We start from the raw sequence: 115343 nt of genomic DNA, 5'->3' as shown, positions 1-115343 counted from the left end.
TCGTCGGCGAGCGGATCAGGCCGCAGATGTCGCGCATATCGATCGTCAAGGGCTGGAACCGGATGTTCGGCGCCCAGGGCTGGGTCGAGTTCCTGAAATCCATTGCAAAAGTCGGTTTCGCTATCACCGTGCTCACCTTCACGCTGTCGGAGGATCACCGCAAGCTGCTTGCCGGGATGATCACCAATCCGGTCGCTTTCGGCCTCGTCATCCGCGGCATCGCCGTCGACATCCTGGTGGCGATCGTCTTCGTCATGGGACTGATCGCGGCGATCGACATCGTCTGGTCGCGCTTCCACTGGAAGCAGGATCTGCGCATGAGCAAGCAGGAGGTCAAGGACGAGTTCAAGCAGTCCGAGGGCGACCCGATCGTCAAATCGCGTCTGCGTTCGCTGGCCCGCGACCGGGCGCGCAAGCGGATGATGACGGCGGTGCCGCGCGCGACGCTTGTTATCGCCAACCCCACCCACTTCTCGATCGCGCTGAAATATGTGCGCGACGAGGATTCGGCGCCACTCGTCGTGGCCAAGGGGCAGGATCTCGTGGCGCTCAAGATTCGCGAGATCGCCAAGGAGCATAACATCCCGATCTTCGAGGACGTGGCGCTCGCCCGCTCCATGTACAAGCAAGTTTCGGTCGATAATGTGATCCCGTCACAATTCTACCAGGCCGTCGCCGAACTGGTGCGGATCGTCTACTCGAAAAAGGCTGAGCGCAGACAGATTTCATGAACCGCCAACCGCACGCAAAATCCCGCGAGATCATCGTCGCCAGCGCCATCGAGCAGGTGGTGGTGGAACTCAGGCTGATCGACGTCGCCGACTATATCGCCTTCATCCGGCTGGAGCATTTCGCCTGCCTGTCGGACCTGGTCGATTCAGCGGCCGAGCTGTTCTTCAAGCCGGGTACGCTGAGGCTCGGCCATGGCGGCGAGGCGCATGTCGACTGGAGCGGCAGCCCGCGCATCGTGCTCGACCTGGAGCTCAGGCCGCCCGGCGTGACCGTCTATTTCCAGCTGACGCTGAGCGAGACCGGCAACACGGTCGCGGTCAACTACGTGTCGTTCGAAAAGCCCGGCGAAGATCCCGAGCACAATACGGCGCTGCTGGAAGCGGTGGTCGAAGAGGCTCGTATCCGCAAGGTCGAACCGCTGGCCTTCTGAGGTCTGTCGATATTCAGGTGAGGCCGGCCTGCAAATGGCAACTCCCTGCGCTTCCGGTGCTCACGTACGAAAAGTACGCTCCGCTCCGGTTCTCGGAAGCCACCATTTTCGACTCGGCCTGACCTGAATCTCAACAGACCTTGAGAGGCTCATCTTTTTATTACTCGATCAACCCCAGCCGCAGCGCCTTGGCGACCGCCTGGTTGCGGTTGACGGCGTTGAGCTTCTGGGTCGACTGGGTGAGGTACTGGTTGGCGGTGTGCACCGACAGTTTCAGGAGCCGCGCGATCTCCTCGCTGGTGTTGCCGTTGGCGGTCAGCTTCAGGCATTCGAGTTCGCGCTTGGAGATCGAGCGCATTCTGCCGGCGTCGCCCGGACGCATGCGCGCGACGGCGGCGAACAGCGAGAAGCAGCGAGCGTGGATCTCGTAGAGCGCATCCTGCGGCAGCGCGATCTCCGATCCGAGGAAGACGACGAGACCGCATTGTCCGCGATCGGCATGGACAGGAAAGGCAATGCCGCTCGAACCGGGTGTCAGCGGCGCCATCTGCCCGGTCCAGGCGAGATTGCCGAACATGTCGGCCATGGCCGCCACGCCATCATCCGTCCACCAGCGCGGCTCGGTCGAAATCCGGCTATGGCGCACGATCTCCTCGCCATTGGCGCCTGCGATGAACTTCGTCGCCACCGCGATGCCGGGATAGTCGGAATCAAAGCACGGGACCAGCCGCGCGCGTTCGGGCGACGGGCTGACGAAGAACAGGCCAAAGGCCGAGGCGTTGATGTCGACCGATATCCAGCGGCAGCGGCGCACGGCATCGGGAATGGTGACGGCGTGATGGGTTTCGGATCCCAATGAGAAGGCGCCGAACGGGCTGCGCTGCTCGTTGAAAAGGGCTTCCGCGGCGTCCTTGATGTCGGCGTGTTTCATATGATGCCACTCCTGATCGCCGTGGCGATGGCCATCGCACGGTTCGAGGCCGCGAATTTCTGGATGGCGTGGGTGATGTAGCTGTTGACGGTGTTGGAGGAGACGCCGAGGATAACCGCCACCTCGTCGGTGGTCTTGCCTTCCGAGACCCAGAACAGGCATTCACGCTCGCGATCCGACAGCGGATCCTGCATGGCCGCGGCCGCGATCAACTGCGGAATGTGCGAGAGCGCGTAGCAGCATTTCAGCTGCGCCTTCATCAGCGCGGGCTGGTCGATCCGGCCGGCGGCCGCCGCCGAGAACAAGGCGAACAGGCGCTGGCGGCCGACATTCAGCCGCAATGAATAGATTTCGGCATGGCCGAGTACGTCGAGGAGCCGGGCCTCTTCACCCGAGACCAGTCCGTCGGAATCCGGCGCCTGGGCCGCCACCAGCGGTGTCGGGCGGATACCGGGCGCCGCGGTGAGGGGGCCCTGGGCGAGGCCGGCGATCAGCCGTTTGCCGATCAGTTCGATGGCGTCGAAGATCCAGTTCGAGGAAACGATGCGCGCATCGTTGCGGTCCTGGTCATGGACGATGGCGACCAGCATGTAGCTGTCGGCGCCGATCTCGGCGGTCAGCTCCATGAAGAAGGAGGTGAGATCACCGCGCGACGTCAGGCGCGAGCCCAATGTGTCGGATTGTAGAGGCGCGGCGGGACTGCTCATCTGCTGCTTTTGGCCGGAATCGATTCTGATGTCCGGTTGCTGGAGAGCCAGCCGCCGAACTCGAAAACGCGTTACTTTTACGAGACACACACGAGGCGCGGGGCCGCGCCCAATCAGACGGAATCCATTCAGGGAACGCGAAGACGTCCGCGTCTGGCGCCGGAAAAAGTCCGGAACGTGAGACTTTGGGTGGTCGCCGCGCCCCCCGAGGACCGGCTGATTCGGGTCTAATCTACCCGCAGATGAATCCGACATCAAACGCGATTTGACAAAATCGAATCCGGCGGACTCGATACGCGACTCAGGGGTCGTTTTCCGCGCCTTTCCATGGGCAGAGACGTCGAGCCGCATAGGGTGGCCACAGCATTTGCGATGGGCTCATTGGGTATCGGTGGACGCAAAAAAGGGCGGCTGACGCCACCCTCTTTGGTCTTCGCGCAGACGGCCGCGTTCCCTTGCGGCGATCTAGCGATCCTCGAAACCGGTCAGCACGCCGACGGCATTGATGCCGATCTCCTCGACGGCATAGCCGCCTTCCTGGACAAACAGCGTCGGCAAGCCGAGCTTGGCAATGCGCCGGCCGATCTTGGGATAGTCGAGGCTTTTCAGCTTGAACTGGCTGATCGGGTCCTTCTCGAAAGTATCGACGCCGAGCGACACGACGACGATGTCGGGCGCGTAGGCTGCAAGCTTGGCGCAGGCGTCTTCCAGGGCGGCGTTCCAGGCGTCCCAGCCGGTGCCGAAGGGCATGGGATAGTTGATGTTGAAGCCTTCACCGGAGCCCGCGCCGCGCTCGTCGGCATGGCCGAGGAAGAACGGGTATTCCACCATTGGATCGCCGTGCAGATTGAGAACCTGCACGTCGGCGCGGTCGTAGAAGATCTCCTGCGTGCCATTGCCGTGGTGATAATCGACGTCGAGGATGGCGACGCGTTTGGCGCCCTGGTCGAGGAACCATTGCGCGGCAACGGCCGCGTTGTTGATGTAGCAATAGCCGCCCATGAAGCCGGCGCCGGCATGGTGGCCAGGCGGGCGGCAGAGCGCGAAGGCCGATCTCTCACCGCCCTTGACCAGACCGGCGGCGGTCAGCGCGACCTCGTAGGAGGATTTGATCGCGGCCCAGGTGCCTTCGACGAAGGTGGCGCCGCCGTCGAAGGAATAATAGCCGAGCAGGGCGTCGATGCGCTTGGGCGGCACGTCGCCGCGCAGGCCACGCGTCGGCCAGGTGAAGGGCATGGCCGTGCCCGTGTGGCCCTCGGCGACCCATTGTGGCCAGACGGTCGGCAGGAAGTCGATGTAGTCGGCCCTGTGAACGCGCTTGGCGGCGGCAAGGTCGTGCTCGACCGGCGCGATAACAGGTCCGAGCTTCTCGCTTTCGACCCGCGCCTTGATGAACTCCGCGCGCGAGGGTTTTTCGAACCCGGGCACGATCGCCGAGGTGACCAGTTCCATCTGGCCGGCATGACCGGCGTGAAGCGGCGAATAGACAGTCTTCATGAAATTCCTCTCGATGTGCGAAATCAGCCTAGATTGAGATAGGGGCTCACCAGAGCCAGCCACATGGCTTCGACATCGTCCTCGATGAGGTCGAATGTCCTGCGATCTCTCTTCAGTCCGACCAGCCGGCAGGCGTGCCCGACCTCCATCATCACCAGGCCGAGCCGTTTGGCGGTCTTGTCTTCGAGAGCCGGATTCACATGCCGCAGCCAGGCGGCGTAAAGCGCGATGATCTGCTCGTCATATTCGTCCTGGATAGGCCTGAGATCGGCATTGCCTGAAATGGCCTCGATCACCGGCATCAGGGTCGCGTTCTCGAGATAGATACTGGACGTGTCGATGAAGAGCTTGCGTACCTCGCGCCGGAATTCTTCACGGTTGGTGGGCCGAGGGACCTTTATGCGCTTCTCGATCACCTCGGGAAAGGAGGACAGCCAGCGCCGGGCGAGGTCCAGAAGGATGGCTTCCTTGTTGGGAAAGTACTGGTAGACCGAACCGACAGACAAGCCCGCGCGCTGCGCGATGGCGAGCGTCGTCGGCGTCCTGGTTCCTTGCTCTCGCGTCAAGATCAGCGCCGCGTCGAGAATCCGGTCGACAACCTTGCTCGAGCGTTGCTGCCGCGGCTGCTTGCGCGGCTCGAGCGCTATCCTGGTTTTGCGGTCGAGACTGCGCTTCACGGGTTGATGTCCTCGTTCCCCGCCTGGTCCCAAGAGAGGCGGAGCGTGCTGTCCACAATACATTCCAAATCCGGCATGTTGACAAACGCGAATAATCAGTCGCATTCTTTATCCACACTGTCTCTTGGGATAACAAGGGGAATTTCAAAGACAGTGCGCCGGCATCAAATTTGTCCGACAGCGCCGCTCCATGGTGCGGCGGGTCGTTGGACACGAGCTTTTCCGGTCTCCAGTCAGTCGTCAAAAGCGCGGAGTCGCGATGTCGGTCACGGGTGCGGGTAGTGCGGATCTGATCGTTCTCAACGGTCGCGTGCTGACCATGGACGATGATAATCCCGTCGCCGAAGCCGTTGCCGTCAAGGATGGCTCCATCATCGCCATTGGCGGTCGCGCAGCCATCGAAGAATTCAAGGGATCAGCCACCAACGTCATCGACGCGCATGGCGGATCGGTCCTGCCCGGCTTCATCGAAGCCCATATGCATCTGTTTTCGGGCGCCGCCGAGCTTGCCCATCTGCAACTGGCGGGCGTGCACGGGTTCGAGGCGCTGCAGAAGGCGATCCGCGACTATGCAACGACACGTCCCGACGCGCGGATGCTGGTCGGGCAGGGCGTCGACTACACGGTGCTCGACGACGTGCGGATGACGCGCCACCATCTCGACGCGATCCTGCCGGACCGGCCTTTCGTCATGGCGGCTCCCGACCACCACACGATGTGGGCCAACACCAAAGCGCTGGAAATGGCTGATATTCTGCATGGGCGCACGCTTGGGCCGGGTAATGAGATCGTCATGGGGGATGACGGCCTGGCAGAAGGCGAGTTGCGCGAGGGCGAAGCGTTCGGCCCGGTGCTCGACCTTGCCGGCGAAAGCCGTGTGCGGCTGGGGCTGGCGACCGGCGGCGAGCCGGAGCCGCTGCCGACGGCGGAAGAACGCGCCTTCGACCGCGACATCATGCGGCGTGGGCTTGCCTGGTGCGCGCGACACGGCATCACTTCGATCCAGAACATGGACGGCAACCTCTACCAGCTCGAACTGCTGGCCGAGATCGAGGCCGAGGAAGGGCTGCCCTGCCGCGTGCAGATTCCCTTCCACTACAAGAATTTCATGACGCTCGACATGCTCGACAAGGCGTCCGTCATGGCCGAACGCTACGACAGTGAATGGCTGTCGTCGGGCATGGTCAAGGTGTTCTATGACGGGGTGCTCGACTCCTGGACGGCGGTCATGATCGAGCCTTATGCCGATCGTCCCGACTGGGTCGGCGAGCCATTGTTCACGCCGCGGCAGTTCATCGATCTGGCGGTCGCCATCGACAAACGCGGGCTGCAGATCGCCGTGCACGCGATTGGCGACGGCGCGGTGCGTGCCGTGCTCGACGGCTATGAGGCGGCTGAGAAGGCCAACGGCAAGCGCGACAGCCGGCACCGGGTCGAACATATCGAGGTCACCACCAGCGCCGATGTGCCGCGCTTTGCCGAACTCGGCGTCATCGCTTCCATGCAGCCGCCGCATCCGCCCGGCGCCATGGATTTCCCCCTGGAGCCGACCGTGTCGCGGATCGGGCCTGCGCGCTGGCCGCTCAGCTACGCCTGGCGCACCTTGAAGAACGCCGGCGCGCATGTCGTGTTCGCGTCGGACTGGCCGGTGTCGCCGATCGACCCGATCCTGGGCATTCAGGCGGCAGTGCTGCGCAAGCCGTGGGCAGAAAACGATCCCGACCAGAGCTTCTCGCTGCATGAATCGATTGCCGCCTACACGGTCGAAGGCGCCTATGCCGAATTCGCCGAGCACCGCAAGGGCATGGTGAAACCGGGCTATTTGGCGGATCTGGTGGTGCTGTCGGCCGATATCGAGAAGACGGCGCCGGCCGATCTGCACAAGGTACGGCCGGTGACGACGATCTGCGGCGGCAAGATCACCTATCAGGCCTGATAATGGCATGAGGCTTGCTGTCTAACGACTGACTGAACTGTGATTCAATGCCGGGCTTGCCAACCTACCGGCCATGTGGTCACATCCAACAGGGGACAAACTCCGCCAGCAAGAGCGGGGTCAACAGTGAGGCGTAATCGTGCCGGACAAACCGGATCGGAATGCGATTGAAGTAGTAAACGTCAGCAAAATTTTCGGATCGGGTGAGGGGCAGGTCGCTGCCCTCGACAAGGTCTCGGTATCCATCCGCGAAAACGAGTTCTTCACGCTGCTGGGGCCGTCCGGCTGCGGCAAGACCACCTTGCTGCGTCTGATCGCCGGCTTCGACTTTCCAACCGCCGGCGGGATCCTGCTCTACGGCCATGACATCGCGCCATTGCCGCCGTTCAAGCGGCCGGTCAACACCGTCTTCCAGTCCTACGCCCTGTTCCCGCACATGACGGTGGCCGACAATATCGGCTTTGGCCTGGAAATGCTGGGCAAGCCAAAGGCCGAGATCAAGGCGCGTGTCGCCGAGATGTTGAAGCTGGTCAAGATGGAAGCGCTGGCGGGTCGCCGCACCGGCCAGATTTCCGGCGGCCAACAGCAGCGCGTGGCGCTGGCCCGGGCGCTGGCGCCGCAGCCGAAAGTGCTGTTGCTCGACGAACCGCTCTCAGCGCTCGACTACAAGCTGCGCAAGGAGATGCAGATCGAGCTGAAGCGGCTGCAGCACGAGACCGGCATCACCTTCATCTTCGTCACTCACGACCAGGAAGAAGCGCTGACCATGTCGGACCGCATCGCGGTGATGTCGTCGGGCAAGATCCTGCAGGTCGGCTCGCCCTGGGACATCTACGACAAGCCGGCGGAACGCTTCGTGGCCGACTTCATCGGCGAAACCAATTTCCTCACCGCCGCCATTTCAGACGTCGGCAATGGCAAGGCGCGCGCGACGCTGAAATCCGGCACCACCATCGAGGCGACCGTTGCCGAAGGCTTCCAGCCCAAGGACAACGCCACCGTGGTGGTGCGGCCCGAGCATGCCAAGCTGACGAAGGACAAGGGCGACCTATCGGGCACGGTCGAAAACATCGTCTATTTCGGCACCGACACGCATATCCATGTCCAGCTCGACAGCGGCGAGGCCTTCACCGTGCGCCAGCAGAACACGCGCAGCGCCGGCTGCGGTTTCGAGCGCGGCGACAAGGTCGGCATCATGATCGGCAACGACGCCGCGCAAGTGCTGAGGGACTGATGGCGACCGCGGAAGAAGTCGCCAAGGCAGCGGAACGGCGCGATGTCCGTGACCGCTGGCTTTTGTCAGCCCCGGCGCTGCTGGTCATCCTGTTCGCCGCCACCGGCCCGCTGCTGATCGTGCTGGTCTATTCGTTCCTGACCCCCGGCGCCTACGGCGACGTGAAATGGCAATTCTCGTCCGACGCCTGGACGTCGGTCTTCCTGGAACGCGATATTTTCGACGACACGCTGTCGCTGGCGGCGGCGCATGTCACCATTTTCTGGCGCTCGATCAAGCTCGCGGTGGTGACGACGCTCGCCACCTTGGCGCTCGGTTTCCCGACCGCCTATTTCATGGCCACGCGTAGCGAGAAAACACGCGATCTCTGGCTGTTCCTGATCACCATCCCATTCTGGACGAACCTGTTGATCCGCACCTTCGCGGTGCTGCAGATCATCCGCAACGAAGGCATCGTCAACACCATCCTTCTGAAGCTCGGCATCGTCTCGGCGCCGGTGCAGATCCTCTACACCGACACGGCGATCCTGATCGGCATGGCCTATGTCTACCTGCCGCTGATGGTGCTGCCGATCTATGCCAGCATGGAGAAGCTCGACTTCCGGTTGGTCGAGGCGGGCTACGATCTCTACGCGACACGCTTCAAGGTGCTGCGCAAGATCATTTTCCCGCTGGTCAAACCTGGTGTCATTGCCGGCTCCATCCTGGTCTTCATTCCGGCGCTCGGCGCCTATGTGACGCCGAGCGTGCTGGGCGGCGGCAAGAACATGATGCTGTCCAATCTGATCGAATTGCAGTTCGGACAGGGCCGCAACTGGCCGCTCGGCTCGGCGCTGTCGATCACGGTGATGATCATCGTCATGGTGGCGCTGCTCGCCTATGTGCGCAATGCCGGGAAGTCAGGGGTGCGGCATGGCTAGCAACTTCTCCATCAAGCACCAGCCGGGCTTCACCGCGATCGCGGCGACCTGTTTCGTGGTGCTCTATCTGCCGATCATCGTGCTGGTGATCTATGCCTTCAACGCGGCAAGCTCGACCTCGGAATGGGGCGGGTTTTCGCTGAAATGGTTCCAGTCGGCTTACCAGAACACGCAAGTCATCGATGCGACGCTGCGCTCGTTCCAGATCGGCGCCATCGCGGCGGTGCTGTCGACCATCTTCGCCACCATGGCGGCACTCGCCACCACGCGCACGGCGTCCTATCCCGGCCTCACCTTCAAATACGCGGCGATCAACCAGCCGCTGATGGTGCCCGAGATCGTCACCGGCGTGGCGCTGCTGATCTTCTTCTCGCGCATCAAGATCTTCACCGGCTATTCCGGCATCGGCTATCTGGTCGCCGCGCATACGGCGTTCTGCATTCCGTTCGCCTACCTGCCGATCCGGGCGCGGCTGGAGAATATGGACCTGACGCTGGAACGCGCCGCGGCCGATCTGTACGCGACGCCATGGAAGACCTTCCGCCGCATCACGCTGCCGCTTTTGTGGCCCGGTATCCTCGCCGGCCTGATGCTGGCCTTCGTCATCTCACTCGATGACGTGGTCATCACCGAGTTCGTCAAATCGGGCGGCCAGGACACGCTGCCCACCTACATGCTCGGCCAGATCCGCCGCGGCATCACGCCTGAGATCAACGCGATATCGACCGCCTTCCTGCTGCTTTCGGTCGCGATCGTCACGTTGTTTTTCTTCGTCAGCAGGAAACGAGACTGAAACCGACAATGGGAGTTAAGACCATGAACTGGAAGACAACAGCGAGTGCCATGGGGTTGGCGCTGCTCGCTTCGACGGGGCTCGCCCGCGCCGACGGCGTGCTCAACATCTACAATTGGGGCAACTACACCAGTCCCGACGTGATCAAGAAGTTCGAAGCCAAATACAACATCAAGGTGACCATCACCGACTACGATTCCAACGATACGGCGCTGGCCAAGGTTCGCCAGGGCGGCACCGGTTTCGACATCGCGGTTCCGTCGCAGACCTACGTGCCGATCTGGATCAAGGAAGGTCTCGTCCAGGAGACCGATCCCGGCAAGATGGAGAACGCCAAGAACATCGCACCCGAATGGGCCAATCCCGACTTCGATCCCGGCCGTAAATACACCGTTCCGTGGGCTTGGGGCACGATCGGCGTCGTCGTCAATACCGACGCCTACAAGGGTCCGGCCAACACCTGGGGCATCATCTTCAACACGCCGGACGAGTTGAAGGGCAAGGTCAACGTCGTGCCGGAGATGGGCGACGTGATGTTCGCCGCGATCAAGTATGTCGGCGGCCAGCAGTGCACCGACGACAAGGTGGTGCTGAAGAAGGTACGCGACCTCCTGGTGGCGGCCAAGCCGAACTGGATCGCCATGGAATACAACACGATCGAGAAGATGGGCGCCGGCGACTTCAAGGCAACCAGCGACTGGAACGGCTCGGCGCTCCGCCAGCGCCTGGCCAACCCGGCCATCCACTTCAACTATCCGAAGGAAGGCTATGGCCTGTGGAGCGACAACGTCGTCGTTCTCAAGGAAGCCAAGAATGTCGAGAACGCCAAGCTGTTCCAGAACTTCATCATGGATCCGGAAAACGCGGCGGGCCTCTCGGCCTTCCATCGTTACGCCAACGCCATTGCCGGTTCGGACAAATACATGCCGGCCGACATGAAGGACGCGCCGGAAGTCGTCATTCCGGCCGACGCCAAGCCGCTTGGCGAACTGCAGCAGATGTGCGCCCCTGAGACGCAGGAGCTCTACACCAAGATCTGGACCGAACTGCAGAAGTAGTCACAGACCCCAAAAGGCCCGGCGGCACATGCCGCCGGGCCTTTCTTTTCTGGGAATGGCCTTTCATGGACTCCTATCGCAACAGCGATCCGCGGCCGCCGATCATGCACGGCTCGCCGCCCGCCATGGTGCCCCCCAGGCTCGACTGGGACAGGCCGCCCTGGAACCGCTGGGCTTTCCAGCACATCAGGGAAATCCTGCCGACCGCCGAAGTCTGGCGCGGCAATGGTCACCGCCACCGTCTCGAACGCGCCGAGGTCGATCTCGACAGGTTGGCGGTCGGGGACAGCGAGGGCAGGCCTTCGACGCTCGCCGGCTTGCTCGACGAGACCTATACGGACGGCTTCCTGGTGCTCAAGCACGGCAGGATAGCCTATGAGCGCTATTTCAACGGCATGGACGAGCGCACGCTGCATCTCTCGCAGTCGATGGCTAAATCGATCACCGGCTCGGTGTTCGGCATACTGGCCGGACGCGGCCTGATCGATCCGGCGAGGCTCGTCACCGATTATTTGCCGGAGCTTGGCGCCACCGGCTGGGCCGGCGCCAGCGTCCAGCATGTCTTGGACATGACGACCGGCGTGCGGTTCTCCGAGGAATATGTCGACCGCTATTCCGACATCGGCCAGGTCGATGTCGCGACCGGCTGGAAACCGGTGCCGCCGGGCAGCGATCCGGATTTCCGCTGGCCCTCGCACATGTTCGAGCTGATCCTGGGATTGAAAGAGACGGTGCGCCCGCACGGTGCCCGCTTCGAGTACCGCTCGATCGAGACCGACGTGCTTGCCTTCATCATGGAACGGGTGACAGGCAAGAGGCTGTCGCAACTGGTTTCCGAGGAACTCTGGCAAAAGCTCGGTGCCGACGAAAGCGCCTGCTTCACCGTCGACAGCGCTGGCTACGCGCTGGCCGATGGCGGCTTCAACGCGACGCTGCGCGACTACGCCCGCTTTGGCCAGCTGATCCTCGACGATGGCGGCGGCATCGTGCCGGCGGACTGGATCGAGGCGACGCGTACCGGCAAGCATGGTCCGGATTTCTCCGCCAGCCTGCCCGAGGGCAGCTATCGCAACCAGTTCTGGATCGAGAATCCGCGGTCGCGGGCGCTGATGTGCCGGGGCGTGTTCGGACAGATGATCCACATCGACTGGGACACAGGAATCGTCGTGGTGAAGCTGTCCACCTGGCCGGATTTCAGCAACATGGCCTATTCCGTGGCAACGCTGAAGGCCGTGCACGCCATAGCCGCTGCACTGGCCTGAGCTTCAACGAACAATGGACTGGAAGGAAACGCCATGACCGGCAAGACCGCGTTCGAGACCCGCTACGGCTTCCGCCGCAACGAGGTGCAGCTCGGCAATTGGCGCGAAAACCCGTTCAACCGGTGGTCATTCCAGAATCTCGGCGAACTGGTGCCGACCGCCCGCGTGGCCGCGGCACCGGGCGGCGTCGAGGCGCCGCTGCGGGATATCGGCAGCTTGCTCGGCGAAAAGGTTTCGGTTGCCGCTGCGCCAGAGACGGTGGCCGAATTCCTCTTGCGCTCCAGCACTGACGCGCTGACGGTGATGAAAGGCGGCAAGATCATTGGCGACTGGTTCGCCCCACATATGGATTTCGGCGCGCGCCACATCATCTTCTCGATCAGCAAATCGGTGACCGCCATCATCGCCGGCATACTCGAAGGCGAGGGGGTGTTCGACCCGGAGGCCCCGGTGACGAAGTACATTCCGGAGGCCCTGGGGTCAGCCTATGGCGATGCAAGCGCGCGGCATGTGCTCGATATGAGCGTCAGCCTCGATTTCGAGGAGGCCTATCTCGATCCCGAAAGCGCTTTTGCCCGCTATCGCCGAGCGACGATGTGGAACCCCGGCGGCGGCACCGAAAGCCTGCGCGAATTCATCCTGACCTTGCAGCGGCTTGCCGAGCCGCATGGCCAGACTTTCCGCTACCGTTCGCCCAATTCCGACCTGCTCGGCCTGCTGCTGGAACGTGCCTCGGGCCAGCGCTTCCCGGACCTGATGCGCGAGAAACTGTGGCAGCCGCTTGGCGCGGTCAGCGAGGCGTCGATCGGCGTCGACATGGAAGGCACGGCACGTACCGCCGGCGGCATTTCGGTGACGCCGCGCGATCTGGCACGCATCGGCGAGATGATGCGGCAAGGCGGCACCGCCAATGGCCGCCGCATCGTGCCCGAAGCCTGGGTGCGCGACACCACCGTCACCGGCGGCAGCTCGGAGGCCTGGCAGCGCGGCGCCATGCTGCCGTTGTTCCCGAAGGGTCGATACCGCAACAAATGGTATCAGACCGGCTTCGAAAATGGCGCCTATTGCGGCATCGGTATCCATGGCCAGTGGCTTTATGTCGATCCGAAAGCGGAAGTCGTCATAGCCAAGATGTCGTCGCAACCGGAGCCGGTCGACGATCCTCTGGATGTCGAGATCGTCGCGTTTTTCGAGGCGCTGAGCCGGATGGTCTAGGGCGATAGCATCCGACCTCGATGTCGGCGCTGCCCCTCATCCGCCTGCCGGCACCTTCTCCCCGTGTAGTGACGGGGAGAAGGGGGCTGGCCGCGGCTCGGGCGCCTTTCCCTTCAATGCTAGTGATTAGCGAAACCGGCGATGACAGCGTCCTCTCCCCGTCACTATACGGGGAGAGGATGCCGGCAGGCAGGTGAGGGGCGGCGTCAACGCTTCGGAGGTGTCATTTCTGCGAAGAGGCAGGGGAATTGCCAGGTCCTTTCCTGTGGACCTCGGGCGTTGGTGAAAACGCGGCGGTTGGCGGACCTGATGTCTGCGCCTATGGTCGCCGCTCTTTTCGAAAAGAGTGAGAATGACATGGCATCCGACATCAAGCGCATCGCAGCCATCATCGCGGCCGAAATCAAGGCGCGGCCCGAACAGGCGGCCGCGGCGATCGGACTGCTCGATGAAGGCGCGACAGTGCCGTTCGTGGCGCGCTACCGCAAGGAAGTGACCGGCGGGCTTGACGACACGCAGCTGCGCGACCTTGCCGAACGGCTTGCCTATCTGCGCGAACTCGATGCGCGCCGCGACACCATCCTCGGCTCGATCCGCGAGCAGGGCAAGCTGACCGAGGATCTCGAAGCCAAGATCGCGGCGGCGGCCACCAAGGCGGAGCTGGAAGACATCTATTTGCCCTACAAGCCGAAGCGCCGCACCAAGGCCGAGATCGCCAGGGAGCGGGGCCTCGGGCCTTTGGCGGAGGCGATCCTCGCCGACCGTTCGCTGGTGCCCTCCGAGGTGGCGCTCGCCTATGTCACCGAGGAGGTGGCCGACATCAAGGCGGCACTCGAGGGCGCGCGCGATATTCTCTCGGAGCAGTTCGCGGAGAATGCCGATCTGGTCGGCAAGCTGCGGAGCTACATGAAGGAGCGCGCCTTCCTGCGCGCCAGGGTGGTCGACGGCAAGCAGGAGGCCGGCGCGAAATTCTCCGACTATTTCGACCATGTCGAGCGTTGGTCCACGGCGCCGAGCCACCGCGCACTGGCCATGCTGCGCGGCCGCAACGAGGAAGTGCTGTCGCTCGACATCGAGGTCGATGCGGATGACACCTCGCCGGTGAAGCCGGTCGAGCGGATGATCGCCAACGCCTATGCCATCGGTGGCAGCCTGCCGGGCGACCGCTGGCTGATGGAAGTGGCAGGCTGGACCTGGCGCATCAAACTGTCGCTGCACCTGACGCTCGATCTGATGCGCGACCTGCGCGAGCGGGCCGAGGAAGAAGCGATCCATGTTTTTGCCCGTAACCTCAAGGATTTGCTGCTGGCGGCACCCGCCGGCTCAAGGCCGACGATGGGGCTCGACCCAGGTATCCGAACCGGCGTCAAGGTCGCGGTGGTGGACGGCACCGGCAAGCTGGTGGCGACGACGACGGTCTATCCGTTCCCGCCGAGGAATGATGTGCGCGGCACGCAGGCCGAACTTGCCGCGCTGATCCGCCAGCACAAGGTCGAGTTGATCTCGATCGGCAACGGCACCGGCAGCCGCGAGACGGAGAAGCTGGTCGCCGACATGCTGTCCGACCTGCCCGCGGGGACAGGCCCGAAGCCGCTCAAGGTGATCGTCAGCGAGGCGGGCGCCTCGGTCTATTCGGCCTCGGCGGCGGCGGCGGCCGAGTTTCCCGGCCTCGACGTGTCGCTGCGCGGCGCGGTGTCGATCGCGCGGCGCCTGCAGGATCCCCTGGCCGAACTGGTCAAGATCGAGCCGAAATCGATCGGCGTCGGACAGTATCAGCACGATGTCGACCAGTACCGGCTCGGCCGCTCGCTGGAAGCGGTCGTGGAGGACGCCGTCAACGCGGTCGGCGTCGACCTCAACACCGCCTCGGCGCCGCTTTTGGCGCGCGTTTCAGGATTGGGCGCCTCGCTCGCCGACGCCATTGTCGCGCATCGCGACGCGACCGGTCCGTTCGCCAGCCGCAAGGAACTGCTCAAGGTGGCCCGGCTTGGACCGCGCGCCTTCGAGCAATGCGCCGGCTTCCTGCGCATTGCCAATGGCAGCGAGCCGCTCGATGCCTCGTCGGTGCATCCGGAAGCCTATGGCGTGGCCAAGAAGATCGTCGCCGCCTGCGGCCGCGACGTGCGTTCGCTGATGGGTGACAGCGCGGCGCTGAAGGCGCTCGATCCCCGCGTGTTCGTCGACGAGCGCTTCGGCCTGCCGACGGTGCGCGACATTCTTGCCGAGCTGGAAAAGCCCGGTCGCGACCCGCGCCCGGGCTTCAAGACCGCGACCTTCGCCGACGGTGTCGACGACATCAAGGATCTGAAGCCCGGCATGCTGCTGGAAGGCACGGTGACCAACGTCGCGGCGTTTGGCGCCTTCGTCGATATCGGGGTGCATCAGGACGGGCTGGTGCATGTCTCGCAACTGGCCGACCGTTTCATCAAGGACGCGCATGAGGTGGTCAAAGCCGGCGACGTGGTCAAGGTGCGCGTCGTCGATGTCGACATCAAGCGCAAGCGCATCGCGCTCTCCATGCGGAGGGATGGCGGCGAGGGCGGCGCATCGAAGGGTGGACCGCGCGACAATGGCGGCGGCAGGCCGGCGCCACGCTCGCCGGCGCCGCAACGCCAACCGGAGCGGCCGGCACAGCAGGGCGCGTTCGGCGCGGCGCTGGCGGACGCGCTGAAGCGGAAGTAGCTACCACGCCAGAACAGCCGGCTCCTTCTCGAGCCGGCCCAGCAGCCAGTCGCGAAAACTGGCGACCGGTGGATAGCCGCGCTTGTCGTGGGGAACGACAAGGTAATAGGCGCTGCGGCTTTGCATCGGCTGGCCGGGCGCCGGCACAAGCTGGCCGCGCTGCAATTCACCCTCGATGAGAAGCAGCGGCAACAGCGCCACGCCGAGCCCCGTCATGCAGGCCTGGGCGGCGGTGCCGAACTGTTCGAACTGCATGCCGGGTCCGGTCGGAGCGCTCAGGCCCTGATGCTCGAACCATTCGCTCCAGGCGCCGGGGCGCGTCGTCATGTGCAGCAGCGGCAAACGACCGATGTCGGCCGGCGTGGCGATGGCGCGTCCGGCGAGGAAGTCGGGCGAGACGACCGGGGCCACCGTTTCGCGCACCAGCAGCGTCGAGTCGGCTTCCGGCCAGTCCGGCAGGCCGTAGTGGATGGCCGCATCCAGCCTCTCCCTGGCGAAGTCGAAACGGCCGATGCGGGTGGCGAAGTTGATGGTTATGTCGGGATTGCTTTCGACGAAATCGGGGATCATCGGCATCAGCCAGCGGGTGCCGAAGGTCGGCAAAATGGCAAGGTTCAGGATGCCACTATGCCGATTGCTCATCAATCCGAGGGCTGCATCGCGCAATTGGCCAAGTGCCGAGCGCACGGCCTCGGCGTAGATTTCGCCCGCGGTCGACAGGCGGACGTTGCGGCTGTCGCGTTCGAACAGCCGGCGACCGAACTGATCCTCCAGAAGGTTGATCTGCCGGCTGACAGCGCCCTGGGTCAAGTCCAGCTCCTGCGCGGCGGCGGTGAAGGAGCCGAGCCGGGCCACCGCCTCGAAGGCGGCGAGGGCACTGATGTTGGGCAAAAGACGTCGTTGGACACTCATGATCCATTACTAACGCTCATTGATCGGTGAAGCAATTTCGTTTGATTTTCTCAAGCTGCGGGCCGATAAGCCGGGTTCACCTTTCGAAGGACAGAAAGCCATGGCCGCCGACAAGAATGCATTCGTCTGGGAAGACCCGTTCCTGATCGAGGACCAGCTTTCGGAAGACGAGCGCATGGTGCGCGACGGCGCTGCCGCCTTTGCCGCCGACAAGCTCGCGCCGCGCATCGAGGAAGCCTATCTCAACGAGACTTTCGACACGGCGATCTTCCGCGAGATGGGCGAGGCCGGCCTGCTAGGCATCAATATCCCCGAGGAGTTCGGTGGACTTGGCGCCAACTATGTCACCTATGGGCTGGTGGCACGGGAAGTCGAACGCGTCGATAGCGGCTATCGCTCGATGATGTCGGTGCAGTCGTCGCTGGTGATGTATCCGATCCATGCCTATGGCTCGGATGAGCAGCGCAGGAAGTACCTGCCGAAGCTCGCCAGCGGCGAATGGATCGGCTGTTTCGGCCTGACCGAGCCGGATGCCGGCTCCGACCCCGGCGGCATGAAGACCCGCGCCGAAAAGACCGCCAACGGCTACAGGCTGACCGGCTCCAAGATGTGGATTTCCAATGCGCCGGTCGCCGACGTGTTCGTCGTTTGGGCGAAGCTGAAGGGCGAGAACGGCAAGGACGAAATCCGCGGCTTCGTGCTGGAAAAGGGCATGAAGGGGCTTTCGGCGCCGAAGATCGGCGGGAAGCTCAGCCTGCGCGCTTCGATCACCGGCGAAGTGGTGATGGAAGGCGTCGAGGTCGGCGAGGACGCGCTGCTGCCGAACGCCAAGGGCCTCGGCGGACCGTTCGGTTGCCTCAACCGGGCCCGCTACGGCATTTCCTGGGGTTCGATGGGGGCGGCGGAAGATTGCTGGCGCCGCGCTCGCCAGTATGGCCTCGACCGCAAGCAGTTCGGCAAGCCGCTGGCCGGCACGCAGCTTTACCAGAAGAAGCTCGCCGACATGCAGACCGAAATCGCACTGGGCTTGCAGGCGTCGCTGCGCGTCGGACGTCTGCTCGACGAAGGCAAGATGGCGCCTGAGATGATCTCGATCGTCAAGCGCAACAATTGCGGCAAGGCACTCGACATCGCCCGCCAGGCCCGCGACATGCATGGCGGCAACGGCATCCAGATCGGCTACCACGTCATGCGCCACGCGCAGAACCTCGAGACCGTCAACACCTATGAAGGCACGCATGACGTGCACGCGCTGATCCTGGGACGGGCGCAGACGGGGATACAGGCGTTTTTCTGAGGGTTCGGTAGCCGTTTAATTTAGGTGCACCGCAACATCCGCTTGGAGAATGGCGGCCAGATGTGTCAGGGTTCGGCCAGCTAAACGCCGAACCCCGGGGTCCCATGGCAATTCTGGCAGCCGTCTACCACCTGACCCACTACAAATATGACCGGCCGGTGGTGCTTGGCCCCCAGATCATCAGGCTGCAGCCGGCGCCGCATTCGCGTACCAAGGTGTTGAGCCATTCGCTCAAGGTCGAGCCGGCGAACCATTTCGTCAATCTCCAGCAGGACCCCTACGGTAATTTCCTCGCCCGGTTCGTCTTTCCCGAGCCGGTGACGGAGCTGAAGATCGAGATCGACCTCGTCGCCGACATGACGGTCTACAATCCGTTCGATTTCTTCGTCGAACCGTCAGCTGAGGCGTTCCCGTTCGATTATCCCGAGGACATCAGGGACGATCTCGCCATCTACCGGACACCGGAGCCGGCGGGTCCGCTTCTCCAGGCTTTCCTGGAAACCGTCGATCGTAGCGCGCCCAATACGGTCAACTTCCTCGTCGACCTCAATGCGCGGCTGCAACGCGAGATCGCCTATATCGTGCGCATGGAGACCGGCGTCTTCTCACCGGAGGAAACGCTGGCGGCGGCCAAGGGCTCGTGCCGGGATTCGAGCTGGCTTTTGGTGCAGATCCTGCGCAATCTCGGCATCGCCGCGCGCTTCGTCTCCGGCTATCTGATCCAGCTCAAGCCCGACCTCATCGCGCTCGACGGGCCGGCCGGCACAGCGGTCGATTTCACCGACCTGCACGCCTGGTGCGAGGTCTATCTTCCCGGCGCCGGCTGGATCGGCTTCGACCCGACCTCCGGCCTGCTTACCGGCGAGAGCCATGTGCCGCTGGCAGCCACGCCGCATTTCCGCAATGCGGCACCGATTTCCGGCATGGCGAGCTTCGCCAATGTCGAGTTCGGCTTCGAGATGCGGGTCGATCGCATCGCCGAACATCCGCGCATCACCAAGCCGTTCTCGGACGAAAGCTGGCAGGCGCTGGATGCGCTCGGCAACAAGGTCGATGCGGCACTCGAGGCCGGGGATGTGCGATTGACCATGGGCGGCGAGCCGACCTTCGTCTCGATCGACGATTTCGAATCCGCCGAGTGGAACACCGCCGCCGTCGGCCCGACCAAGCGCGAAAAGGCCGACGCGCTGATCAGAAAACTGCGCGAACGTTTCGCGCCGGGCGGCTTCCTGCACTACGGCCAAGGCAAATGGTATCCAGGCGAGAGCCTGCCGCGCTGGACTTTTTCGCTCTACTGGCGCGCCGACGGCCAGCCGGTGTGGAGCGACCCGTCGCTGATCGCGCGGGAGAAAAGCGCGGCCGATATCGGGCCGAAGCAGGCCGAAAGCCTGCTGACGGCGATCGCCGGCGAGCTCGGCATCGACAAATCCATGGTCAGCGAAGCCTATGAGGATCCAGCCGAATGGCTGCTCAAGGAGGGGAAGCTCCCGGACAATGTCGATCCGTCGAATTCGAAGCTCGAAGACCCGGAAGAACGCAGCCGCATGGCGAAGGTGTTCGAGCGCGGGCTGACCAAGCCGTCCGGCTACGTCCTGCCGGTGCAGCGCTGGAACAGCCAGGCGTCCGATCCGCGCTGGCGCTCGGAAAAATGGAAGACGCGGCGCGGCCGGCTGTTCCTGGTGCCGGGCGATTCACCGGTCGGCTACCGTCTGCCGCTCGGCACGCTACCCCACGTGCCCCCGGCGCAGTTTCCTTACATCGTGCCGGTAGACCCGTCGCTGCCGCGCGGTGCGCTGCCGGCGCGAGAAGCGATCCTGCCCTCCGCTGCCCCGGCGGAACTGGAAGGCGCCGACGAAATGGCGCGGCGCCAGCAGGCGGCCTCGTTCACGGCGGCGACCGGCCAGCAGGACCGGGTCGAGCAGGAGATCACCGAGATCGGCGGCGCGGTGCGTACCGCGCTTTCGGTCGAGCCGCGCGACGGGCGGCTGTGCGTGTTCATGCCGCCGGTCGAGGCGCTGGAAGACTATCTCGAACTGGTTGCCGCGGCCGAGAACGCGGCAAAGGCGATTGGACTTCCCGTGCATATAGAAGGCTACGGTCCGCCGCACGATCCGCGCCTCAACGTCATCCGCGTGGCGCCCGATCCCGGCGTCATCGAGGTCAACATCCATCCGGCTTCCAACTGGCAGGATTGCGTGGCGACCACCACGGCGATCTACGACGAAGCGCGGCAGACGCGGCTCGGCGCCGACAAGTTCATGATCGACGGCCGCCATACCGGCACCGGCGGCGGCAACCATGTCGTGGTCGGCGGCGCCACGCCCAATGACAGCCCGTTCCTGCGCCGGCCCGATCTGTTGAAGAGCCTGGTGCTGCAATGGCAGCGGCATCCCTCGCTCTCCTATCTGTTCTCCGGCCTGTTCATCGGCCCGACCAGCCAGGCGCCGCGCTTCGACGAGGCACGCCACGATTCGCTCTACGAGCTCGAGATCGCGATGGCGCAGGTGCCACATCCGAACCAGGGCGCGGCGCCCTTGCCGTGGCTGGTCGACCGGTTGTTCCGCAACCTTTTGACCGATGTCACCGGCAATACGCACCGCTCGGAAATCTGCATCGACAAGCTGTTTTCCCCGGATGGTCCGACTGGCCGGCTTGGCCTTGTCGAATTCCGCGGATTTGAGATGCCGCCCAATGCGCGCATGTCCCTGGCGCAGCAGCTTCTGGTCCGCGCCATCATCGCCCGTGCGTGGAAGAACCCGCTCGACGGGCGCTTCGTGCGCTGGGGCACCTCGCTGCATGACCGCTTCATGCTGCCGCACCATGTCTGGGCCGATTTCCTCGACGTGCTCGACGACCTCAAGCTCAACGGCTTCGAGTTCAGGCCCGAATGGTTCGACGCCCAACTCGAATTCCGTTTTCCCTTCTGTGGCGAAGTCCAGCATGCCGGCGTCAAACTGGAGCTCAGGCAAGCGCTGGAGCCTTGGCATGTGATGGGCGAGCAGGGGGCGATCGGCGGCACGGTGCGTTTCGTCGATTCCTCGGTCGAACGGCTGCAGGTCAAGACCGAAGGCCTCAATCCAGAGCGCCATGCGATCGTCTGCAATGGCCGCATCGTGCCGATGAAGGTAACGGACAACAGGGAGATCGCTGTGGCCGGCGTGCGCTTCAAGGCCTGGCAGCCGGCGTCGGGCCTGCATCCGGCACTCCCGGTCAACACGCCGCTGGTGTTCGACATCTATGACCGCTGGTCCGGCCGGGCGGTCGGTGGCTGCGTCTACCATGTCGCGCATCCCGGCGGGCGCAACTACGAGACGTTCCCGGTCAACGGCAACGAGGCGGAGGCACGGCGGCTCGCCCGCTTCGAGGCGCGCGGCCACACGCCATCGGGCTATTTGTTGCGCGAGGAACAGCCGGCGGAAGATTTTCCGATGACGCTTGACCTCAGGCGTCCACCAAGACTGTGATCTGACATGGCAAAGGGGAATCACAAAAGGGTACGCGGCAAGCCGCAGGCCCGTAGCCTGCTGGAGCACTACCAGCCGATCGACGGCGTCGTCGACGAGATGGTCGACGCGTCAGGCAATCCCCGTCCGGCCTGGAAGCATTTTGTCGAGGCACTGGACGAACTCGGAGCCGAAAAGCTTGGCCAGCGCTTCGCCCGAGCCGACCAGTATCTGCGCGATGCCGGTGTCTACTACCGCGTTTATGACAAGGCGGGCGCCAACGAGCGCGAATGGCCGCTGGCGCATATTCCCCTGCTCATCGAGGACAGCGAGTGGCAGGCGATCAGCGCCGGCCTCGTGCAGCGCGCCGACCTGTTCGAGGAAATCGTCGCCGATATCCATGGGCCGAACCGGCTGATCGAAAAAGGCATCCTGCCGGCAGGACTGATCGCGGCGAGCCCTGAATATTTGCGGCCGGTGGTCGGCACCAGGCCGGCCGGGGGGCATTTCCTGCACTTCTGCGCCTTCGAGCTCGGCCGAGGCCCGGACGGCCGCTGGTGGGTGCTGGGCGACCGCACCCAAGCGCCTTCGGGCGCCGGCTTCGCGCTGGAGAACCGCGTCGCCACGACGCGCGCTTTGTCCGACATCTATGGCGAAATGCACGTGCACCGGCTTGCCGGCTTCTTCCGCCGCTTCCGCGACGCGCTGATCGGCATGGCCAAGGAGAGCGACGGCCGCGTCGCCATCCTGACGCCGGGACCGCTCAACGAAACCTATTACGAGCACGCCTATATCGCCCGCTACCTTGGCATCATGCTGCTCGAAGGCGAGGATCTGACCGTTTCCGGCGGCAGGCTGATGGTGCGCACCGTGTCGGGCCTGATGCCGATCAGCGTGCTGTGGCGGCGGCTCGATGCCGCCTTCGCCGATCCGCTCGAATTGCGGCCGGATTCGCAGATCGGCACGCCGGGCCTGGTCGAGGCGATCCGGCAAGGCACGGTGTCCACCGTCAACGCGCTGGGATCGGGCCTGATGGAGACCCGTGCGCTGCTTGCCTTCCTGCCCAAGATCGCGCGCGAATTGTGGGGCGAGGAGCTGCTTTTGCCCAGCGTGGCGACATGGTGGTGCGGGCAGGAGACGGAACGCGCTCATGTGCTCGCCAACATCGACCGCATGGTGGTCGGCCCGGCGCTGTCGACAAGGCTGGCCTTCGAGGATGACGGACAGACGAAGCTCGGCGCGGCGCTGTCGGTGGGGGAGCGGGCGGATCTGGTGGCGCGCATCGAACGCGATGGCGAGGCCTTCGTCGGCCAGGAAGCGGTGACGCTGTCGACGACGCCGGTCTATGTCGGCGGCTGGCTGGAACCGCGGCCGGCGAGCCTGCGCGTCTATCTGGCGCGCACGCCCGAAGGATGGACGGTGATGCCGGGCGGGTTTGCTCGCGTCGGCCTGTCGCTCGACCCGACGGCGATCGCCATGCAGCGTGGCGGCCAGGCGGCCGATGTCTGGGTGGTGAGCGACAGGCCGGTGGAGCGCGAGACGCTGCTGCCGCGGGAGAGCGACAGCTTCAACCGTACCAGGCCCGGCAGCCTGCCTAGCCGCGCGGCGGAAAACCTGACCTGGCTCGGCCGCTACATCGAACGCTCGGAAGATACGGTGCGCATCCTGCGCGCCTATCACGTGCGGCTCGCCGAAACCTCCGACCCGGACATGCCGCTGCTGGCCGATATCAGGGACTATCTCGAACCGTTCGGCATCGATGTCGAAACGGCGATCCCGCCAGGGCTGATCGGCACGCTCGACAGCGCCGTTTACAGCGCTGGCCAGATCCGCGACCGGTTTTCACCGGACGGATGGCTGGCGCTAAAGGATTTGTCGAAGACCATCCATCAGTTCGCCACCACCGTGGCGCCGGGCGACGACGCGACGCGGGCCATGACCGTCATCCTGCGCAAGCTCGCCGGGTTTTCCGGCCTTTTGCACGAGAATATGTACCGCTTCGCCGGCTGGCGCTTCCTCGAGATCGGCCGGCGGCTGGAGCGCGGCATCCAGATCGCCTGCACGCTCGCCAGGCTGACCAGCCGCGAGGCGCCGGACGGGGCGCTGGATATGATGCTGGAGATCGGCGACAGCGTCATGACCCATCGCCGGCAATATCCGGTGCAGGCGGGCCGACGCACGGTGATCGATCTCCTGGCGCTCGATCCGCTCAATCCTCGCTCCATCCTGTTCCAGTTGGAACGGCTGAGGGCCGAGATCGGGCTGTTGCCGTCCGTCGGCGGCGAAGGACACATGTCGGCGGCGGCGAAGGAAATTCTGCAGCTCAACACCGCCATCGCCATCAAGGAACCGGCCGACATGACGGCGAAGGCGCTGAACGAACTCGCCAGCGAGATCGGCGGCCTCTACAACAGCCTCGCCAAAGCCTATTTCGGGTAAAAAGCGATGGCCATGCTGTACGACATCCGGCTTCTGCTCCATTACGACTACGCCGCCGCCGCCGGCGGCGGCCGGCATCAGGTGCGGGTTCTGCCGCCGACCATCGGTGGCGTTCAGCGGGTCATCGCCGCTTCGCTCTCCTTCGAGCCGGCGCCCAATGAACGATCCGACTTCACGGATTTTTTCGGCAACAACGTGACCTCGATCGCCTTTCGCGATGCCCATGACGCGCTCGACATCAGGATGAGCGCGCGCGTGGCGGTGTCGCGGCCCGAGCCTGGGCTCGACGTGTCGCCCGATATCGGCCGGCTCAGGCGGGAACTGGCCGCCGTTCGATCGCTGGCGCCTGCCTCGCCGCACCATTTCCTGACCGCCAGCAGCCATGCGGGCATCGATGCGGCGATCACGGCATTCGCCCAAGACAGCGTCGGGAACTCCGCCGCCGGGACGGCGATGAACCTATGCAACCGTATCCATCGCGATTTCACCTATGATGGTGAAGCGACCACGGTGCGGACCCGGGCCAGCGATGCCTTCCGGCTGAAGCGGGGCGTCTGCCAGGACTTCTCCCACATCATGATCGCCGGCTTGCGTGGGCTCGGCATACCGGCCGGCTATGTCAGCGGCTTCCTGCGCACCATTCCGCCCAAGGGCAAACCCCGGCTGGAAGGCGCGGATGCCATGCATGCCTGGGTCAAGGTCTGGTGCGGGCGTGACGCCGGCTGGCAGGAGTTCGATCCGACCAACGGCATGCGCGCTTCCAACGACCATATCACCGTCGGTTACGGGCGCGACTATTCGGATGTCGCGCCCATCGTCGGTGTGCTGAAGACGACCGGCGGCCAAGTCGGCGAGCAGGGTGTCGACGTCATCCCGGTGGTGCTCGAAAAGGCGTAAAACAGGGGCGCGGCGACTTGCCCCGCGCCGCGAAAGCCCGCAAAGGGATGGAGTCGACTTCTCAAACATCGATACGGCCATTAGTCTGTATTCGTTTGAGGGAGAATAGTCTTAAGCTGTTGGGTACAGGTACGGGGTCTGTCATTGAAAACGATCAGCGTCGTCATACCCGCCCACAATGCGGCGGCAACGATCGCTAAAACCCTGGCGTCACTCGGCGGAGAGGCCGGGCTTATCGGCGAGATACTGATGGTCGACGACCAATCGACCGATGGCACGGCCCATGCAGCACGGCAGGCCGCGGCGCAATCATCCCTGCCGCTGCGTGTGCTGCCGGCCAGTTGCCGCGACGCCGGCGGCGCCCGCAACCTTGCGCTCGATGAAGCGGTCCATCCGTGGGTCTACCTGATCGACGCCGACGACCTGCATCTCGAGGGCGGCCTGCGCTCCTTGCTGTCGCGGGCGGAAAGCCAGCCCAAGGCCGACATGATCGTCGGTGCCTTCCGGCGCAGGGTGAACGGCCAGGACCGGCAGATCAAGGTGCCAAACGGCTATACAGCGGCCTGCCTCGCCAATGCCTCGGCCTATGTGAAGGGGGATATACGCTCGGTGGCGGTGGGCAGCGTGCTGGCTTCCCGGCGTCTCATCGGCGAGACCCGCTTCCCGGTCGGGCTCGCCTTCGACGAGGACACGCTGTTCTGGGCGCGGCTGATGAGCAAGGCGTCGCTTGCCATGGTTCAGCGACCCGTCATGATCTACGAAGTCTCAGCGGAGCGCTCGGACGATCGCTTCACGCTCAACCCGGTGCGGCGCTTTCTGGACTGGCGCCGGGAGCTGCGTACGCTCACCGATTGCGGCATTCCGATTTCGGCACTGAAGGCCAGGGAGGGCCTCGTCGCACTCAAGATTGCCCGGGTTCACTATGCGCGCGGCGACCTGGATACCGCCGCGCGCTTCCTGGCGGTGGCCGAGGCCGCGCCGAAGCGGCGCTCGGAGGCCTGGCGCTGCCTGCGCTACAAGCTCAAGCTCAAGGTGCGGCGTAGGTTGTCGATTCCGCTGACGCAGATGCAGAGCGCGTTGTAGGCCTCCAGCCATGCCAGTTGCCGACGCCGCCAGGATCGCCTGGTTTTCAGTGGGCGTGTGGAACCAGCAGTCAGCCAGCAGCTTATCTACGCATATTTGCGTGGAGCTTACATGCTGCAGAGATCCAGATTGTCGCTCAGCCAGTCGGCCGACATAGACGGTTCGCCGAGGGCCGGGGCGCAAAGCTCGGCCGAGCACGCCGCGCTGACCTATGTCAGCGATGCCGAGCCCGGTATCCGCCGCCTGAAGGCTGGCAAGGGATTTGCCTACAAGGCGCCGGGCGGGAAAGCGGTCTCCGATGCCGACAAGGCGCGCATCGCGGCGATCGTCATTCCGCCGGCCTGGACCGATGTCTGGATTTCGACCGATCCCAATGGGCATATCCAGGCGACCGGGAGGGATCAGCGGGGACGCAAGCAGTATCGCTATCATCCGCAATGGGCCGAGGAGCGCGATGGCGCCAAATATTCGAGCCTCGTTGCTTTCGCCGAAAGCCTGCCGGAGCTTCGGCGCGGGATCGACAGCGACCTGCGCCGTCACGGCCTGCCGCTCGAACGCGTCGTCGCCGCGGTGGTCTGGCTGCTCGACAACACGATGATCCGCGTCGGCAATGCCGCCTATGCACGTGACAACAAGAGCTTCGGCCTGACGACATTGCGGGACCGGCATGTCGACATCAAGGGATCCAGCCTGCGCTTCGCCTTCAAGGGCAAGTCCGGCAAGGAATGGAGATTGAAGCTGGTCGACCGCCGCATCGCGGGAATCGTGCGCGGCGCGCAGGACCTGCCTGGCCAAAAACTTTTCCAATATCTCGACGAGGACGGCAACAGACGCCCTGTCCGTTCCGACGACGTCAACCGCTATATCCGCGAAGCGGTCGGCGATGCATTCAGTTCGAAGCATTTCCGCACATGGGGCGGCACCATCCATGCCGCGTCGCTGTTCGCGCAGACGGAACTGCCAGAAAGCCAGGCTCAGCAAAAGCGGGTGATGAACAGCGTCATCGACAAGGTGGCGGAGCGGCTGGGCAATACGCGCGCGGTCTGCCGCAAGTGCTATATCCATCCGCAGGTCTTCGAGGCCTGGAGCGAAGGACGGCTGCTTGCCGAAATGGCGCAGGCCAACAGGCGCAAGCGCTCCATCGACGGCCTCGATGAAGAAGAGGCGCTGGTTCTGCGGTGGCTGAAGACGCGCGAGAGCTGACAGGCGGCAAGCGGCCTGAGCCAAATCCGCGACCCCTGATTTTTTTATCGACGCCGTGTCGGGATCGGTCCTACTGTTTCGTCCTTTGATAGAGAAAGGACCCGATATGCTCTACGCCATCCTGTGCTACGCTTCCGAAGACGTCGTCAGCTCCTGGAGCAAGGCGCAGGACGACGACGTCATGGCCAAGCTCCTCAACGTCCAGGACAAATATGCCAAGGCCGGCCGGCTCGGCCCGGTGGCGCGGCTTCTGCCGACGACGGCGGCGACGACGCTGCGCAAGGTCAAGGGCGAATCCGTCGTCATCGACGGGCCGTTCGCCGAGACCAAGGAGCAATTCCTCGGTTTCTACACGCTCGAATGCGCCGATCTCGACGAAGCGGTCGAATTCGCCCGCGAACTCTCCGAGGTCAACCCGAGCGGCGGCTCCTATGAGATCAGGCCGGTGTCCGTCTTCAATCCCACCAAGGTGGCCGTATGACCGAGCTTGCCTGGATAAGCTCGGCCATCAGTGCCGCCCGCCCGCAGGCGATGGGCGCGCTGCTGCGCTATTTCCGCGACCTCGACACGGCGGAGGAAGCTTTCCAGGATGCCTGCCTCAGGGCGCTCAAGAACTGGCCGCAGAACGGGCCGCCGCGCGATCCGGCGGCCTGGCTGATCTTTGTCGGCCGCAACAGCGGCATCGACGCGGTGCGCAAGCGCGCCAAGCAGGCGCCGATGCCGGAGGAAGACCAGATTTCCGATCTGGAGGATGCCGAAAGCGACATTGCCGAGCGGCTGGACGGTGCGCATTACCGCGACGACATATTGCGGCTGCTGTTCATCTGCTGTCACCCTGATTTGCCGGCGACGCAGCAGATCGCGGTCGCGTTGCGCATCGTCTCAGGCCTCACCGTCAAGCAGATCGCACGCGCCTTCCTGGTCGGCGAGAGCGCCATGGAGCAGCGCATCACCCGCGCCAAGGCGCGCATTGCCGACGCCGGCGTGCCGTTCGAGACGCCTGATGCCGTCGAGCGCTCCGAACGGCTCGCGGCGGTCGCCGCCATGGTCTACCTGATCTTCAACGAGGGGTACTCCACCAACAGCGGCGAGGCGCCGGCCCGCGCGCCGCTCTGCGAGGAGGCGATCCGGCTGGCTCGGCTGCTGCTGAGGCTGTTCCAGACCGAGCCGGAGATCATGGGGCTGACGGCATTGCTTCTGCTGCAGCACGCGCGCGCGCCGGCCCGTTTCGACGGCGACGGCGAGATCGTGCTGCTCGAGGACCAGGACCGGAGCCTGTGGAGCCGCAAAATGATCGACGAAGGACTGGCGCTGGTCGACAAGGCCCTGCGCCATCGCAAGCCCGGCCCTTACCAGGTGCAGGCGGCGATCGCGGCCCTGCATGCGCGGGCCGAGAAGGCCGAGGACACGGACTGGGTGGAGATTGACCTACTCTACGGCCTGCTCGAACAGATGCAGCCGTCGCCGGTCATCACGCTCAACCGTGCGGTCGCGGTCGCCAAGGTGCGCGGACCGGAAGCGGCCCTGGCGATGATAGAACCGCTAGAGCAGAGGCTTTCCGGCTATTTCCACTTCTTCGGCCTCAAGGGCGGGCTGTTGATGCAACTCGACCGGGGCGAGGAGGCGCGCATCGCCTTCGACCGCGCCATCGCGCTTGCCAACACGGCGGCCGAAGCAGCCCATATCCGCATGCATATCGACCGTCTGATCAAGGACGGCGCCGTGCGCGCGCCGGCGAAGAAGGCAAACTGAAAGCCTCTACCGTTCTGCTCAAGCTCGTCTGGCTCAATCGTGCGATCCCGGCTTGGACCATGCCGGGGTGGCGATTTTCCCTTGAAACAGGTAATGGCACGCCATCACAGCCCCTTCCGGCCGCGACGGCACCGGTAAGGCATGGCGCAAGGCGTCGACCCAGCCATACGAGCGGCGGGATCTGAAAGGAACAAAATGACGATAGCGAAGGAAACGGCCGAGCTTCTGGCGAAACTGGGCGTGGCCAAGGACGCGCTTGCCGGCGGCGACCTGATCGTGCGCAGCCCGGTGACGGGTGAACAGATCGCGGCGCTGAAGACGATCACGCCGGCCGACGCGGCCAAGACCATCGACGAGGCGCACAAGGCGTTCCAGTCCTGGCGGCTGGTGCCGGGTCCCAAGCGCGGCGAACTGGTGCGGCTGCTCGGCGAGGAACTGCGCGCGCACAAGGCCGAGCTGGGCCGGCTGGTGTCGATCGAGGTCGGCAAGATCCCGTCCGAGGGGCTCGGCGAAGTACAGGAGATGATCGACATCTGCGATTTCGCCGTTGGTCTTTCCCGGCAATTGTATGGTCTCACCATCGCCACCGAGCGTCCTGGCCACCGCATGATGGAAACCTGGCATCCGCTGGGCGTCGTCGGCGTCATCTCCGCCTTCAACTTCCCGGTCGCCGTGTGGTCGTGGAACGCGGCACTTGCGCTGGTCTGCGGCGATGCGGTGGTCTGGAAGCCGTCGGAGAAAACACCGCTGACGGCTCTTGCCTGCGAAGCGATCTTCAAGCGTGCCGTCAAGCGCTTCGGCGCGGACGCTCCGCAAGGCCTGGCGCCCGTGCTGATTGGCGACCGTGCGGTCGGCGAGATCCTGGTCGACCATCCGAAGGTGCCGCTGGTTTCGGCCACCGGCTCGACCCGCATGGGCCGGGATGTCGGGCCGCGCCTGGCCAAGCGCTTCGCCCGCGCCGTGCTGGAACTCGGCGGTAACAATGCCGGCATCGTCTGCCCGACGGCCGATCTCGACATGGCGCTGCGCGCTATCGCTTTCGGCGCCATGGGCACCGCCGGCCAGCGTTGCACGACGCTGCGTCGCCTGTTCGTTCATGACAGCGTCTACGACGCCTTGGTGCCGCGCCTGAAAAAGGCCTATCAGAGCGTTTCGGTCGGCAATCCGCTGGAGACCTCGTCGCTGGTCGGGCCACTGATCGACAAGGCTGCCTTCGATGCCATGCAGAAGGCGCTGAGCGAAGCGGTTTCACATGGCGGCAAGGTGACCGGCGGCACGCGGGCCGAGAACGGCCATCCCGATGCCTATTATGTCCATCCAGCACTGGTCGAAATGCCCAAACAAGTCGCACCGGTGACGGAAGAGACCTTCGCCCCTATCCTCTATGTGATGAAGTATTCCGATTTCGACGCCGTGCTCGACGAGCACAATGCGGTCGGCGCCGGCCTGTCGTCGTCGATCTTCACCCGCGACCTGCAGGAATCCGAGCGCTTCCTCGGCGTCGATGGTTCGGATTGCGGTATTGCCAACGTCAACATCGGCACGTCGGGGGCCGAGATCGGCGGTGCCTTTGGCGGCGAGAAGGAAACCGGCGGCGGCCGCGAAAGCGGTTCGGACGCGTGGAAGGCCTATATGCGCCGCGCCACCAACACGGTGAACTATTCCAAGGCGCTGCCGCTTGCCCAAGGCGTCTCGTTCGACATCGAATGAGAACGCCGAGAGGTACCCGCAGTCAGTGTCGATCAAGCTCGGGGGGGCATAAATCGACAAAGGCGGAGGGCGTGCACGCGGCTGTAACGCTGGACAGCTTCTGACGCTTGTCCAGCGTCGGATTTTCGTAGCGCTTTTTCATGGTGCGGTTGCTCTCCGATCATCCGCGCCGCATCGGGCTGCGATTGGAGTGCTACCGGGCGCGACGGATTCGTGCATCCCCGCATGGGGCGCTCAACTGCCTGTCCTGCGCAGCGCTGCTCAAGCGCCCCGTTGCGATGGCGGAAAACAGGTCTTGAAGGCGGTGTCGACGACGGCCAGCTTGGCCGCCTGGACGGTCATGTATTCCTCGTAAAATCGGTGTGACACCCACATCACCGAGTGGCCGCGCTGGCCAAGCCAGCCAATGCTGCCGAGTTCCTCCGCCGTGCGCAGTTTGCGGCCGAGATGGGTCCGCGAGAGCTTGAGCCATTTGGCGAAGTCGCCGATCGAAACCACGCCGGTCGGAATTCGCTCCAACCCGGCATGGTCCGGGTCGATGCCCGACATCAGCCAGTCCATGACGATGCCGCCATTGTTGAGCCAGATGAACAGCGAAAAGGTCTGGTTGGGTTCGCGCACTGGTTTTGACGCCAGCAGTCCGTCGGCCACCAGGGGCTGCAGCGTGGCGAGCATTTCGGGCCGCTCGAGAAACCTGGCCAGCCGATCGCCGCCGTCGATGTGGTCGAGCGTGCGCAGATGGGCTGTCACCCAGCCGGTGAATCGCTCAATGGTGGCCGCCGTCGGCTGCAAGGGATGCGTTCGGCCGTCCCCGCCGGCCACATACTCGGCGATGTTGTAGTGCAGCATCTCCTTGATGAAGGCGTCCGCCGTGTTGCGGCTGGCCACAGCGTTCTTGTGCACGACCTCGATGAAACGCGATACGGTCAGTTCCTTGCGGCGGTCGTTGGGGTCGCGCCTGAAGTGCATGGCAAGGCCGACATGACCCAGCAGCCAACGCTGCTGCGTGGCAAAGATGGAAGCCAACCGGGGGCTCTCCTCGTAGATACGGATCAGGGACTGCGACTGTTCCTGAACGTAGCGGTGCAAGGCTGGGTGGCCGGCTATGTCTTCCAGATTCAGCGCTGATCTCCCGATACTTGACCAAACTCGGATGGCGAGTTTGCGTTCCCCATTTTTCAGTCTTCAACATTTGTGTCCAGACGTACTTCGGTTCAATAGGGCGTTATTCTCCCGGCCGCGGGCTGTGCGACCACAAGCGTGGTGTCGCGGCGCGCCAGCCCCTGCACCAGCGGCCGAATCGGTCGACATAGATGTAGATGATCGGCGTCGTGTAGAGGGTCAGAATCTGGCTGAGGATCAGGCCGCCGACGATGGCGATGCCCAGTGGCTGGCGCAGTTCGGCGCCTTCGCCAAGGCCGATCGCCAGCGGCACGGCGCCGAACAGTGCCGCCATGGTCGTCATCATGATCGGTCGGAAGCGCAGCAGGCACGCCTGGTAGATGGCCTCATGCGCCGGCTTGCCGTCGTTGCGCTCGGCGGCCAGCGCGAAGTCGATCATCATGATGGCGTTCTTCTTGACGATGCCGATCAGGAGGATGATGCCGATCAGCGCCATGATCGAGAACTCGATGTTGAACAGGGTCAGCGCCAGCAAGGCGCCGACGCCGGCCGAGGGCAAGGTCGAGAGAATAGTCAGCGGATGCGCGTAGCTTTCGTAGAGGATGCCGAGCACGACATAGACGGCAATCAGCGCGGCGAGGATCAGCAGCGGCTGATCGGAGAGCGAATCCTGGAAGACGCGCGCCGTGCCCTGGAAACTGCCGTGGATGCTGGCCGGCATGCCGATGCGGTCGGCGGCCGCATTGATCGCCGCCACGCCTTCGCTGAGCGCCACTCCGGGTGCTAGGTTGAAGGACAGTGTGGTGGCGACGAACAGGCCCTGGTGGTTGACCGACAGCGGCGTGCTGCCTGGTCCGTAATGCGCGACGGCCGACAGCGGCACCATGGTCTCGGCTCCGGTGCTGACAGCTGAACCGGTCGAAGCCGCGGCCCTGCCGGTGCTGGTGATGGAATTGTTGGCCTGGTTGCGCGCGGCGTCGGCGGCGATCGACTGGGCGTTGGTGGACTTGCCGGGTGCGACGAAGGTGCCGGCAACCGCGTTGCTCGACTGCGATCCGCCGACCGATCCGCCGGACGTGCTGACATAGACTTTTTTCAGCGCGTCCGGGGTCTGCCAGTATTGCGGCGCCACCTCCATGATGACGTGGTACTGGTTGCGCTGGACATAGATGGTGGACACCTGGCGCTGGCCGAACGCGTCGTAGAGCGTGTTGTCGATCTCGCTTGCCGATATGCCGAGGCGCGTTGCCGTATCGCGATCGATGGTGACGTCGGCCTCCAGACCCTTGTTCTGCTGGTCGCTGTTGACGTCGGTGAGCTTGGGTTCGGTCTGCAATGCCGCCGCGAGTTTCGGCGCCCACTCCGCCAGTTCGTCGAAGCTGTCGCCCTGCAGGGTGTACTGGTATTGCGCGTTCGACTGGCGGCCACCGACGCGTATATCCTGCACCGCCTGCAGGAAAAGCGTGGCGCCCGGCACCACTGCCAGTTCGGGCCGCAGCCTGGCGATGACCTGGTCGGCGGAGATATTGCGCTCGGCCAGCGGCTTTAGCGAGACGAACATGTAGCCGGAATTGGTCTGGCCGCCGCCGGTGACGCCGACCGCGGTATCGACTGCCGGGTCCTTGCTGACGATGCCGGCGAACTGGGTGAGCTTCCGCGACATCGACTGGAAGGAGGTTGCCTGGTCGGCCTGGATCGAGCCCGTCAGCCTTCCCGTATCCTGCTGCGGGAAGAAGCCCTTCGGGATGGTGGCATAGAGGTAGCCATTGAGACAGAGCGTTGCGGCCAGAACCGCCATGACCAGCAGCGGATTGTCGAGTGCCCAGGACAGCGACCGGCGATAGAAGCCCAGCATGACCTCGAAGATACGCTCGCTGAAGCGGTAGAGCCGGCCGTGTTCGCGTTCACCCTCGGGGCGCAGCAGGATCGAGCACATCATCGGCGTGGTGGTCAGCGATATGGCGAGCGAGACCAGGATCGCCGCCGACAGGGTGACCGCGAATTCGCGAAACAGCCGGCCGACGATGCCGCCCATGAGCAGGATCGGGATGAAGACGGCGATCAGCGACAGGCTCATCGACAGCACGGTGAAGCCGACCTCCTGGGAGCCCTTGATCGCCGCTTCCATGCGGCCCATGCCGGCAGCGGTGTGGCGGGCGATGTTTTCGAGCACGACGATGGCGTCGTCGACGACGAAGCCGGTTGCCACCGTCATTGCCATCAGCGACAGATTGTCGATGCTGAAGCCGAGCAGATACATGGCGCCCAGCGTGCCCACCAGCGACACCGGCACGGCCACGATCGGCACCAGCGCCGAGCGCACGTCGCGCAGGAAGGCGAAGACGACGAGGATCACCAGGCCGATGGCGATCATCAACGTCCGCGCGACCTCGCTCAGCGAAGCGCGGATCGTGGTCGAGCGGTCGAGCGCCACCGACAGGTCGATGGCCGGCGAGATCGAGGCCCGCAGCGTTGGCAGCAGTGCCTTCACCCGGTCCACGGTCTCGATGATGTTGGCGTTGGGCGAGCGGTTGAGGATGATCAGCACGCCTGGCTTGCCGTTGGCAAGACCGGCATTGCGGATGTTCTCGACGGAATCGTTGACCTGGCCGACATCGGAAAGCCTTACCGGTGCGCCTTTGCGGTAGGCGACGATCAGGGAGCGATAGGCGTCGGCCTTGTTGGCCTGGTCGTTGGCGTAGATCTGATAACGCTGGTCGCCGACGTCGATCGCGCCCTTCGGACTATGGGCGTTGGCCGAGGCGAGAGCGGCGCGCACGTCCTCCAGCCCGATGCCGTAGTCGTAGAGCACCTGCGGGTTGAGCTCGACGCGCACCGCCGGCAGCGAACTGCCGCCCACCGACACTTCGCCGACACCGTCGATCTGCGAGAGTTTCTGCGCCAGAATGGTGCTGGCGGCATCGAAGAGCTGGCCCTTGGACAGCGTGTCCGACGTCATCGACAGGACGAGGATCGGCGCGTCGGCGGGATTGACCTTGCGATAAGTCGGGTTGGAGCGCAGGCTGGACGGCAGATCCGCGCGGGCGGCGTTGATCGCTGCCTGGACGTCACGCGCGGCACCGTCAATGTCGCGGTCCAATCCGAACTGCAAGGTGATGCGCGCGCTGCCGACGCTGCTCGACGAGGTCATCTCGTTGACATCGGCGATCTCGCCGAGATGCCGCTCGAGCGGGCTGGCGACGGTGTTGGCCACCACTTGCGGGCTGGCGCCCGGCAGCGAGGCGGTCACCGAGATGACGGGGTAGTCGACCGCCGGCAGCGGCGCCACCGGCAATTGCGGGTAAGCCACCAGTCCCGCCGCCAGCAGGCCGAAGGTCAGTAAGGTCGTCGCCACCGGCCGCCGGATGAAGGGAACCGACAGGTTCATGGCGAGGCGTCCGCGCCGTGAGGGCGAGGCAGGTTGGGCTCGATGCCTCGCATGCGGGCGGCAATGCGGTCGAACCAGAGATAGATCACCGGCGTGGTGAACAGGGTCAGCAACTGGCTGAGCAGCAGGCCGCCGACGATGGAGACGCCGAGGGGGTGACGCAGTTCCGAGCCGACGCCGGTGCCCAGCATCAAAGGCAGCGCGCCGAGCATCGCCGCCAAGGTCGTCATCAGGATCGGGCGGAAGCGCAGCAGGCAGGCCTCGTAGATGGCCTCGCGGGGCGCCTTGCCCTCGTTGCGCTGCGCGTCGAGCGCGAAGTCGATCATCATGATGGCGTTCTTCTTGACCACGCCGATCAACAGGATGATGCCGATGATCGAGATGATGGTCAGGTCCTGGCCGGCGATCATCAGTGCCAGCAGCGCACCGATGCCGGCCGAAGGCAGTGTCGATAGGATGGTGATCGGGTGGATGAAGCTCTCATAGAGCACGCCGAGCACGATGTAGACCGTCACCACAGCGGCCAGGATCAGGAACAGCGTGTTGTCGAGCGAGGCCTGGAAGGCGCGCGCCGCACCCTGGAAACTGGTGATGATGCTCAGCGGCATGCCGATGTCGGCCTGCGCCTTCTCGATCGCAGTGACCGCCTCGCCGAGCGACGCCCCGGGGGCCAGGTTGAACGAGACGGTGGTGGCGGGGAATTGCCCCATATGGGTGATCTGCAGCGGCGAGGTGGCGATATGGGTGGTTGCCACCACCGACAGCGGCACCGGCGCGCCGCCGGTCGACGAGGGCAGATAGACGGAGGACAGCGCCTTGAGCGAATCCTGTGCGGACGGGGCAGCTTCGAGAATGACGCGGTGCTGGCTCGACGTGGTGTAGATGGTCGAGACCATGCGCTGGCCGAAAGCATCGTAGAGCGCGTTGTCGACGGTTGCCGGCGTGATGCCGAAGCGCGCGGCCTGGTCGCGGTCGATGTCGACGAAGACGGCAAGGCCGCTGTTCGACAGGTCGCTGGCGACATCGGCGAGCTGCGGCAGCGTGTTCAGCCTGGCGAGCAGCTTCGGCGTCCATTCCCCCAGCTCATCGGCATTGGCATCCTGGAGCACGAACTGGTACTGGGTGCGGCTGATCTGGCCGTCGATGGTGAGGTCCTGGACCGGCTGCAGGTAAAGCGTGACGCCGGCCACGGCGCCGGCTTCCTGCTTCAGGCGTTCGATGACATCGGTAATGCCGGCAGTGCGCTCCTCGTGCGGCTTGAGGTTGATCAGGATGCGGCCGACATTGAGCGTGGTGTTGGTGCCGTCGACACCGATGAAGGACGACAGTGAGTCGACATCAGGGTCCTTCAGGATGATGGCGGCCAGCTGCTGCTGGCGGTCGGCCATCGCGGCGAAGGATATCGATTGCGGTGCTTCCGTGATGGCCTGGATGACGCCGGTGTCCTGCACCGGGAAGAAGCCCTTGGGGATGACCGCGTAAAGGACAGCGGTCAGTACCAGCGTCGCCGCCGCGACCAGAAGCATCAGCGTCTGGCGGTCGAGCACCCAGGTCAGCGCCCGGCCATAGCCGCGGATCACCCAGTCGAAGAATTCGCGGCTGGCACGTTGCAGGGCGTTCTCGCGCACCGCCACCATCGGTTTGAGCAGCCCGGCGCAGGCCATCGGCACCAGAGTCAGCGACACCACGGCGGAGATCAGGATGGTGGTGGCGAGCGTGATGGAGAATTCACGGAACAGCCGGCCGACGACATCGCCCATGAATAGAAGCGGGATCAGCACGGCGATCAGCGAAACGGTCAGCGAGATGATGGTGAAGCCGATCTGCTGCGAACCCTTCAGGGCCGCCTGCAACGGCATCGCGCCTTCCTCGACATAGCGGGCGACGTTCTCGATGACGACGATTGCGTCGTCGACGACGAAGCCGGTGGCGATGGTCAGCGCCATCAGCGACAGATTGTCGAGGCTGAAACCGAACAGGTACATCACGCCCAGCGTGCCGACCAGCGACAGCGGCACCGAAAGGCTGGGGATGAGGGTGGCGCGAGCGCTGCGCAGGAAGACGAAGATGACCAGCACGACCAGCATGATGGCAAGCGTCAGCTCATACTCGACGTCGCGCACCGAGGCGCGGATGGTCGTGGTGCGGTCGGTCAGCACCTTCACGTCGACGGCGTTCGGCAGCGAGGACTGAAGCTGCGGCAGCAGCGCCTTGATACGGTCCACCACCTCGATGACGTTGGCGCCGGGCTGGCGCTGGATGTTGAGGATGATGGCCGGCGTGCCGTTCATCCAGGCGGCGAGCCGGTTGTTCTCGGTGGCGTCGACCACATCGGCGACATCGCTCAGCCGCACCGGGGCGCCGTTCTTGTAGGCGACGATCAGCGAACGGTACTCGTCGGCGCTCTTCAACTGGTCGTTGGCGTTGATCGTGTAGGCGCGCGAGGGTCCGTCGAAATTGCCCTTGGGCGTGTTGACGTTGGCGCTGCCCAAAGTGGTGCGCAGGTCATCGAGGTTGAGGCCGTAGGCGGCGAGCTTGCGCGGGTCGGGCTGGACGCGCACGGCCGGCCGCTGGCCGCCCGACAGGCTGACGAGGCCGACGCCCGGCAATTGCGATATCTTCTGCGCCAGCCTGGTGTCGGCAAGCTGCTGCACGTCGCGCAGCGGCATGGTGGCCGAGGTCAGGCCGAGCGTCAGCACCGGCGCGTCGGCTGGATTGACCTTGGCATAGATCGGCGGCGCCGGCAGGTCGGCCGGCAAGAGATTGCCGGCGGCGTTGATGGCGGCCTGCACCTCCTGCTCGGCGACGTCGAGCGAGATCGCCAGGCTGAACTGCAACGTGATGACCGAGGAGCCGGCCGAACTCACCGAGTTCATCTGGTTGAGGTTGGCGATCTGGCCGAGTTGGACCTCCAGCGGCGCGGTGACCGACGAGGTCATCACATCGGGGCTGGCGCCGGGATAGAAGGTCTGCACCTGGATGGTCGGATAGTCGACTTCGGGCAGGGCCGAGACCGGCAGATAGCGGTAGGCCAGCATGCCCGAAAGCATGATCGCGACCATGAACAGCGACGTCGCCACCGGCCGCAGGATAAAGGCGCGCGATGGGCTCATTGCTGCTGCCCGGACTCCGGCTGTCCTGCTTGTGCATGGCGATGCTTGTGGCCCTGATGCTTGCGTGCCGTGCCGTCCGGCGCTTGTGCGTCAGTCGTCTGCCCATCGGTCGTCTCCCCATTTGGCGTCTGCCCGTCCGATGAGGCGGATGCCGGTAGGGCCTGGGCGGGTGTCTGTTCCGGTTCAGGAGCCTGGCTAGTAGTAGGGTTTGGCGCTGTCGCCGGGGCCGGCGCCTGGCCGTCCTGCTGGAGGTTGACATGGGCGCCATCGCGCAGCTTGTCGGCGCCGTCGACGACGACGCGGTCGCCGGGGTTCAGGCCGGCGAGGATCTCCACGTGCTCGCCATTGGTGACGCCAAGCGTGACCTTGCGCACGGCCACCGTGCTGTCGGGGTTGACCAGATAGACGAAGGTGCCGGGCAGGCCGCGCTGGATCGCGGCGATCGGCGCGATCGCCACGTCCTTATGCTCATCGACGAGCAGCGCGATATTGACGAACTGGTTGGGATAGAGGAGGTGCTGCTCATTGCCGAAGCCCGCCCGTAGCTTGATGGTGCCGGTGCTCGGGTCGATCTGACTGTCGAAGGTCTCGAGCTGGCCGTCGGCAAGCTTCTTGGCGCCCGCGCGGTCGAAGGCCGTGGTGGGCAGAGTGGCGCCTTGCTGCATGCGTTGCGCGATCGCCGGCAATTCATCCTCGGGCACGGTGAACAGCACGCTGATCGGCTGCACCTGCGTGATGATGACGATGCCGTTCGCATCGCTTGGGGTGACATAGTTGCCCTCGTCGACCTGACGCAGGCCGGCCCGTCCGTCGACCGGAGCCAGAATGCGGCAGTCATCGAGATTGAGGGTGGCGGTCTGTATCATCGCCTGGTCGACCTGGACGGAGCCCTGGTCTTGGGCGACAAGGGCGACCTGCGCGTCGAGAGTCTGGGGTGTCGCGGTGCCCTGGGCCACCAGTTTCTGGTCGCGAACGAGGTCGAGCTGGGCATCTTTCAACATGGCCTGGTCGCGTACCAACTGGCCCTGGGCCTGGGCGAGTGCCGCCTGGAAGGGGCGGGGATCGATCTGGGCCAACAGGTCACCCTTCTTGACGTCCTGGCCCTCCTTGAAATTGACCTGCACAAGCGGGCCGGTGACCTGCGACTTGACGGTGACGGTGGAGAGGGAGGTAACCGTGCCGAGGGCATTGAGGGTGACGTCTATCGTACCCTTTTCGATGGGGGCGGCACCGATCGTCGCCGGCTGCGCGCCGCGCCTGCCGCCGGGCTGCCTGGCCTGGACATGCGGACGCTGATAGAGGTAGGCGCCAGTGGCGGCGACAATGGCAATGAAGATCAGCCAGGGAATCCAGCCACGCGAACGGCGTGGCGTGACGGTCGTCTGCAGGGGCATTTCCAGTTGCTGGTCCATGGCGGCATCTTTCACCCCCATCAACCAATATGGCCGAAACCCGGCCAAGTCGAATTAACTGTTGGACAGGTTGGGCCCCCGGCCAGCGGCCGGTTCAGGCCGGCCCAACGGAGGTCATGTCGCCTTCATTCAGCGGCCTGAACCCGATTGGCCGCGATGATCGCGCGAATCTCGGACCGGCAGGAGCCGCAATTGGTGCCTGCCTTCAGCGTGGCGCCGATGGCTTCGACGCTGGTGCAGCCGGCCGCCGCGGCAGCGGTGATCTGGTTCACCCCGACATTAAAACAGGAACAGACGGTCGCGCCGGCATCGGGCCGTTCGGCACCGGCACGGCCGGCGACGATCCTGAAGCGCTGACGCTGGCTGGCATGGACCTCGGCGAGTTGCTCGGCCGCCCAGCCGCGTGACACCGCGACCGGACCGGGCGCGACGAACAAGGCGCCCGCCAGATGCTCGCCTTCGAAGGCGGCAATGCGGTGCTGGCCGGCGTCGCTGTCGTGATAGGCGAGAATTTCGGCATCCGCGGCATCGAAGAGCGAGTTCGCCAAGGCTGTCCAGTCGACATCGTCAAGGGCAAAGGCAAGCTCGACCCGCCAGCCGCCCCGACATCTGGCTACCGCCCAATAGTCGGCGGCCATCGTCGCGGGCCTTTTGCGTGTCACGGCAAAGCCGAAGGCCCCAGCGGTGAATTTCTCGATGCGGGCCGCGACGTGTTTCAGGGCCGGCTGGCCCGACACCGGGTCTGTGAGCGATGCCGTGAGCGTGTCGAGCCGGCCCCTGGCGGCGAACTGGTCGGTCCAGTGCATCGGCGCGAACAGGCTGCCCTGCCGCTGGCGCGTGGTCACCAGCGCGCGGACCAGCACCTCGCCGCGCGCAGTGGAGACACGTGCGATGTCGGCGTCGCCGATGCCGTGGCGTTGCGCATCCTCGGGGTGGATCTCGACGAAGGGCTCGGCGATGTGCTGCGACAGGCGCGGGCTTTTGCCGGTGCGCGTCATGGTGTGCCAGTGGTCGCGGATGCGGCCGGTGTTGAGGACGAGTGGGAAGTCGGGGGTGGTGCGGGTGTCGACGGTCGGGCGCAGGGCGACGAAGCGGGCCTTGCGGTCGGGCGTGTAGAAGTTGCCGTTGGCGAAAAAGCGTGTGGGCTGGTGCCCGGTCGACGCGATTTCCTCTGGCCAAGGTCCAGTGTAAGCGCCTCCCTCGACGTGAAGTCGAGCTTGAGCGCCCCCCTCTGTCCTGCCGGACCGGGCCCTACGCTGTCGCTCCGGGCGTTCGTCGTTCGGAAAGCCAAGCAATTGGCTTCCCGTCCGCTGCGCGGACCACTCCTCACCCCCCTCAAGGGGGGAGATTGGCGGCTTCAGCGCTGGCACTTTTTCTTCAACGGTGAAAATTGGCGAAGGCCGAGATGACAGCCGATCTCCCCCCTGGAGGGGGAGATGGCCGGCAGGCCAGAGGGGGGCGCCTCGGGCCGGGGCTGGCCATTGGAACGGCGCAAGGCTTTCATAGGCGTCCGCATCGACGGCGCCATACGCACCAATATCGAAATCCCGATCGCCGTCATTCTCGAACCCCGACAGCGCGGCGTGCTCGGCAAAAATCTCGGCTGGCGTCGCATGCGCGAACGCCTCGCCAAAGCCCATGCGGCGCGCCACCTCGGCAAGGATCCACCAGTCAGGCCGCGCCTCGCCAGGTGTCGGCAAAAACGCGCGCTGGCGGGAGATGCGGCGCTCGGAATTGGTGACGGTGCCGTCCTTCTCGCCCCAGGCCGTCGCCGGCAGCCGGACATGGGCATGGCGGACCGTATCGGTATTTGCCAGCACGTCCGACACCACGACGAAGGGACAGGCCTTGATCGCCGCTTCGACGGCATCGGCGTCCGGCATCGAATCGACCGGGTTGGTGGCCATGATCCACAGCGCCTTTATGCGTCCATCGGCCACCGCCTCGAACATGTCGACGGCTTTCAGCCCAGGCCGTCGCGCAATCGTCGCCGCGTTCCAGAAACGCTCGACCCGCTCGCGATGCCTAGGGTTTTCGATCTCCATATGGGCGGCGAGCATATTGGCCATGCCACCGACCTCGCGGCCGCCCATGGCATTGGGCTGGCCGGTCACCGAGAACGGTCCGGCGCCCGGTTTTCCGATACGGCCGGTGGCGAGATGGCAGTTGATGATGGCGTTGACCTTGTCGGTGCCGGACGACGACTGGTTGACGCCCTGGCTGTAGACGGTCACGGTTTGCGCGGTCGCGGCAAACAGGCTGTAGAAGCGGACAAGCTCGTCTTCACTCAGGCCCGTGGCCGCGGCAACGCCTGCAAGATCGAGCGCCGAGGCGGCGAACAGCGCCTGTCCAAAGCCGGTGGTGTGCGCCGTGATATAGGCACGGTCGAGCGCGTTGTGCTGGCCGAGCCAGGCAAGCAGGCCGGTGAAGAGGGCAACATCGCCATCCGGCGCGATCGCCAGGTGCATGTCGGCTATATCAGATGTCATGGTGCGGCGCGGGTCGACCAGCACCACCTTCATCTCGGGGCGCTTTTCCCGGGCAGCGGCGATGCGCTGGTAGAGCACGGGGTGGCACCAGGCGAGGTTGGAACCGACCAGCACGATCAGGTCGGCCAGTTCGAGATCCTCATAGGTCCCCGGCACCGTGTCGGAGCCGAACGCGCGGCGGTGGCCGGCAACCGACGAGGCCATGCAGAGCCGCGAATTGGTGTCGATGTTGGCCGAGCCGATGAAACCCTTCATCAGCTTGTTGGCGAGGTAGTAATCCTCGGTCAGCAATTGGCCGGAGACATAGAAAGCAACCGCTTCCGGCCCATGCTCGGCGATGGTTTGCGAGAAGGTCGAGGCGACGAGGTCGAGCGCCTCGTTCCAGCCGGCGCGGCGGTCGTGGATTTCAGGATGCAGCAGCCTGCCGTCGAGATCGACGGTCTCGGCCAATGCCGAACCCTTGGAGCAGAGTCGGCCGAAATTCGCCGGATGATCCGGGTCGCCACGGACGGACACCTGCCCGTCCGCGGCGATCTTGGCCAGCACGCCGCAGCCCACCCCGCAATAGGGGCAGGTGGTCCTCACCTCGCGCGTTTCAATGATTTCCATGTCAGGCCGCGCGGCTGGCCAGCGCTTCCAGCGCGAGGAACAGACGCTCGCCTTCCCGCTTCACCGGAATCGTGCGCACCACGCCCTCGTCGGCGCCGAGCGCCTTGCCCGTCTCCAGCGAGATCACCCAATTGTGCAAGGGACACGTCACCGCCGCGCCATGGACGATGCCCTGGCTCAACGGTCCGCCCTTGTGCGGACAATGGTCGTCAATGGCGAAGACCGCGTCGTCCGCCGTGCGGAAGACGGCGATCTTGCCTTGCGGGGTAGCGACACAGCGCGCGCCACGGCGCGGGATGTCGGAGAGGGTGCCGATGGAGATCCAATTCATGGGGGTCACTCCGCCGCCTGCGCAAACCCGACCGAAGCCATCGGCCGGAACTCGTGCTTGTCCTTGCCCGACACGCGCTCCGACCAGGGATCGACCTGGGCGAATTTTTGGGAAAAGATGAAGCGGTCGTAATAGGCTTCGCGCTTGTCCGCATCGTCCATGATCTGGCGCTTGATCTCGGCTATGCCGATGCGCTTGGCCCATTTGTAGATGCGTTCGAGATAGCGGCCCTGCTCGCGGTACATCTGCGTCAGCGCCACGATATGCTCCAGCGCCTCGTCCTCGGTCCTGACCTGGCCCAGCACCTCCGTGCCTTTGATGTCGAGGCCGGCGGCACCGGCGAAATGGATTTCGTAGCCACTGTCGACGCAGATGACGCCGACATCCTTGCATGTCGCCTCGGCGCAGTTTCTCGGGCAGCCCGACACCGCCATCTTGACCTTGGCCGGCGTCCAGGAGCCCCACATGAATTTCTCGATGCGGATGCCGAGACCGGTCGAATCCTGCGTGCCGAAGCGGCACCAGTCGGAGCCGACGCAGGTCTTCACCGTGCGCAGGCCCTTGGCATAGGCATGGCCGGAGACGAAGCCGGCCTGGCCGAGATCGGCCCACACCGCCGGCAAATCCTCCTTGCGGATGCCCAGCATGTCGATGCGCTGGCCGCCGGTGACCTTGACCATCGGGATCTCGAACTTGTCGACGACGTCGGCGATGGCGCGCAGTTCGGCGGCATTGGTGACGCCACCCCACATGCGCGGCACCACCGAATAGGTGCCGTCCTTCTGGATGTTGGCGTGAACGCGCTCGTTGATGAAGCGCGACTGGTAGTCGTCGGCATACTCGTCCGGCCAGTCGCAGACGAGATAGTAGTTGAGTGCCGGCCGGCATTTGGCGCAGCCGCAGGAGGTCTTCCACTCCAGCTCCTGCATCACCGCAGGAATGGTTTTCAGGTGCTTGGCCTTGATCAGCCTGCGCACCTCGTCGTGGCCGAACGTGGTGCAGGAACACATGGGCTGCACGGCGGCCGGGTTGTAGGTGTCGCCGAGGGTCAGTACCATCAGCTTTTCGACCAGCCCGGTGCACGAGCCGCAGGACGCCGATGCCTTGGTGTGGGCGCGCACGTCGTCGAGCGAGGTCAGGCTTTTGCCCGTGATCGCTCCGGTGATTTTGCCCTTGCAAACGCCGTTGCAGCCGCAGATTTCCGCATCATCCGGCAAGGCTGCAACGGCCGCCATAGGGTCCAGCGGGGCACCCCCCTGGTAGGACTGGCCGAAGATCAACGTATCGCGCATCTCCGATATGTCGGTCTGTTTCTTCTTGAGGTCGTTGAACCAGGCGCCGTCCGCTGTCTCGCCATAGAGCACGGTGCCGATGATGCGGTCGTCCTTGAGCACCAGGCGCTTGTAGACACCGGCCGAGGCGTCGCGCAGCACGATCTCCTGGCGGTCCTCGCCCTCGGCGAAGTCGCCCAGCGAAAAGAGGTCGATACCGGTGACCTTGAGTTTTGTGGGCGTGTCCATGTGGGCGAAGGCGGCGCTCTCGTCGCCGGCAAGTTGGTGGGCGGCGACGCGCGCCATCTCGTAAAGCGGTGCCACCAGCCCGTAGACCATGCCGCCCACTTCGGCGCATTCGCCGAGCGCGTAGATGTCGGGGTCGTTGCTGCGCATGCCGGCATCGACGACGATGCCTCTGTTGACGGCGATGCCGGCGTCCTTTGCCAGAGCCGAATTTGGCCTGATGCCGACCGCCATCACCACCAGCGTCGCCGGAATGATGGTTCCGTCGGCGAGTTCCACCCGCTCGACCTTGCCATCGCCCGTGATTGCCTTTGTGTTGGCCTTGGTGATGACCTTGATGCCACGCTGCTCCACCGCGCGCTGCAAGAGATAGCCGGCAGCAGGATCGAGCTGGCGCTCCATCAGCGTCGGCATGACATGCAGCACGGTGACGTCCATGCCTTGCGCATTCAGGCCGGCCGCCGCCTCGAGCCCGAGCAGCCCGCCGCCGATGACCACGGCCTTGGCGCGCGACTGGGCGGCGAGCATCATCGCCTGGACGTCGTCCAGGTCGCGATAGGTCAGCACGCCGGGCAGATTGTGGCCGGGCACCGGAATGATGAACGGCACCGAGCCGGTGGCGATGACGAGCTTGTCGTAGGCTTCCGTGACGCCGTGGTCGGAGGTGACGGTCTTCGCCGTCCGGTCGATGGCGACGATCTTGTGGCCCTTGTAGAGGGTGATGTCGTTGGCGATGTACCAGCCGTCGCCATGGATGATGATTTCCTCATAGGCCTTTTCGCCCGACAGCACCGGCGACAGCATGATGCGGTCGTAGTTCACGCGTGGCTCGGCGTTGAAGATGGTGACGGCGTAGCGGCCCGGCGCCTGTTCCAGCAGATGCTCCAGCATGCGCCCGGGTGCCATGCCGTTGCCGATGATGACGAGTTTTTCGGTCATGGCGTTACTCCGCGGCTTCGACGAAGCGGTGGCGTTCGTAGAGGAACTTCAGCACCGCCTCGCGGCAGCGGAGGAAGGTGCGGTCGGAGGCAAGTTCAATGCGCCGGCGCGGCCTGGCCAGGGGCACGGGCAGCACCTCGCCGATGGTCGCCGCCGGGCCGTTGGTCATCATGACGATGCGGTCGGACAGCAGCACCGCCTCGTCGACGTCATGGGTGATCATGATCGTCGTCGAGCCGAGCCTGGAGTGGATGTCCATCACCGCGTCCTGCAGATGGGCGCGGGTCAGCGCGTCGAGCGCGCCGAACGGCTCGTCGAGCAGCAGGATCTTCGGCTCCATGGCGAGCGCGCGGGCAATGCCGACGCGCTGCTTCATGCCACCCGAGATTTCGGCCGGGCGCTTGTCGCTCGCATGCGCCATCTGCACGAGATCGAGATTGCGCATGATCCAGTCATGCCGCTCGGCCTTGCTCTTCGAACGGCCGAAGACTTTCGCCACCGCCAGGTTGATGTTCTCGTAGACGGTCAGCCATGGCAACAGCGAATGGTTCTGGAACACCACGGCGCGTTCGGGGCCGGGGCTGTCGACCTCCTTGTCTTCCAAAAGCACGGCGCCGGCGGAAACCTTGGTCAGGCCGGCGATCAGGTTGAGCAAGGTCGACTTGCCGCAACCGGAATGACCGATGATGGAGACGAATTCGCCCTTGTCGATGGTCAGCCTGATGTCCCTCAGCACGTCGCTGACCTGGCCGCCACGAGCGAAGGATTTGTCGATATGGTCGAGTTTGAGATAGGCGGTCATGGCGCTCTCCTCACTTCGCCGTCGTGCCGCGGGTGACGAAGGCGCCGACCGCCGCGACCAGGCGGTCGAGGCAGAAACCGGTGACGCCGATATAGGCGAGCGCGACGATGATGTCGGGCAGCCGCGACGAGTTCCATGCGTCCCAGATGAAGAAGCCGATGCCGACGCCGCCGGTCAGCATTTCGGCGGCGACAATGGCGAGCCAGGACAAGCCGATGCCGATGCGCAGGCCGGTGAAGATGTAGGGCGCCGCGGCCGGCACCATGATCTTGACGAAGAATTCGAGCTGGTTCAGCCGCAGGATGCGGGCGACGTTGCGGTAGTCCTGCGGGATGTTGCGCACACCGACGGCGGTGTTGATGATGACAGGCCAGATCGAGGTGATGAAGATCACGAACAGTGCCGACGGGTTGGAGTCGCGGAAGGCGGCGAGCGACAGCGGCAGCCAGGCGAGCGGCGGCACGGTACGCAGGATCTGGAACACCGGGTCGAGGCCGCGCATCGCCCAGACCGACTGGCCGACCAGCGCGCCGAGCGCGACGCCGACGACCGCCGCCATGCCGAAGCCGATGGCGACGCGCTGCAGCGAGATCAGCACGCGCCAGGCAAGACCGATATCCTGCGGGCCGTTGTCGAAGAATGGATGCGCGATCAGGTCATAGGCCTCGTTCCACACTTGGCTCGGCGGCGGCAGGCTTGCCGTCGGGGACGAGCAGGCGACCTGCCAGACGACAAGCAGAAGGGCGATGACGATGGCGGGCGGGACGAGAGCGCTGGCCACCTTGGTGGCGACCGCCACCGGATCGATACGGCGCCGCGCTTTGGCGGTGAAGGCGACCACCTCGGCTGGCTTGGCCGGGAATGCTTTCACCTTGGTGTCCTCGACGGCTTGGATGGACATGTCCTTGGGATACTCCGTGGCGTGCTGGTGCGGTACTGAGCGACGAACGGCGCTGGCGCCGTTTGCGTTGGGGTACAAACGGCCTGACTAAGCCGATGTCTTGATGGTCAGGCTGTCGAGATAGGCCAAGGGGTTGGCCGGATCGAAAGTCTTGCCGTCGAAGAAGGTCTCGACGCCGCGCGAGGACGAGGCCGGAATGTCGCTTGCCGCGACGCCCAGTTCCTTGGCCGCCTCACGCCAGATATCCTCGCGGTTGACCTGGTCGACCAGCGCCTTGATGTCGGTAGTCGGCGCGAACTTGCCCCAGCGGATGTTTTCGGCGAGGAACCAGCTGTCGTGGCTCTTGAACGGGTAGGAGACGCCGCCCTTCCAGAATTTCATGTAGAGGTCGGTGGCGGTGGCGACCCGGCCATTGCCGTAATTGATGTCGCCCTTGAGGCGGCCGATGATGTCGGCGACCGGCACGTTCATCCATTGCCGCTTGCCGATGATGGCGGCCATCTCGTCCTTGTTCTCTTTGGCGTCGCACCATTGCTGTGCCGCCATCACCGCCATGACGATCGCCTTGGTGGCGTTCGGGTATTTGTCGATGAAGGCGGCGCGCAGGCCGAGCGCCTTTTCCGGATGGCCCTTCCAGAGCTCGCCGGTCGTGGTGGCGGTGAAGCCGACGCCCTGGTGGACGAGCTGTTCGTTCCACGGCTCGCCGACGCAGAACACGTCCATGTTGCCGACCTTCATGTTGGCCACCATCTGCGGCGGCGGCACGACGATGGTCGAGACGTCCTTGTCGGGGTTGATGCCGCCGGCGGCCAGCCAGTAGCGCAGCCACAGATCATGCGTGCCGCCCGGGAAGGTCATGGCGGCCTTGACCTCCTTGCCTGCCGCCTTCTTGGCGGCGAAGGCGTCCTTCAACTTCGCGGCATCGAGGCCGACGCCGGTCGCGGCGTATTCCTGGGCGACCGAAATGCCCTGGCAGTCGTAGTTGAGCCGCGCCACGATCGCCATCGGCAGCGGCTGGTTGTTCTGCGTCACCTTGCCAGTGTGCATGAGATAAGGCATCGGCGTCAGGATGTGGGCGCCGTCGATGCCGTTGGCTTCGCCGCCGAGCATCAGATTGTCTCGTGTCGCACCCCAGGAAGCCTGCTTGAGCACCTCGACATCAGGCATGCCGAATTTTTCGAACAGGCCCTTTTCCTTGGCGATGATCAGCGGCGCGGCATCGGTCAGCGCGATGAAGCCGAGCTTGGCGCCGGTCACTTCTGGACCTTTGCCCTCGGCATGGGCGCCGGCCGGAAACAATGTCCTCGCGGCAAAAAACAGTCCCGCCGTCAGCGCGCTGCTGGCCAGAAAATCACGGCGGGTGAAATCCTTGAGGGACGTGCCAGTTCCGATCCGTTTCGTCATCGTCGTCTCCGGTTGAGCGCCATCGGGAGCGGCGCGTTTGATTGTGCATCTGGCCAAAGCAAAAAAGCTGCCGGCCAGGCCTCGCGCGTCCGTACATCCGGGATCGCGGTCGACCTGAGCGGCAGCTTTGCCTGTGGCGCCCGCCATTGGACGCCTATTCCATTGCCCGAGAAGGGCTCGTTCATTTCAACGCAGGAATCGTGCCAGTTTATCTCTGGGACAAAACTTCAAATAATTCAGCGGGATCGGAGCATTTCGCGGCTACCGGATCCGCCGCGAGCGGGGTTAAATATTGATCAGCTCGCTTGCGGGTCGCATAATTTTTGTGCAATACAAAAGAATGGCGCTGAAATGATCAGGCCTTCCTGAGGGTCGATTTCTGGCTCTGAATATAGGTGTCGATCTCGTCTGGATCGAAGATCTGACCATCGAAGAACCCGTCCGGGCCGAGCATCAGGCTTGCGCCCGCCGAGCCCACCGGAGTCGCCACCTTGAGCGCGCCCTCGACCTTGGCATTGGCGCCGGGCAGCGCCACGCCGAGCGGCTTCAGCGCCGAGCGGTAAAGGTCGGGCCGATAGCAGTCGCGCGCGATGGCGAGATTCTCCGGTGTGTGTGCGACATGACCCCAGCGCACCATCTGTGTGTAGAACCACAGCGCATGGCTTTTCCAGGGAAAGTTCGCGGCCTTGTCGAACGGCAGGAAGAAGTCGTCGATGTCCAGTTCCGCCCCGCCGCCCAGCCGGAGATGGCCAGTCAGGATCGGCATCTGCACGGCCGCCGGCAGGCCAAGGAAGCCGCGCTGCGCCATCACCGCGGCCAATTCGCCGCGATTCGCCGGATCCTGGCACCACCGCGCCGAGTGATGCAGCGCGCGCAGGAGGGCCGCCAGAGCCTCGGGGGCTTGTTCGGCCCAGGCCTTGCGCGCACCGATGACCTTTTCCGGACTGTTGCGCCAGAGCAGCGCCTTGACGGTGACGATATGGCCGGTGCCGGCCGCCACCGCGGCGCTGTTCCAGGGCTCGCCGACGCAATAGCCGTCGATGCGGCCAGCGGCCAGCGCGTCGGCCATGAACGGCGGCGGCACGATGACGATGTCGATCTCGCGCGATGGATCGACGCCGCAGGCAGCAAGCCAGTAGCGGAGTTCGTAATTGTGCCCGGAATGCGGATGCACGACCGCAAAACGCAGTGGGTCGCGGCCGGCGCCGGCCCGCTCGCGGATGAAGGCGCCGAGGGCCGCGCCGGCACGGGCCGGATCGAGATCGGGTACGGCACCGTGCGCCGCCATGCCAGCCCAGACGGCGTTGGAGATGGTAACGCAGTTGCCGCCGAGCCCCAGCGAAAACGGCACGATGGTGTCGGAGGCAAGGGGCGTGAGGCCAAGATTGCAGGCGAGCGGCATCGGTCCCAGCATGTGCGCGAGGTCGAAATGGCCGATGGCGATGCGGTCGCGGATGTTGGCCCACGAGGTCTCGCGGTGCAGCTTCAGGTCGATGCCTTCGCGGGCGGCAAAGCCCAGTTCGCCGGCCGCCACCAGGACGGCGCTATCGAAAAGCGGCATGAAGCCGGCGGTGATCTGGTGCTCGGCGCCCATGCTCATTCGTCCTCCGCCGGTCCCAATAGCCCAGCGGCAGTCACCAGGCTCTGGGCGATGTCGCTGATCTTGCGATTCTGGTTCATCGCCGTCTTGCGCAGCAGCGTGTAGGCGGCCTCTTCGCTCAGGCCGCGCGATTTCATCAGAATGCCCTTGGCACGGTCGATCACCTTGCGGTTCTCGAGTTCGCCGCGCGCCTCTTCCAGTTCACGTGCCATGCGCGAGAAAGCGTTGAAGCGGCTCACCGCCATGTCGAGGATTGGCTTGACACGCTCTTGCCGAAGGCCGTCGACGACATAGGCCGAAACGCCGGCGTCGACCGCGGCCTCGATCGAGGCCTGGTCGGAGCGGTCGACGAACATGGCGATCGGCCGCTTTACCGCACGCGATAGCTGGAACATGTTCTCCAGCATGTCGCGGTTGGGGTTTTCCAGGTCGATGACGATGACGTCGGGCTCGATCTCGGCGATGCGGCGAGCAATGCCGCTGACGTCATGGATGACGGTGACCCGCTGATGGCCCGCCTCGCGCAAGCCAGCCTCGATAACCGAGGCGCGGATGCGGTTTTCGTCGATCACCAGGACGGCGAGGGAAGTTCGGACCATGCCCGCATTATGAGCAAGGCCGCAAAATTGTGCAACGCAGCAAAGCCACCGGCCACGGTGGCTTTGCCCAACTGGTGGCGAAAACTTTCTGCACCCAACCTGGTGGCGAAAGCTATCTGCCTAGCAGGAGACGCCGATCAGCCGCAGACGCGAACGTCTTCGACTACCCTGTGATGATGGCGCCAATGCACGATCGTCTCGATGTGGCAGCGGTGATGGCGGTGGTGGCGCCGGTATTCACGGTCGTTGTCGTACTGAACGCTCTGGTCGCCATCATACTCGTTGTCGTAGCGGCGCTCATGGTGACGGCGCACAACAATCCCGGAATCGTCATCCGAGGAATATTGGTTTTCGTCGTCGGACTGGATCGTCAGACTGGCGGCCTGCGTGGGCGCAATCGCCGCCGCTGTCGCGGCAAACGCCAGCACCGAAGACAAGATCAATTTTCTCATTCCATCCTCCTGCGTGTTCAACACACATAAACTCGCGGAAGAACTGGGTGTTCCGCTCACATCCACACGCTTTGCGACACCGGAGACATCAAGGCGTTATCGGTCAGGGACTAAAAGCGGACGAAGGCGGTCAGCGGCAGATGGTCGGAGGCCACGCGCGACAGCGGCGTGTCATGCGCTTCGACGGTCGCGATCATGCCGTGCCGGTTGGCCATGATCCGGTCGAGCGCCAACAGCGGCAGGTTGGACGGGAAGGTGGGGACGGCCGGCGGCTGCGGGCCGAAGGTCGCGTGCAGCGTGTTCAGCGCCGAGCGGTTTCCGAGCCGCCATTCGTTCAGGTCGCCGAGCAGGAGCGTCGGCTTCTCGTCGGGACTGTTCATGATATCCAGAACGACCTGGGCCTGCTGGGAGCGGGATCGGCGCAGCAATCCCAGATGCGCCGCGATGATGCGCAAGGACTGATTTCCGTCGAGATCGATCTCGGCCACCACGGCGCCGCGCGGTTCGAGACCTGGAAGTCTGATCTGATGCACGTCGCGAACGACGCCCTTTTTGAACAGCAGGACATTGCCGTGCCAGCCATGGCCTTTGCCCGTCGCGGAAATGGGCACCGGCACGAGGCCGGTTTCCAGTTCGAGACGGTGCAGGTCGAGAAGCCCGTCACGGTCGCCGAAACGATTATCGGCCTCCTGCAGGGCGATGACGTCCGGGGCGATCTCGCGGATGACGCGGCTGGTGCGGTCGGGATCGAACCTGCGGTCGACGCCGATGCATTTGTGGACGTTGTAGGAGGCGACCAGCGTCCCGGTGACGCCGTCCTTCTTCGGCGACAAGGCGTTGGCCTTGCGCATCCGCCTGTCGCGAATGGACAGGAGCATGCTTGCCGGCAGGCTGCGACCGTTCATTCGCATAGCGCGCCCATCATCCTTGCTGTTCTCACCATGCACCTAGAAATAGAGTCTTTCGGCCGATGTTCCATGGCCGGCGATACGCTATCGGGCAAACACGTCGTTTTATTAAGCACGGCGTTTCTCAGAGATAGGGCGATCCCAGCCAGAGGATGCGGTCGAAGAGGCGGATGATGAACGGGCGTGCCCGCAAGGAGGCCAGCGTGACCGGGACGGCCGTTTCGATCGCAGAGCCGATCCGGTTCTCGATCTCGGTGGCAAAGCCTGCGTCGAGCACCTCCAGATCGATTTCGAAGTTGAGCCGCAGCGAGCGGGCGTCAAGGTTGGAGGATCCGACATAGGCCCACACGCCGTCGATCGAAAGCAGCTTGGAATGGTCGAAAGGGCCTTCCGTGCGCCATATGCGGCAATAATTCTTCAGAATCTGATCGAATTGCGCGGTCATGGCGCGGTCGACGAGGAAGAGGTTGTTCACCGCCGGCACCACGACATCGATCTCGACGCCGCGCCTCGCCGCGGTGACCAAGGCACTGATCAGTTCCCGGTCAGGCAGGAAATAGGGCGACATCAGGCGGATCGACTTGCGCGCGACCGAGAAGGCGCCGATCAGCAGTTTGTGGTTGGTTTCATTGCTGGCATCCGGTCCGGAGGCGACCGCGCGCACCAGCATCGGCTGGCCGGCGGGCGGCGAAACCGGTGCGATCCGCCAGGCATCGCCCTTCAGCGCCTCCTTGGTGGCGAAGCGCCAGTCTTCCGCCGCGACCGAGAAGAGATCGGCCACAACCGGTCCGGTGACCTTGAAATGCGTGTCCCTGGCGCTGTTGGAGCCAGCGAACTCCGCCGAAAAACCCTTGCGGATGTTCATGCCGCCGGTAAACGCAACCGTGCCGTCGACCACCAGGATCTTGCGGTGGGTCCGCAGGTTCGCATAGGGCAAGCGCAGGCCCATGACGATGTTGCCGTTGAAGACATCGGCCGTGATGTTGGCGCTTCGCAAATGCCCCAGGATGCTGGGGACGGAGTAGCGGGCGCCGACGGCATCGATCAGCACGCGAACGGTGACGCCGCGCCGGACGGCGCCGGCCAGCGCTTCGACGAAGAGCAGGCCGACCGCGTCATTGTCGAAAATATAGGTCTCGAGCAGGACGCTGCGCTCGGCTCCGTCGATCGCCGCGCGCATGGCGGGATAGGCCTCGTCGCCGCTTTCCAGCACATCGATCGCGTTTCCCGGGTTGAGCGCGCGCCGCGCCACCCTGTCGCCCAGCGTTCTGAGGCCGGTGAAGCGCTGTCCATAGCGCTCGATGATCAACGCCTCCTCGGCCGCGACATCGCGCTCATGCTTGGCCGACACCAGGCCACCGGCAAGCGGGCGCTGCGCGCTGATCGTGGCGCGGCGGATGCGGTTGATGCCGGCGACGGCATAGATCAGCACGCCGAGAATCGGCGACAGCACCATGACACCGACCCAGCCGGTGGCGGCGCGAACGTCCTCCTTGGTCATGACGGCATGGGCAATGCCGATGGTCGCCATCACCACGGAGATGATCGCCAATATTTGGGGCCAGTGAATCGTCAGGGTCTCGAACATTGCCAGGACTATCCAGCGAGCGCCCGCGGAAGGCAATGCAGCTGGCCATGTCCGCCTTCACCGATTGGATGCACGGCTATTTGAGCAGGCCAGTCAGCACGTTGAAAGCGGCGTCGATATCGGCGCGGACGGCGGTCTTGACCGCCTCGCCATCGCGATCACGCAGCGCCGCGAACATCTCCTTATGGTGCTCGTTGGCGGTCGAATAGTTTCCGGAATCGTGCAGCATGTTGAAATAGGGGCTGATCTGCAGCCACAGGTTCTCGATGATGTTGAGGATGTTCTCGGAGCCCGCGGCCCGGTAGATGGAGAAATGAAAGGCGTAGTTGGCGCGCAGGTAGGATTTGACGTCTCCCGCCGCATTGGCCTGTTCGAGGACTTCCAGATGCCGGGCGAGCCGCGCGATCCCCTGCTCGTCCATGTGTTCGGCCGCCCACGCGGCGGCGATCGCCTCGATCTCGAAGCGGACATTCCTGAGGTCGACGAGGCGGGCGCGGCTGAGTGCCGGAATTCCGATCGAGCGGCCTGAAACGACCATCAAGGCGTTGGCCGCGGTCAGCCGCCGCAATGCCTCCCTCACCGGCATCGGGCTGACGCCGAAGGCGTCGGCGAGGCTTTGCACCGTCACCATCTCGCCAGGCACGATGCTGCCGTCGAGGATCAATTCGGTGACATGGCGATAGACCCTGTCCTGCAGGGTCTCCCTGGACAGCGGCGTTATCTCGACACCAGGCTTCCTGAACGCCGCTCCGGCCATCTCCCGATCAACCTTCCCGCGCAAAAGGCTGCGCATGCTCCCGAAATGCAAGGTTCCGGTCGCGGCGTCAAGCGTCGCGCCGTTCTATAGGATATTTCATCATTGATCTTTGATCAAATCATGATACAGTCACCGATATCGGATGACAGGGGCCGCGTCTCGTGCCCCTGGGAGGCATTCGGTCGTTCGTATCGGGAGGAATTCACATGAGAATCGGATTGAATATCCGGCGGCTCGCGCTGCTGGCCGGCATGGCCGTTTGCGCCCTCGGCGTGTCGGCCGCCGAAGCCGCCGAAAAGCACAAGATATTTCTCAGCATGAGCTATATCGGCAATGACTGGCAGGCCGAGGCGGCGAACATGGTCAAGGCCATGGCCGCGCACAAGAGCCTGGCCGACAAGGTCGACCTGCAGGTCCAGGTCGCCGGGCCGAACGCCCAGCGCCAGATCCAGCAGATCAACGCCATGGTGCAGAGCGGCGCCGAGGCGATCGTCGTCTATCCGATCTCGCCGACCGCGCTCAACCAGGTCGTGAAAAATGCCTGCGACAAGGGTGTGAAGGTCTTTGCCTACGACGCCGAGATCACCGAACCTTGCGCCTACAATGTCCATATCGATCAGCTGGAAGCGGGCCGGGTGACCGCCGAATGGCTGGTCAAGAAGCTCAATGGCAAGGGTAACATCATCGCCATCACCGGTGTTCCAGGCACGTCCGTCGACGATCAGCGGACAAAGGCCGCCAAGGAAGTCTTCGCCAAATATCCCGACATCAAGATCGTCGGCGAGGCTGTCGGAATGTGGAGCCAGGCGGTCGCCCGCACCGAGCTTTCGAAGATCCTGGCCACCCGCAACTGGAACGACATAAACGGGCTGTGGATGCAGGTTGGCTGCTTCACCGCCAACTCCATGCAACTGGAAGCCGGCAAGAAGGCCAGCGAACTCCTGCCATGCGCCGGTGAAGGTTCCAATGGCGGCCGCATCCAGATGCTGCCGGAGGGCACCGAGGTGGAAGGTGCTGCTCCACCCTACGCACCGGCAGGCGCGCAACGCATTTCCTATGCCTCGCCGCCCTATTCGGGTGCGCTGGCCCTGAAGCTCGCCGTCGAGGCGATCGAAGGCAAGGACGTGCCTAAGACGACGATCCTGCCGCTGCCGGTCGTCACCAATGAGACGATCAAGCTGTGCGACGAAGGCACCTGGGCGGAAATGAAGGCAGGCTGCAACGCCTTCAAGCCGTCGCTGGTCTCAAATCCCGGCTGGTTTGCTTCGATCTTCTCCGACCAGACACCCGAGGTCGGCCTCAACGCCGCCCTTGTCGGTCAGCCGGAGAACTGAGCCTCCCAAGGCCAATGGTGACGATGCGCGGATATCTCCCGTGCATCGTCGATCCGCGCCGGTGGATGGCGCCCAAAAGCCCGGCGATCGAGGACATGACAGAACAGTTCGAACTTCCCGCCATCGAGATCGACGGCATCGGCAAGGCCTTTGGGCCGACGGTCGCGCTGGACGGCGTATCGTTCGCCATCGCGCCCGGCAGCGTCCACGCATTGCTGGGTGAGAACGGAGCCGGCAAGTCGACCCTGGTGAAACTGCTGTCGGGTCTTGTGCGGCCGAGCGAAGGCCATGTCCGCGTCTTCGGCAAAGAGATCAGCTACGGCGCACCGCGCGCGGCACATGCGCTGGGCGTGCAGACGGCGTTCCAGGAGATGACCTTGGTGCGCGATCTCTCGGTCCTCGACAACATGCTGTTGCCATACGCTCCCATCGGCGTCTCCGGCCTGATACGTCGCAAAGCGGCACGCAACGCGGTGCGCCGTCATATTGACGATCTCGGCTTTTCCGTCGATCTCGATGCCGAGGTTGGCGAACTCGAGCTTGCCGTGCGCCAGAAGATCGAGATCGCGCGCGCCGTCTATCGCAAGCCGCGCATCCTGCTGCTCGACGAGCCGACCTCGACGCTCGCCGGCCGCGACGTCGACTGGCTGGGCGACATCATCGCCAGGCTGAACGCGGCAGGCACCACCATCGTCTTCATCACCCATCGCATGCGCGAAGTCAGGGCCTTTTGCGACACGCTGACGATCCTGAGAAACGGCCGCCACATCGTCACCGCGCCGGTCGCCGAGGTCTCGGATGCAGACGTGATCGAAAAGATCATCGGTCGCAGCATCGAGCAGACTTTTCCGCCCAAGCCCAAGGGCGCCCAGGCCTTTGGGCCTCCGGTTCTGGGCGTGCGTGACCTCAAGGTCGGACGCAAGCTCGACGGCGCGAATTTCGATCTGCGCCGGGGCGAGATCCTCGGCATTGCCGGATTGCAGGGAATGGGTCAGCAGGACCTGTTCCTCGCCTGTTTCGGCATGGCTGAAATCACCCGAGGCGACATTCTCGTCGATGGCCGCAAAGTCTGGCTCGGCTCCCCGGCCGACGCGCTTCGGCCCAACATGGCGATCGGCCTGGTGCCGGAAGACCGCAAGTCCGAGGGCCTGTTCCTGAAACTGTCGGGCAGCCAGAACGCCACGCTGCCCGTGGTGTCGCGCTTCACGCGGTTTGGCCTCGTCGACGCCAAGGCCGAGACGCGCTCCGTGGAAGAGGCATTCGCCGCCGTCGAAGTCGACCGCCGCGCGCTGTGGACGCGGGCCGGGGCGTTCTCGGGCGGCAACCAGCAAAAGATCGCCATCGCCAAATGGCTGGTGGCGCAAAGCCGCATCCTGCTTCTGTTCGATCCGACGCGCGGCATCGATGTCGGCACCAAGCATGAGCTTTATGTAATGATGCGAAATTACGTCGCCGCCGGCGGCTCGATCCTGTTGCACTCGACCGAGATTCCCGAGCTGGTCCATCAATGCGACCGGGTGCTGGTGCTCTATGACGGGCGCATCGCCGCGGAACTGGAGGGTGACGCCATAACCGAGCCCGCCATCATGCGGCCGGCGCTCGGGCATGCCGGGGATGTCGCCGCATGAGCAGCGTCTCATCCCCCGCATCAGTCGGCTTCGGCCTGCGCCGCGCGCTGGCACGCAATCGCGGCGCGCTGATCGCCGCGTCGGTGCTGGCGATCCTGCTTTTCGTCGTCGACTGGATCAGCGCCGGGCCGCTGACCTATTTCGACGTGTCGTTCCTGTCGAGCGGCGGCGCGACCTCGGCGCTCGCGGCCATCGGCCAGACCATCGTGATCCTGTCGGGCGGCTTCGACCTGTCCGCCGGCGCGGTGATATCGCTGGTCAATGCCGTGCTGGCATCGAGCATGGATCCGATGGCGCCGGGCGCCAGCATCGTCCTGTGGACGGCGGTCGGCATCGGTGTCGGCATGGCGGTGGGCGCCTTCAATGGCTTCTTCATCGCCGTGCTGCGCATGCAGCCCATCGTGGTGACGCTGTCCACCATGTTCATCCTGCAAGGCGTGACGCTGCTGGTGATGGACAAGCCCGGCGGCTTCGTATCGCCCGATCTCGGCAGCTTCTATCTGGGCGACGCGATCGCCGGCTGGCTGCCAATGCCGCTGGTGGTGATCGGCGTGGTACTGCTTGCCTGGTTCTGGCTGAAGGGGACCCGTTTCGGCACCGCGCTCTATGCCGTCGGCAGCGACGCCGATTCCGCGGCCGCGGTCGGCATCAATGTCGTCCTGGTGCGCTTTGCCGTCTATGTGATCGCCGGCGGCTGCTACGGCCTTGCCGGTGTGTTCATCAGCGCTCAGACCGGCAGCGGCGATCCGCTGGTCGGCAATCCGCTGCTTTTGTCGATGTTCGCCGCGGTCGTCGTCGGCGGCACGCGCCTCGGCGGCGGGCAGGGCGGCCCGGTGGGCAGCGTCTTCGGCGCCTTCATCCTGATGATGGTGGTGAACATCCTTTTGGTGCTCAACGTATCGGCCTATTATGCGACCATCGCCGAAGGCACCATTCTGGTGCTGGCTGCCTTGGCCGGTTCCCTGTCCCACATGTCGGTGCTTGCCGTGCAGCTTCGCGCCGCGCGCGCCCGGCTTGCCGCCTGGCGCGCCGGCATATTGCCCTCGCAGCTCGAGCCCGTGGACCGGCGGCTCAGGGTCAGCGGACCCTCGCATGGCAAGCGGGACGCGGCCCTGCCGCCTCCCGCCCTCTATCGCCGCAACGCCGAGGTCCTGCGCTATGCGCTGCCCGCCTATGTCTGCCTGCTTGTCATCGTCATCGTCACCCAGATCTGGCTCGGCCGTGCCATCCTCAACCCGGGCTACTGGAATTCGCTGCTGGTGCTGTCGTCCTTCCTCGCCGTGCTGGCGCTGGGGCAGGGAACCGTCATACTGACCGGCGGCCTCGATCTTTCCGTGCCGTGGACGATCGGCATTTCCGGCATCATCCTGGCCGGCATGGTCAACGGCTCGGACGCCGCCCTTGTCTATGCCTTGCCGGTCGTGCTGGTGATGGCCTGCGCCATCGGTTTCGCCAATGGCTTCGGCATCGTCTATCTCGGCATTTCGCCGATCGTCATGACGCTCGCCACAAACGGTATCCTGCAAGGCTTCGCGCTGCTCTATTCGCAGGGAACGCCGGCCGGCTTCTCGTCTCCGATGCTGCGCTGGTTCATGACGGCCAGGCTCGGTTTCGTGACGCCGGTCGTCCTGCTGATGGTCGTCTTCGTCGCCTTGGCGGTGCTCTTGCTTGGACGCACGCCGTTCGGGCGCCGGGTCTACGGCATCGGCAACGGCTTACGCGCGGCACGCCTGTCCGGCATCGGCGTCGAGCGCACGCTGATCCTGGTCTATATGCTGTCGGCGGTCTGCGCGGCCCTTGTCGGCGTCATGCTGACCGGCTTTTCCGGTCAGGCGAGCCTTGGCATGGGCGACGACTACCTCTTGCCGTCGATCGCCGTCGTCGTGGTCGGCGGCGCGCTGATCACCGGCGGGCGCGGCCATTATCTCGGCATGCTCGGCGGCGTGCTTTTGCTGACGGCGCTGCAAATGCTGCTGGCCGGCACCACGCTGCCCTATGCGACGCGGGCAATTCTCTACGGGCTGGTGATTCTGGGCGCCGTCATGGCGCTGCGCGAGCGGCAGCCTCATTGAAAGGACAGGACGATGAGCACCAAGGCACCTGAAACGGCGGACGAATTCCTGGCCGGCCTCAAAGGACAGCGCGTGTTGGTGACGGCTGGCGCCGGTGGCATCGGCTTCGCCATCGCCGACACGCTGTCGCGGCTTGGCGCGCGCATCGTCGTCTGCGACGTTTCCGACGAGGCGCTGGCCGCTGCTCCGGGCAAGATCGAACTGGTGGCCGCGGTCAAGGCTGATGTCTCGCGCGAGGACGACGTCGACCGGCTGTTCGAGACGGTCGCCGAGAAGCTCGGTGGGCTCGATGCGCTGATCAACAATGCCGGCATTGCCGGACCGACCGGCGGCGTCGACGAGATCGAGCCAGACGATTGGCGGCGCTGCCTCGATATCTGCCTGACCGGCCAATTCCTGTGCGCGCGGCGCGCCGTGCCGATGATCAAGGCGGCAGGTGGCGGCTCGATCGTCTCGATGTCGTCGGCCGCCGGCCGCCACGGCTATGCTTTCCGCACGCCGTACTCGGCCGCCAAGTTCGGCGTCATCGGCTTCACGCAGAGTCTCGCCAAGGAGCTCGGGCCGCACGGCATCAGGGTCAACGCCATCCTGCCCGGCATCATCGAGGGCCCCCGCATCGAAGGCGTCATCTCGGCGCGCGCCAAGCAGGTCGGCATCAGCCATGAGGAGATGACCGGGCGCTACCTGCAGAACATCTCGTTGCGCCGCATGACCAGCCCTTATGATGTCGCCTCTATGGTCGCCTTCCTGCTTTCGGACGCGGGGATAAACATCTCCGGCCAGTCGCTCGGCGTCGATGGCAATGTCGAGACACTTTGAGGAGGCGGGTTCATGGCAAGAGTTGCGATAATCGGCAGCGGCTTCATCGGGCGGGCCTGGGCGGTCAGTTTCGCGCGCGCCGGCCATGATGTGGCGATGTGGGACCAATCGCCCGCCGCGACCGGCGGCGCCCGCGACTACATCGCCGGCGTGCTCGGCGATCTCGCCGCCAACGACCTGCTGCGGGGACAGCACGCCGCTGCCGTGCTCGATCGCATCGCTGTTGTCGCCGAACTCGGGCAGGCGTTGGCCGGGGCGGTCCATGTCCAGGAGAACACACCGGAAAATCTCGAGGTGAAGCGTGAGGTGTTTTCGCTGATCGACTCGGCCGCCGATCCGCACGCGGTGATCGCCAGTTCCACCTCGGCGCTGTTGCCATCGAAATTCACCGACCATCTCAAGGGACGAGATCGCTGCCTAGTCGTGCACCCAATCAACCCGCCCTATCTCATTCCGGCTGCGGAGGTGGTGCCATCGCCGTGGACGTCGGCCGAGACGCTTGAAACCACGCGCGCCTTCCTCATCGAGGCCGGCCATGCGCCGCTGGTGATGAAGCGCGAACTCGACGGCTTCATCATGAACCGCCTGCAAGGCGCGTTGCTGGAGGAAGCGTTCCGGCTGGTCGCCGACGGCTATGCCAACGTCGAGGATGTCGACATCGGCATCCGCGACGGCCTGGCGCTGCGCTGGTCCTTCATGGGTCCGTTCGAGACCATCGATCTCAACGCGCCCGGTGGCGTGCGCGACTATGTCGATCGCTACCAGGGCATCTACTCAAACATCTTTCCGCAGATGCTGCGCCGGGTCGATTGGGCGGGCGAGGTGATGGCAACCGTCGAGGCCGAGCGCAACAAGCGCTTGCCCAGGGAAAATCTAGGCGAGCGGCAGGTGTGGCGCGACCGCCGGCTGATGGCGCTGGCGGCGCACAAGAAGAAATCGGATCAGGAGTTCGGACAATGAAAGAAACCAGCCGCAAATCTGGCGCAACGGCGGCCAGGGGCAAGGTCATCATCACCTGCGCGGTGACGGGAGCGATCCATACGCCGACAATGTCGCCCTATCTGCCGATAACGCCGGATCAGATTGCCTCGGAAGCGATCGCCGCGGCAGAGGCCGGCGCTGCGATCCTGCATTTGCATGCCCGCGACCCGGAAACCGGCAAGCCCGACCAGACGCCGGAGGCCTTCGCCCGCTTCCTGCCGCGCGTCAAGCAAGGCACCAATGCCGCCATCAACATCACCACCGGCGGCAGCCCCTACATGAAGGTCGAGGAGCGCGTGAAGCCGGCAGCCCAGTTCAAGCCCGAGGTCGCTTCGCTCAACATGGGCTCGATCAATTTCGGGCTTTACCATCTCGCCGACAAATACGAGACCTTCAAATTCGACTGGGAAAAGCCGCATCTGGAAGCGACGCGCGATCTCGTCTTCCGCAATTCCTTCAAGGACATCGAGTACATCCTGGCGACCTGCTACGACAACGGCACACGCTTCGAATTCGAATGCTACGACATCGCCCATCTCTACAATCTCGGCCATTTCGCCGATCGCGGGCTGGTTAAGCCGCCCTTCTTCGTCCAGTCGGTGTTCGGCCTGCTCGGCGGCATCGGCACGCATCCGGAGGATGTCGCGCATATGAAGCGCACCGCCGACCGCTTGTTCGGCGACCAGTTCCGCTGGTCGGTGCTTGGCGCCGGCGCCAGCCAGTTGCGCATCGCCGCGCAATCGGCGGCGCTCGGCGGCAACATCCGCGTCGGATTGGAGGACAGCCTGTGGGCCGGCAAGGGCAAGCTTGCCAAGTCGAATGCCGAACAGGTCGTGCTGGCGCGCAAGATCATCGAAGGGCTTGGCATGGAGGTGGCGACGCCCGACGAGGCGCGCGAAATCCTGTCCTTGAAGGGCGGCGACAAGGTTGCTTTCTGAGGCGGCCGACCAATCGCCGCTGCACACCAATATGGGAGGATGGCATGAAGATCGAAGTCGTGGTGGACGTGAAGACGACGCTGGGCGAGGGGCCTTTGTGGGACGTCGAACAGGAGCGCCTCTACTGGATCGACAGCTTCGACGGTCGCGTGTTTCGGGCGACCGCCGACGGGCGCGAAATCCGCTCATGGGACGTGCCGATGAAGATCGGCTCGATCGCGCTGCGCAAGGATGGCAGCGGGGCGGTCGTCTCGCTGCAGCGCGGCTTCCATTTGCTCGATTTCGCCACCGGCGACGTCACGCTGATCCATGACCCGGAACCGGACAGGCCGATGAACCGTCTCAATGACGGCAAGGTCGACCGGCGCGGCCGCTTCTTCGCCGGCTCGATGGATACGATGGAGGAAGGCCCCTCCGGCGGGCTCTACCGGCTCGATCCGGATTTTTCGGTGACCAGGATCGATTCCGGCATCATCTGCTCCAACGGCCCATGCTGGAGCCCCGACGACCGCACCTTCTATTTCGCCGACACCTGGACCGGCGAGATCTGGGCCTACGACTATGACATCGCCACCGGCGCGGCCACCAATCGGCGTACCTTCGTGCGCGTTGACACCAGCAAGGGTGGGGCCGCCGACGGCTCCACCGTCGACGCGGAAGGCTATCTGTGGAATGCGCTGGTCTATGACGGAAGGCTGGTGCGCTATGCGCCTGATGGCTCGGTCGACCGCATCATCGACATGCCGGTGAAGAAGATCACCAGCGTCATGTTCGGCGGGCCGAAGCTCGACACGCTCTACGTCACCTCAATGGCCAAGCCGCCGCTGCCGCGCTTCCCCGGCGACGGCGTGCTGCGCGGCAGCCTGTTTGCCATCACTGGCCTGGGAATCAAGGGTATCGCCGAACCGCGCTTTGGCGGCTGACCTCGGCCGAATGACGGCACCAGTTGCTGTCTCTCGTCAATGAAATCGGCCAGGCCGCGGTGACGGCCGGCTGGAAGGACGATGTGCTTTTGGCCGTCGTGGAGCTCGCCGGCCTTCCGATCAAGACGGCAGGAGTTTCCGGCGAGCGAAGGTCTCGGCGATCGCGAGGACCGCGGCGTGTATCGGCCCTGCGGTGAGACTGGGCATGACCGAAGCGTCAACGACAAAAAGATTGTCGAGCGCCTTGAGCCGCAGGTCCGCATCGACGATGGCGTCCGGATCCTTGCCCATCCTGCAAGTGCCGCAGGGATGATGGTGGGTGATGACCGCCCGCGCGATGAAGTCGTCCATTTCAGCCACACCGTTCAGCGTGCCTGGCAGGAGCTCGCGCTCTCGCCAGCCGGCGAGTTCGTTTCGGTGCCCGAGTGTCCGGGCCGCCTCGAGCGCCTGGCGAAACAGCTCGCGGTCCCGGTTGCTTTGCAGGTATGCGGGGTCGATGATCAATCGATCGTCGAGTTCCGGCCCGCTGATGCGCACGCTGCCGCGGCTCGTCGGATGGGTGATGCCGAACAGCAGCGAGTAGGCCGTGCCGGGGGCTGGCGCTTCGAAGCTTTCGGACACGATCGGCGCGACGCCGCAGCCAACGACAATTTCGGGCTGGCCGGCACCGGTAAACCCGTCGGCGCGCATATAGGCCATCGACTCCGAGTGCTGGAGGCGCGAGGGAGGAACGGATTTGCGGGCGGCATAGAGATTTCCGGCACCAAGCAGGTGGTCCTGAAGGTTTCGACCGACCTGCGGCATATCGATCAGGCAGCCGACGCCCGCGGCATCGAGCATGTCGCGCGGACCAATGCCCGAGCGCATCAGCAAAGCCGGACTTTCCAGCGCGCCGGCGCAAAGCACGATTTGATCCGCAAGGATTTCGACCGGACCCTGCTGCCCCGCGACTTCGAGGCCGCGGACCTGATTGCCCGCCAGTTTGAGCCGCCGCACGCGGGATCCCGTAAGGATGGTCAGGTTCTTGCGGCTTCGAACGGCCGGCGTGAGCCAGGCGTCGGCCACCGTGACCCGCCGGCCGTCGCGAATGTTCAAGGAGTTCGGGGTGACGCCGATCATCTGTCCGCTGTTGTGGCCCTCAAGGCGCGGCAGGCCGAGCGAAACGCCGGCTTCGATGAACGCGCGCGCGACCGGACTGACCTCGTCCGTCGGCAAATGGACGGGCATCGGCCCACCCTTGCCGTAGAGGCCATTGCCGCCGAGCGGATGATCCTCGATGGCCTGAAACGCGGGCAGCAATCCGTCCCAGCTCCACCTGTTGTCGCCGGTCGCGTCGACCCACGCCTGGAAGTCCTGGGGGTGGCCGCGCATATAGCCCATCGCGTGCAGGCAACTCGAGCCGCCCACCAATCGCCCGCGTGCCCAGTGATGCACCCGGCCCGCGGTGCCGGCTTGCGGCTCCGTGCGATAGTCCCAATCGTAGCCACGGCCCTGAAGCGCCGGCCAGGCAGCGGGGTTCCAGATGTCGGGGTCAACAGCCTCTTCGCCTGCCTCGATCAGGAGAACGCGACGGTCTTGGTCCTCACTCAGGCGCGCGGCCAGCAACGCGCCCGCCGAGCCGCCGCCGACGATGACCAAATCGGCATCCCGTTCGCGTTCGAAATTCGCCATGGTCATCATCACTCCATCTGGCGCTTGCGTATTTGGATGGTCGGCAAGTGGGGCGCCGTACGACGTGGGTCCGCGCGTCGACCTGTTCGCGGACAGTCGATCCGCGACATCAAAGGGCTTCGAGTTTCAGGCGGAGCAGCTGTCTTTCGAAAAACTCAAGTCGCGCTGTCCATGGACATCTTCGCTGCCGCTTTCGCCTTCAACAGGTGGTTCTTCGAGGCTTTGCGGGCGGCCTTCTCGTCGCCGGCGGCGATGGATTCGTATATCTCCTTCATCTCCGCCAGGCTGCTTTGTGCCCGGCCGTCCAATGACATGGATCGTCCCCGAAAGAAGCTTATCCTGGCCACCAGGCCGCGATGGACTTCCTCGAGGATCGGATTGCCGCAATTGGCGAGGATGATGGAATAGAAGTCCGCGGCCGTCATGACCTGCGCCAGGCTGTCATTGCTGGACGCCGCCTCTTCGAACGCGGAGAGGGATTTGTCGAGTTCACGCAACTGCTCAGGTGAAATTCTCGACGCGCACCGTCCCGCCGCCTCGACTTCCAACAGCTCCCGAACCTCGTAAATGGCGGTTGCCACCTCCCATGTAAGGGACGGTATAGAGGGGCCGCGGTTGGGTACGATCTCGATCAGCCGCTCGGCCTCGAGACTGCGCAAAGCCTCCCTCAGCGAAGGGCGGCTGATGCCGAGCTGTGTGCATAGCTGGCTTTCGATGAGGCGGCTTCCCGGCTGGAACAGCCCGGAGAAGATGGCGAGCCGTAACTTGTCGACGGTCTCCCGTTGCACTGTCCGTGGCGAAATTCGCAAATTCAAATCTGGAGGCATCTCTAACGTCTCTTGGGTTTGAGTCGCAATCGCCGGAGCAGCATACGTCACGCCGTGGAAAATAGCCAGATTGTCAAATCTGAAGATTGCAAGAATGTCAGACAATCCGCTTGACGTCCCTCCGGCTGTATGTTCCTTTTGAACGAGACGGGCAGTGATGGTGAGGGTCATGGACATGGCGGCAGAGATAACTTGCGACCAATTTGGCTCGCGACGCATCGACACCGGCCGTATCGCCTTGAATGTGCGCGAAAGCGGCGACGGCCCGTTGATGCTGTTCTTCCATGGCATTACCTCCAACTCCGCGGTCTTCACGCCGTTGATGGCCCGGCTCTCGGATCGCTTCACGACCGTGGCCGTCGATCAGAGGGGGCACGGCCTCAGCGACAAGCCGGAAGGCGGCTATGAGGCGAACGACTACGCCGACGACATTGCCGGCCTGATCCGCACGCTCGGCCGGGGTCCCGCCATCCTCGTCGGACATTCGCTTGGCGCCAGAAATTCCGTCACGGCCGCCGTGAGACATCCAGACCTGGTGCGATCGGTCGTCGCAATCGACTTCACGCCCTACATCGAGACCGAAGCCCTGGACGCGCTGGAGGCCCGCGTGAACGCGGGAAGCCAGCTTTTCGAGAATCTCGAGGCTGTCGAATCCTATCTGGCCGGGCGCTATACGAACATTCCCGCCGCTGCCATCAGAATCCGGGCCGAAAGCGGCTATCGCCGGGTCGATGGCGGGTTGCGGCCATTGGCGTCGCCCGTGGCCATGGCTCAGACCGCCAAGGGCCTGCGATCGGACCTGGCGCCCGCCTATCGGGACGTGGGGAAGCCCGTTCTCATCGTTCGGGGCGAGGCGAGCAAATTGGTTTCGGCGGTGGCGCTGGCAAAGACCAGCCGGCTGCGGCCGGATCTGCCCGTGGTCGTCGTCCCCGGCGCCGACCACTACGTCAACGAGGTCTCTCCCGAGATCACGCTGAAAGCCATCACCAATTTCATCGACGCCTGACGGCGCAGCACGCCGTCTTCTCGTACGCAGCATCAGGATAGAAAATGGCCAATGTAAACAAAACCCAGGGCAAGGCGCGCCGCGCGGAGGTCGCCGGCGGCGGCTTTGCCGGCCTGACGGCCGCCATCGCCCTGAGGCAGAACGGTTGGGACGTCAGGCTGCACGAAAAGAGCTCGGAGCTACGGGCATTCGGCGCGGGCATCTATCTCTGGCACAACGGCCTTCGGGTCCTCGAAGGACTGGGCGCGCTGGATGATGTTCTCCAAGGCTCGCACACGCCTCCGACCTACGAAACCTGGATGCACAACAAGTCCGTTTCGAAGGAAACGTTCAACGGGCTTCCCTGGCGCATCATGACCCGGAGCCACCTGCATGATGCGCTGGTCAACCGCGCCCGCGCTCTGGGGGTCGAGATATCGGTCAACTCCGAAGCGGTCGCCGCCGACCCGGAAGGCCGCCTGACCCTTCAGACCGGAGAGGTTCTCGAAGCGGACCTGATCGTCGGCGCCGACGGCGTTGGCTCGAAGGTCCGGGATTCCATCGGCTTCAAGCAGGATCGGTGGGTCTCAAAGGACGGTCTCATCCGGCTGATTGTCCCTCGCAAGAAGAAGGAACTCGGTCACGGCGAGTGGGACAACACCATAGACATGTGGAATTTCTGGCCGCGCGTCCAGCGCATCCTCTACTCGCCCTGCAACGAGAACGAACTCTATCTCGGCCTCATGGCTCCGGCCGCCGATCCTCGGGGTTCGCAGGTGCCGATCGACCTCGAGGTCTGGGTCGAGATGTTTCCCTTCCTGGAGCCGTGCCTGATCGAGGCGGCGAAGCTGAAAACCGCCAGGTACGACAAATACGAAACCACCAAGCTCGATAGCTGGACGAGAGGCAAGGTGGCCCTCGTGGGGGACGCCGCGCATGCCATGTGCCCGGCTCTTGCGCAGGGCGCCGGCTGCGCGATGGTCAATGGCTTCAGCCTGTCGCAAGATCTGGAGACGGGCTCTTCGGTCGAGGACGCGCTCGTCGCGTGGGAAAAGCGCATTCGCCCGATCACCGATCGCTGCCAGGCCCTGTCCGGCGACTATGCGGCGAACCGCTCGCTCTCGAAGGGAAACATGTTCACGCCGGCAGCATTGGAAGCAGCCCGCTACGACCCGCTGCGCGGCGTCTTTTCATGGCCGCAGTAGTTTTTTTGGCCAGCCGGTCAACGAATTAATCGGCGCGTGCGGAAGTTGCACGCTCCCTTCAGGAGATAAAGATGAATTATTCCAGTGAAGTCGAACGGGATTACGATGTCAGGGGCTGGTACGCCTCGGTCCAGGAAAGCCGGCATGACGGCGGCCAGCCCGGCGACACGCTCGTCAAGGTCGCGACAGGCGTCGTCATACGCAACCCTTTCGCTGGAAAGTTCGTCGCCGAATTGTCCGAGCTGACCAATCCGAGTTCAGCCATTGGTCATGCGCTCGGCGAGCGTGCCGTGGCGCTGCTCGGCAACAGGCCGGTCGAAAGCTATGGCAAGGGCGGCATCGCGGGCACATCGGGCGAACAGGAACATGTCGTCGCCTGCATCACCACGGTGTTCGGAGATCCGCTGCGCCAGCAGGTCGGTGGTGGCAAGGCCTGGATTTCGTCGGTCAGCAAGGTCGCCGCCGCCGGTACATCCATCGATATCCCGCTCGCTCACAAGGACGAGCTCTACATCCGGTCCCACTATGACGCCGTCACCTTTTCCGTGCCGGACGGCCCGCGCCCCGACGAGCTTTTGATCTGCGTCGCCGTCGCTTCGGGTCCGCGCGTGCATCAGCGCGTCGGCGGCAAAACCGTCGCCGACCTCAAGGCCGGTGTCTAGTTCGATCGAAATTGGCGAAGGAAATTCCATGCCCCTGAATATCAAGGACCTCAAGATCACATCGGCGGATTTCGAGCCGCTCGGGAAACTGCGCGACGAGCATGCCGGCGACAAAGGCAACGTATTGCCCAGGCTTACGGTCAGCGGCGTGCCGGCGGGCACGAAGGAGCTCGCGGTCATCTGCCACGATCCCGACGCGCCCTTGCCCAACGGCTTCACGCACTGGGTCGTCTATGGCATCGATCCGTCGGCCACCGATCTTTCGGACGCGCAGGAAAAATTTCGCGTCGGCCCCAACGGCGCCGGCGGCATGCAGTATTACGGGCCTCAGCCGCCCGCCGGCCATGGCGAGCATCACTATTATTTCTGGGTCTATGCCCTCGACACCAAGGTCGAAGGGACGCCCACAAGGGAAGAGTTCCTGCAGACATATGCCGGCAACATCATCGAGCAAAACCGGATCGTCGGCCTCTACGAGAACAAGTGAAATCCGCGGCCTCGGCGACCGATAACAAGAACAAAATGGTCGCCAGCGCCGCGCAATGGGAGAATTGGAAATGAAAGACAACAGCCTCGCGCGCCAGACGGTCTTCGAAGAGCTGGTCACGGCGACGAAGATCCTTCTGAACGAAGGCATCATGGATACGTTCGGGCACATCAGTGCCCGCGACCCCGAGGATCCCGAAAGCTTCTTCCTGGCGCAGAAGCTTGCCCCGAGCCTGATAACCGTCGACGACATCCAGCGTTTCAACCTCGACGGCGAAACCTCGGACAACAGGCCGTCCTATCTTGAGCGCTACATCCACAGCGAGATCTACAAGGCGCGACCGGACGTTCAGTGTGTGCTCCACACCCATTCTCCGGCTGTCCTGCCGTACTGCTTCGTCGATACACCGCTTCGGCCGGTCACCCACATGGGCGCTTTCATCGGCGAGTCGGTCCCGGTCTACGAGATCCGCGACAAGCATGGGGATGAGACGGATCTCTTCGGCGGCAGCCACGACGTCTGCGCCGACATCGCCGAAAGCCTCGGCAGCCAGACCGTGGTCCTCATGGCGCGGCATGGCGTCGTCAATGTCGGCAACTCCGTGCGGGAAGTCGTCTTCCGCGCCTTCTATCTGGAGCAGGAAGCGGCAGCGCTCACGGCCGGCCTGCGGATCGGCACTGTCAAATATCTGTCGCCGGGCGAGATAAGGACGGCGGGAAAACTCGTCGGTGCCCAGATCGATCGAGGATGGAATCACTGGTCGCAGCGTCTGCGAGAGGCCGGCCTGGCCTAGCGCGGTGCGCGGAATAGTTGGGCCATCCCGGTTCTGGCCGGGATGATCCAGTCCCGGTTTCAACAGTTCCCTGGCGCAGGAGCGCCGGACCAAGGCGATGAAACGCACCATGCCGCATGCTGAAAGTTACGACTATGTCATCGTTGGGGCCGGATCGGCCGGTTGCGTGCTCGCCAACCGGCTGAGCGCCGACCCCCGATGTTCGGTGCTGTTGCTCGAGGCCGGCGGCTGGGATCGCGACCCCATGATCCACATACCGCTTGGCTGGGGCAAGATCCTGACGGAACGCCGCCATGACTGGATGTATTTCTGCGAGCCGGAAGACAATGTCGGCGGACGCCGGGTCGAGTGCGCGCGCGGCAAGGTGATCGGCGGATCGTCGTCGACCAACGCCATGGCCTATGTGCGGGGAAATCGCGGTGACTACGACCGTTGGGCCGCCAGCGGGCTCAGCGACTGGTCTTATGACAAGGTGCTGCCCTATTTCCGCAAGCAGGAAAGCTGGGAAGGCGGCGAGAGCCGATATCGCGGCGGCAATGGTCCGGTCAGCACCCAGTTCTGCCGCTACAAGGACACGCTGATCGACGCCTTCGCACAGGCTAGCGTCCAGGCCGGCTATCCGCAGACCGACGACTACAATGGCGAGCGGCAGGAAGGGTTCGGCCGCCTCCAGATGACGATCTCGAAAGGCCGGCGCAGCTCGACCGCGTCCGCCTATCTGCGACCGGCCCTGAAGCGGCCCAATTTGACGGTCCTGACCGGAGCGACGGCGACGAAGATCACCCTGGAGGGCACGCGCGCCACCGGGGTGGTCCTGAACCATGGCGGCGGCGAACGGACGGTCGTCGCCCGCAAGGAAGTCCTGCTCTCGGGCGGCGTCATCAACACGCCGCAACTCTTGATGCTGTCCGGCATCGGGGCGCCGGAGGAACTCGCGGCACACGGTATCCAGACGCGGGTCGATCTGCCGGCGGTCGGCAAGAACCTGCAGGATCACGTCTCGGTCATCCTCATGTATCGGCGCCGGGCTCCGGGCGGCCCTTTCCTGCGCAACATGCGTGCCGATCGGATCGGGTTCGATTTCGCCAAGACCTACTTCACGGGACGGGGTTTTTCGGGCGACGTGCCCGGCGGCGTCGTTGCTTTCCTGAAAAGCGGCCCGGAGCGGCCGTTGCCGGATGTGCAACTGCTGTTCACGGCGGCTCCGCTGGCAGCGTGGCCTTATTTCGAGCCGTTCAAGGCGCCGTTTCCGGACGGCTTTGCCACGCGGATCGTGGCGACGCAGCCTGAGAGCCGGGGGGCGGTGAAACTGGCCTCGGCCGATCCCCTCGCGGCACCGCTGATCCATCAGAATTTCCTCGCCTCGCCGAAGGACTGGCAGTCGCTTCGCGCCGGCTTCCGGGTGGCGAGGGATCTGGCGTCACAGCCCTCCATGCAACCCTTCATCGAGGCGGAGTTCTTTCCCGGTCCCAAATGCCAGAGCGACGAGGAGATCGACGAGCATATCCGCAAGACGTCCATCACCGTGCATCACCCGGCCGGAACCTGCCGGATGGGGGCCGATGCGGCGTCGGTCGTCGACCCGCAATTGCGGCTTCGCGGCGTCGACGGCCTCAGAGTGGTGGACGCGTCCGTCATGCCTGACCTCGTCTGCGGAAACATCAACGCGGCGGTGATCATGATCGCCGAGAAGGCAGCCGACCTCATCGCGGCGTCGAATACAGCAATGGAAAGCAGGGCAGCGTGATGATCCAACGTATCGCCATCATCGGTCTGGGTACGATGGGGCCAGGCATGGCCGCAAGGCTAGCCAGGGGCGGCCTGCAGGTCGTCGCCTACGACGTCGCCCCGGCTGCGATCGAGCGCGCAGGAACCATGCTGGGCGTGGCCGAGACCGTCCTCGATTCCCTCGGCATCGCACCGCCTGCTGCCGGTGCCGGAACGGTTCGCTTCACGGATGACATCGCCGACGCGGTGTCGGGCGCCGACCTCGTCATTGAGAACGTGCCTGAAAACATTTCGATCAAGGCCGATGTCTATCGCGCGATCGACAGCCTGATCGCATCGGACACGATCGTCGCGTCCGACACGTCGGGCATCCCGATCACCAAGCTGCAGGCGCACATCTCGCATCCCGAGCGGATGGTGGGCATGCACTGGTCGAACCCACCGCACATCATCCCGATGATCGAGGTGATCGCCGGCGAGAAGACGGCGCCGGAGACCGTGATTGTCATCCGCGACCTGATCCGCTCGATCGGCCTGTTGCCGGTGGTGGTGAAGAAGGACGTTCCGGGCTTCGTCGAAAACCGCGTGCTCTATGCGCTGCTGCGCGAGGCGGTCGACCTCGTCGAGCGCGGTGTCATCGAGCCGGAAGACCTCGACACCTGCGTTTCCTGGGGCATCGGCTACAAGATCGCCGTGATCGGGCCGATGGCGCTGCTCGATATGGCGGGCCTCGACATCTACAAATCCGTCTCGTCCTTCCTCAACGCCGATCTCTCCAAGCGCGACGACGTCGCGCCGATGGTGCTGGAAAAGACCGACGCGTCGAAGCTCGGCATCAAGTCGGGGGAGGGCATGTTCTCCTACACGCCCGAGCAGATAAAGGTGCTGCAAGGTGAGCGGGCGCGCAAACTCGTCGCGGTGCGGCGCATCCTGGAGGGCCGGGAGTAGCCATGCGCATTGAACCCATTCGAGCCGCAGGTGGCCGGCCAGCCCATATCCGCCACGATGACGACCTGATCTCCGCCAAGGGCGTTTCGGTGGTCATGGCCAAGCAACTGGTGCTGCAGAATATCGATCTTGCGATACCGAAGGGGTCGTTCGTCTCCCTCATTGGTCCTTCCGGTTGCGGCAAGAGCACCTTGCTCAAGGTTCTGGCCGGGTTGGTCAATCCGACGAGCGGCGGCGTTTCCATCGCCGGACTTTCGCCGGTCGAGGCGGCGCGCAAGCGCATGATCGGCCTCGTGTTCCAGGACGCCAACCTGCTGCCGTGGAAGAATGCCGTCGACAACGCATCCATGCTGCTCGGCATCGCCGACAAATCGCTGTCGCGCGCGGAGTTGCGGGCGCGCGGACAGGAGATGCTCGAGCTGGTGGGCCTGGGCGACAGCGCTCACAAGAGTCCAAACGAATTGTCGGGCGGCATGCGCCAGCGCGTCGCCATCGCGCGGGCCCTGGCGCTCGACCCGGCGGTGCTGCTGATGGACGAGCCGTTCGGCGCGCTCGACGCCATTACCCGCGACCAGATGGGCCAGTCGCTGCTGGAAATCTGGCAGCGCACCGGCAAGACCATCGTTCTCGTCACGCATTCGATCGACGAGGCCATTCATTTGTCCCGCCACGTGCATGTGCTGGGGATCAAGCCCGGCCGGATCACCGAGAGCCTCGACATTGGCCTGCCCTATCCGCGCGACCTGTCGGTGACGGAAGATCCGGAATTCGTCCGGCTGGTGGTTCAACTGCGCACGATGCTGCGCGCCAGCCATCAACCGGGAGGCGCGTCATGAGCGATCAACCCATCACCAATCTCTCCGAGCCGCGGCTTGCCTCGAACTGGGCCGCCGCGACAAGCAGTTGGCTGCCGGCGGTCATTCTTCTGTTGGCGACCATCGTGGTGTGGGAAGCCGTGGTACGGATATTCGCCATCTCCGCCTTCATCATTCCCGCCCCGTCCGAGATCGCGAAATCGCTGGTCGCGCAATGGGGAACGCTGATGCAGGCGACACTGGTGACGGCGGGGGAGATCCTGTTCGGGTTCCTGGTCTCGGTCGTCGTCGGCGTCGCCATCGCGCTGGTCATCGTGCGCTTCGACTGGCTGGGCAGGGCGCTCTATCCGCTGGTGGTGCTGTTCCAGAACGTGCCCAAGGTGGCGCTGGCGCCGATCTTCATTCTCTGGTTCGGCTATGGGCTGGCGCCCAAGATCGGGCTGATCCTGGTCATTGCCTTCTTCCCGGTGACATTGTCGATGCTTGCCGGCATGCAGTCGGTCGATCGCTCGCTGCTGTCTTTGATGAATTCCGTCGGCGCCAGCCAAACGCAGATCCTGTTCAGGATCCGCGTTCCGCATTCGCTGCCGAACCTGATGGCGGGAACCAAGATCGCGGCCACGCTGAGCGTCATCGGCGCCATCGTCGGCGAATTCGCCGGCGCCTCGGATGGGCTGGGCTACGTCATCCAGTTCGCCTCGACCCAGCTCGACACCGCGCTTGTCTTCGCGGCGCTGCTGCTCGTCTCCGTGCTCGGCATCGCCTTCTACTACGCGGCCGAAATCCTCGAACGCATCGTGGTGCCGTGGGCACCCAAATTCAGCCAGGCCTAGGCCTCTCGATCAACCAAGCCAATAAAAGGGAACAAGAAATGCTGAGACGCTCACTTATCAAGGTAGCCACGCTTGCGGCCTTCGCCGGCGCGCTTGGCTTCTCGAACGCCGCGTTGGCGGCCGACAAGGTCAATGTCCAACTCGACTGGGTGGTGCGCGGCAACCACGCCATGTTCTTCGTCGGCAAGGAAAAAGGCTTCTTCGCCAAGAACGATATCGACGTCGCCGAAATCCGCAAGGGTTCCGGCTCGCCGGATGCCATGCGGCTGGTGGGCAACGAGAACGCTGATTTCGGCTTCGGCGATCTTCCGACGCTTGCCGTCGCCCGCTCGCAGAGCGTTCCAGTGGTGGCGCTGGCGGCGGTCAACCAGCACTCGCCGCTGGCGATCATGTCGCTCGCCAAGACGGTGAAGCTCACCAAGCCGGAAGATCTCAAGGGCCTCACCATCGGCATTCACCCGGCGGGCTCGACCTACATCTTCTTCAAGGGCTTCCTGGCGGCAAACGGCCTGACCGAAAAAGACATGACGCTGAACAGCGTCTCGCCGCCCTATGAGAGCTATCTGCTTCTGGGCCGGGTCCAGACGGTGGTCGGCTATGTCGACGCCGAGGTTCCCGAACTGGAGGCCAAGGCCGGCGGTCCGGGTTCGCTCAGCATCATGATGGGCGCCGACCATGGCTGGAAGGCCTATGGCTCCGGCCTGTTCACCTCGGAGAAGATGATCAAGGACAAGCCGGACGTCGTCGCCCGCTTCGTCAAGGCTTACAGGGAAGCCTTCGACTATGTCGTCGCCCATCCCGAAGAAGCCGCCGAGATCACGGCAAAGGCCGCGCCAGGCTATGCGGACAAGAAGGACGTGCTGCTGGCGCAGATCAACGCCGATATCGCCTCGACCTTCACCAGCCCCGACACCAAGGAACACGGCCTGGGCTGGATGACGAAGACGCAGTGGGAGGAGACCCTGAAGACGCTCACCGACCAGGGCGTGCTCAAGGCGGCGCTGTCGGCCGACGACGTCTTCACCGACAAGTTCCTGGCGAAGGAATAGGGCACGATGTCCCGGGCGGACCGATCAATGAGCGCCTACCGGCACGCCAGGCCGTTCTGCTCCATGCCGCAGGACACCTCGCGCTTGCCTTTGGCGGCGTCGGTCCGGTCGAGCGCGATCTGTACGCGAGTGGCATATGCGCGGCCCGCCAGGCCGCACCACAGCCGCTCGACCGGCAGGTTCTCGCGCTTGTCGTTGAGAATGGTGAAGGTGCCGGTCTTGGGGTCGAACCAGAGTTCGACACGGGCGCTCTTGCCCGGCTCGATCGCCGCGATCCCTTCCGAATACCAGTGGGCAAAGTCGGCGTTGCAGGACACGCCTTCCGTGCCCGCATTCGAAATCGTCAACGGCACAATGTCGAGCCCGTCGGTGCCCTTGCGGACAATCACCTGGTGCAACTCAACCGCGTTGGCAAGCGATGTGAACGCCAAAATCACGGGAAGGGCATAACGGATTTTCACTTTGCCTGAGCTCCATGGGGTAGTTTTCTCAGGCAGTCTATCTCGCTTCGGCGCAATAACAACAAGAATATTGATTGGAAAATCAAACAGAGAGGGTAACATGTTTAAGATTCTTAAGAGCAGTGTAAGTGCATTTGTATTGTGCGGCGTCTTGATGGGCGGCGCGTTTGCCGGCGAAGTCAAGTCGATTGCCATCCTGACGCCCGAGGAGGGCACGGACTATGGCTGGAACCAGCAGGGCATCGACGCCGCCAAGGCAGCCGGCAAGGCCGCCGGCGTCGAGGTGGTCGTGGCCCAGGGCCTCGGCTATGGCGATGTCCGTCCGACGCTGCGCGAGCTCGCGTCCGACGGCGCCAGCCTGCTGATCGCGCATGCCAGCGGCTACAACACCTCGGCGCCCGAGATCGCCAAGGAACTGAAGGTTCCGGTGGCGATCGTCGACACGCCGAACGGCCTGGAGAAGGGCCTCGTCGCCGATTACACGCTGAGCGGTCATGAGGGCGCTTATCTTGCCGGCCGTCTGGCCGCCAAGGTGTCGCGCTCGAAGTCGGTCGGCATCGTCGTGTCGGGCGAACCTCCGTCATGGAACTCGCAGTCGGCGGCGTTCGCGCAAGGCGTGAAGGCGGAAAACCCGGACGTGAAGATCACCTATGCGGTGATCGGGCCGGCGGCCTATAGCGATGCGGCCGGCGGCAAGCGCGTCACCGAAAGCGTCATCGCCTCGGGCGCCGACATCATCTTCGGCCAGGGCAACGGCTCCAGCTTCGGCATGCTGCAGGCGGTGGAGACGACCAAGGCCGCGGATGGCGGCAAGGTCTATTTCATCGACGTCATCGGTGACAAGTCGCCTATCGACAAGGGCTTCCTGCTGTCGTCGGTGGTGTGGAACATCGAACCGGTCTACGCGGCGATGATCGCCGACCTGAAGGCCGACACGTTCGGTACCAAGCACTATTCGATCGGCCTCAAGGACGATTCCGTGCAGCTGCTGAAGACCGCCGCCATCCCGGACAAGGTCTGGGGCGAAATCCAGGCGCTGCGCGAGGACGTCATTTCCGGCAAGATCAAGGTCGAGCCGGTCTTCGACGCGGCCGCCGTCAGGGCGCTGATGACAAGCGTCGCCCAGTAAGGCGATCAAAGTCGGCTGCCGGAGGGGCGATCGGTTCGCCCCTCCGGACCGTTCCCATTTTCTGGTGCTGGGCTTTCATGAGCAGTTTTTCTTCATCGCCCGTCGATATCAGCGACATCGTCGCGCTCGAAGGCGTGACCAAACGATTTCCCGGCATTGTCGCCAATGACAGCATCGACCTGTCGATCCGCCCTGGCGAAGTGCATGTGCTGCTGGGCGAGAACGGGGCGGGAAAATCCACCTTGATCGGCATGCTGTCGGGCCTGCAGCAGCCGGACGAGGGGCGCATCCTTGTCGACGGCAAGCCGACGCCGATCACGTCGCCACGCCATGCGCTCGCGCTCGGCATCGGAACGGTGTTCCAGCACATGATGCTGGTGCCCACCCTGACTGTCGCCGAGAACCTGCTTCTTGGCGGACCCTGGTGGCAGCGCCCCAGGACCGAAGAGCTCGAGGCCCGCGTGGCCGAGATCACCCGCAGCCTCGGCATCACGGTGAAACTGCATGCCAAGGTTTCGGAGCTTTCACTGGGCGAGCAGCAGCAGGTCGAGATCCTGCGCGCCATGGTGCGCAACAGCCGGCTGCTGATCCTCGACGAATCCACCTCGATGCTGACGCCGAAGGGCATCGATGAGTTGGGCGCGCTGATGCGCCGCCTCGTCGAACAGGGTTTGGCGATCGTCTTCATCACCCACAAGCTTAGGGAAGCCGCTGCCTTCGGCGACCGCATCTCGGTTCTGAAGCTCGGCCGCAAGGTCGGCGAAATACCGCCTGAGCGATTTCGCGCGCTCGGCGAACAGGAGATCATTTCCGAGATCGTGGAGTTGATGTTCGGCAAGCAGAAGGACGATCCCGAAGCTGTCGAACGTCCGGCCCACGCCGTCGATGCGCAAGCCGCGCCTCTGCTTAGGGTCACGGATCTCACGGTTGCGCCGACCGACAACGCGCCCGGCCTGTCGTCGATCTCCTTCGACATCCGTCCGGGCGAGATCCTCGGCATCGCCGGCATTGACGGCAACGGCCAGAAACAGCTGGCGGAGGCCTTGGCCGGCCAGCGCGGGGCGACCGGTGGTTCGGTCCGGCTCGAGGGCGCCGCCATCGAGACCCTGAGTGTCGGCGAACGCCGCCAGCGCGGTCTTCGCTATTTGACCGACGACCGGCTGGGCGAGGGCACCGTCGGCACCTTCCCGGTCTCCATCAACTTCTTCCTCAAGCAGGTCGGCGCGGCGCCGTTCTGGCGCGGCGGCGTCGAGCAGCGCGCCGAGATCGACAAGCGCGCCGCCGAACTCGTGCGCGAATACGATGTGCGCACGCCAAGCCTGAAGACGCCGGTCGCGCGGCTTTCGGGGGGCAACATCCAGAAGGTCCTGCTGGCACGCGAACTGGCCGAAGGCGCCAAGGTGGTGATCTTCAACAAGCCGACCTACGGGCTCGATCTCGCCAATACGCTGGCGTCGCGCCAGCGCATCCGCGACACCGCCGCACGCGGCCTTGCCGTGCTCCTGATCTCCACCGACCTCGAGGAACTGCTCAGCATGTGCGACCGCATCGCGGTGATCGCCAATGGCGCGCTGGTCGGCACCGTCGACAATGCCGACGATGCCCGCACCAGGGTCGGCCGCCTGATGATCGGACTTGCCGCATGAGCATCGACACCGCACCCGCCGCCGGCGCCACCGCACTCGATGCCACGAGCGCCGGCGCCACGCGCCGCGACATACTGCACCGGCTGCTGATGACGATCGGGCCGATCCTTGCCGCTCTCGTCATCGCCGGCTGCATCCTGCTTGCCGTCGGCGTCGACCCGCTCGCCTATTATGGCTACGTGCTTGAGAAGGGCTTGTTCTCGCCGCTCGGCATCCAGCAGACGCTGACGCGCATGGCGCCGCTGCTGTTTCTCGCCGCCGGCCTGATCGTGGCCTTTCGCGCCGGCATGTGGAATCTGGGCGGCGACGGCCAGTTCCTGCTCGGCGCGGTGACGGCGGCCGCCAGCGCTCCGGCGCTGGTGGAGATATTGCCCGCCTGGCTGGCGCTCTTCTGTTCGTTCCTGATCGCCATGCTGGTGGCCATGATCTGGTCGCTGGTGCCGGCGCTGCTGCGCGCCTATCAGGGTGTCAACGAGATCATCACCACGCTGATGATGACGTTCCTCGGCACGTCGCTTGCCAACGTCCTGGTCAAGCTGGTGTTCCGCGATCCCGGCACCACCGTGCCGCAGACCCGCACGCTGCCGGTGGAAGACCGGCTGCCGCGCCTGTTCGAAACCACCATCACCAGCGGCCTGCTGCTCGGCCTGGCGGCGATCATCATCGTGCATCTGGTGATGACGCGCACTGCATTCGGGCTGAAATTGCGGATCGTCGGCGCCAATCCGCGCGCCGCGGTCCATGCGGGGCTGGGCGTGCCAGGGCTGACGATTGCCGTCTTTGCCATTTCGGCCGGGCTCGCCGGCCTTGCCGGTGCCGTCGACATCATCGGCGTGCAGGGCAATGTCCGTGCCGACTGGAATCCCGCCTACGGGCTGGCGGTCATCCCGGCCGTGTTCCTCGCCCGCATGAACGGCTTTGCCGCGATCGGTTTCGTCTTCCTGCTCTCGGTGCTGTCGATCGGCGGCGAGAGCGCGGCGCGGCGGCTTGGTGTGCCCAATCATTTCACGCTGGTGTTGGTCTCCATCGTGCTGATCGTGCTCGCTCTCGCCGAATATGTCGACCACCGCTATCACCAGTCGAGAAAGGCCTGACATGACCGGGCTGTTCAGCGAAGTCTTTCTCAGCGCGCTCTTGTTCGGCGCCGTCACGGCCGCCATTCCGCTGCTGCTTGCCGGGCTCGGCGAGCAGATGTCGGAGAAGGCCGGGGTGCTCAACATCGGCATTGAGGGCATGATGCTGGCCGGCGCCTATCTCGGCTTCGTCGGCGCCTTCTATTCGGGATCGCTGTGGCTGGGATTCCTCACCGGCGCCGCCGGCGGCATGGCGGTGGCGCTGATCATGGCGCTGCTTTGCGTGCGCATCGGGCTGAACCAGATCGTCATCGGTATCGCGCTGACGCTCGGCCTCGAAGGCCTGACGGCGCTGCTTCACCATTTTCAATTCTCGCGCAGTTATCCCCGCCTGCCGGCGGCGGACGCAACCGTCATTCCGCTGCTGTCGGACATTCCGGTGATCGGCCCGGCCTTCTTCAAGCATCATCTGATCGTCTATCTGGCGGTCGCGCTGGTGTTCGCCATGGGCTACCTCTACAGGCGCACGCAGCTCGGCCTCAATCTGCAGGCCGCCGGCGACAAGCCGGCAGCACTGGATGTTGCGGGCATCGACGTCATCAGGACCCGCACCATCGCGGTGCTTTCGACCGGCGCGCTGGCCGGGCTCGGCGGCGCCTATCTCGCCAATGTCGGGGCGGGCCTGTTCATCCCCTTCATCACCAATGGCGCCGGCTTTCTCGGCATCGTGCTGGCCATGCTGGCGCGCGGGCGTCCGGTCTGGGTGCTGTTCGGCGCGCTTTTGTTCGGCGTCTGCCTGTCGCTGACGACGGCCATGCAGGTGGCGGGCATCAACATCCCGACCGACGTCATCCAGATGCTGCCGTTCCTGGCGGTGATGATCATGCTGGTGCTGTTCGGGCGGCGGGCCAGCCTGCCGGCTGCACTCGGCATTCCATACGAGCGCGGGGCGCGCTGAGAAAACCAGATGCGCGGATGGGACCCGCGCCGAAAACGGAGGCAACAATGTCGGATACCAAGGTCTACCTGCTCGACGGCGGCTCGCTCGTCCTCGACGGTTATCACGTGTTCTGGAATCGCGGTCCGGGCGGCGAAGTGCGCTTCCCCGTCTATTCGATCCTCATCGAGCATGCGGAGGGCCGCTTCCTCATCGACACCGGCTATGACTACGACCACGTCATGAAGGTGCTGCCCTTCGAGAAGCCGATCCAGGAAAAGCACCAGACCATTCCAGGCGCGCTGGCGCTGCTTGGGCTCGAGCCGAAGGACATCGACGTCGTCGTCAACTCGCACTTCCATTTCGACCATTGCGGCGGCAACAAATATTTCCCGCACGCCAAGAAGATCTGCCACCGTACGGAGGTGCCGCAGGCCTGCAATCCGCAGCCCTTCGAACATCTCGGCTATTCCGACCTGAGCTTCTCGGCCGAGGCGGCGGAGGCGCGCGGCGCCACCGCGCAGTTGCTGGAAGGCACGACGCGCGCCAACTCCACCTTCGAAGGCATCGACGGCGACATCGAGCTGGCCAAGGGCGTCAAGCTGATCTCGACGCCAGGCCACTCGATCGGCCATTACAGCCTCCTGGTCGAGTTTCCCAAGCGCAAGCCGATCATGTTCACCATCGACGCCGCTTACACCCAGAAGAGCCTTGAAACGCTTTGCCAGGCGGCCTTCCACATCGACCCGGTCGCGGGCGTCAATTCGATGCGCAAGGTGAAAAAGCTGGCGGAGGACCACGGCGCCGAGCTGATGTACTCGCACGACATGGACAACTTCAAGACCTACAAGACCGGCACGCAGTTCTACGGCTGACCGCCGTCAATCGGAGACCAAGACCATGCGCTATCTCGAACACGCCGATCCGGTCATCACGCTGACCGCAGGGCCGGTGAACGCTTATCCCGAAGTGCTGCGCGGCCTCTCGCGCACGGTCCTCTATGACTACGACCCGGCGTTCCAGCTCTTCTACGAGAGGGTGGTCGACAAGGCGCAGAAGGCGATGCGGCTTTCCAACAAACCCCTCATCCTGCATGGCGAACCGGTGCTGGGCCTCGAGGCTGCGGCGGCGTCATTGATCACGCCAGACGATGTCGTGCTCAATCTTGCTTCCGGCGTCTATGGCAAGGGTTTTGGTTACTGGGCGAAACGCTATTCGCCGCATCTGCTCGAAATCGAAGTGCCCTATAACGAGGCGATCGACCCGCAGGCGGTCGCCGACATGCTGAAGGCACATCCGGAAATCACCATCGTGTCGGTCTGCCATCACGACACGCCGTCGGGCACGATCAACCCGATCGACGCCATCGGCGCGCTGGTCTCGGCGCATGGCGGCTACCTGATCGTTGACGCGGTTTCGTCCTTCGGTGGGATGAAGACGCATCCCGAGGATTGCAAGGCCGACATCTACGTCACCGGCCCCGGCAAGTGCCTTGGCGCGCCGCCGGCGCTGACGCTGATGGGCGTCAGCGATCGCGCCTGGGCGAAGATGAAAGCCAACAAGGCAGCACCGCGCGCATCGGTGCTGAGCATCGTCGACTGGGAGAACGCCTGGTCGCGGGACAAGCCGTTCCCTTTCACGCCGTCGGTGGCCGAAGTGAACGGGTTGGATGTCGCGCTCGATCTCTATCTCAACGAGGGTCCGGAGGCTGTATGGGCGCGCCACGCGCTCACGGCCAAGGCCATGCGTGCCGGTGTCGTCGCCATGGGCCTGTCGATCTGGGCCGCCAGCGACGCAATCGCCTCGCCGAGCACCACGGCCGTCCGCACGCCCGACGGCGTCGACGAAAAGGCGCTGCGGGTTGCGGCGCGCGCCCGTTACGGCGTTGTCTTCTCGTCTGGCCGTGGTGAGACATTGGGGAAGCTTACGCGCATCGGCCATATGGGCCCGACGGCGCAGCCCATCTACGCGATCGCGGCGCTGACGGCGCTTGGCGGCGCCATGAACGCGGCAGGCGAGAAGCTTGCGGTCGGCAAGGGTATCGACGCGGCACTGGCCGTGATCGACGCCGACGCCTGAACAGACATCACAAGATTAGGCATTGAGGGAGAATTTCCATGACTGAACGGCTTGCGGGGAAGACGGCGCTGGTGACGGGCGCCGCACAAGGCATCGGCAAGGCGATCGCGGCGCGGCTGGCGGCCGACGGCGCGACCGTCATCGTCAGCGACATCAATGGCGAAGGCGCCAAGGCCGCCGCCGCCGCGATCGGCGGCAAGGCAAAGGCTGTCGCGGCCGACATCTCTGATCCGGCCTCGGTCAAGGCGCTGTTCGGCGAGATCCAGGCGCTGACCGGCGGCGTCGACATCCTGGTCAACAATGCCAGCATCGTGCCGTTCGTCGCCTGGGACGATGTCGACCTCGCCCATTGGCGCAAGATCATCGACGTCAACCTGACGGGGACCTTCATCGTCACCCGCGCGGCGACCGACCAGATGCGGGCGGCGGGCAAGGCCGGACGCGTGATCAGCATCGCCTCCAACACCTTCTTTGCCGGCACGCCGAACATGGCGGCCTATGTCGCGGCCAAGGGCGGCGTCATCGGTTTCACCCGGGCGCTGGCCACCGAGCTTGGCAAGTACAACATCACGGCCAATGCGGTGACGCCCGGCCTGATCGAGAGCGACGGCGTCAAGGCCAGCCCGCACAACGAGGCGTTCGGCTTCGTCGAGATGCTGCAGGCGATGAAGGGCAAGGGCCAGCCGGAGCATATCGCCGACGTCGTGTCGTTCCTGGCGAGCGAAGACGCCCGCTGGATCACCGGCCAGACGCTGAATGTCGATGCCGGGATGATCAGGCACTGAGGTGGTAGCAGGGAGATAGCGGACCCCTGAGTCTACCTGGATCGACTGGAGCGAGGGCGACGGGCTTTGCGTACTCGTTCGCGAGCTTAGGGGCTAGATCGGCCCAACGACCGTGTCGCAGCAAGCGTCCTGCGACCGGTCGGGATGCGTGGCGTTCATAAGACCCATTGCAGCGCGAGGCCGAGCACGGATAGCCCCATTGCTGTCGTCGCGAGCCAGCCGAGAAAGCGCAGCCAACCCTCGACGGGGAATTCGCCCATGATGTCGGAACGCCCGGTCATCAGCATCATCACGACCATCACGGGAACGGCGCATATCCCGTTGATGACCGCGCTCCAGTAAAGCGCCTTTATGGGATCGATCGGCGTGAGCATGATGCCCATTCCCAACGCCACGGCGGCGGCCAAGGTCGCGTAAAATGCCATCGCTTGCTTCGGCTTGCGCTCCAGTCCCACTGGCCAACGGCGCGCCTCGCCCACGGCGAAAGCGGCCGAGCCCGCGAGAACCGGCACCGCGAGAAGGCCGGTGCCGATAATCCCCATTGCGAAGATCGCAAAGGCGAATTTGCCCGCGACCGGCTGCAGCGCCTTGGCCGCATCGGTCGATGAATTGATGTCGGTCACCCCTGCCTTGTGCAGCGTGGCGGCCGTCGTAAGGATGATCGCAATGGCGATCAGGTTCGAGAAAGCCATGCCGACCACCGTGTCGGCGCGAATGCGCTGGAAGGCGCGCGGCGCCTGCCACGGAGCCCACTTCAGCGGCTTGGCCTTCGGGTCGATCTTCTCCTCTTCGACCTCTTGCGACGCCTGCCAGAAAAACAGGTAGGGAGAAATCGTCGTGCCGAGTATGGCCAGCAGCGTGGTGAAGTACGCCCGGTTCCATTCCATGTGCGGAAGAACGACACCCTTGAGGGCTTCGCCCCATGGGATATCAGCCAGAAACGCGGCCACCACATAGGCAAAGAGGCTCAGCGTTGTCCATTTCAGGACCGTGACGTAGCGGCTGTAGTCGAGAAAGACGATCGCCAGAACGCACGCCACGCCGAACGCGACAACGTAGAGCCAGCTTGGGCCGCCCACCAGCAATCGCAGCGCATCGGCCATCGCGCTCAGGTCCGCCCCGATGTTGATCACGTTGGCGGCGAACAGAAGCGAGGCCACGAAATACATCAGGGGAGACGGGTAGTGTCGGCAGAGATTGCCGGAAATCCCTCGCCCTGTCGTCCGGCCTATTCGCGCCGCTATCTCCTGGATCGCGACCATGAGCGGAAACGTGAACACCATGGTCCAACCGACATTGAACCCCAACTGGGCGCCCGCCTGGCTGTATGTGCCGATGCCAGAAGGGTCGTCGTCAGAGGCGCCTGTGATGAACCCAGGTCCGATTGTGCGCAGGAATCGTTGGAATGGCCCTTTTGCCCGAATGCTGCTCTGTTTCTCAGAGATTTCGGCGCCTATGTCGCTCATGCAGCTGCTCCAGAAACGCGGCCCGTTCGACGTCCGCTTGAAGCAACTCCGGCAATCGCCGTTCGGTTCCTTTAGTCATTGCTGAAACGCCCGGCAGTAGCCCTTCAGCGCGTGAGAAATATCATGTCGCCAGCAAAGGAAGCACACTCCAAGCGACAATATACCAACGGCCGCTTGGCAGGAGCTTTTGGCGGGGGCAACCGCGGTTTGCGTCCGCGCCCCGCCGCCTTCGCGGGCGTAGATCTTGGAGCCGCGCAGTTCGGCGCCTAGCGCACTTAAACCCCATTTCCAGCAATATTTATCTGGAGTGAGTCCGTAGTAAAGTATGCGAGATGCTGTTTCAGCGATTTATACGATTTCCGCGCGGAATATCTTTAAACCTGCCGGCGCGATCCCTACGTCATTCCTTGTAATGTCTATCAAGGCAACACCGATGTGACATCGCTCACGGCCACGCCTGCCCTTACCGGGGGACTCGGGACGCGCGGTCATTTTCCCATACAATGAGCAGCCCAAACGTTCGACACGCCCTTAGTGTGTCGCGCGTGTCGGTGTGCAATCTCCCCGCCTCATAGATCAACACCAACCGGGTGACCGCCGGGTGAACGAACCCGTGCGCCCCATAGGAGAGAAGAGATGGAAGCCCTACAATATCTCGGCCCGATGGAATGGATGGCTATCGAGGTGGCCGTGCTCGTCATCGTGCTGGCGATCCTGTTCTGGTGGAGCGGCGTGGTCCGCTACATCCCGAACGACAGGCTCGGCATCTTGGAAAAACTATGGAGTTTTCGCGGCTCCGTCAGCAATGGCTTCATCGCGCTCAACCGTGAGGCAGGCTACCAGCCGGAGGTCGTGCGCGGTGGCCTGCATTTCTTCATGCCGTTCCAATATTCGATGCATCGCGCCAATCTTGTCACCATCCCGCAAGGCCAGATCGGCTATGTCTTTGCACGTGATGGCAAGCCGCTGCCTCCGACGCAGACGCTTGCTTCCAACACCGAGGCCGATGATTTCCAGGATGTGCGCGGCTTTCTCGAAAAAGGCGGCCAGAAAGGACCGCAACGCAAGATCTTGCGCGAAGGCACCTATGCCATCAATCTCGCACAATTCATCGTGCTCACCGCCCAGTCGATCCATTCCGTTAACCTGAGCTCGTCGGAACAAAACCTTTTTGCCAATATGTCCAGCATGATCTCGGAGCGGGGCGGCTTTGAGCCGGTCGTCATCCATAATGCCGAGGACATGATCGGTATCGTCACCATCCATGACGGTCCGGCCCTACCGGACGGCGAGATCATCGCACCGACCGTCGCCAACGATCCGAACGACCCGAACTTCCACAACAATTTCCAGGATCCGGAGAAGTTTCTCAATGCCGGTGGCTACCGTGGCCGGCAGTTGCAGGTGCTGGCCGACGGTAGCTACTTCCTCAATCGCATTTTCGCGACCGTCGAGTTGGTCGAGAAGACTATCATTGACGTTGGCACGGTGGGTGTCGTCGTCTCCTATAATGGCCGCCACGGCACGGATATTTCCGGGCAGGCATACCGTCATGGCGAGCTGGTCGAAATCGGCGCACGCGGTGTCTGGTCAACGCCGCTGCTGCCGGGCAAGTATGCGTTCAATACCTATGCCGGCAAAATCATCACCGTGCCGACCACCAACTTCGTGCTCAAATGGACGAAGGAGCAGTTCGGCGAACACAGGCTGGACGAGAACCTGTCCGAGGTGTCGTTGATCACCAAGGATGCGTTCGAGCCCGTGCTGCCGCTGTCCGTCGTGGTGCATATAGACTATATGAAGGCGCCGCTCGTGGTGCAGCGCTTCGGTGACATCAAGCGGCTGGTCGAACAGACGCTCGATCCGATGGTCTCTGCCTACTTCAAGAATATCGCCCAGACAAAGACGCTGATCCAGCTTTTGCAGGAGCGTAGCGATATCCAGCGCAAATCGGGCGAGGAGATGCGCGAAAAATTCAATACCTACAGCCTCGAGCTGCAGGAAGTGTTGATTGGTACGCCACGTGCTGGCAACGGCCAGAACAGCATAGAGCAAATCCTGATCCAGCTGCGCGAGCGCCAGATTGCGGTCGAAAAGGTCGAGACTTACAAATTGCAGGAGAAGGCGGCCATCCAGGAACGCACGTTGCGTGAGAAGGAGGCGCTCGCCGAACAGCAAGCCAAGATCACGACTTCGGCACTTACCATCGAGATCAGTGAGAACGAGGGCAAGGCGCAACTCGCCCGCACCCGTCAGCAGGCGGAAACCATTCAGGTCACCGCCAAGGCGGAGGCCGAGAAGGTGCGCCTCGGCGGCCAGGGCGAGGCCGACATGATCAAGGCTATCGCGCTTGCCGATGCCGAACGCATCAAGGCGACCGGTTTTGCGGATGCCGAGAGGGTTCGCGCCGTCGGTCTGGCGGAGGCCGAGGCCACGCAGAAGAAGGTCGCGGCCTTCGGCGGCCCGGACTATCAGCTCAACTCGCAGGTTCTTATGCGCTTCGCCGAGGCGATCGAGAATGGCAGGCTACCGCTCGTGCCGCAGATCCAGATCGGCGCTACCGGTGGCGAGAAGGGGGCCGCCAACGGCCTTGTCGAGATGATGCTTTCGATGCTGGTTGCCGATCGGGTTGGACCGCAAATCCTACCGGATGAGGTCCCGGCACCCGTTGAGGAGGATTGATCTGATATGGGCCGGTTGTACCGGCCCATCCTCGATCTGCCGAAAACATACCGAGCTGGTTGCGGCGCCTGCAATCTAGGGCCGCCCTCGACCGTGACTCTCCACTCAGCGACCCGGCATGCCGAAAAGCGGGCTGCATCAGCCGGCTGCTGCAATACAAACATTATCTTCGATAGTGGGTGTGAAGTGGTAGCGGGAGAGGGACTTGAACCCCCGACCCCAGGATTATGATTCCCGTGCTCTAACCAACTGAGCTACCCCGCCAGGGCGGCGTCAGGCCCGAAATCCGCCTTAAATCGCAAGGCATTTCGAGGCGTTCGCCAAGGTCGGGCGGATATAAGGTTGGGAGGGCGAGGCTGTCAAGCTTCGATGCATTGGATATCGGCGCATATTCTCATTGGCGAAAAGCTTTGCCGCGCGAACAGCTGGATGCGGCCGCCGGGGTTGAGTTCGACGGGGCACGTCGCTATGTCTCGGCCACGAGTTTTTAGAGTTGACACAGATGAAGCCGCGCATTGCAGTCCTCGGTTGCGGATACTGGGGCTCCAACCACATCCGCACCCTCAAGGCGCTCGGCGCCTTGCACGCGGTTTCCGACACCAATCGTGCCCGCGCCGAAGGTTTCGCCAGCGAACAGGATTGCCTGGCGATCGAGCCGGACCAGCTGTTCGTCCGCGATGACATCGACGCCATCATCATGGCCCTGCCGCCGCAGTTCCATGCCGATCTCGCCGTGCGCGCCGTCGAGAACGGCAAGGACGTGCTGGTGGAAAAGCCGATCGCGCTGACGGTGGCCGATGCCGAGCGCTCGGTGCAGGCGGCCAAGGACAATAGGCGCGTGTTCATGGTCGGCCATGTCCTGCGCTTCCATCCCGCCTTCGAGACGCTGAAAGGGCTGATCGACAAGGGCGAGCTCGGCGAGGTCCGCTACATCCATTCGCACCGGCTGGGGCTCGGCAAGTTCCATACCGAGAACGATGCGCTCTGGGACCTGGCGCCGCATGATCTGTCGATGATCCTGGCCATCACCGGCACGGAGCCGATCGAGGTGCGCGGCGAGGGGGCGGCACTCCTCGACAATCTCAGCGATTTCGCGCATCTGCACATGCGCTTTCCCAACGGGCTGCGCAGCCATCTTTTCACCTCGCGGCTCAACCCCTATCGCGAGCGGCGGCTGACCGTGGTCGGCACCAAGGCGATGGCGGTGTTCGACGACGTCGAGCCATGGGAGCGCAAGCTTGCCGTCTACCGCCACGCGGTGTGGCAGGACAGCGGCCAGTGGGCGTTCACCACGAACGAACCGTCCTATGTCGCGGTTGCCCAGGGCATGCCGCTGACGCGCGAGTTGGAGCATTTCATCCAGTGCATCGAGACGCGCGCCGAACCGCGCACCAGCGGCGAGGAAGCGATCAGGGTGCTGCGCATCCTGACGGCGGGCACCGTCACCCACACCAAATCCTGAGACCGTTTGGAAATTCTACTCCGGCTGCGCCTATTCGGCGGCAACCTGAGCCGGCTTCGCGGCAAGCCTGCTCAACATCGCTTCGGCCTCGGCGCCGCGCTCGGAGCGCTCGATGAAGCCGCCGCCGAAGACACGGGCCTCGTTGCCATCGTCGGAATAGAGCACGCAGGCCTGTCCGGGCGCGATGCCGGATTCGCCATCGGCCAGTTCGACCGAGGTCACGCCTGCCTCGTGGCGCAGCACGGCCGGCCGTGGCGGCCTGGTCGAGCGCACCTTGGCGAACAGCTCCATGCCGCCGGCGGGCACATCGGCGAGCGCGCCGTCACCCAGCCAGTTCATGTTGCGCAGATAGATCTTGTGCGTCTCCAGCGCCTCGCGCGGGCCGACCACGACACGGGCGCGCTCGGCATCGAGATGGACGACATAGAGCGGCTCGCCGGAGGCAATGCCGATGCCACGGCGCTGGCCGATCGTGTAGCGCAGAATGCCCTCGTGGCGGCCAAGCACGCGGCCGTCGATATGGACGATGTCGCCCGGATTGGCGGCGGCCGGCTTCAGCTTGGCGATGATGTCGGAATATTTGCCATGCGGCACGAAGCAGATGTCCTGGCTGTCCTGCTTGGCGGCGACCGTCAGCCCCATCTCCTCGGCGATGGCGCGAACCTGTGGCTTCGACAGGCCGCCAAGCGGAAAGCGCAGATAGTCGATCTGCGCCTGCGTGGTGGCGAACAGGAAATAGCTCTGGTCGCGGTCGGCATCGACCGGCCGGTAAAGCGCCCGGTGGGCGCCATTGGCGCCGGAGCGGATATAGTGGCCTGTGGCCAGCGCGTCGGCGCCGAGATCCTTGGCCGTGGCCAGGAGATCGGCGAACTTGACCGTCTGGTTGCAGGACACGCACGGAATGGGCGTTTCGCCGGCGACATAGCTCTCGGCGAACGGGTCGATGACGGCCTTGCGGAAACGCTCTTCATAATCGAGCACATAATGGGGGATGCCCAGCGTCTCGGAGACGCGGCGGGCGTCGTCGATGTCCTGGCCGGCGCAGCACGACCCGGCCCGATGCGTCGCCGCGCCATGATCGTAGAGCTGCAAGGTGACGCCGACGACATCATAGCCCTCGCGCTTCAACAGCCCGGCGACCACGGATGAATCGACACCGCCCGACATGGCGACGACGATGCGGGTTTCTTCGGGACGTCTGGGAAGGTCGAGACTGTTCATGGTGCTTTCATTCCGCGGCACCTCAAATGCCAATGTCGAGAATATAGGTCAAGCTTTCCGACGGCGCCAGCTTGCACCGCGACCCGCCGCGTGTGGCGGACGCCGCGGACGAAACATTTCTCCGGGCTAAAACAGGGCTTCGAGCCCGATATTTCAAATGCCCGTGAAAAGACTAACGCGGCGTTCACGATCCTTACCTAGTCATTAGGGTCTGCTTAGGCAATTTTTAAAGCTGTGGCGGTAACGTGGCGGGGATTGGGTCTTTGAGTTTTTTGTAGAGAGTACGATGACCGATCTGGTTAGACCTAGAGTTAAGTATGTTATCGGGCCCGACGGCAGCCCTCTTACGATTGCCGATCTGCCGCCGACGAACACGCGTCGCTGGGTTATCCGGCGCAAGGCGGAGGTGGTTGCAGCCGTGCGCGGCGGACTTCTGAGCCTCGAAGAGGCATGCCAGCGCTACAAGCTGACCACGGAGGAATTCCTGTCCTGGCAGGCGTCGATCGACGAATACGGCCTTGCCGGGCTGCGCACCACGCGTATCCAGCAATACCGGCACTAGAGCCGGCCTGAACACGATCAAAGGGCGCGGCACTCCGCGCCCTTTCGTTTTGGACCTGCTGCTTCCCACGTTCAGACCGTCAGCGCCACCTTGCCGATCGGCCTGGTGGCAAGAAAGGCGTGGGCGGCACCGGCCTGGTCGAGTGGGAAGCTCTTGGCAACGTGAACGGCGAGCTTGCCTGCATCGATTGCGCGCTGCGCAAAGGCCAGCGGGGCGAACTCGCCCGCGAGCTCGAAGGGCGTCACGCCGAAGATGCTGACGCAGACGCTGCGCGTGCTGGAACGTGATGGCCTGGTGCGGCGAGAGGTCTATCCGGTCATCCCGCCGCGCGTCGAATATGAACTGACCGAGCTCGGCCAGAACCTGGCTGGACTGCTCACCCAGATCAGATCATGGGCCGAGCAGCATGCGCCCGATATCAAGGATGCGCGGGCAAGGGCGATCGTTGGAAATGAAGGGGATAGTGCAGCCTAGGTCTTACTTGCCAACAGCACACTTTGTGGCCGCCACCCTGCGCTGGTTCAATTTGTCGTCCGACGGTGGGCGTGCCGAACCGCGCCGATGTCGGCCGGTTCAGCCGATCATGGCGCTGCGGCCGCCGGTTTCGGCCTCGCGAATCTTGGTATCGCGCGATTCCAGCATTTCAGCCTTGGAAAGCTCCGCTTCAGCTTCGCCGAGTAATGATTCGGCGGCGCTTCGCTGCTGGGCGAGGTCGCCTTGCGAGTTCCTGAGATTGTCGCGGCGCAGGCGCGCCGCCTTGGCGAAGGTCGGATAGGCGAAATGGTTGATATCTGTGATGCCGGCTTTCTTTTCCTCGGCGGTGATCTGAAGCTCCAGTTCGACGGCCATGCGTTCGAACTCGGCGATCATCATGTCGAGCTGCAGCAGCTGCCGCCGCTTCTCATTCACCTGAAACTGCTTCAGTCGAACGAGGTTTTCACGTGACTTCATGATTCGGTACTCCCGGAAACGCACACCCGCACATATCGTCCAAACCACCTGGAAAGGCCCAAGCACTGCCCATGTCCACCGGCTTTCCCCGCACTATGGGAAACAAAACCCTAAAGTTTTTTGCCGGCGGTAACCATTCGTTTACGGGCATTGTTAATCATACGGGTCAGGGCTTAAGGCCGGGTAAAAATTCCGGCCGCCGAAGCGAAGCCGCCTCGATGAGTCCCTGGAGTCGCTTAGTCCAGGTTGTTAATGTGTCGCATTAGGAATTTGGGTTTGTGATTCATTATTAGATTCAAGAGGGTGTAGAAAGAGGTTAAAAAATCTGGTACCGTATTGGACGGGAAATTAGGTTTTGTTAACCATTTGATGGCAGCCTCTGCACAAGGCAACCACTGCTCCGGGGCAGGACGGGTCGTGAAATGACCCGGCAGCAGAAAAGGGGAATGAAATGCGTGTTCTGCTGATAGAAGATGACAGTGCAACCGCACAAAGCATCGAACTGATGCTGAAATCGGAAAGTTTCAATGTCTATACGACAGACCTCGGCGAAGAGGGTGTCGATCTGGGCAAGCTCTACGACTATGACATCATCCTTCTCGATCTCAACCTGCCCGACATGTCCGGCTACGAGGTCTTGAGAACGCTTCGGCTCTCCAAGGTAAAGACGCCTATCCTCATCCTCTCCGGCATGGCCGGCATCGAGGACAAGGTGCGCGGCCTTGGCTTCGGCGCCGACGACTACATGACCAAGCCGTTCCACAAGGATGAGCTGGTGGCGCGCATTCATGCCATCGTGCGCCGCTCCAAGGGCCACGCCCAGTCGGTCATCACCACGGGCGATCTGGTGGTCAACCTCGACGCCAAGACCGTCGAGGTCGGTGGCCAGCGCGTGCACCTCACCGGCAAGGAATACCAGATGCTGGAGCTGCTCTCGCTGCGCAAGGGCACCACGCTCACCAAGGAAATGTTCCTCAATCACCTCTATGGCGGCATGGACGAGCCGGAACTGAAAATCATCGACGTCTTCATCTGCAAGCTGCGCAAAAAGCTCGACGCCGCGTCCGGTGGCCAGAATTACATCGAGACCGTCTGGGGCCGCGGCTATGTGCTGCGCGAACCGGAAGACATCCGCGTCAGCGCCTGAGCGACGAACAGCGTCCGATTTCTTTCAATAAAAAACCCGGCCGCGGCCGGGTTTTTGCGTTGGACAGGCAACTATCCGGTTTCACGCAATCGCGGGCGGAACCGTTACGCACTTTTCCTGGAATTGCCCGCCAGCACCGAATCAGGCGCGATCTTCAAGGCGCGAAAGCGTTCGAGCAGCTGCGGGCGGTTGAAGGGCTTCAACAGGTAGCCTTGGGCACCGGCGCGCTTGGCCCGCATGATCGAGGCGATATCGAGCTCGACCAGCGAGATCAGGATCTGCGGCCTGATCGGGCTTTCCATGGCGCGCACGCGACGGATGAGGTCGACCGCCTGCACATCCGGCAGGGCGCCGTCGACGACGATGATGTCGGGCATGTCGGCGGCGCACATCTCCAGCGCGTCAAGTCCGCTGGCCGCCTCGATGACCATCATGTCGGAACCGCCGAGGATGCGTTTTGCAACCTTCCGGATGACGCTTGAATCGTCGACGAACATGCAGCGTTTCATATCCGGGTCCTCTTTGCCCTTGGGCGATCCGGTCGTTCTGGGCATCTGCGGTGCAGCCTAGACCGATCTGGTAAAGAAGCCGAAAAGCCGTTAGGTAAAATTTTTGCAAAGATGCCGTTCGTCGGACTTTTCCTTCGCGATGCTTCGGGGTTGCCGCGCTGGCAAAGTTCATCGCGCCCCAATTGGGCGTCAATGAAATATTTCAGATTGAAATACTTTGTTCGGTCGTGTCGCCGGTGCCGATCTCAGGCCGCTGAAAGGACAATTTCCTCAGCTGTCGCGTGGATCGAAATCGTCATGTTGGCTTCGCGGGCCAGCAGCAGCGTGTAATAAGGCTGCACCGAATGCGCGTCGATCGGCTCCTCCGGCTTGTGACCGGAATGCAGTTCGAGGAATTTCGGCGGCACGCGCAGCATCGGCCCGCTTGACGAAAGCGAAAAGCGCGGCTCGGTTTCGAGATTCTCGAGGGTCGCGACCAGCTTGCCGCCGCGCGGAATGGCGGCATTGGCGACCAGGAGCAGGTTGAGCAGCAGCTTGACCTTGTTCTTCGGCAACAGCGCGCGAGGTCCGTTCCAGACCAATTCCGGCTTTTCATTCTTGAGGAAAGCAATGGCGACGGCCTCGGCATCTCCGGTGTCGATCATCATGCCGGCCGAGCCGGCGGCGCCGAAGGCGATCCGGGCGAACTGCAACCGGGCAGAGGCGTTCTTTGCACTCTGGCGGATCAGCCGCATGGCGTCTTCGTCGGCGCCACCCTCGTCGAGCAGTTCAAGTCCGTTGTTGATCGCGCCGACCGGCGAGATGATGTCGTGGCAGACGCGACTGCACAAAAGCGCCGCCAGATCCGGAGCGGAGAGGGTGAACAGATCGGCCATCGGTGAAAATCCCTGCAAAATCCACTAGTCGTGACCGGGCGAGCTGTTATCGCGCCTGCCCACACGAATCACGTTCCAACCCGAGGCCTTCTGAATACACAGCACTCGTACGTACAGCAACAAATCCGGAATTGTCGTCGGGGCAAATGGCGTGTTCGCGCAGGCTTCCGGCCTCGCGAGACCGCCAAACAGCCTTCGAACCGCCATCTTCATGTGGAAGTTTAATGGTTGAAAAAGAATTACGGCATAGTTTGCCCCTAACAGTCATCCTTAACGGCCGCCTAAAGAGCCGTACGGATGCGAGGCGTCGGCGAAAGTGCTTCATGACGGAGATTGGAAGCATGTTTTCCCGATTCTATGACCGGAGTTTTCTCCGTGTCCTCTCAATGGCGATCACGCTCATGGGCGTTCTCGTCTTCTCGCCATCGGCCCTGCGGGCCCAGGAGTACACCGCTCAGGAGATTGTCGATTCAGGCCACAAGTTCTTCGGCGCGACATCGGGTGGGTTGGCCACCGTCGTGGAGAAGATCTTCGCCTCCTACGGCCTGCCCAATGGTTATCTGCTCGGCGAGGAAGGATCCGGCGCGCTGATCGGCGGCCTGACCTATGGCGAAGGCACGCTCTACACCAAGAATGCCGGCGATCACAAAGTGTTCTGGCAAGGCCCGTCGCTGGGCTGGGATTTCGGCGGCGAGGGCTCGCGCGTGATGATGCTGGTCTACAATCTCGACGATGTCGGCAATCTCTACAACCGCTATGGCGGTGTCGCCGGTTCGGCCTATGTGGTTGCGGGCGTCGGCTTCAACGTGCTGAAGAACAACAATGTGCTGCTGGTTCCCATCCGTACCGGCGTCGGCGCACGGCTCGGCGTCAATCTCGGCTACCTGAAACTGACCGAGCGGGCGACGTGGAACCCGTTCTGATCTGTCCGACATGATTGAAGCGCGGCATTTTTGACCGGATTGTCGAACCCGCGACCCGAATGAGCCGCGGCAAGCCCTTGCCGCGGTGCCGGATTTCCGCCATGCCAAGATGGCACGGTCCAGCCTTCCAAGTTGTCGTCGATAACGGGTAGTCCTTTGGTTCAGTCGGTCCTGTTCTTTGTCCTCGGCTTTCTCTGTGCCGGCTTTCTGGCGCTGATGGTGGCTCCGGCCGTCTGGCGGCGTGCCGTCGCCCTGACCCGCAGGCGCATCGAAGCCTCCATTCCGCTGACGCAAGCCGAGATCCAGGCCGACAAGGACCGGATCCGGGCCGAGTACGCCATGACGACGCGGCGCCTCGAAATCAACGTCAAGGCATTGCGCGGGAAGGTGGCCGAACAACTCGTCGAGATCAATCGCGGCCGCGAGGCGCTGAAGGGGCTGGCGATCGAGCGCACGGACAAGGACCGCGCGCTCGCCGAACTCGGTGCGAAGAATGACGCGCTGCGGCAGCGCGAAGAAGAACTGCATCAGCTTTCGGAGCGGCTCAAGGAAACCGAGCGAAAACTGGAAAGGCGGGCGCTCGATCTCGAAAAGCTGGAGCACATGTATGACGATGCCAGTTTTGCCTCCAGCAGCCGCCAGATCGAACTCGTGGCGCGCGAATCCGAATTGCAGAAGCTTGCCAGCGACATCGCGCTGCTGCGCGGCCAGCGCAAGGAAGCGGACCGGCGCAACCAGGAGATCGCGGCGGAAAGCAAGGCCGCGCGCGATGCCCTGAAAGCCGAGAAGAAAAGGGCCGCCGAACTCGACAAGAAGGTCGAGAGGCTGATGGCAACGCTCGCCGACCGAGAGGACAAGCTGGATCGGCGCGAAAAGGAGTTGGCGCGGTTGCGGGAAAAAGCGAAAGCCGAGGACGGCACACCGGCCCTGCGGCTGGTCGGCAAGCCCGATGAAGCGGGCCGCCATGACGAGGCCGGCATGCGCGACGACGTGGAGCGGGCAATTGCCAAGCTCGACGGCGACCGCGAACGGCTGGAGGCCAGGCTGACGGCGCTGGCGCGCGAGAACAAGCGCCTTAAGGCGGATCTCGGCGCCGTGGCATCTTCGGGTTTGACGAATGGCGGTGCCGCGCTGCGTGAGCAGATGAACGAGTTGGCGGCGGAGGTCGTCCACCTGACGGCCAAGCTCGAAGGCCCCGATTCACCAATCGCCAAGGCGCTGGCGGCACCGCAGGAGAACCGTTCGGCCGGCCACGACCGCAGCCTGGCCGACCGCGTGCGGGACCTGCAGAAGACGGAAGCCAACTGACACGGCGCGGGCTGGCCGCCCTCGCGAGGCGTCCCGGCTCACACGCCCGTCATTGCGAGAAATGATGCAAGGCAATTGCCGAGGCGGCGGCGACGTTCAAGCTGTCGAAGCCTTTCGACATGGTGATCCGCACCGTTTGCAAACGGGCGAGCAGGCTTTCGGGCAGGCCTTCTCCCTCTGTGCCGAGATAGAGCGCCAGGCGCTCGCCACGCCGTGCCTCGCCTATGTCGATCCGGCCGCGCGGTGACAGGGCGAACTGGTCATAACCCCGCCGATCAAGGTCCGCGGTGAAGTCCGCCGTGTCGTCGAAGGACGCGAAAGGGACCTTGAGCACGGCGCCAACCGAAACCCGGATCGCCTTGCGGTACAGCGGATCGCAGCATGTCGGGTCCATCAGAACCGCATCGGCGCCGAAGGCGGCGGCGTTGCGGAAGATCGAGCCCATATTGTCGTGGTTGGCGATGCCGACAAGCACGACGACCAGGGCTCGGGCGGGCAAGGCATCCAGCAATGAACCGGTCGGCTGGAGTGCCTCCTTGCGGCCGATGGCCAGGATGCCGCGATGCATGTGGAATCCGGCGATGGCGTCCATCACCTCACCGGCGACGACGTAGACCGGCAGGTCCGCCTGTGCCTTGCGCAGTATGTCCTCAAGCCCGCCAAGCCGGTTTTCCAGGATCAGGACGGATTCGGCACCGAAGCGGCTCGACGACAAAAGCAGGTCGAGCACGACCTTGCCCTCGGCGACGAAGCGGCCTTGCCGGCCGGCCAGGTCGCGCTCGCGGATATCGAAATAGGCCGCGACACGGGGATCGCGGGGGTCGTCGATGCGAATTGGGTCCATGTCCCGCTCAACAATAAAAAGCGCGGCTCGTGTGCCGGCAAAGGCACATGAGCGACGCTCCGGAAACCGTCAGCGAGGTAAACGGCCGCGGCAGTGCCCGGTCAAGTCCCGGCGCGACGCAACCTCTGCGCCATCTGGGACAGATCTTCCTTGCCGCCGCCGAAAATGCCATCCAGCATGGCGAGCAGTTCGCGCACCGCATCGGATTTGCAGGAATAGTAGATCATCTGGCGGTCGCGGCGGGTGTCCACGAGGTCGAGCGCCCGCAACTTGGCCAGGTGCTGCGAGAGGGCGGATTGGCTGAGCATCACCTTTTCGGCGATGGCGCCGACCGACATTTCACCGTCGATCAGATAGCTCATGATCAACAGCCGTTTTTCGTTGCCCATCAGCATCAGAAATTCGGCGGCCGATTCGGCGTTTGCGATTAGCTTTGTCGAGACCATTGATGCCCCATGCTGTTTGCTCATCGAGGCGCCATGGGGGCAATGGTGCCTGAATCCATAAATTCACTTGCGAAGGTGCCGACGAGTCAACACCACAGCTAAGCCTAGAACATTTCCTTCAAATCTCAAGGGTGCTTTTGATCAAATGCAATTTAGTTTCGTCTTATGTCTATGATGCGGCCCTGCCGGCCGTGGCCATTTCGACCAGAACGGGACGCAATTCCCGCGCCTTTACCAAGGGTTGTGGGAAGAATACCCGGCAAACATTGTCCCCAGACACCAGATCCATGCCATCGGGGTCGAAACCAGCTATGGTCCAGCCATGGCCTGATGCCTTGGCGAAATGACGGGCATAGACGGCGATCGCGTCGAGATGGTCCGCATTCATGTGCTCGACGGCCGACTGTTCGCTTGCCGCGAGTTCTTCGATGATGGGCCCATCGGTGATGAGATCGGGCCGTTCGAGCAGATAGGCCTTGCCGAAGCCGCCGTTGAGGCTGGCGCGTCGCGGCTCCAGGCGAAAGAATGAGAAGTCGCCGAGCCCGGCATAGAGGCTCGCCTTGGGATTGCGGTTGAGATAACGGCGCTCGGCGCGGGCATGCGGCTGCGAGCCGCGCTCCAGCCGCGACGCCTGGCAGACCAGTGTCAGCCGAGGATGCGCCAGCGGATCGCCTTTGCCGGGCTCGCCGAGCAGCAGGGAACAGCGCGGATCGGCGAGCAGGGCAGGCGTGTGCGCCGACAGCATCGACACCAGGATAAGCGGCGCGCCGTCGATGTCGGTGGCGACGCCCACCCGGCTGGCCAGTGGCGATCCGGTCTCCGGCTCCAGCACTGCCAGGGCGCCGAAGCGCGCACAGCGCAAAAGCGTCTTGGCCAACCGGATCGCCTCGGCGTCGGTCTTCCTGATTACATCTTTCTTTCGACCGTCCAAGGTTATCGCCCTGCTACGTTGATTTTCCTGTTCCATTGATCAACCAGCGATGCTGGGTCTGGCGAAGGCAGGTGCCCACACATGTGATGCCTTACCTCGGCGCCATACGGATGGCGCCGTCGAGGCGGATGGTCTCGCCGTTCAGCATCTGGTTTTCGACGATGTGCAGGGCAAGTGCCGCATATTCGGATGGTTCGCCGAGGCGTGACGGGAAGGGCACTGCGGCGCCCAGCGAGTCCTGCACGTCCTGCGGCATGCCTGCCATCATCGGCGTCTTGAAGATGCCGGGCGCGATGGTGCAGACCCTGATGCCGGACCGGGCGAGATCACGCGCCACCGGCAGCGTCATGCCGACGACGCCCCCCTTGGAGGCGGAATAGGCGGCCTGGCCGATCTGGCCGTCATAGGCGGCGACCGAGGCGGTGTTGACGATGACGCCGCGCTCGCCGCCCTGCAGCGGCTCGAGTTTGGCGGCGCGGTCGGCAACAAGGCGGATCATGTTGAACGTGCCGATCAGATTGACCTCGATCACCTTGCGGTACTCTTCGAGCGGATGGGGACCATCCTTGCCGATCGTCTTCACGCCGATGGCAATGCCGGCGCAATTGACCAGGATGCGCGGCTCGCCAAGCTTGGCGGCGACCTCGGCCAGTGCGGCGGCGCCGCTGTCGGCACTCGCGACGTCGCACTGGACGGCGATGCCGCCGATTTCCGCCGCGACCTTGGCAGCGCGCTCGATGCCGACGTCGAAGATGGCGACGCGCGCCCCCTTGGCGGCAAGCGCGCGCGCCGTTGCCTCGCCAAGTCCGGAGCCGCCGCCGGTCACGATCACGATCTGGCCGTTGGGATTCATGGCGTCATCCTTTTCTTGAAAACGGGCTTCTTATGAGAACCGGCTTTTGCGTGAGCCAGGATCAGGCCCGGATCGACGGACAAGGTCAAGGTCCGCTCGCCGTCTTGAGGAAACGGCGAACCGCGGAAAACCGCTCATAATTTCGTGGAGCCGCCCTAGGCGTGCTCGACGATCCTGGCCTGGCTGGCGTGGCCGACTTCGCCCGAAAGCCTGGCCACGGCGCCCGGCGTGATCTCGTGCGAGAGCAAGCGGTCGAGGTCGACAGGCCGCGGCATCGAAATCTGGCCGCGCGGGATGCGCTTGAAGCCGAGCGGCCCGTAATAGGGCTCGTCACCAACCAGGATGACGGCGGGCGCGCCGGCCTTGGCGGCTGCCTCCAGTGCGATCGCCACCAGCCGGCGGCCAATGCCGAGATTCTTGAAAGCGGGCCGCACCGCGAGCGGCCCGAGCATCAGCGCCCGGCCGGCACCGGCGGCAATGCGCGTCATGCGCACCGAGGCGACGACGAGGTCGCCGTCGACCGCGACAAAGGAAAGGGAGCGCTCGTGGCCGCCGGCCTCGCGGATCTTGTAGGCGGCCAGCACGAAACGGCCGGGTCCGAAGGCTTCGTCATTGATGGCTTCGATTTCAGGGTCGTGCGCCGGGGTTTCCGGCAGGTACTTCACGTCGGCCAGGTCTTTCACGTCGGCAAGGCTCATGGTCTTTGCGTTCCGGTAGAGGAGGAAAGGTTGCTGCAAACGGCAGCATTCGCCAGTCAGCGCTTCATCAAGCGCGGGCGCCCTTTCGTCGTCGGTCAAACCGGATCAAAGCAAAGTCGAACATGCGGAATGTCCGCTAGCATCAATTTGGCGCCGCCGCAATCGACCCGTTCGCTGGCCCTACCGATTGACGATCTGTTCAGTCCTGAATGATTCCGCAGTGCCGCATCGCGCTCTACATGAGGTGGAAACGCGAAAGGATATTCCATGGGATTGCTGGTCGACGGCAAATGGCAAGACCGCTGGTATGACACCAAGGACAGCGGTGGCAAGTTCGTGCGGCCGCAATCGCAGTGGCGCGATTGGGTCACGCGAGACGGCGCACCGGCGCAAGGCCGCGGCCGAGGCTTCAAGGCGGAGCCCGGCCGCTATCACCTTTATGTTTCGCTCGCTTGTCCCTGGGCGCACCGGACGCTGATCTTTCGCGCGTTGAAGAGGCTCGAAGGCGTCATCTCCGTCTCGATCGTGCATTATTTCCTGGGTGCCAATGGCTGGACGTTTGTCGCCGACGACGGCGCCACCGGCGACACGCTCCATGGGCTCGACTTCCTGCACCAGATCTACACCAGGGCGGACTCCTCCTATTCAGGACGGGTGACGGTGCCGGTGCTTTGGGACAAAAAGGAACAGACCATCGTCTCCAACGAATCCTCCGAAATCATCCGGATGCTCAACTCGGCCTTCGATCAGTGGGGCGATGCCGGCCTCGATTTCTATCCCCAGGCACTGCGCGGCGAGATCGACGCGATCAATGCGCTGGTCTATCCTTCCGTCAACAACGGCGTCTACCGCGCCGGCTTCGCCACCACGCAGGCGGCCTATGAAGAAGCCTTCGGCGAGCTGTTTTCGACGCTCGATGGGCTGGAGGATCGCCTGTCCAGGCAACGCTATCTCGTGGGTGACCGCATCACCGAGGCCGACTGGCGGCTGTTCACCACGCTGGTGCGCTTCGACCCGGTCTATGTCGGCCATTTCAAATGCAACCTGCGCCGCATCGCCGATTATCCGAACCTGTCGAACTATCTGCGCGACCTCTATCAGGTGCCCGGTGTGGCGGGGACGGTGAACCTGTATCACATCAAGGCGCATTATTACCGCAGCCACGAAACGATCAATCCGACGCGGATCGTGCCGGTGGGACCGGAGCTCGACTATGGCGCACCGCATGACCGGGCGAAGTTCGCGAGGGCGGCGGCCTGATCTACCAATAGGGCGATGCCGGCACGCTGCCGAAAACCTCGGCAATCCGCCGCAGCGTTGCCGGCGTCGTCCCCTGCGGCAAGCGGTCGAGAGGAAAGAAGCCGGCCTCGGCGATTTCATGGTCGGGCAGCTTCGGCGCGGTCTGGCTAAAACTTTCGACGAGATAGAAGCCGACATGGTCGCGCCGGCTGGCGCGGCGGTTGAAATGCATCGATTTGAGAACCGGCGCGTCCGCGAGATGGATGTTGCCCTCCTCGGCCAGTTCGCGCGCCAGCGCCTCGGCCATCGTCTCGCCAACCTCGACGCCACCGCCGGGAAGCTGCCAGCCGGGCACATAGGTGTGGCGGATGAGGAAGACGGAATTGGACGCGGCATCGTGGATCAGACCGCGCACGCCCAGCGTCATCGGCCGCCGCAGCACGAAATAGAGATGGAACAGCCGGGCCCTCAAGCCCGCCCAGCCGGTCTGGCGGAACGCGGCTTCGTCATCGGTCGACATCAAGAGCGAAACCGTGGGTGGAAAGGCGCGTGCGCGTCGCCTATGAAAGAGGAATGTTCAGGCTCGCGCATATTTCCGATGTCCATCTGGGGCCGCTTCCCGATGTATCCTATCGCGATCTCGCGTCCAAGCGCGTGCTCGGTTATGTGAACTGGCAGCGCAACCGACGCCGGCACATGCACGATGCCGTCATCGACGCCATCACCGCCGACATCAAGGCGCAGAACCCGGACCATCTCGCCGTCACCGGCGACCTCGTCAACCTGGCGCTCGACGGCGAGATCGAGATGGCAAAACACTGGCTCGAGACGCTGGGGTCGCCGCATGACGTTTCGGTCGTGCCGGGAAACCATGATGCCTATGTGCCGGGCGCCTTCGACAAGGTCTGCCGGTCGTGGGCGGCGTGGATGAGCGGCGACGGCGTCAACACCCCGGTCGACCGCAACGCCTTCCCCTATCTGCGCGTGCGCGGCGATGTCGCGCTGATCGGGGTCTCGACGGCGCGCGCCACGGCGCCCTTCATGGCCAATGGCTTCTTCATGGAAGGGCAGGCGGAAAGGCTAGGCAAGATCCTCGAGAGCACGGCCAGGCAAGGGCTGTTCCGGACGATCATGATCCATCATCCGCCGGTGCGCGGCGCGGTCTCCCAGCACAAGCGGCTGTTCGGCATCGCCCGCTTCCACAAGATCATCCGCCGCCATGGAGCCGAACTCGTGCTGCATGGCCATTCGCATCTGCCATCGCTGTTCCAGATCGGGCAGCGCGGTGCGAAGGTTCCGGTGGTCGGTGTCGCGGCCGCCGGCCAGGCGCCGGGCGGCAATCACCCGGCAGCGCAGTACAATCTCATCGACATCGACGGCGAAAAGGGAAACTGGCGCATCCGCCTGACGCGGCGCGGCCTGACCGGGCCGTCCATACCGCCTACCGATCTGCAGAGCCTGGAACTCGGTGTGGAGGCCGGCGCGGCTACGGCCGCCAGTTGACAAGCATGGCCGCGATGCGGTCCCAGAGCAGCGCGGCCGATACGGCGAGGCCGACCAGTGCGCCGGCGGCGACCAGGCCAAGGCCGGACAGGAAGGCCGACCAGCCTTTGCCCGGCGTCGAGGCTCGCAGGGGCGGTTCGGCTTCCGCGACCTCGGCGCGCTTCATGCCGGCGACCGCAGGCTCGACACCGCCTTCCATCATCCTGCGGCGCTCGACGATGCGCTCCGCGACATAACGCGTCACGGAATCGGCGACCGGCTTCATCTCGGTCGATTCGGCAAGCACGACGCGGCCAATGCGGGTGTCCTTGAGGAAGCGGTAGGTGCGGCGGTCGCGTCCCATCGCGACATGGCTGACGGCGTCGATCCACAGGCGCGGTTGCAGGCCCGAGGAGACGACAAAGTCGAAATTGTCCATGTCGGCCGGAACATCGGCGAAGACGGGCGCGAGCTCCGCGGCCAGGAGGTCGAGGCGCATGCGGTGCGCCTCGCGCATGTCGACGACGACATCGTCGCGGTCGGCGAAGGCATTCTTCACGTCGCGGATGGCATCGGACAGTTTGCTTGACGGATCGATCTTCTCGCCTGCGTCCTTCATCGGCGTCTGCCTCGCGGGGTTGGTTAACACGCAGTTAACACAGCCGCCGGCAAAATGCACTGGCGAGATCAGGTGGCAAGGCGCCTGGGCGGTACCGCGCTGGAAGTATCAACCGGTCGCGGCGAGTTTCGCGGGCATGGGCCTGGGGCGGCGGTTCATGTTGCGCTGGATGATCGTGGCGACCAGGTCGGGCGCCTCCTCGATCAGCATATGGCCAGCCCCCAGCACATGGTGCACATGAAATCGCGCGGGCAGATCATCCGTATGGGTAAAGGACAGCATCGGATCATCGCTTCCCCATACCACCATCACCGGCATGGTCAGCGTGTCCAGTCGGTCGCGGGGGATGACGCCCTGCCGGTCGCCGCTGGTCATGGCGGCTGCGATGTCGACGAGTTTCTCCACCTGGCCTGGTCGCGCGCGCATGTCCCGAAGGGCCTCCACCGTGTGATCGAAGGGCCGCGTCAGCGGTCCCGACATCGCGACGAGGCACGAGCGGATGTCGGAGGCATCCCTTGCGGCGGCAAAGCGGCGCAACAGCGGACCGTTGATCTCGGGGCCGAAGCCGCCGGGCGCCAGGAGCGTCAGCGAGGCCACCTTCTCGGGCTCCGTCAAGGCCATCAGCGTCGCCACCGCGCCACCCATCGAGTGGCCCACAAGATGAACGCGTTTCACCGCCCGAGCGGTGAGATCGGCCAGAACGGCCCTTGCCGCAACCTTGGCCGGGCCGGCATCGGGGAAATCGAGCGACAGCCCGTGCCCGGGCAAATCATAGGCGAGTGTGCGCAACGCGGGCGACAGCGACGCGATCACATCATCCCAGATATCATGGCAGCCGCCAAAGCCATGCAGCAGGGCGATGGTCTTCGAACCAGCACCGTGGTCGGCGGCATGAAGCGATGAAGTCATGAAACGGGAGGCTTGTTGCGGGGGCTGTGGGAAATCGCGGGACCAGACACCAAATGCGGCTGGATTGCGCCTCGTCCAGCACGATGGCCAGTAAAATTTTCGCGACGACTCCTGGTTGTCGACTATGCGATTTGCGCGTTCGCCCAGGAAAACCGGCAAAATCACCTCTATCGGGCTTCGCCACGTGCTTGCGGCGACCGGCAATTCGGTTGGTCCAACAGTTCTGCCCGTTGGACGTCAGCTCGCGTTGCCGAGGCCCGCGGCGCGCAGGGCGCCGACCAGCCGCTCGGTCAGATCGGGCGGGTACTTCCGGTCGATGAAGGTCGCGCGCGGGTTGGCGGCGAATTTTGGAAATTGGGCGGTCAGCTCATCGAGCAGCTTGCGCGCCATATTGTCCTGACCAGCGATCTTGGCGCCAATCAGCCGGGCGGCAAGATAGTGCGACTTCGTTGCGGTTGTTCTCAGAGAGGAGCTGGCGATGGCGGCCTTGTTCGTGTCGCCAAGCATGAGTTCGCCGGCGAAAAGTCCGAAATCCCACCATGTCGGATGACTGCTGGAGACGTCCACCGCCCGGGCCAGGATCGGCGTCCCCTCGGCATACCGGCCGGCGAAAATCAGCGCGTAGCCGTAGGCGGCAGCCATGGTTATATCGTAGCGGTTAAGGTCGTGGGCCTTGCGCATCCAGCGCAGTGCTTCGTCGGCATTGCCAAGTCGCGAATAGATGTAGCCATAGGCGCGATGCGCGTTAGGGCTGGTTGGCCCCATCTGCACGGCGCGGTGGGCGAATGTCAGCGCCTTCTCGATCGTCGCATCCGGCGGATAGGCGTAGTGGTCGTTCACGGCCTCGAGCTGCAATGAAGCGAGCTCGGAATAGACCAGCGACGATTTGGCGCTGTTTTCGGCGAGGTTTTCGAGGCAGCGATAGGCGGCCTCGTGGGTCTTGGCGTTCTGGTCGAGATAGTATTTGCCATTGAGCAACAGGCACTGCGTCAGGCCTGTTTGTATGCCGCTCTGTTCGAGATAGGTGTAGATCGTGCCGGAATCGGGAAGAGCGGACGTCAAGATGCCGCCTATACTGTCCTCGACGGCGGCCGGTGCGCTGTCGGCGGCGGTCAGGTTGCGCGACAACAGCACCCGTCCGGTCGCCAAGCTCTGCAGTTCGACCATGATGTCGCCCGTGTCCGGGCCAGGCAGAACATCGAAGATGAAGCTCGTGGCATTGGTGGCCGGATCGGTTTTGCCGACCGTGTCGCGACCGATGAAGTCGATCGTATCGAAGCCGCTCAGGCCGGCGCGCAGCGATGCGGCGACACGGCTGGCATCCGTGCCACTGGCCTTGACGGCGATGTAGACGAGCGGCAAGGCCTCGCTGGCGGGGGACGGCGAGACGCCGGTCAGGCCGGCGGTCTCGAGCGTCGCCGCAAGGTCGCCGCCTGTCAGCAGCCCACCGCTGCCCTGACGCAGGATCAAAACGCCGAGCATGGCGATGACGAGGGCGATCGCCATCCAGAAGAATCTGAGGTGACGCGCCACCGACGGCACCGGCGCGACCACCGGTGCCAGAAGCGCGGCGGGTGCCTCGACATTCGCGGCGACGTCGGGTTGCGACGATGGTGCCGCCGCTGCTCCCGTCTGGCTGGCGAGCTTGGCCGTTTCCGGCAAGCGGATCGCATTGAGCTCGTAGGCCGGGACATAGCCGCCGCGCGGAATGGCGATGCGGACAGGCTCGGCGATGCCTTCATTGGCGAAATATTGCTGCAGCAGATCACGCAGCCGACCGGCCTGAACCCGCACCACGGCGTCGGTCGACGGATCGAAATCGCCGTCCTTGCCGAAGACGTCCATGGCGATGGAAAAGCCCTTGAGCCTGTCGGCTTCGCCAGCCTGCTCGCGTTCGACAAGATAACGGATCAACTTGCGCGCTCGTTCGGATCTCCCGAACGTTTCGCTGGCAAGCAGTCGCTCCAATGTTTCGCGCACTGCGGGGGCGGCAGGCGTGGCATGCTGCAAGTGTCGATCCTCTCGAACTCGGCACAGGTTAAGGCACGGATCATATAATGCCCGCACCGCCACACAAGTATACACCCATTATGCGATCGCGTACCTCACCGGATATTTTCCCGGTGGTTAATGGCGTGGCCAATCTCGGCACGGTCATCACTGCAAACATCATCGGCCAATCGGGCCAAGGCCTTGCACGGGCTTGAAAAAATGGCGGCGCGAGAGGGCTCCTCCAAGTCCCTCGCGCCGCCGGCCGATGCTACCGCGCCTTGCGACCGACGATCCGATTGGCGGCTGACGTCACCGCTTCCAGCGAGGCGGCGACGATGTTGGTGTTGATGCCGGCGCCGAACAGCTTGCCGCCGGGATATTCCATCTCGACATAGGAGATGGCCGACGCGTTCGAGCCGCGCTGCATCGAATGCTCGGAATAATCGAGCACCGACATCTCGACGCCGACATGGCGCGACAGCGCATCGACGAAGCCGTCGATCGGGCCGGTCCCGCTGCCCGAAATCGTCACTTCCTTGCCATTGTCTAGAATGATCGCCTCGACCACCCGCCGGCCCTTGATCTCGGTATCCGGATAGGTGTGATGGTCGAGGAATTTCAGGCGCGCGCCGGGCTGGTCGATATAAGTTTCGAGGAAACGCTCGTAAATGCGCCGGGCCGGCACTTCCTTGCCTTCGGCATCGGTGATCGCCTGGATCGCCTGGCTGAACTCGATCTGCAGATTGCGCGGCAGATTGAGGCCATAATCGGCCTGCAGCACATAGGCGATGCCGCCCTTGCCCGACTGCGAGTTGATGCGGATGATGGCCTCGTAGCTGCGGCCGACATCGGCTGGATCGATCGGCAGATAGGGCACTTCCCACAGGCTTGTGTTGGCCTTTTTCAGCGCCTTCATGCCCTTGTTGATGGCATCCTGGTGCGAGCCGGAAAAGGCCGTGTAGACGAGTTCGCCGACATAGGGGTGGCGCTCGGGGATCTTCAGCTGGTTCGAATATTCGTAGACGTCCTTCATCCGGTTGATATCGGAACAGTCGATGCCCGGATCGACGCCTTGCGTGTACATGTTGAGCGCCAAGGTGACGATGTCGACATTGCCGGTGCGCTCGCCATTGCCGAACAGCGTGCCTTCGACGCGGTCAGCGCCCGCCATCAGGCCGAGTTCGGTGGTGGCGATGCCGGTGCCGCGGTCATTGTGCGGATGCAGCGAGATGATCAGGTTCTCTCTGGCGTCGAGGTTGCGGCACATCCATTCGATGCGGTCTGCATAGATGTTGGGCGTCGACATCTCGACCGTCGAGGGCAGGTTGATGATCAGCTTGTTGTCAGGCGTCGGCCTGACGATGTCGGTGACGGCGTTGCAGATCTCCAACGCGACCTCGAGTTCCGTGCCGGTAAAACTCTCCGGCGAATATTCGAAACGGTAGCCGCCGCCCGCCTTGGCCGCCATGTCGGTGATCATCTTGGCGGCATCGGTGGCGATGCGCTTGATGCCGCCGACATCCTTCTCGAAGACGACGCGGCGCTGCAATTCGCTGGTCGAATTGTAGAAATGCACGATCGGGTTGGTGGCGCCCTTGAGCGCCTCGAAGGTGCGGCTGATCAGTTCGGGCCGGCACTGTACCAGCACCTGCAATGACACATCGGACGGCACATTGCCTTCCTCGATGCACCAGCGGGCGAAGTCGAAGTCGGTCTGCGAGGCCGACGGGAAGCCGATCTCGATTTCCTTGAAGCCCATGTCGAGCAGCAGCGCGAACATGCGCGCCTTGCGCTCGTGGCCCATCGGATCGATCAGCGCCTGGTTGCCGTCGCGCAGGTCGACCGAGCACCAGATCGGCGCCTTGTCGATCACCTTCGAGGGCCAGGTCCGGTCGGTGAGGCCGACGGTGGGATAGGGTTGATATTTACGGGCGGCGTCCGGCATGCCGCCGGCCTGCTTGCCCATCGGGGCTTCGCTTGCGCGGATGTCTTCTCGTGCGTTCATCGTCGTGTCTCCCGGCGGCTGGCGGGTCCACCTTTCAGGCGGATGGGGTGCCAAGCGGCGCCTTTACCAGAATTTCGTTCGCTTGATGTGATTTGCCAAGGAGCATGCGCTTGCGCGGCGGTTCGACCGCCGGGCGCTCCTTCAGCGAACCCGGCGATCGCCGATAAGGCCGAGAAGAAGCAGGGTCGAGGCAAGCGCGCGCACGGTCTCGCCGGCAAAGCCGGTCTGACGGGAAGCGGGGGTGGCGCGGGTGTTCATGCCGGTTCTCTTACAGGAGCGGCTTGTGAGAGGCAAGCGCACCCGGCCCTTGTCGAGTATAATCCCTAATGCGGGCGCTCTTCCCCGCGCCCCACAAATGCGCCAGACTTGAACGCCGGCGGGGGGCTGCGGTGCGCCGCCGCCGGGAGGGGGTGTCCATGAATTTCGTGTTCTTCTCGCCGCATTTTCCCGCCAACGGCGCTGATTTCTGCGACCGGCTGAAGAAAGCCGGCGCGACCGTGCTCGGCATTGGCGACGCGCCCTATGATGCGCTGGACGGCAAGCTGAAGGCAGCGCTTTCGGAATACTACCGCGTCGCCGACATGGAGGCCTATGCGCCTGTGTTCCGGGCGATGGGCCATTTCATCCACAAATGGGGCCGCATCGACCGCTTCGAATCGCTCAACGAGCATTGGCTGGAGCTGGAAGCCAACATTCGCACCGATTTCAACATCTACGGCACCAAGCTCGATTTCGTGAAGAATTTGAAGCGCAAGAGCCGCATGCGCGCCTTCTTCCGCAAGAGCGGCGTCGAGACCATCGCGCAGCGCAAATGCTCCGACCGCACTGGGGCCATGACCTTCATCCGCCGCGTCGGCTATCCCGTGGTGGTTAAACCGGATTCGGGCTCAGGCGCTTCGAATACGTTCAAGATCTCCAATGCCAAGGAGCTCGACCAGTTCTTCCGGGACAAGCCGGAGGACGTGACCTTCGTCATGGAGCAGTTCATCGAGGGGCTGGTGGTCACCTATGACGGGCTGGTCAACCGTGACGGCGAGGTGGTGCTGGCGGCCAGCCACCGCTACGACCAGAGCATCATGGAGGTGGTCAACAAGGACCGCCACATGAGTTACACCTGCTTTCCCCGGGTCAGGCCGGCAATCGAGGAGGCCGGCCGCAAAATCCTGAACGCGTTCGACGTGCGCGAGCGCTTCTTCCATATCGAACTGTTCGAGACCAGGGACGATCGCGTCATCGCGCTGGAGGTCAACATGCGCCCGCCGGGCGCCTGGATGACCGACGCGATCAACTACACGTTCGACATCGACGTCTACGCGGCCTGGGCGGACATGGTGGTCAAGGACGCAGCCGGCGGCCCCTATGAAGGCAAGTATTTCACCGCCTATGCCAGTCGCAAGCGCCACCTCGACTATTTGCACAGCCATGCGGACGTGTTAGCGGCGCACCGCGACAAGATCGTCCACCATCAGGCCATCGAGAAGGTTTTCAGCCGCGCCATGGGTGACTACGCCTACCAGATGCGCTCGAAGGATCAGGCTGATCTGCGCGAGGCGGTTGCCTATATCCACGCGGAAAAGGCTTGAGCATGGACATTTCCTATCACAAGGCTTTCGCCCGCACTCTTGGCCGCGACATGGAGTACAAGCGCTACGGCCATGCCGGCCGGCCTGTCGTGGTGTTCCCGACATCGCAGGGGCGGTTCTACCAGTTCGAGGATTCCGGCGGGGTGGGCGCGCTCGCCGAATTCATCGACACCGGCCGCATCCAGCTGTTCACCGTCGACGGCATCGATTCGGAATCCTTCTTCGCCAAGCATGTCGACACCGCGCACCGGATCGCCCGCCACGAGGCCTATTTCCGCTATGTCCGCGAGGAGGCGCTACCGGAATTTCTGGAAACCGCGGCGCAAGCCAATGGCGGACGGCGGCTGAAGCCCTTGTTCTCGGGTTGTTCGATGGGTGGCTACCATTCCTCGAACTTCGTCTTCCGTTTTCCCGAACTGGCCAGCGGCGTCATCTCGCTGTCGGGTGTCTATTCGGCCCGCGATTTCTTCGGCAAGGCGCTCGACGGCGACATCTTCTACAACTCGCCGCTCGACTATCTGCCCGGGATCGTCGATCCGAAATTGCTGGCTCGGCTGAAGGCGCTGAGGCTGATCTTCTGCTGCGGGCAAGGCGCCTGGGAAGAGCGCATGCTGGTCGAGACGCGCCAGCTGGAACGGATCCTGCGCGACAAGTCCATTCCCGCCTGGGTCGACTATTGGGGCGGCGATGTCAGCCATGACTGGCCGTGGTGGCATAAGCAGCTGGTCTATTTCTTCGGCCGCTGGCTGGATGATGATCTGATGCATAGGCTGGATTGACGACCACACCAGAGCCCATTCGTCGCTTGCCTTGTCGTCATCAGCTGACATCAGCCGCACCTACCCTTCCTGGCAGGCCGGCAGCGGCGCGGTCTCGTGTTCGGGCGCGGATCCTCGACGCAGGCCGAGGAAGACGACAAGGGCGGTGACGATGGTGATTGCCGCCAGTACGACCAGCAGTCTGTCGAACGCCGTTTCGTAGGCCTGGACCAGAACCACGGTATTGGCCGTCGGCAGATGCCGTGCCGTTTCACCGACATTGCCGGTCACCAGCAGTTGTGCCGCGGCAGCCGCGTCGCTGGAAGACGCAACGCCTTGGGCGGCGAGCTGCGTGGCGGTGAAGCCCGACAGAACAGCCATGACAATCGCCAGCGCAACGCCCTCGCAAGCGACGCGCGTGGTGTTGAAGATGCCGACCGCCATGCCGGCGCGCTCCGTCGGCACGACGCTGACGGCCAGCCCATCCATCAATCCCCAGGGCAAGGCGATGCCGACGCCGATCAGGAGCAGCGGCGCGACCAGTGCGACGCCAATCGAGGGCGTCAGGCTCAGCCAGACCAAGCCGGCCGCGGCGACGAGCAGGCCGAGGCCGCAAATGGTGGCCGGAGCGATCCAGCGCGCCAATTGCCCGGCGAGCAAGGGCAGGACCAGCAACGGCCCGGAGAGGCAGATCATCAATTGGCCGGCCCTGATCTCGCTCATCCCCTCGATGCCGATGAAGCGGATCGGCAAGAGCACCAGCAGCACGACGAAGCCATAGGCGGGCGCCGCCGCCAGGAACTGGACGCCGACGAAGCGTGGAAAGCGAAACAGGGTGAGATCGAGCATCGGCCGGCGCGCGCGCCGCTCGACGATGACGAACAGCACAAAGCAAAGGACGGCGACGCCGAGAAGCGTTACCACGAGAGGATCGGCCCAACCGCTCTGCGGCGCCTGCAACACGCCGTAGGTCAGCGAGGCCAGCGCGATCGTGAAGGTGCCGGCGCCCGCCCAGTCGAGGCCGGTTGCATCCGGGTCACGCGATTCCCCGATGGTGCGCAGGCCGAGGATCGCCGAGGCAACCGCGAGTGCCACGACCAGAACAAAGATCGACCGCCAGCCGAATGTGGCGATGAGCAGGCCGGAAGCGATCGGGCCGAAGGCCAGGCCGATGCCGAAACTGGTGCCGAGGAAGGAGAAGGCGCGCAGCCGCAAAGATCCCTCGAATTCCTGGGCAAGTGCGGAGGCGCCACCGGCGAAGGCCAAGGCACTGCCCAGCCCTTGCGCGGCCCTGAACGTGTCGAACCAGGCGATGTCGGGCGCCAGCATCGCGCCGAGCGAAGCGAGAATGTAGAGGGCGAGACCGACGAGGAAGATCCTCTTGCGGCCATGATTGTCGGCCAGCGCTCCGGCCGCCATCAGGCTGGCGGCGAAGGTCAGCATGAAGGCGTTGGTCACCCAGTTGAGCGCGATCGGGCTGCCGCCGAGATCGGCGGCGATGCGGGAAAGCGCGACGGCCGGGCCGGTGAAGGTCAGGGGCATCGTCATGGCGGCTAGGCATACCGACAAGAGCACGAGCCATCTCCCGGCCCTGCCGGCTGTGATGTTCAAGGTCATGGATTTTCCTATCTGAGCAGTCTGTGCCGGCGTGCCGCGCAATCGCGACGCCGGGTCATGGCAACCAAGATAGGTCGGTGGCCGCTCCGGAAAAATGGTATTAAATATCCTGATATAACGGACTGAAACGCTTGAATGGAGACGTTTGATGGATCGCCTCAGCGGCCTTCTGGCCTTCGCCCGCACCGCCGAATTCGGCAGCTTCGTCGCCGCCGGCCGGGCGCTCGGCATCTCCGCTTCCGCGGTCGGCAAAAGTGTCGCGCGGCTCGAACAGGAGCTCGGCGTCCGGCTGCTGCAGCGCTCCACGCGGCGGATCGGCCTGACGGAAGAGGGCAAGCTGTTCAACGAGCGCGTGCGGCGTATCCTCGACGACATCGACGATGCCGAGGCGATGCTGTCGCGAACCCGCGAGACGCCGCGCGGGCGGCTGCGCGTCTCGACCCCGATCGTCACCTATCATCTCTTGCTGCCGGTCCTGTCGGAGTTCATGGCGCGCTATCCCGAGATCGAGCTCGACATCGATTTCAACGACCGCATCGTCGACGTCATCGAGGAGGGCATCGACGTCGCCATCCGCAGCGGCGAGCTGCCCGATTCACGATTGGTGTCGAAACCCATTGCGCCCTTTCGCATGCTTTTGTGCGCGGCGCCTTCCTACCTCGAGCGCCATGGCATGCCCGGCGTGCCGGCGGACCTCATCGGGCATTTCGGCATAAACTTCCGCTATCTCAACAGCGGCCGCTTGCTGGACTGGCCGTTTGTCACCGGGAGCGCTCAGCCGGAGATTCGCTCGATGTTGACCTGCAACAACATGGAAGCCCTGAAAGGCGCCACGATCGCCGGTCTCGGCATCGCCTGCATGCCCGATTTCCTCGTGCGCGAGGCACTGCGCGAGGACAGGCTGCGCACCGTGCTGGACGACCATGTCGACGGCCGTGGCCAGTTCCGGATGCTGTGGCCCTCCAATCGCCATCTGTCGCCAAAGGTGCGCGTCTTCGTCGATTTCCTTCCCGAGCGCCTGGCAGTGGCGCGGTAACATTGCCCGGTGCCGGGCTTTCACCCCCTGATGCTCCTGGCCACCAGCCGCGCGATGCTTGGGCCGACCAGCAGCACGATCAGGAAACGTGCCGACTGCAGCGCCATGACGAAGGAGATGTCGACGTTCTGCGCCGCGGCGGCGATGATGGCGACGCTGTCCATGCCGCCGGGGCTGGTCGCCAGATAGGCGGTCAGCGGGTCGACGCCGGCGAGATGGCTGATGAGGAAGGCAAGGCCGCCGCAAAAGGCGATCAGCGCGACGATCGAAGCGATGATCTGCGGCAGGGCGCGTGCCGCATGGCGCAGGATCGGCCTGGTGAAATTGAGGCCAATCGACCAGCCGACCATCGCGTAACTGACCGCCAGCAGCCATTGCGGCAATTGCATCGGCACGCCGAGGCCGAGATGGATGACGGTGCCGAAGATGAAGCTGCCGAGGAAGAAGGGCGAGGGCAGCCGGCAAAGTCTGCCGGCCAGGCCGCCAACGATCGCCATGCCGATCATGGCGGCGAAGGCTTGCGGGTCGATCTCGGGGAACCAGACGATGGGCGGGATCTGGATGCCCGAGGTGTCGACCCACATCTTGGCGACCAGGGCCGCCGTCATCGACACGAAGATGACGCGCAGATACTGCATGAAGGCGACAAGGCGCTGGTCGGCGCCGAAGGCGCCGGCCATCAGCACCATGGCGGTGGCCGCTCCCGGCGAAGAGCCCCACACGGCTGTGGTGCCGGGCAGGATGCGCCAGCGGCTGATCAGCCAGCCAAGCAGACTGGAAGCCGCGACGGTGGCGATCACCACGCCGAGGAATAGGGGCCATTCCTTGTAGAAGACCGGAAAGATATCGGCCGAGATCGACGCCGCGACGAGGCAGCCGACAACGGCCTGGGCGGAGCCGAAGAGAAGGCGCGGCACCCGCACCGTGGCACCGTTGGTGCCGGCGACGATGGCCGCCAGCATCGGTCCGATCAGCAGCGCCGCCGGCAAGGCGGCGAATTCCAGCGCGCCGGCAAACAGCGCGGAGATGACCAGCAGGATCAGCCATTGCCAGGGCTTGCCCAGCTGCGTCATGCGCTCGACAGCTGGCTGGTTGGGAGGTGGCTGCTCGGCCTCTGAATCCATGCTCTGGTCTTAGACCGGGAGGCGAAAAATGCGAACCCCGGCGTAACGGAAAAGCAGGTTCCGGCGCCTCAGCCGGTTTTGGCCTCGGCCAACCCAAAGCCGCCGACGGGATGTGTTTCCACCTGAAATTCGAAGCCGCCGATGAAGGGCCGCGCCTTGGCGATGGCCGCCTGGACTTCCGGAAGCTGCAGCGAGGCCTTGTGGCTTGCCTGATCGGTCCACACTTCGGTCACCCAGATCGCATCGGCGTCGGCCGGGTCGGTGGCGATGATATAGCTCAGGCAGCCCGGCAGGGCCCCGGTGCTCTCGCGCAGTACAGTCATGACAGCGTCGCGCTGCCCGCGCGCCGCCCGCATCTTGCCGATCAGTCCGTACATGTCCTCGTTTCCCCCAGGGTTGGCGCGAAAGGAGTGTGTCCAGTATGCCGGTCGCTGGTCAAGGCATCAACTGGCCGCCATTGACCTCGATGACCTGCCCGGTGATGTAGCCGCTCAACAGGTCCGATGAGAGGAACAGGTAGGCGCCGACGCAATCCTGTGCGGTGCCGGCGCG

General features: G+C 64.0%; 99 protein-coding genes and 1 tRNA gene (2 of these 100 running past the window's edge). 55 read left to right on the top strand and 45 right to left on the bottom strand.

Annotation, left to right across the window (positions count from 1 at the left end; genetic code table 11):
- Positions 1-731 carry the 3' portion of a flagellar biosynthesis protein FlhB gene (gene flhB / locus LB564_RS15615; protein WP_224539007.1) on the top strand. The gene continues 352 nt to the left of window position 1, outside the view, so 731 of the gene's 1083 nt are visible here — the last part of the coding sequence; its start codon lies beyond the left edge, outside the window; it ends in the stop codon at positions 729-731.
- Entirely contained in the window at positions 728-1162 is a 435-nt protein-coding gene (locus tag LB564_RS15610) for a hypothetical protein (protein ID WP_224539005.1), read from the top strand. The genes flhB and LB564_RS15610 overlap by 4 nt, the downstream gene beginning before the upstream one ends.
- A 160-nt stretch (positions 1163-1322) precedes the next feature.
- Here the strand turns inward: LB564_RS15610 and LB564_RS15605 are convergent, their stop codons facing one another.
- The 4 genes from LB564_RS15605 to LB564_RS15590 all read right to left on the bottom strand — a co-directional run bounded on the left by LB564_RS15605 (position 1323) and on the right by LB564_RS15590 (position 4974).
- Positions 1323-2093, bottom strand: a complete 771-nt coding sequence (locus tag LB564_RS15605) for a helix-turn-helix transcriptional regulator (RefSeq protein WP_140704538.1) — start codon at positions 2091-2093, stop codon at positions 1323-1325.
- Complete coding sequence (locus tag LB564_RS15600) at positions 2090-2800, bottom strand: helix-turn-helix transcriptional regulator (RefSeq protein WP_224539003.1); 711 nt, start codon at positions 2798-2800, stop codon at positions 2090-2092. Before LB564_RS15600 ends, LB564_RS15605 begins: the two co-directional genes overlap by 4 nt.
- 465 nt (positions 2801-3265) lie before the next feature.
- Positions 3266-4297 carry a histone deacetylase family protein gene (locus LB564_RS15595; protein WP_224539001.1) on the bottom strand — a complete coding sequence of 344 codons (1032 nt, stop codon included), beginning with the start codon at positions 4295-4297 and terminating at the stop codon, positions 3266-3268.
- Between the two features lie 23 nt (positions 4298-4320).
- Positions 4321-4974 carry a TetR family transcriptional regulator gene (locus LB564_RS15590; RefSeq protein ID WP_224538998.1) on the bottom strand — a complete coding sequence of 218 codons (654 nt, stop codon included), beginning with the start codon at positions 4972-4974 and terminating at the stop codon, positions 4321-4323.
- Positions 4975-5233: 259 nt separating this feature from the next.
- On the opposite strand from LB564_RS15590, the gene LB564_RS15585 reads away from it, so the two are divergent.
- The 8 genes from LB564_RS15585 to LB564_RS15550 all read left to right on the top strand — a co-directional run bounded on the left by LB564_RS15585 (position 5234) and on the right by LB564_RS15550 (position 16074).
- Positions 5234-6910, top strand: a complete 1677-nt coding sequence (locus tag LB564_RS15585; protein ID WP_224538996.1) for an amidohydrolase — start codon at positions 5234-5236, stop codon at positions 6908-6910.
- 139 nt (positions 6911-7049) lie between these two features.
- On the top strand, positions 7050-8144 hold the full coding sequence (locus tag LB564_RS15580) for an ABC transporter ATP-binding protein (RefSeq protein ID WP_224538994.1): 1095 nt from the start codon (positions 7050-7052) through the stop codon (positions 8142-8144).
- Complete coding sequence (locus LB564_RS15575) at positions 8144-9064, top strand: ABC transporter permease (RefSeq protein WP_140704548.1); 921 nt, start codon at positions 8144-8146, stop codon at positions 9062-9064. Before LB564_RS15580 ends, LB564_RS15575 begins: the two co-directional genes overlap by 1 nt.
- Positions 9057-9857, top strand: a complete 801-nt coding sequence (locus tag LB564_RS15570) for an ABC transporter permease (RefSeq protein WP_140704549.1) — start codon at positions 9057-9059, stop codon at positions 9855-9857. The genes LB564_RS15575 and LB564_RS15570 overlap by 8 nt, the downstream gene beginning before the upstream one ends.
- A gap of 23 nt (positions 9858-9880) precedes the next feature.
- Positions 9881-10915 (top strand): extracellular solute-binding protein, encoded by a 1035-nt coding sequence (locus LB564_RS15565; RefSeq protein ID WP_140704550.1) that lies wholly within the window; start codon positions 9881-9883, stop codon positions 10913-10915.
- Between the two features lie 65 nt (positions 10916-10980).
- Positions 10981-12177: a serine hydrolase domain-containing protein gene (locus LB564_RS15560; RefSeq protein WP_224538992.1), complete on the top strand. Its 1197-nt coding sequence runs from the start codon at positions 10981-10983 to the stop codon at positions 12175-12177.
- Between the two features lie 33 nt (positions 12178-12210).
- Positions 12211-13392, top strand: coding sequence for a serine hydrolase domain-containing protein (locus tag LB564_RS15555; protein WP_224538990.1), 1182 nt, complete (start codon positions 12211-12213; stop codon positions 13390-13392).
- 357 nt (positions 13393-13749) lie between these two features.
- Positions 13750-16074, top strand: coding sequence for a Tex family protein (locus LB564_RS15550; RefSeq protein ID WP_224538988.1), 2325 nt, complete (start codon positions 13750-13752; stop codon positions 16072-16074).
- Here the strand turns inward: LB564_RS15550 and LB564_RS15545 are convergent, their stop codons facing one another.
- A complete protein-coding gene (locus tag LB564_RS15545; protein ID WP_224538985.1) occupies positions 16075-16986 on the bottom strand; it encodes a LysR family transcriptional regulator in 912 nt (303 codons plus the stop codon). It lies immediately after the preceding gene.
- Between the two features lie 100 nt (positions 16987-17086).
- On the opposite strand from LB564_RS15545, the gene LB564_RS15540 reads away from it, so the two are divergent.
- The 9 genes from LB564_RS15540 (at position 17087) to LB564_RS15500 (ending at position 30810) form a co-directional block, all read left to right on the top strand.
- Positions 17087-18283, top strand: a complete 1197-nt coding sequence (locus LB564_RS15540) for an acyl-CoA dehydrogenase (RefSeq protein WP_224538983.1) — start codon at positions 17087-17089, stop codon at positions 18281-18283.
- Between the two features lie 104 nt (positions 18284-18387).
- Positions 18388-21747 (top strand): DUF2126 domain-containing protein, encoded by a 3360-nt coding sequence (locus tag LB564_RS15535; RefSeq protein ID WP_224538982.1) that lies wholly within the window; start codon positions 18388-18390, stop codon positions 21745-21747.
- A 6-nt stretch (positions 21748-21753) separates the two neighbouring features.
- Entirely contained in the window at positions 21754-24165 is a 2412-nt protein-coding gene (locus LB564_RS15530) for a circularly permuted type 2 ATP-grasp protein (RefSeq protein ID WP_140704564.1), read from the top strand.
- Between the two features lie 12 nt (positions 24166-24177).
- Positions 24178-25062 carry a transglutaminase N-terminal domain-containing protein gene (locus tag LB564_RS15525; RefSeq protein ID WP_224538980.1) on the top strand — a complete coding sequence of 295 codons (885 nt, stop codon included), beginning with the start codon at positions 24178-24180 and terminating at the stop codon, positions 25060-25062.
- Between the two features lie 144 nt (positions 25063-25206).
- A complete protein-coding gene (locus LB564_RS15520) occupies positions 25207-26145 on the top strand; it encodes a glycosyltransferase family 2 protein (RefSeq protein WP_224538978.1) in 939 nt (312 codons plus the stop codon).
- A gap of 111 nt (positions 26146-26256) precedes the next feature.
- Positions 26257-27348 carry a DNA topoisomerase IB gene (locus tag LB564_RS15515; RefSeq protein WP_224538976.1) on the top strand — a complete coding sequence of 364 codons (1092 nt, stop codon included), beginning with the start codon at positions 26257-26259 and terminating at the stop codon, positions 27346-27348.
- A 106-nt stretch (positions 27349-27454) separates the two neighbouring features.
- A complete protein-coding gene (locus tag LB564_RS15510; protein ID WP_140704571.1) occupies positions 27455-27829 on the top strand; it encodes a YciI family protein in 375 nt (124 codons plus the stop codon).
- Positions 27826-29100, top strand: coding sequence for an RNA polymerase sigma factor (locus LB564_RS15505; protein WP_224538974.1), 1275 nt, complete (start codon positions 27826-27828; stop codon positions 29098-29100). Before LB564_RS15510 ends, LB564_RS15505 begins: the two co-directional genes overlap by 4 nt.
- Before the next feature lie 195 nt (positions 29101-29295).
- Complete coding sequence (locus LB564_RS15500; RefSeq protein WP_224538972.1) at positions 29296-30810, top strand: aldehyde dehydrogenase family protein; 1515 nt, start codon at positions 29296-29298, stop codon at positions 30808-30810.
- Positions 30811-31071: 261 nt separating this feature from the next.
- On the opposite strand, the gene LB564_RS15495 is transcribed toward LB564_RS15500, so the two are convergent.
- From LB564_RS15495 to LB564_RS15420, 16 genes are all read right to left on the bottom strand, one after another.
- The gene (locus tag LB564_RS15495; RefSeq protein WP_224538970.1) at positions 31072-31899 is read right to left on the bottom strand and encodes a hypothetical protein; all 828 of its coding nucleotides are present in this window, start codon (positions 31897-31899) and stop codon (positions 31072-31074) included.
- Between the two features lie 136 nt (positions 31900-32035).
- Complete coding sequence (locus tag LB564_RS15490) at positions 32036-35320, bottom strand: efflux RND transporter permease subunit (protein WP_224538967.1); 3285 nt, start codon at positions 35318-35320, stop codon at positions 32036-32038.
- Positions 35317-38433: an MdtB/MuxB family multidrug efflux RND transporter permease subunit gene (locus LB564_RS15485; protein WP_224538965.1), complete on the bottom strand. Its 3117-nt coding sequence runs from the start codon at positions 38431-38433 to the stop codon at positions 35317-35319. The genes LB564_RS15490 and LB564_RS15485 overlap by 4 nt, the downstream gene beginning before the upstream one ends.
- The gene (locus LB564_RS15480; RefSeq protein ID WP_224538963.1) at positions 38430-39845 is read right to left on the bottom strand and encodes an efflux RND transporter periplasmic adaptor subunit; all 1416 of its coding nucleotides are present in this window, start codon (positions 39843-39845) and stop codon (positions 38430-38432) included. Before LB564_RS15480 ends, LB564_RS15485 begins: the two co-directional genes overlap by 4 nt.
- Before the next feature lie 125 nt (positions 39846-39970).
- Positions 39971-42943, bottom strand: coding sequence for a nitrate reductase (locus tag LB564_RS15475; RefSeq protein WP_224538961.1), 2973 nt, complete (start codon positions 42941-42943; stop codon positions 39971-39973).
- Between the two features lies 1 nt (position 42944).
- A complete protein-coding gene (gene nirD, locus LB564_RS15470; RefSeq protein WP_224538959.1) occupies positions 42945-43274 on the bottom strand; it encodes a nitrite reductase small subunit NirD in 330 nt (109 codons plus the stop codon).
- 5 nt (positions 43275-43279) lie between these two features.
- A complete protein-coding gene (gene nirB / locus LB564_RS15465; RefSeq protein WP_224538958.1) occupies positions 43280-45730 on the bottom strand; it encodes a nitrite reductase large subunit NirB in 2451 nt (816 codons plus the stop codon).
- Positions 45731-45734: 4 nt separating this feature from the next.
- Positions 45735-46532, bottom strand: a complete 798-nt coding sequence (locus LB564_RS15460; RefSeq protein ID WP_224538956.1) for an ABC transporter ATP-binding protein — start codon at positions 46530-46532, stop codon at positions 45735-45737.
- Between the two features lie 10 nt (positions 46533-46542).
- Positions 46543-47433 carry a nitrate ABC transporter permease gene (ntrB, locus tag LB564_RS15455; RefSeq protein WP_224538954.1) on the bottom strand — a complete coding sequence of 297 codons (891 nt, stop codon included), beginning with the start codon at positions 47431-47433 and terminating at the stop codon, positions 46543-46545.
- 87 nt (positions 47434-47520) lie between these two features.
- On the bottom strand, positions 47521-48837 hold the full coding sequence (locus LB564_RS15450) for a CmpA/NrtA family ABC transporter substrate-binding protein (RefSeq protein ID WP_224538952.1): 1317 nt from the start codon (positions 48835-48837) through the stop codon (positions 47521-47523).
- Positions 48838-49192: 355 nt separating this feature from the next.
- Entirely contained in the window at positions 49193-50431 is a 1239-nt protein-coding gene (locus LB564_RS15445) for a CmpA/NrtA family ABC transporter substrate-binding protein (protein WP_224539226.1), read from the bottom strand.
- A 2-nt stretch (positions 50432-50433) separates the two neighbouring features.
- A complete protein-coding gene (locus LB564_RS15440; protein ID WP_224538950.1) occupies positions 50434-51036 on the bottom strand; it encodes an ANTAR domain-containing response regulator in 603 nt (200 codons plus the stop codon).
- A 137-nt stretch (positions 51037-51173) separates the two neighbouring features.
- Complete coding sequence (locus tag LB564_RS15435; protein WP_224538947.1) at positions 51174-51488, bottom strand: hypothetical protein; 315 nt, start codon at positions 51486-51488, stop codon at positions 51174-51176.
- Positions 51489-51598: 110 nt separating this feature from the next.
- Complete coding sequence (locus tag LB564_RS15430) at positions 51599-52399, bottom strand: endonuclease/exonuclease/phosphatase family protein (protein ID WP_140704601.1); 801 nt, start codon at positions 52397-52399, stop codon at positions 51599-51601.
- Between the two features lie 121 nt (positions 52400-52520).
- Positions 52521-53984, bottom strand: coding sequence for a phospholipase D-like domain-containing protein (locus LB564_RS15425; protein WP_224538946.1), 1464 nt, complete (start codon positions 53982-53984; stop codon positions 52521-52523).
- 76 nt (positions 53985-54060) lie between these two features.
- A complete protein-coding gene (locus LB564_RS15420) occupies positions 54061-54741 on the bottom strand; it encodes a GntR family transcriptional regulator (protein WP_224538944.1) in 681 nt (226 codons plus the stop codon).
- A gap of 206 nt (positions 54742-54947) precedes the next feature.
- On the opposite strand from LB564_RS15420, the gene LB564_RS15415 reads away from it, so the two are divergent.
- From LB564_RS15415 to LB564_RS15385, 7 genes are all read left to right on the top strand, one after another.
- A complete protein-coding gene (locus LB564_RS15415; protein WP_224538943.1) occupies positions 54948-56075 on the top strand; it encodes a sugar ABC transporter substrate-binding protein in 1128 nt (375 codons plus the stop codon).
- A gap of 95 nt (positions 56076-56170) precedes the next feature.
- A complete protein-coding gene (locus LB564_RS15410) occupies positions 56171-57703 on the top strand; it encodes a sugar ABC transporter ATP-binding protein (RefSeq protein WP_318012808.1) in 1533 nt (510 codons plus the stop codon).
- A complete protein-coding gene (locus tag LB564_RS15405; RefSeq protein WP_224538939.1) occupies positions 57700-59775 on the top strand; it encodes an ABC transporter permease in 2076 nt (691 codons plus the stop codon). Before LB564_RS15410 ends, LB564_RS15405 begins: the two co-directional genes overlap by 4 nt.
- Before the next feature lie 12 nt (positions 59776-59787).
- Positions 59788-60594 (top strand): SDR family oxidoreductase, encoded by an 807-nt coding sequence (locus LB564_RS15400; protein ID WP_224538937.1) that lies wholly within the window; start codon positions 59788-59790, stop codon positions 60592-60594.
- Positions 60595-60606: 12 nt separating this feature from the next.
- Positions 60607-61554 (top strand): 3-hydroxyacyl-CoA dehydrogenase, encoded by a 948-nt coding sequence (locus LB564_RS15395; protein ID WP_224538935.1) that lies wholly within the window; start codon positions 60607-60609, stop codon positions 61552-61554.
- Positions 61551-62513, top strand: coding sequence for a 3-keto-5-aminohexanoate cleavage protein (locus LB564_RS15390; RefSeq protein WP_224538934.1), 963 nt, complete (start codon positions 61551-61553; stop codon positions 62511-62513). The genes LB564_RS15395 and LB564_RS15390 overlap by 4 nt, the downstream gene beginning before the upstream one ends.
- Before the next feature lie 44 nt (positions 62514-62557).
- Positions 62558-63436 (top strand): SMP-30/gluconolactonase/LRE family protein, encoded by an 879-nt coding sequence (locus LB564_RS15385; protein ID WP_224538932.1) that lies wholly within the window; start codon positions 62558-62560, stop codon positions 63434-63436.
- A gap of 120 nt (positions 63437-63556) precedes the next feature.
- On the opposite strand, the gene LB564_RS15380 is transcribed toward LB564_RS15385, so the two are convergent.
- Together LB564_RS15380 and LB564_RS15375 are read right to left on the bottom strand one after the other, a co-directional pair.
- A complete protein-coding gene (locus tag LB564_RS15380; protein ID WP_224539225.1) occupies positions 63557-65113 on the bottom strand; it encodes a GMC family oxidoreductase in 1557 nt (518 codons plus the stop codon).
- 149 nt (positions 65114-65262) lie between these two features.
- On the bottom strand, positions 65263-66105 hold the full coding sequence (locus tag LB564_RS15375; protein ID WP_224538931.1) for a GntR family transcriptional regulator: 843 nt from the start codon (positions 66103-66105) through the stop codon (positions 65263-65265).
- Here LB564_RS15375 and LB564_RS15370 point away from each other — a divergent pair.
- The 10 genes from LB564_RS15370 (at position 66104) to LB564_RS15325 (ending at position 75439) form a co-directional block, all read left to right on the top strand.
- Positions 66104-66940: an alpha/beta fold hydrolase gene (locus LB564_RS15370; protein ID WP_224538929.1), complete on the top strand. Its 837-nt coding sequence runs from the start codon at positions 66104-66106 to the stop codon at positions 66938-66940. The genes LB564_RS15375 and LB564_RS15370 overlap by 2 nt on opposite strands.
- Before the next feature lie 44 nt (positions 66941-66984).
- Positions 66985-68124: an FAD-dependent oxidoreductase gene (locus tag LB564_RS15365; protein ID WP_224538928.1), complete on the top strand. Its 1140-nt coding sequence runs from the start codon at positions 66985-66987 to the stop codon at positions 68122-68124.
- A gap of 71 nt (positions 68125-68195) precedes the next feature.
- Positions 68196-68786 (top strand): amino acid synthesis family protein, encoded by a 591-nt coding sequence (locus LB564_RS15360; RefSeq protein ID WP_140704634.1) that lies wholly within the window; start codon positions 68196-68198, stop codon positions 68784-68786.
- 28 nt (positions 68787-68814) lie between these two features.
- Positions 68815-69273 carry a YbhB/YbcL family Raf kinase inhibitor-like protein gene (locus LB564_RS15355; RefSeq protein ID WP_140704636.1) on the top strand — a complete coding sequence of 153 codons (459 nt, stop codon included), beginning with the start codon at positions 68815-68817 and terminating at the stop codon, positions 69271-69273.
- 70 nt (positions 69274-69343) lie between these two features.
- A complete protein-coding gene (locus LB564_RS15350) occupies positions 69344-70066 on the top strand; it encodes a class II aldolase/adducin family protein (RefSeq protein WP_224538926.1) in 723 nt (240 codons plus the stop codon).
- 109 nt (positions 70067-70175) lie between these two features.
- Positions 70176-71813 carry a GMC family oxidoreductase gene (locus LB564_RS15345; protein WP_224538924.1) on the top strand — a complete coding sequence of 546 codons (1638 nt, stop codon included), beginning with the start codon at positions 70176-70178 and terminating at the stop codon, positions 71811-71813.
- Positions 71813-72742 (top strand): 5-formyl-3-hydroxy-2-methylpyridine 4-carboxylate 5-dehydrogenase, encoded by a 930-nt coding sequence (fhmpcd1, locus tag LB564_RS15340; protein WP_224539223.1) that lies wholly within the window; start codon positions 71813-71815, stop codon positions 72740-72742. Before LB564_RS15345 ends, fhmpcd1 begins: the two co-directional genes overlap by 1 nt.
- Positions 72743-72744: 2 nt before the next feature.
- Positions 72745-73578 (top strand): ABC transporter ATP-binding protein, encoded by an 834-nt coding sequence (locus LB564_RS15335; RefSeq protein WP_224538922.1) that lies wholly within the window; start codon positions 72745-72747, stop codon positions 73576-73578.
- Positions 73575-74390, top strand: coding sequence for an ABC transporter permease (locus LB564_RS15330; protein WP_224538921.1), 816 nt, complete (start codon positions 73575-73577; stop codon positions 74388-74390). Before LB564_RS15335 ends, LB564_RS15330 begins: the two co-directional genes overlap by 4 nt.
- A 38-nt stretch (positions 74391-74428) precedes the next feature.
- Entirely contained in the window at positions 74429-75439 is a 1011-nt protein-coding gene (locus tag LB564_RS15325; protein ID WP_224538918.1) for an ABC transporter substrate-binding protein, read from the top strand.
- Between the two features lie 35 nt (positions 75440-75474).
- Here LB564_RS15325 and LB564_RS15320 read toward each other — a convergent pair whose 3' ends face one another.
- Entirely contained in the window at positions 75475-76002 is a 528-nt protein-coding gene (locus LB564_RS15320) for a hypothetical protein (RefSeq protein ID WP_224538916.1), read from the bottom strand.
- On the opposite strand from LB564_RS15320, the gene LB564_RS15315 reads away from it, so the two are divergent.
- From LB564_RS15315 to pldH, 7 genes are all read left to right on the top strand, one after another.
- Positions 76001-77029 carry a putative B6 ABC transporter substrate-binding protein gene (locus tag LB564_RS15315; RefSeq protein ID WP_224538914.1) on the top strand — a complete coding sequence of 343 codons (1029 nt, stop codon included), beginning with the start codon at positions 76001-76003 and terminating at the stop codon, positions 77027-77029. The two genes, LB564_RS15320 and LB564_RS15315, sit on opposite strands and share 2 nt — an antisense overlap.
- Before the next feature lie 77 nt (positions 77030-77106).
- On the top strand, positions 77107-78675 hold the full coding sequence (locus LB564_RS15310; protein WP_224538912.1) for a putative B6 ABC transporter ATP-binding protein: 1569 nt from the start codon (positions 77107-77109) through the stop codon (positions 78673-78675).
- Positions 78672-79769 carry a putative B6 ABC transporter permease subunit 2 gene (locus tag LB564_RS15305; RefSeq protein WP_224538910.1) on the top strand — a complete coding sequence of 366 codons (1098 nt, stop codon included), beginning with the start codon at positions 78672-78674 and terminating at the stop codon, positions 79767-79769. The genes LB564_RS15310 and LB564_RS15305 overlap by 4 nt, the downstream gene beginning before the upstream one ends.
- A 1-nt stretch (position 79770) precedes the next feature.
- On the top strand, positions 79771-80706 hold the full coding sequence (locus LB564_RS15300; protein WP_140704653.1) for a putative B6 ABC transporter permease subunit 1: 936 nt from the start codon (positions 79771-79773) through the stop codon (positions 80704-80706).
- A 47-nt stretch (positions 80707-80753) separates the two neighbouring features.
- Positions 80754-81560, top strand: coding sequence for a 4-pyridoxolactonase (gene pldA / locus LB564_RS15295; RefSeq protein ID WP_224538909.1), 807 nt, complete (start codon positions 80754-80756; stop codon positions 81558-81560).
- 25 nt (positions 81561-81585) lie between these two features.
- The gene (ppaT, locus tag LB564_RS15290) at positions 81586-82764 is read left to right on the top strand and encodes a pyridoxamine--pyruvate transaminase (protein WP_140704657.1); all 1179 of its coding nucleotides are present in this window, start codon (positions 81586-81588) and stop codon (positions 82762-82764) included.
- Positions 82765-82802: 38 nt separating this feature from the next.
- The gene (gene pldH, locus LB564_RS15285) at positions 82803-83549 is read left to right on the top strand and encodes a pyridoxal 4-dehydrogenase, SDR-type (RefSeq protein WP_224538907.1); all 747 of its coding nucleotides are present in this window, start codon (positions 82803-82805) and stop codon (positions 83547-83549) included.
- A 155-nt stretch (positions 83550-83704) separates the two neighbouring features.
- Here the strand turns inward: pldH and LB564_RS15280 are convergent, their stop codons facing one another.
- The gene (locus LB564_RS15280) at positions 83705-85015 is read right to left on the bottom strand and encodes an NRAMP family divalent metal transporter (RefSeq protein WP_224538906.1); all 1311 of its coding nucleotides are present in this window, start codon (positions 85013-85015) and stop codon (positions 83705-83707) included.
- A gap of 636 nt (positions 85016-85651) precedes the next feature.
- Between LB564_RS15280 and LB564_RS15275 the strand changes: the two genes are divergently transcribed.
- On the top strand, positions 85652-87697 hold the full coding sequence (locus LB564_RS15275) for an SPFH domain-containing protein (protein ID WP_224538904.1): 2046 nt from the start codon (positions 85652-85654) through the stop codon (positions 87695-87697).
- A 187-nt stretch (positions 87698-87884) separates the two neighbouring features.
- On the opposite strand, the gene LB564_RS15270 is transcribed toward LB564_RS15275, so the two are convergent.
- A tRNA-Met gene (locus LB564_RS15270) sits at positions 87885-87961 on the bottom strand.
- Between the two features lie 238 nt (positions 87962-88199).
- Here LB564_RS15270 and LB564_RS15265 point away from each other — a divergent pair.
- Positions 88200-89159: a Gfo/Idh/MocA family protein gene (locus LB564_RS15265; protein WP_224539220.1), complete on the top strand. Its 960-nt coding sequence runs from the start codon at positions 88200-88202 to the stop codon at positions 89157-89159.
- Between the two features lie 30 nt (positions 89160-89189).
- Here LB564_RS15265 and mnmA read toward each other — a convergent pair whose 3' ends face one another.
- Positions 89190-90380: a tRNA 2-thiouridine(34) synthase MnmA gene (gene mnmA, locus LB564_RS15260; RefSeq protein ID WP_224538902.1), complete on the bottom strand. Its 1191-nt coding sequence runs from the start codon at positions 90378-90380 to the stop codon at positions 89190-89192.
- 286 nt (positions 90381-90666) lie between these two features.
- On the opposite strand from mnmA, the gene LB564_RS15255 reads away from it, so the two are divergent.
- Positions 90667-90942, top strand: a complete 276-nt coding sequence (locus LB564_RS15255) for a DUF1153 domain-containing protein (protein ID WP_006203587.1) — start codon at positions 90667-90669, stop codon at positions 90940-90942.
- Between the two features lie 71 nt (positions 90943-91013).
- Here the strand turns inward: LB564_RS15255 and LB564_RS15250 are convergent, their stop codons facing one another.
- Positions 91014-91187, bottom strand: coding sequence for a zinc-binding dehydrogenase (locus tag LB564_RS15250; protein ID WP_318012806.1), 174 nt, complete (start codon positions 91185-91187; stop codon positions 91014-91016).
- 7 nt (positions 91188-91194) lie between these two features.
- Here LB564_RS15250 and LB564_RS15245 point away from each other — a divergent pair, with 7 nt between their 5' ends.
- Positions 91195-91416 carry a winged helix-turn-helix transcriptional regulator gene (locus LB564_RS15245; protein WP_224538901.1) on the top strand — a complete coding sequence of 74 codons (222 nt, stop codon included), beginning with the start codon at positions 91195-91197 and terminating at the stop codon, positions 91414-91416.
- A gap of 99 nt (positions 91417-91515) precedes the next feature.
- Here LB564_RS15245 and LB564_RS15240 read toward each other — a convergent pair whose 3' ends face one another.
- The gene (locus LB564_RS15240) at positions 91516-91893 is read right to left on the bottom strand and encodes a flagellar export protein FliJ (RefSeq protein WP_140705050.1); all 378 of its coding nucleotides are present in this window, start codon (positions 91891-91893) and stop codon (positions 91516-91518) included.
- Between the two features lie 451 nt (positions 91894-92344).
- On the opposite strand from LB564_RS15240, the gene ctrA reads away from it, so the two are divergent.
- On the top strand, positions 92345-93040 hold the full coding sequence (gene ctrA / locus LB564_RS15235) for a response regulator transcription factor CtrA (protein ID WP_006203583.1): 696 nt from the start codon (positions 92345-92347) through the stop codon (positions 93038-93040).
- A 104-nt stretch (positions 93041-93144) separates the two neighbouring features.
- Here ctrA and LB564_RS15230 read toward each other — a convergent pair whose 3' ends face one another.
- Both LB564_RS15230 and chpT read right to left on the bottom strand, forming a co-directional pair.
- On the bottom strand, positions 93145-93549 hold the full coding sequence (locus tag LB564_RS15230; RefSeq protein WP_140704664.1) for a PleD family two-component system response regulator: 405 nt from the start codon (positions 93547-93549) through the stop codon (positions 93145-93147).
- Between the two features lie 245 nt (positions 93550-93794).
- The gene (chpT, locus tag LB564_RS15225; RefSeq protein WP_140704666.1) at positions 93795-94424 is read right to left on the bottom strand and encodes a histidine phosphotransferase ChpT; all 630 of its coding nucleotides are present in this window, start codon (positions 94422-94424) and stop codon (positions 93795-93797) included.
- A 386-nt stretch (positions 94425-94810) separates the two neighbouring features.
- Between chpT and LB564_RS15220 the strand changes: the two genes are divergently transcribed.
- Both LB564_RS15220 and LB564_RS15215 read left to right on the top strand, forming a co-directional pair.
- On the top strand, positions 94811-95347 hold the full coding sequence (locus tag LB564_RS15220; RefSeq protein WP_224538899.1) for a DUF1134 domain-containing protein: 537 nt from the start codon (positions 94811-94813) through the stop codon (positions 95345-95347).
- 156 nt (positions 95348-95503) lie between these two features.
- Entirely contained in the window at positions 95504-96655 is a 1152-nt protein-coding gene (locus LB564_RS15215) for a hypothetical protein (protein ID WP_224538898.1), read from the top strand.
- Positions 96656-96704: 49 nt separating this feature from the next.
- Here LB564_RS15215 and LB564_RS15210 read toward each other — a convergent pair whose 3' ends face one another.
- The 5 genes from LB564_RS15210 to LB564_RS15190 all read right to left on the bottom strand — a co-directional run bounded on the left by LB564_RS15210 (position 96705) and on the right by LB564_RS15190 (position 100427).
- The gene (locus tag LB564_RS15210) at positions 96705-97499 is read right to left on the bottom strand and encodes a TrmH family RNA methyltransferase (RefSeq protein ID WP_224538896.1); all 795 of its coding nucleotides are present in this window, start codon (positions 97497-97499) and stop codon (positions 96705-96707) included.
- 101 nt (positions 97500-97600) lie between these two features.
- Positions 97601-97945 (bottom strand): ArsR/SmtB family transcription factor, encoded by a 345-nt coding sequence (locus tag LB564_RS15205; RefSeq protein ID WP_140704674.1) that lies wholly within the window; start codon positions 97943-97945, stop codon positions 97601-97603.
- 169 nt (positions 97946-98114) lie between these two features.
- On the bottom strand, positions 98115-98912 hold the full coding sequence (locus LB564_RS15200) for a HugZ family protein (RefSeq protein WP_224538893.1): 798 nt from the start codon (positions 98910-98912) through the stop codon (positions 98115-98117).
- Between the two features lie 55 nt (positions 98913-98967).
- Entirely contained in the window at positions 98968-99729 is a 762-nt protein-coding gene (locus tag LB564_RS15195; RefSeq protein ID WP_224538890.1) for a 3-hydroxyacyl-CoA dehydrogenase, read from the bottom strand.
- 155 nt (positions 99730-99884) lie between these two features.
- The gene (locus tag LB564_RS15190) at positions 99885-100427 is read right to left on the bottom strand and encodes a GNAT family N-acetyltransferase (RefSeq protein ID WP_140704680.1); all 543 of its coding nucleotides are present in this window, start codon (positions 100425-100427) and stop codon (positions 99885-99887) included.
- Positions 100428-100694: 267 nt separating this feature from the next.
- Between LB564_RS15190 and LB564_RS15185 the strand changes: the two genes are divergently transcribed.
- Complete coding sequence (locus LB564_RS15185; RefSeq protein WP_224538888.1) at positions 100695-101687, top strand: glutathione S-transferase family protein; 993 nt, start codon at positions 100695-100697, stop codon at positions 101685-101687.
- 1 nt (position 101688) lies between these two features.
- Here LB564_RS15185 and LB564_RS15180 read toward each other — a convergent pair whose 3' ends face one another.
- Positions 101689-102186, bottom strand: a complete 498-nt coding sequence (locus LB564_RS15180; protein WP_224538886.1) for an NUDIX domain-containing protein — start codon at positions 102184-102186, stop codon at positions 101689-101691.
- A gap of 53 nt (positions 102187-102239) precedes the next feature.
- On the opposite strand from LB564_RS15180, the gene LB564_RS15175 reads away from it, so the two are divergent.
- The gene (locus LB564_RS15175; protein WP_224538884.1) at positions 102240-103169 is read left to right on the top strand and encodes a metallophosphoesterase family protein; all 930 of its coding nucleotides are present in this window, start codon (positions 102240-102242) and stop codon (positions 103167-103169) included.
- Here LB564_RS15175 and LB564_RS15170 read toward each other — a convergent pair.
- From LB564_RS15170 to leuA, 4 genes are all read right to left on the bottom strand, one after another.
- On the bottom strand, positions 103153-103767 hold the full coding sequence (locus LB564_RS15170) for a hypothetical protein (RefSeq protein WP_140704688.1): 615 nt from the start codon (positions 103765-103767) through the stop codon (positions 103153-103155). The two genes, LB564_RS15175 and LB564_RS15170, sit on opposite strands and share 17 nt — an antisense overlap.
- Before the next feature lie 108 nt (positions 103768-103875).
- Entirely contained in the window at positions 103876-104676 is an 801-nt protein-coding gene (locus LB564_RS15165) for an alpha/beta fold hydrolase (RefSeq protein ID WP_224538882.1), read from the bottom strand.
- A 237-nt stretch (positions 104677-104913) separates the two neighbouring features.
- On the bottom strand, positions 104914-106686 hold the full coding sequence (locus LB564_RS15160; RefSeq protein WP_224538880.1) for a tetratricopeptide repeat protein: 1773 nt from the start codon (positions 106684-106686) through the stop codon (positions 104914-104916).
- A gap of 250 nt (positions 106687-106936) precedes the next feature.
- The gene (leuA, locus tag LB564_RS15155) at positions 106937-108673 is read right to left on the bottom strand and encodes a 2-isopropylmalate synthase (RefSeq protein ID WP_224538878.1); all 1737 of its coding nucleotides are present in this window, start codon (positions 108671-108673) and stop codon (positions 106937-106939) included.
- A 416-nt stretch (positions 108674-109089) separates the two neighbouring features.
- On the opposite strand from leuA, the gene LB564_RS15150 reads away from it, so the two are divergent.
- Entirely contained in the window at positions 109090-110256 is a 1167-nt protein-coding gene (locus LB564_RS15150; RefSeq protein ID WP_224538876.1) for an acetyl-CoA carboxylase biotin carboxylase subunit family protein, read from the top strand.
- Between the two features lie 2 nt (positions 110257-110258).
- Entirely contained in the window at positions 110259-111035 is a 777-nt protein-coding gene (locus LB564_RS15145; RefSeq protein ID WP_224539216.1) for an esterase family protein, read from the top strand.
- Between the two features lie 60 nt (positions 111036-111095).
- On the opposite strand, the gene LB564_RS15140 is transcribed toward LB564_RS15145, so the two are convergent.
- A complete protein-coding gene (locus LB564_RS15140) occupies positions 111096-112631 on the bottom strand; it encodes an MFS transporter (RefSeq protein ID WP_224538874.1) in 1536 nt (511 codons plus the stop codon).
- Positions 112632-112779: 148 nt separating this feature from the next.
- Between LB564_RS15140 and LB564_RS15135 the strand changes: the two genes are divergently transcribed.
- On the top strand, positions 112780-113667 hold the full coding sequence (locus LB564_RS15135) for a LysR family transcriptional regulator (protein ID WP_224538872.1): 888 nt from the start codon (positions 112780-112782) through the stop codon (positions 113665-113667).
- A gap of 20 nt (positions 113668-113687) precedes the next feature.
- Here LB564_RS15135 and LB564_RS15130 read toward each other — a convergent pair whose 3' ends face one another.
- From LB564_RS15130 to LB564_RS15120, 3 genes are all read right to left on the bottom strand, one after another.
- Complete coding sequence (locus tag LB564_RS15130) at positions 113688-114791, bottom strand: AbrB family transcriptional regulator (RefSeq protein WP_224538870.1); 1104 nt, start codon at positions 114789-114791, stop codon at positions 113688-113690.
- Positions 114792-114859: 68 nt separating this feature from the next.
- Positions 114860-115168, bottom strand: coding sequence for a putative quinol monooxygenase (locus LB564_RS15125; protein WP_023770344.1), 309 nt, complete (start codon positions 115166-115168; stop codon positions 114860-114862).
- Between the two features lie 58 nt (positions 115169-115226).
- Positions 115227-115343, bottom strand: partial view of an SDR family NAD(P)-dependent oxidoreductase gene (locus LB564_RS15120; RefSeq protein WP_224538868.1) — the 3' end only. 666 nt of this gene lie beyond the right edge of the window; the window shows 117 of its 783 coding nt (coding positions 667-783); its start codon lies off the right edge, out of view; the stop codon is at positions 115227-115229.

The sequence above is a fragment of the Mesorhizobium sp. ES1-6 genome (assembly GCF_020164775.1).
Classification (GTDB): domain Bacteria; phylum Pseudomonadota; class Alphaproteobacteria; order Rhizobiales; family Rhizobiaceae; genus Mesorhizobium.
Note: the sequence above shows the minus strand (reverse complement) of the source record. Positions and strands in the feature narration are given on the sequence as shown.

Bases quoted from the DNA above. Each gene is read 5' to 3' on its own strand.
- LB564_RS15500 (WP_224538972.1), top strand. From the start codon at position 29,296: ATGACGATAGCGAAGGAAACGGCCGAGCTTCTGGCGAAACTGGGCGTG.
- LB564_RS15390 (WP_224538934.1), top strand. From the start codon at position 61,551: ATGAAAGAAACCAGCCGCAAATCTGGCGCAACGGCGGCCAGGGGCAAG.
- LB564_RS15560 (WP_224538992.1), top strand. From the start codon at position 10,981: ATGGACTCCTATCGCAACAGCGATCCGCGGCCGCCGATCATGCACGGC.
- LB564_RS15400 (WP_224538937.1), top strand. From the start codon at position 59,788: ATGAGCACCAAGGCACCTGAAACGGCGGACGAATTCCTGGCCGGCCTC.
- LB564_RS15195 (WP_224538890.1), bottom strand. From the start codon at position 99,729: ATGAATCCCAACGGCCAGATCGTGATCGTGACCGGCGGCGGCTCCGGA.
- LB564_RS15425 (WP_224538946.1), bottom strand. From the start codon at position 53,984: ATGTTCGAGACCCTGACGATTCACTGGCCCCAAATATTGGCGATCATC.
- LB564_RS15345 (WP_224538924.1), top strand. From the start codon at position 70,176: ATGCCGCATGCTGAAAGTTACGACTATGTCATCGTTGGGGCCGGATCG.
- ppaT (WP_140704657.1), top strand. From the start codon at position 81,586: ATGCGCTATCTCGAACACGCCGATCCGGTCATCACGCTGACCGCAGGG.
- ntrB (WP_224538954.1), bottom strand. From the start codon at position 47,433: ATGTCCATCCAAGCCGTCGAGGACACCAAGGTGAAAGCATTCCCGGCC.
- LB564_RS15330 (WP_224538921.1), top strand. From the start codon at position 73,575: ATGAGCGATCAACCCATCACCAATCTCTCCGAGCCGCGGCTTGCCTCG.
- LB564_RS15600 (WP_224539003.1), bottom strand. From the start codon at position 2,800: ATGAGCAGTCCCGCCGCGCCTCTACAATCCGACACATTGGGCTCGCGC.
- LB564_RS15530 (WP_140704564.1), top strand. From the start codon at position 21,754: ATGGCAAAGGGGAATCACAAAAGGGTACGCGGCAAGCCGCAGGCCCGT.
- LB564_RS15445 (WP_224539226.1), bottom strand. From the start codon at position 50,431: ATGGGCGCCGAGCACCAGATCACCGCCGGCTTCATGCCGCTTTTCGAT.
- LB564_RS15505 (WP_224538974.1), top strand. From the start codon at position 27,826: ATGACCGAGCTTGCCTGGATAAGCTCGGCCATCAGTGCCGCCCGCCCG.
- LB564_RS15125 (WP_023770344.1), bottom strand. From the start codon at position 115,168: ATGTACGGACTGATCGGCAAGATGCGGGCGGCGCGCGGGCAGCGCGAC.
- LB564_RS15460 (WP_224538956.1), bottom strand. From the start codon at position 46,532: ATGACCGCCTATCTCAAACTCGACCATATCGACAAATCCTTCGCTCGT.
- LB564_RS15185 (WP_224538888.1), top strand. From the start codon at position 100,695: ATGGGATTGCTGGTCGACGGCAAATGGCAAGACCGCTGGTATGACACC.
- mnmA (WP_224538902.1), bottom strand. From the start codon at position 90,380: ATGAACAGTCTCGACCTTCCCAGACGTCCCGAAGAAACCCGCATCGTC.
- LB564_RS15430 (WP_140704601.1), bottom strand. From the start codon at position 52,399: ATGCGAATGAACGGTCGCAGCCTGCCGGCAAGCATGCTCCTGTCCATT.
- LB564_RS15595 (WP_224539001.1), bottom strand. From the start codon at position 4,297: ATGAAGACTGTCTATTCGCCGCTTCACGCCGGTCATGCCGGCCAGATG.
- LB564_RS15480 (WP_224538963.1), bottom strand. From the start codon at position 39,845: ATGGACCAGCAACTGGAAATGCCCCTGCAGACGACCGTCACGCCACGC.
- LB564_RS15325 (WP_224538918.1), top strand. From the start codon at position 74,429: ATGCTGAGACGCTCACTTATCAAGGTAGCCACGCTTGCGGCCTTCGCC.
- LB564_RS15375 (WP_224538931.1), bottom strand. From the start codon at position 66,105: ATGACCCTCACCATCACTGCCCGTCTCGTTCAAAAGGAACATACAGCC.
- nirD (WP_224538959.1), bottom strand. From the start codon at position 43,274: ATGAATTGGATCTCCATCGGCACCCTCTCCGACATCCCGCGCCGTGGC.
- LB564_RS15525 (WP_224538980.1), top strand. From the start codon at position 24,178: ATGCTGTACGACATCCGGCTTCTGCTCCATTACGACTACGCCGCCGCC.
- LB564_RS15335 (WP_224538922.1), top strand. From the start codon at position 72,745: ATGCGCATTGAACCCATTCGAGCCGCAGGTGGCCGGCCAGCCCATATC.
- LB564_RS15385 (WP_224538932.1), top strand. From the start codon at position 62,558: ATGAAGATCGAAGTCGTGGTGGACGTGAAGACGACGCTGGGCGAGGGG.
- LB564_RS15380 (WP_224539225.1), bottom strand. From the start codon at position 65,113: ATGACCATGGCGAATTTCGAACGCGAACGGGATGCCGATTTGGTCATC.
- LB564_RS15610 (WP_224539005.1), top strand. From the start codon at position 728: ATGAACCGCCAACCGCACGCAAAATCCCGCGAGATCATCGTCGCCAGC.
- LB564_RS15435 (WP_224538947.1), bottom strand. From the start codon at position 51,488: ATGAGAAAATTGATCTTGTCTTCGGTGCTGGCGTTTGCCGCGACAGCG.
- LB564_RS15220 (WP_224538899.1), top strand. From the start codon at position 94,811: ATGGCGATCACGCTCATGGGCGTTCTCGTCTTCTCGCCATCGGCCCTG.
- LB564_RS15315 (WP_224538914.1), top strand. From the start codon at position 76,001: ATGTTTAAGATTCTTAAGAGCAGTGTAAGTGCATTTGTATTGTGCGGC.
- LB564_RS15540 (WP_224538983.1), top strand. From the start codon at position 17,087: ATGGCCGCCGACAAGAATGCATTCGTCTGGGAAGACCCGTTCCTGATC.
- LB564_RS15350 (WP_224538926.1), top strand. From the start codon at position 69,344: ATGAAAGACAACAGCCTCGCGCGCCAGACGGTCTTCGAAGAGCTGGTC.
- LB564_RS15575 (WP_140704548.1), top strand. From the start codon at position 8,144: ATGGCGACCGCGGAAGAAGTCGCCAAGGCAGCGGAACGGCGCGATGTC.
- LB564_RS15555 (WP_224538990.1), top strand. From the start codon at position 12,211: ATGACCGGCAAGACCGCGTTCGAGACCCGCTACGGCTTCCGCCGCAAC.
- LB564_RS15490 (WP_224538967.1), bottom strand. From the start codon at position 35,320: ATGAACCTGTCGGTTCCCTTCATCCGGCGGCCGGTGGCGACGACCTTA.
- leuA (WP_224538878.1), bottom strand. From the start codon at position 108,673: ATGAACGCACGAGAAGACATCCGCGCAAGCGAAGCCCCGATGGGCAAG.
- LB564_RS15565 (WP_140704550.1), top strand. From the start codon at position 9,881: ATGAACTGGAAGACAACAGCGAGTGCCATGGGGTTGGCGCTGCTCGCT.
- pldA (WP_224538909.1), top strand. From the start codon at position 80,754: ATGTCGGATACCAAGGTCTACCTGCTCGACGGCGGCTCGCTCGTCCTC.
- chpT (WP_140704666.1), bottom strand. From the start codon at position 94,424: ATGGCCGATCTGTTCACCCTCTCCGCTCCGGATCTGGCGGCGCTTTTG.
- LB564_RS15150 (WP_224538876.1), top strand. From the start codon at position 109,090: ATGAATTTCGTGTTCTTCTCGCCGCATTTTCCCGCCAACGGCGCTGAT.
- LB564_RS15140 (WP_224538874.1), bottom strand. From the start codon at position 112,631: ATGACCTTGAACATCACAGCCGGCAGGGCCGGGAGATGGCTCGTGCTC.
- LB564_RS15245 (WP_224538901.1), top strand. From the start codon at position 91,195: ATGCTGACGCAGACGCTGCGCGTGCTGGAACGTGATGGCCTGGTGCGG.
- LB564_RS15475 (WP_224538961.1), bottom strand. From the start codon at position 42,943: ATGGAAATCATTGAAACGCGCGAGGTGAGGACCACCTGCCCCTATTGC.
- fhmpcd1 (WP_224539223.1), top strand. From the start codon at position 71,813: ATGATCCAACGTATCGCCATCATCGGTCTGGGTACGATGGGGCCAGGC.
- LB564_RS15415 (WP_224538943.1), top strand. From the start codon at position 54,948: ATGAGAATCGGATTGAATATCCGGCGGCTCGCGCTGCTGGCCGGCATG.
- LB564_RS15205 (WP_140704674.1), bottom strand. From the start codon at position 97,945: ATGGTCTCGACAAAGCTAATCGCAAACGCCGAATCGGCCGCCGAATTT.
- LB564_RS15275 (WP_224538904.1), top strand. From the start codon at position 85,652: ATGGAAGCCCTACAATATCTCGGCCCGATGGAATGGATGGCTATCGAG.
- LB564_RS15135 (WP_224538872.1), top strand. From the start codon at position 112,780: ATGGATCGCCTCAGCGGCCTTCTGGCCTTCGCCCGCACCGCCGAATTC.
- LB564_RS15130 (WP_224538870.1), bottom strand. From the start codon at position 114,791: ATGGATTCAGAGGCCGAGCAGCCACCTCCCAACCAGCCAGCTGTCGAG.
- LB564_RS15405 (WP_224538939.1), top strand. From the start codon at position 57,700: ATGAGCAGCGTCTCATCCCCCGCATCAGTCGGCTTCGGCCTGCGCCGC.
- LB564_RS15550 (WP_224538988.1), top strand. From the start codon at position 13,750: ATGGCATCCGACATCAAGCGCATCGCAGCCATCATCGCGGCCGAAATC.
- LB564_RS15190 (WP_140704680.1), bottom strand. From the start codon at position 100,427: ATGAGCCTTGCCGACGTGAAAGACCTGGCCGACGTGAAGTACCTGCCG.
- LB564_RS15365 (WP_224538928.1), top strand. From the start codon at position 66,985: ATGGCCAATGTAAACAAAACCCAGGGCAAGGCGCGCCGCGCGGAGGTC.
- LB564_RS15450 (WP_224538952.1), bottom strand. From the start codon at position 48,837: ATGACGAAACGGATCGGAACTGGCACGTCCCTCAAGGATTTCACCCGC.
- LB564_RS15515 (WP_224538976.1), top strand. From the start codon at position 26,257: ATGCTGCAGAGATCCAGATTGTCGCTCAGCCAGTCGGCCGACATAGAC.
- LB564_RS15585 (WP_224538996.1), top strand. From the start codon at position 5,234: ATGTCGGTCACGGGTGCGGGTAGTGCGGATCTGATCGTTCTCAACGGT.
- LB564_RS15370 (WP_224538929.1), top strand. From the start codon at position 66,104: ATGGACATGGCGGCAGAGATAACTTGCGACCAATTTGGCTCGCGACGC.
- pldH (WP_224538907.1), top strand. From the start codon at position 82,803: ATGACTGAACGGCTTGCGGGGAAGACGGCGCTGGTGACGGGCGCCGCA.
- LB564_RS15240 (WP_140705050.1), bottom strand. From the start codon at position 91,893: ATGAAGTCACGTGAAAACCTCGTTCGACTGAAGCAGTTTCAGGTGAAT.
- LB564_RS15230 (WP_140704664.1), bottom strand. From the start codon at position 93,549: ATGAAACGCTGCATGTTCGTCGACGATTCAAGCGTCATCCGGAAGGTT.
- LB564_RS15545 (WP_224538985.1), bottom strand. From the start codon at position 16,986: ATGAGTGTCCAACGACGTCTTTTGCCCAACATCAGTGCCCTCGCCGCC.
- LB564_RS15255 (WP_006203587.1), top strand. From the start codon at position 90,667: ATGACCGATCTGGTTAGACCTAGAGTTAAGTATGTTATCGGGCCCGAC.
- LB564_RS15210 (WP_224538896.1), bottom strand. From the start codon at position 97,499: ATGGACCCAATTCGCATCGACGACCCCCGCGATCCCCGTGTCGCGGCC.
- LB564_RS15145 (WP_224539216.1), top strand. From the start codon at position 110,259: ATGGACATTTCCTATCACAAGGCTTTCGCCCGCACTCTTGGCCGCGAC.
- LB564_RS15355 (WP_140704636.1), top strand. From the start codon at position 68,815: ATGCCCCTGAATATCAAGGACCTCAAGATCACATCGGCGGATTTCGAG.
- LB564_RS15280 (WP_224538906.1), bottom strand. From the start codon at position 85,015: ATGAGCGACATAGGCGCCGAAATCTCTGAGAAACAGAGCAGCATTCGG.
- LB564_RS15170 (WP_140704688.1), bottom strand. From the start codon at position 103,767: ATGAAGGACGCAGGCGAGAAGATCGATCCGTCAAGCAAACTGTCCGAT.
- LB564_RS15320 (WP_224538916.1), bottom strand. From the start codon at position 76,002: ATGTTACCCTCTCTGTTTGATTTTCCAATCAATATTCTTGTTGTTATT.
- LB564_RS15360 (WP_140704634.1), top strand. From the start codon at position 68,196: ATGAATTATTCCAGTGAAGTCGAACGGGATTACGATGTCAGGGGCTGG.
- LB564_RS15535 (WP_224538982.1), top strand. From the start codon at position 18,388: ATGGCAATTCTGGCAGCCGTCTACCACCTGACCCACTACAAATATGAC.
- LB564_RS15440 (WP_224538950.1), bottom strand. From the start codon at position 51,036: ATGGTCCGAACTTCCCTCGCCGTCCTGGTGATCGACGAAAACCGCATC.
- LB564_RS15410 (WP_318012808.1), top strand. From the start codon at position 56,171: ATGACAGAACAGTTCGAACTTCCCGCCATCGAGATCGACGGCATCGGC.
- ctrA (WP_006203583.1), top strand. From the start codon at position 92,345: ATGCGTGTTCTGCTGATAGAAGATGACAGTGCAACCGCACAAAGCATC.
- LB564_RS15605 (WP_140704538.1), bottom strand. From the start codon at position 2,093: ATGAAACACGCCGACATCAAGGACGCCGCGGAAGCCCTTTTCAACGAG.
- LB564_RS15570 (WP_140704549.1), top strand. From the start codon at position 9,057: ATGGCTAGCAACTTCTCCATCAAGCACCAGCCGGGCTTCACCGCGATC.
- LB564_RS15305 (WP_224538910.1), top strand. From the start codon at position 78,672: ATGAGCATCGACACCGCACCCGCCGCCGGCGCCACCGCACTCGATGCC.
- nirB (WP_224538958.1), bottom strand. From the start codon at position 45,730: ATGACCGAAAAACTCGTCATCATCGGCAACGGCATGGCACCCGGGCGC.
- LB564_RS15265 (WP_224539220.1), top strand. From the start codon at position 88,200: ATGAAGCCGCGCATTGCAGTCCTCGGTTGCGGATACTGGGGCTCCAAC.
- LB564_RS15200 (WP_224538893.1), bottom strand. From the start codon at position 98,912: ATGGAACAGGAAAATCAACGTAGCAGGGCGATAACCTTGGACGGTCGA.
- LB564_RS15175 (WP_224538884.1), top strand. From the start codon at position 102,240: ATGTTCAGGCTCGCGCATATTTCCGATGTCCATCTGGGGCCGCTTCCC.
- LB564_RS15395 (WP_224538935.1), top strand. From the start codon at position 60,607: ATGGCAAGAGTTGCGATAATCGGCAGCGGCTTCATCGGGCGGGCCTGG.
- LB564_RS15420 (WP_224538944.1), bottom strand. From the start codon at position 54,741: ATGGCCGGAGCGGCGTTCAGGAAGCCTGGTGTCGAGATAACGCCGCTG.
- LB564_RS15485 (WP_224538965.1), bottom strand. From the start codon at position 38,433: ATGAGCCCATCGCGCGCCTTTATCCTGCGGCCGGTGGCGACGTCGCTG.
- LB564_RS15165 (WP_224538882.1), bottom strand. From the start codon at position 104,676: ATGACTTCATCGCTTCATGCCGCCGACCACGGTGCTGGTTCGAAGACC.
- LB564_RS15310 (WP_224538912.1), top strand. From the start codon at position 77,107: ATGAGCAGTTTTTCTTCATCGCCCGTCGATATCAGCGACATCGTCGCG.
- LB564_RS15180 (WP_224538886.1), bottom strand. From the start codon at position 102,186: ATGTCGACCGATGACGAAGCCGCGTTCCGCCAGACCGGCTGGGCGGGC.
- LB564_RS15510 (WP_140704571.1), top strand. From the start codon at position 27,455: ATGCTCTACGCCATCCTGTGCTACGCTTCCGAAGACGTCGTCAGCTCC.
- LB564_RS15300 (WP_140704653.1), top strand. From the start codon at position 79,771: ATGACCGGGCTGTTCAGCGAAGTCTTTCTCAGCGCGCTCTTGTTCGGC.